This window comes from Streptomyces sp. NBC_00829 (assembly GCF_045161795.1).
Classification (GTDB): Bacteria; Actinomycetota; Actinomycetes; order Streptomycetales; family Streptomycetaceae; genus Streptomyces.
Map to the genome: position 1 here is coordinate 3263790 of NZ_CP108867.1, position 115343 is coordinate 3379132.

The following is a 115343-nucleotide window of genomic DNA, read 5'->3' on the forward strand; positions in this document are numbered from 1 at the left end:
ACGGGCCTTGGTGACGGCCGGCTTCTGGCCGGTGATCGTGGTGAGGTCGCGAATGGCGCCGTCGATCAGCTTGGAGTCGCGGGCGGCGTCGCCCACACCCATGTTGACCACGATCTTCACGAGGCCGGGAACCTGCATGACGTTCTCGTACGAGAACTCCTCACGCAGCTTGCCCGCGATCTCCTCGCGGTACTTCGTCTTCAGACGCGGAGTGGTGGTGGTAGCCATCAGATGTCCTCACCCGTCCGCTTGGCAACGCGGATCTTGTTGCCCTCGTCGTCGAAGCGGTAACCGACACGCGTGACGACCTTGTTGCCGTCCTTCTCCACGACGAGCTGAACGTTGCTCACGTGAATCGGGGCCTCGGTCGTCACAATGCCACCGGTCTGCGAGCCGCGAGCGGTCTGACCGGCCTTGGTGTGCTTCTTGACCCGGTTGACACCCTCGACCAGGACGCGGTCCTCACGGGGGAAGGCCGCGATGACCTTGCCCTGCTTGCCCTTGTCCTTGCCGGTGATGACCTGAACCAGGTCGCCCTTCTTGATCTTCATGCTTACAGCACCTCCGGCGCGAGCGAGATGATCTTCATGAACTTCTTCTCGCGCAGCTCACGGCCCACCGGGCCGAAGATACGGGTGCCGCGAGGGTCGCCGTCGTTCTTCAGAATGACAGCGGCGTTCTCGTCGAAGCGGATGTACGAGCCGTCCTGGCGGCGGCGCTCCTTGACGGTGCGAACGATGACCGCCTTGACGACGTCACCCTTCTTCACGTTGCCACCGGGGATCGCGTCCTTGACGGTGGCAACGATGACGTCACCGATGCCCGCGTAGCGGCGACCGGAGCCACCGAGAACACGGATGCAAAGGATCTCCTTGGCACCAGTGTTGTCGGCGACACGCAGTCGCGACTCCTGCTGGATCACGTCTATCTCCTGTTTGTCTGCCGGTTCCCGGCGGGGGCTTCCCTACGGGAGGTGAAGCCCCCACCGAGCCTGGCGGAACCGACTTGAAGGGTTACCCCCTCAAGTAATTACTTGGCCTTCTCGAGGATCTCGACGACGCGCCAGCGCTTCGTCGCGGACAGCGGCCGGGTCTCCATGAGGAGGACACGGTCGCCGACGCCCGCAGCGTTCTGCTCGTCGTGCGCCTTGAGCTTGTTCGTACGGCGGATGACCTTGCCGTACAGCGCGTGCTTCACACGGTCCTCAACGGCGACGACGACGGTCTTGTCCATCTTGTCGCTGACGACCAGACCCTCACGGGTCTTGCGGAAACCGCGGGCGGTCTTCTCTTCAGTCACGTTGCTCTCGCTCATCAGGCACTCTCCACCGTCTCGATGCCCAGCTCGCGCTCACGCATCAGGGTGTAGATCCGCGCGATGTCCTTGCGGACGGCCTTCAGCCGGCCGTGGTTCTCGAGCTGACCGGTCGCCGCCTGGAAGCGGAGGTTGAACAGCTCTTCCTTGGCCTCGCGAAGCTTCGCGAGAAGCTCCTCGTTGCCCAGCTCGCGCAGCTCGGACGCCTTGGTTCCGGCCGACATCACGCCTCACCTGCCTCGCGCCGAACGATGCGGCACTTCATCGGAAGCTTGTGAGCAGCGCGGGTGAGCGCCTCACGAGCAATCTTCTCGTTCGGGTAGGACAGCTCGAACATCACCCGACCGGGCTTGACGTTCGCGACCCACCACTCAGGGGAACCCTTACCGGAACCCATGCGGGTCTCGGCGGGCTTCTTGGTCAGCGGGCGGTCCGGGTAGATGTTGATCCAGACCTTGCCGCCACGCTTGATGTGGCGGGTCATCGCGATACGAGCCGCCTCGATCTGGCGGTTGGTCACGTACGCCGGAGTGAGGGCCTGAATGCCGTACTCGCCGAACGCAACCTGCGTACCACCCTTGGACATACCGCTGCGCTTGGGGTGGTGCTGCTTGCGGTGCTTGACCCTACGGGGGATCAGCATGTCGGTCAGGCCTCCGTTCCGGTGCTCTCAGCCGGAGCAGCGGCGGCGGGAGCGTCGGCCTTGGGGGCCTCCGCTGCCGGCGCGGACTGCTGCGGCTTGCGGCCGCGACCGCCACCACGCTCGGCACCACGGCCACCGCGGCCGGCCGGGCGGTCAGCGCCGCCACGGGCCGGACGGTTGCCGGCGCGGGCAGCGGCGTTCTCGGCGCGGACCTCGGCGATGTTCTTGACGTCGCCCTTGTAGATCCAGACCTTCACACCGATACGGCCGAAGGTCGTCTTGGCCTCGAAGAAGCCGTAGTCGACGTTCGCGCGGAGCGTGTGCAGGGGCACGCGGCCCTCGCGGTAGAACTCCGAGCGGGACATCTCGGCGCCGCCGAGACGGCCACCACACTGGATCTTGATGCCCTTGGCGCCGGCCTTCATCGAGCTCTGCATCGACTTGCGCATCGCACGACGGAAGGAGACGCGGGAGGAGAGCTGCTCGGCGACGGCCTGGGCCACCAGCTGAGCGTCCACCTCGGGGTTCTTGACCTCGAGGATGTTCAGCTGGACCTGCTTGCCGGTCAGCTTCTCCAGCTCGCCGCGGATGCGGTCCGCCTCGGCGCCGCGGCGGCCGATGACGATGCCCGGACGAGCGGTGTGGATGTCAACGCGGACGCGGTCGCGGGTGCGCTCGATCTCAACCTTCGAGATACCGGCCCGCTCCATGCCCTTCGTCATCATGCGACGAATGGCGACGTCTTCCTTGACGTAGTCCTTGTACAGCTTGTCGGCGTACCAACGGGACTTGAAGTCCGTGGTGATGCCGAGCCGGAACCCATGCGGGTTAACCTTCTGGCCCATTACCGGGTTCCTTCCTTGCTGCTGACGACCACGGTGATGTGGCTGGTCCGCTTACGGATCCGGTAGGCACGGCCCTGAGCACGCGGACGGAACCGCTTCAGGGTCGGGCCCTCGTCCACGTACGCCTCGCTGATAACCAGCGAAGAGGCGTCGGTGTGGTCGTAGTTGTGCGCGGCGTTGGCAATGGCGCTGTCCAGCACCTTGCCGACCGGCACGCTCGCGGCCTGCGGGGCGAAACGCAGGACCGCCTGAGCCTCCGTGGCATCCATGCCACGGATGAGGTCCACCACGCGGCGGGCCTTCATGGGCGTGACGCGGATGTACCGCGCCTGGGCCCTGGCTTCCATGGTTGTCCCTTCGGTGTAAGTCATAGTCAGTCACCCCGCGTTAGCGGCGCTTCGACTTCCGGTCGTCCTTGACGTGGCCGCGGAAGGTGCGAGTCGGCGAGAACTCGCCGAGCTTGTGGCCGACCATCGACTCGGTGACGAACACCGGGACGTGGGTCTTGCCGTTGTGCACCGCGATCGTGTGGCCGAGCATGGCCGGGATGATCATCGAGCGACGGGACCAGGTCTTGATGACGTTCTTGGTGCCTGCTTCGTTCTGTACGTCCACCTTCTTGATCAGGTGGTCGTCGACGAAGGGCCCCTTCTTGAGACTGCGCGGCATCTAAACCCGCTCCTAGCGCTTCTTGTTCGTCTTGCGGCGGCGGACGATGTACTTGCTCGATGCCTTCTTCGGCGAGCGAGTACGACCCTCCTTCTGACCCCACGGGCTGACCGGGTGGCGACCACCGGAGGTCTTGCCCTCACCACCACCGTGCGGGTGGTCGACCGGGTTCATGGCGACACCGCGGACGGTCGGGCGAACGCCCTTCCAGCGCAGACGGCCGGCCTTGCCCCAGTTGATGTTCGACTGCTCGGCGTTGCCGACCTCGCCGATGGTGGCGCGGCAGCGGACGTCGACCAGGCGGATCTCACCCGACGGCATACGAAGGTGGGCCATGGAGCCCTCCTTCGCCAGCAGCTGCACGGAGGTACCCGCGGAGCGGGCGAACTTCGCGCCGCCGCCGGGCCGCAGCTCGATGGCGTGGATGGTCGTACCGACCGGGATGTTGCGCAGCGCCAGGTTGTTGCCGGGCTTGATGTCGGCGGCGGGGCCGTTCTCGACACGGTCGCCCTGCGACAGGCCACGCGGCGCGATGATGTAGCGCTTCTCGCCGTCTGCGTAGTGCAGGAGCGCGATGCGCGCGGTGCGGTTCGGGTCGTACTCGATGTGAGCGACCTTGGCCGGAACGCCGTCCTTGTCGTGACGACGGAAGTCGATCACGCGGTAGGCGCGCTTGTGGCCACCGCCCTGGTGACGGACGGTCACACGACCGGTGTTGTTACGGCCGCCCTTGCTGTGCAGGGGGCGGACCAGCGACTTCTCCGGCGTGGACCGCGTGATCTCGACAAAGTCGGCGACGCTGGAGCCACGACGGCCCGGGGTCGTCGGCTTGTACTTGCGGATACCCATGTTCTCTCAGTCCTCGGAAGAATTCCGGATCCTGGACGACTCGACCTCCGTCAGGAGGTCGGGCCGCCGAAGATGTCGATACGGTCGCCCTCGGCAAGGGTCACGATGGCGCGCTTGGTGTTGGCGCGCTTGCCGAAACCGGTACGGGTGCGCTTGCGCTTGCCCTGACGGTTGATCGTGTTGACCCCGGTGACCTTGACCGAGAAGACCGCCTCGACGGCCTGCTTGATCTGGGTCTTGTTGGAGCCCGGCGCGACGATGAACGTGTACTTGTTCTCGTCGAGCAGGGCGTAGCTCTTCTCGGACACCACCGGCTTGACGAGAACGTCGCGCGGGTCCGTGTAGGTCTTGCTGGTTACGGTCGCCTCGGACATCAGGCGTCGCTCCCTTCGGTCTCATCGGCCTTGGGGCCAGACACGAAGGACTCGAAGGCGGCCTTGGTGAAGACCACGTCGTCGGAGACGAGCACGTCGTACGTGTTCAGCTGGCCCGGCTCCAGGATGTGCACCTGGGGCAGGTTGCGGGCGGAGAGCCACGCGGCCTCGTCGCTGCGGTCGACGATCAGGAGCAGGTTCTTGCGCTCACTGATCTTGCCGAACAGCGTCTTCGCGGCCTTGGTGGAGATCGCGCCCTCGACCACGCCGGAGACGACGTGGATGCGGGAGTGACGGGCCCGGTCGGAGAGGGCACCGCGCAGGGCGGCGGCCTTCATCTTCTTCGGGGTCCGCTGCGAGTAGTCACGCGGCACGGGGCCGTGGACGACGCCACCGCCGGCGAACTGCGGCGCACGGGTCGAACCCTGGCGCGCGCGGCCGGTGCCCTTCTGGCGGTACGGCTTCTTGCCACCACCACGGACCTCGCCACGCGTCTTGACCTTGTGCGTGCCCTGACGGGCGGCAGCCAGCTGCGCGACGACGACCTGGTGGATCAGCGGGATGCTGACCTTGGCGTCGAAGATCTCGGCCGGGAGCTCGACGGTCCCGGACTTGTCGCCCGCGGGCGACAGAATGTCAATGGTGCTCATAGTCCTCAGGCCCCCTTGGCCGCAGTGCGGACCAGGACCAGGCCGCCGTTCGGACCAGGAACCGCGCCCTTGATCAGGAGCAGGCCCTTCTCCGCGTCAACGGCGTGAACGGTCAGGTTCTGGGTGGTGACCCGCTCGTTGCCCATACGGCCCGCCATGCGGAGGCCCTTGAACACACGGCCCGGGGTGGCGCAGCCACCGATGGAGCCGGGAGAGCGGTGCTTGCGCTGGGTGCCGTGACCGGCGCCGAGGCCCTTGAAGTTGTGACGCTTCATGACACCGGCGAAGCCCTTGCCCTTGCTCTTGCCCGTGACGTCAACCTTGACGCCGGACTCGAACACCTCGGCAGTGATCTCCTGGCCGAGCGTGTACTCGCTGGCGTCAGGAGTGCGGAGCTCCACCAGGTGGCGGCGGGGGGTCACGTCGGCCTTGGCGAAGTGGCCCTTGAGGGGCTTGTTCACCTTGCGAGGGTCGATCTCGCCGAAGGCGATCTGGACCGACTCGTAGCCGTCGGAGTCATTCGTACGGACCTGGGTAACGACGCAGGGCCCGGCCTTGACAACGGTCACCGGGACGACACGGTTGTTCTCGTCCCAGACCTGGGTCATGCCGAGCTTCTCGCCCAGGACGCCCTTGATCTGCTTTGCCATCTTCTCCGCGCCTCTCAGAGCTTGATCTCGATGTCAACGCCGGCCGGAAGGTCCAGGCGCATCAGCGAGTCAACGGTCTTGGGCGTCGGGTCGAGGATGTCGATCAAGCGCTTGTGCGTGCGCATCTCGAAGTGCTCGCGCGAGTCCTTGTACTTGTGCGGCGACTTGATGACGCAGTACACGTTCTTCTCAGTGGGCAGCGGCACCGGGCCCGCGACCGACGCACCAGTGCGGGTCACCGTCTCGACGATCTTCTTCGCCGAGGAATCGATGACCTCGTGGTCGTAGGCCTTGAGCCGGATGCGGATCTTCTGTCCCGCCATGGCTACTAGTAGTCCTGTCTCTCGAAACGCTCCGGAACTCGGCGGGTACTGCGTTCTTCTCCGACCCCCGCGGTCGGGCGTGTCGCACTCCCTCTACGAAGATCTCCCGAAGGATTTCCCAACCAAGGGGGTGCGGGCCGCAGCCGCGCATCGGGGGAGAACACCCACCGAGTGCCTGGCCGGTACCCCGCTGACACTTCCCGGAAGATTCCCGTACGTCCGCTCCAGCGCTGCCTTACGGCAGATGGGGCGACGAGTACTGTGGGACTCGCTTCCGGTCCTCCCGGCGGGAGGCGCGCAGCATCGGCACTCAACCGAGCAACCTGGCTAGTGTGCCATAGGCGGCAGAGCCCTGGCCAATCGGGCGGAAGAGAGTACCCCCAGGGGGTCGTGCGTCAAACCCGGGGCGCAGGATTCCGGGGCGCGGGCCCCTGGCCAACGCGTCACCGGCCGCCACCGCCCCTGGGTGGTCACCGACGTCGTCCGCTCGACCGCGGTCAGTGACGATCCCGCGCGTGCCGCCGAGGCCGCCACTATTCACCTGGTCACGCCGTCCCCGAGCCTGGCGCCCTGTTCTGAGTCCAGACGCCAAAGCACCCCGTTCCCCGGTGTCAACCAGGCGCGGGTGTGAGGAGGTGAGGGATCAACTTCCCGACGCGTACCTCACGAAGTCCGCCCACGCCTCCCGCGTAAGCGCGAGCTTGGGGCCGCCTATGTTCTTCGAGTCGCGGATGAGCACGGCCTCGGGGGCGGGGGCAATCTCGACACAGGAGTCCCCTTCGGGGCCGCTGCTGTAGCTGCTCTTGAACCACGCCAGTTCGGAGGCGTCCCCGACAGAGGCCTTGCGGATCATGTTTCTCCCAGCACTTGCTCGACGAAGGCCAGTGACTCCCGTGGTGGGAGCGCCTGAGCCCGGATGGTGCCATACCTCAGTTCAAGGATCCGGATCTGCTTGGGATCCGAGGTCGGTCGACCGTTGAACGCACTATCCGAGCGCCCCGTCGCCGTTCCGTCCTCGAACTTCAGCACCTCGATCCTCCCGTTGAGGCCGGGATGGGCATCGCTGCTCGTCGGCATCACTTGCAGCGTGACGTTGCGCAACCGCCCTACTTCCAGCAGGCGTTCAAGCTGCTGCCGCCACACCATTGTGCCTCCGACAGGGCGCCGGAGCGTCGCCTCCTCCTGCACGAAGCTGAGCGCTGGTACGGGCGAGCGCTCGAAGACTGACTGTCGGCCCACCCTGGCGGCCACCAGGCGCTCCACATCCTCCGGCGAGTACGCAGGCTGCCACGACTCGAACAGCGCTCGTGCATGATCGGGAGTCTGCAACAGGCCGTTGATGCTGATGCTCTCGTACACACCGATCTCGACCGCCTGCGCCTCCAACTTGGCCAGTTCCCGAACCTTCTTCGGATACCGGACCTTCGCCACATCCTCCTTCATCGCCGAGAGCAACCCACCCGCCCCCAACACCTCGTCCGCCCTGTCCAGATACTCGGCCCGGGGAATCCTCCTTCCACCCTCGATCTTGTAGACCAGGTCCTCCCCGTACCCCACCGCCGCCCCGAACTCGGCGGCCCGCATCCCCACCGCCTCCCGCCGCAGCCTGAGCTGCCGCCCTACGGTCGCGACGACCGCCACTCCCCAGTCGTCGTCCGGGTCGACCTCCCAACCCGGCTCGTCCGCCTCGCTCATGAGCTGTCGTACCTCGCCGTCCACCGACATACCGCACCCCTCCGTCGTACCGCCATGCCGCAACGCCCGTACCCATAGGCCCGGTTCCGACAGCCCGGACAGCAGCGGACAAGCTCCGGACAGTCACCGTACGCATCGGCGTCGTCACTGTTCACGGTAAGCACGCGCCGCCATGCTCAATGACGTGAACAAGGAAAAGTCCACCCGCCTCGACACCCCCACCCGTCACTTTGGCGTCCTGCTGTCGCCCACACGACGCGGCCCCCGCCTCGCCCGGCTCCTGGGCACTGAGTGGCTGCGTACCTGGGACCTGCCGTACGGCGTCACCGAGACCGCGGAGCGCCTGGTCGTCGGACTCGCCACGAACGCCGCCACCCACGGCCGCTTCCCCGGGCGGGACTTCCGTCTCGCGCTCCTGGCCCGCAGCGAGACCCTCCGCATCGAGGTGACGGACACACGCGGTGACGACCTCCCGCGCCGCCGCCCCTCGTCCCCCGACACCGAGTCCGGACGCGGCCTGCTCCTCGTCGATGCCCTCGCGGACCGCTGGGGCGTCGCACTGGGCCCCGTCCCCCGCAAAACCGTTTGGGCGGAACTCGACGTGGCACCGCACCCACCGAAGACTGACGCCATGTGTTCCGGTGGGCCTGGCGCTCTTCCCAAAGAACCACGAGAGGGAAAGAAACCTCACCAAGCCCCGCCCCTCCCGCCCACGGCGGGTGCTCACTCGGGCGGGTGAACATCATCAACTCGGCTGGCTTCGGGACAGGTTGGCTGCTCTACGCTCAGCGCGACACAACACAACCGCAGACATGCGACGGCCCCCGCCGGGACTGCAATCCCAGTGCGAGGGCCTGACCACAGAGGAAGAAGCACCTTCCCGATGGATACGCAGAACCCTAGCGTGCGCCCGCACGCCCAGACCCGTCCCACGGGCAAAAACCACCCGCCCCGGAACGCCCGCGCGAACACCCACCCGGGCGGTGTCACCCACGACAACTCACGCCACACCACCCGCTTCACGGTGATCGGCAACCACCTCGCCCAGCACCCGGAGCTGTCTGCTCTGGCCATCGGACTCGCCGTTCACATCCAGTCGCTCCCCAGCGGCGCCCGCGCGGGCATCAAGACCCTCGCCTCCCGCTTCCCCGAAGGCCCGACCCGTATCGCCGCCGCCTTACGCGAGCTGGAGACCCATGGCTCGCCCTGCTTCCGCCGCTACCGGGCTCCCGAATCGCCTCCGTCCGTCAGGCACCCTCTCCGCAACTGCGACAGCTGCGACCGCGCCTTCCGCGGCCCGGAACCAGGTAGCTGCCGGGCGTGCGCGTCAGTGGGCGGTTTCCGCGGATTCCCCAGCGCCGCCGAGACCGTATCGGCAGGATGACCCGTACTGCCCCGCCATGACCGCTATGAGGTCGTTTCCCCCGCACTCGACAGGACTCACGTGCTGCCCTCTTTCGCCGCAAACGGATATCTTCCGCTGGGCCGGTACTCCATTTCTTTCGATGAGGCGGAGGAGATGCTGGTCAGCGCCCCAGAGTTCGAGGACTCCTCAACTCGCACAGACCTGTGGGACGGCCTCCACGACTATCTCGACCCCTTCCTCACGCTTGAGGACACCTACGCGGGCGCCCTCGGGGGCTTCCCCGTTATCCACAGGCTGTGGCTGGGCGGCAGCTTCGTCAGCACCAAACTCGACCCCCGGAACATCGACGCCACTGTCCTGGTCGACACGCGTGCAGAACGTGTCGTACGGGGAAAGCCGGGCTCGAAATGGCTGACCACCGCCTTTCAGAGCCGGGCCAGGATGAGGGAGAAGTTCGGCGTCTCGCCGCTTCGCATCGGGTACCGACCCGTTGCGCATATCTTCGAGCCGGACCGCTTCACGCCCGACGAACAGACATACTTCACACAACGGGGTGTGTGGGACGACTGGTGGCAGCGCTGCCGACTGCACGATCAGGACGACCGCTCTCCGACCGAAGAGAGTGCCGCCCCGGCACGCGGTTATCTGGAGGTGCGACTGTGACCGGCGACAGCTGGCGCGAGCGCAGGCGCGCGCTCGCGGGAGACGACTCCGCCGAGACGGAGCGTGCCGCGCGGCTGCTCGACGCGTTGGGCGCCGAGGACCGGGACGACGAGGAGATCGAGGCCGAACACCGCGCGAGCCGTCTGGCCGCGGCACGCGAGTACGCTCCGGACGCACGGCTCGAAGAGGAACTCCAACTCCGGTTGACCGGACCAGCCGCTGCCGGCGGCGCTCTCCGCTTCAAGTGGGGTGACGCGCTGCTCGAACCCGTGGAGCACATGGTTTCCGTGGCCGCAGGCACTCCGGTGCAGCTGGAACTCACCGGCATCTCCGCCGGCAGTACCGTCGTGCACGCGCGACCGGTCACCGTTCCGGTCGACTCGGCCGCACCCGGCGGCCTGGACGTTTCCCCCACATCGGCCGTTGCCACGGGGCTCGGCACTCTCACCACACTGCTCGACGCTCTGGAATCAGAACGCGACGTCCGCGAATGGGTGAAGCTCTTCGACGCGGTCGAAGCGGTGTCCCGGGCACTGAGCCGATACGAACTGAATCTCGGGGTGACCTGGTACGACGCCCACGGCGGTTTGCGTCGTGCCCGGCTGACCGAGCGGGGCAGGCACTATATGAAACGGCTCCGGGAGACAAAGGACCGCGACCAGGAGATCACCATCTCCGGAAGGGTCACCGAGCTGCGGGAAAGCGGCTTGGTGAAAGTGAAGACGGGCACCGCGAAGAACGCGCCTGCCTACGATGTCCGCTTCGAGGAGCCCGGGGAACTGCTCCGCATGCGCCCCGGATTGGGGGACAACGTCCATTTCCGCGTCCGATTCAGGCAACAGCTGGACTCCATGGGCATCGCCCGGTCCACCGAGTACACCTACCTGGGACCGGCGGCGGAACAGACGTCACTCCCACTCGAACCGTAGACGCGAGCCGTGCACGGTGCGACACCATGCGTACGCGCGGTGTCTGGGCCGGGGCCGAGGCGTCACGGTCCTATGGGATTGGGGATTCCGGTCCCACCCGTGCTGTGATGGGCCGCTGGCTGCGAGGTCTGCCCGGCATCGGCTGGACCGCTGGACGGCGGCGAGGTCCCGACGCTGCGCTGGTCCTCCTGAGGAGGGAACACCAGATGAACGCGCTGGCAACCCCCGCCGCCCATTTTCCGTCTAGCTGACTGCGGAGAGCGGGCTCCGAACACCTTTCCGCCAGCTGAGGGAATCACAGTACGCAGACGGGGGCGCGGCCCGACCGCTGCGGGGGGAAGCGGACGGTGCACACGTGAGCAACGGAGCTGTCCGCGCGCTGCCCACGGCCGCGCGCGCAGGGGGCGAGCACATACCCGCGTGCGGGGAATCCGGTGACACTGCGGCCACCACCGGCGGACGGCTGCCGCACAGACGCAGCATCGTCGCCGCGCTGGCCGCCCTCGCAGCGTCAGGCGCACTGGTCTTCTGCTCCGTGCCGGCCCCGCGCGGCCCGAACCCCACCGCCGACCCGGCACCCGGCATGCCCATCACCGGCTCCCGTCGGGCGCGGCTGATGCAGATACTGGCCCACCCGGACGACGATCTGTTCTTCATGAACCCCGACACCCAGCGGATGCTGGACGCCGGGGTCCCGGTGGTCTGCGTCTACGTCACCGCGGGCGAGCACGACGGCAGGAACCACATACCCGGGGGCGGCGACGTGACCGGCGACAGGGCCGCGTACGCCTCCGCCCGCCACCAGGGCCTGCGCCAGGCCTACGCGGCCCTGCTCGGGCTCGACGTCTTCGCCGAGTGGTCCAGGGGCGTCGTCGCGCTGCACGGCGGCCGAGCGGCCGAGATCAACACCCTCTCCGACGGCTTCCGCAGCGTCGAGCTGATCTTTCTGAACCTCCCCATGCACTCCAGGCGGAGCTACAGCGCCCTCCCCGGCCTGTGGCGGGACCGCTCGCTGCACCTGCGCACCATCGTCGCCGCCGGCTCCCCGATGCGCGAGAGCGTCCCGTACGACTACGACGCGCTCGTCGACGTCCTCGCCGGCCTCATGGAGCGGTACCGGCCGACCGTGATCCAGACCCTGGACCCGGACCCGGACATCCAGCAGAGCGACGAGCAGACCCGCAAGAAGGACAGCGAGCAGCGCGGCTACTCGGACCATGCCGACCACACGGCCGTGGCGTGCTTCAGCTGGGCCGCCATGGTCCGCCGGGTGGCCACGGCGACCGAGGGGGGCGGCCACGTGCCCGCCTTCGTCGCCACCGCCTACCGCGGCTACTACAACCGCCACTGGCCGAAGAACCTGCCGTACGGCGTGCTCCGCGAGAAGGCAGCGCACCTCGTGCCGTACGGCGGCTCTCCCGACTGGGACTGCGGCAACCCGTCAGGCTGCGGCGACTACAACGTCGGCGGCGTCCGCCCGCTCACGAACAAGAAGGGCTGGGTCCGCTCCACCCACTACCGCTACCCGGGCGCCGGGCCCGTCGTGAGTGCCGAGGCGTCCGGCCGGCTGGTCGCGTACGGCGTGCTGGGACTGCGCACGGTCCGCTGGCGCGAGACCCGGCCCGGCAGCGGCCAGTGGGGCGCCCCGGACGACCTCGGCGGAGGCCCGCTCGCCCCGGCGCTCGGCGCGGCCACCCTGAAGGACGGCCGTCACCTGCTGTTCGCCCTGCGCTTCGCCGGTCTGGGGGGCCGCGGCGAGGACAACCGCCGCGAGATAGTCCTCCTGGAGCAGGGCACCCCCGGCGGCGCCTTCCTCGCCTGGAAGGGGCTCGGCAGTCCCGAGCGCGACGACGACCGCGGCCGCCGCATCGGCGTCCCGGTCTCGGTCGCGTCCCCCGACGGCCGGGTCCACCTCTTCGTCCGCAACGCCGACAAGGGCATCAGCACCCGTGTGCGGGACACCGACGGCCGCTGGGACCGCTGGCGCGACCTCGGCGGCGCGGAGGTCCAGGACGGCCTCACAACGGTCCTGGACGGCGCGGGCCGCGTGCATGTCTTCGGCGCCGGGCGGACGGGCGTGCACCACTGGACGCAGGAGACGATGGGCCTGCCGCTGACGTTCGGTCCGGACGGCGGCCTTCCCGTACCCGGCGACCCGGTCGCCCCGGTCCCGACCGGCGACGGCGGCATCGAACTCTTCTACCGGGGTCCGGCCGACGCGTCCGTCATCGCGGTCCGCCCGGGCAAAGCGCCCGCGCGGCCCCGCAAGGCGGGCTTCGAAGGCTACGGCCCGCTCACCGCGGCACCGGGCCCCGGCGGCCCGCTGCTGCTGGGCAGGGACACCCATGGCCGGCTCCAACTCCGCACCGGCAGAAGGCTCCTGACACGCACTCGGGGTGCGCCACCCCTCGGCTCGGCCACCGTGCGCACGGGCCGTTCGGGCACCACCGTCGTGGGCCTGGGCGCGGACGCGCATCCGTGGACCTGGTCACCGGGGTCGGGCACGGCAGGGTGACGCGTACGGACGCGCGTGGACGCGTGCGGACGCCGCACGGACAGGCAAAGGGCCCCGCACCGAAGTGCGGGGCCCTCGCTGATGCTCCAGGAGCAACCAGGTCAGATCAGCAATTACTTGTTGATCTTGATGACCTGGCCGGCGCCGACGGTCCGGCCACCCTCACGGATGGCGAACTTGAGGCCCTCCTCCATGGCGACGGGCTGGATCAGCTCGACGGTCATGGTGGTGTTGTCGCCCGGCATGACCATCTCGGTGCCCTCGGGGAGGGTCACGACGCCGGTCACGTCCGTGGTACGGAAGTAGAACTGCGGGCGGTAGTTGTTGAAGAAGGGGGTGTGACGGCCACCCTCGTCCTTCGACAGGATGTAGGCCTGGGCCTCGAAGCTGGTGTGCGGCGTAACCGAACCCGGCTTGATGATGACCTGGCCGCGCTCGACGTCCTCGCGCTTGATGCCACGGAGGAGCAGACCGACGTTCTCACCGGCCTGGCCCTCGTCGAGCAGCTTGCGGAACATCTCGATGCCCGTGACCGTGGTGGTGGTCTTCTCGGTCTTGATGCCGACGATGTCGACGGTCTCGTTGACCTTGAGGACACCACGCTCGATACGACCGGTGACGACGGTGCCACGACCGGTGATCGTGAAGACGTCCTCGATCGGCATCAGGAACGGCTTGTCGACGTCACGCTCGGGCTGCGGGATCGCCTCGTCGACGGCGGCCATCAGGTTCAGGACCGACTGGCCCCACTCCTTGTCGCCCTCGAGAGCCTTGAGCGCCGAGACCTTGACGACGGGAAGGTCGTCGCCCGGGAACTCGTACTCGGAGAGGAGCTCACGGACCTCGAGCTCGACGAGCTCCAGGATCTCCTCGTCGTCCACCATGTCGGCCTTGTTCAGGGCGACAACGATGTAGGGAACGCCGACCTGGCGGGCCAGGAGCACGTGCTCCTTGGTCTGCGGCATCGGGCCGTCGGTGGCGGCAACCACGAGGATCGCGCCGTCCATCTGCGCGGCACCCGTGATCATGTTCTTGATGTAGTCCGCGTGACCGGGGCAGTCGACGTGCGCGTAGTGACGCGACTCGGTCTGGTACTCGACGTGCGCGATGGAGATGGTGATACCGCGCTGGCGCTCCTCAGGAGCCTTGTCGATCTGGTCGAAGGCCGAGGCCTCGTTCAGGTCCGGGTACGCGTCGTGCAGCACCTTGGTAATGGCGGCCGTGAGGGTCGTCTTACCGTGGTCAATGTGACCGATGGTGCCGATGTTGACGTGCGGCTTAGTCCGCTCGAACTTCGCCTTCGCCACTGGGTCCTCCTGTGGAGTGGTTCTGTACGCCTTGCTTCATCGGCGCCAGGTGATCTTTGCTGGGATGCCGGGGCCCGGGGGCATTCCCGCACAATTACATATGTAACGGCTGGAATGCCCCGGCAGGCTCCGGTGACAAGCCTAAAGCGTGAACTCGGGAGAGTTACTCGCCCTTGGCCTTCGCGATGATCTCCTCGGCGACGTTCCGCGGAACCTCGGCGTAGGAGTCGAACTGCATCGAGTAGCTTGCGCGACCCGAGGTCTTGCTGCGGAGGTCTCCGACGTAGCCGAACATCTCCGAGAGGGGCACGAGGCCCTTCACGACGCGTGCGCCGCTGCGCTCCTCCATGGCCTGGATCTGGCCACGGCGGGAGTTGAGGTCACCGATGACATCGCCCATGTAGTCCTCGGGCGTGGTGACCTCGACGGCCATCATCGGCTCGAGCAGCACGGGGGACGCCTTGCGGGCACCCTCCTTGAACGCCTGCGAACCGGCGATCTTGAACGCCAGCTCGGAGGAGTCGACCTCGTGGTAGCCGCCGTCGAGAAGGGTGACGCGGACGCCCACCATCTCGTAGCCGGCCAGGATGCCGAACTGCATGGCCTCCTGCGCACCCGCGTCAACCGACGGGATGTACTCACGGGGGATGCGGCCACCCGTGACCTTGTTCACGAACTCGTAGGTCGCGTCGCCGCCCTCGATGGGCTCCAGCGCGATCTGCACCTTCGCGAACTGACCGGTACCACCGGTCTGCTTCTTGTGCGTGTAGTCGATACGCTCGACGGCCTTGCGGATCGTCTCGCGGTAGGCGACCTGCGGCTTGCCGACGTTCGCCTCGACGCGGAACTCGCGCCGCATGCGGTCGACGAGCACCTCAAGGTGAAGCTCGCCCATACCACCGATGATGGTCTGGCCGGTCTCCTCGTCGGAGTGAACCTGGAAGGAGGGGTCCTCCTCCGCGAGACGCTGGATGGCAACACCCAGCTTCTCCTGGTCACCCTTGGACTTGGGCTCGATCGCGACCTGGATGACCGGCGCCGGGAAGTCCATGGACTCCAGGATCACCGGGTTCTTGTCGTCGCACAGCGTCTCACCGGTGGTGGTCTGCTTCAGGCCCATGACGGCGACGATGTCGCCGGCGCCCACCGACTCGATCTCCTCACGCTTGTTCGCGTGCATGCGGTAGATCTTGCCGATGCGCTCCTTCTTGCCCTTGGTGGGGTTCAGCACAGCGGTGCCGGACTCCAGGCGACCCGAGTAGACCCGGATGAAGGTGAGCTTGCCCAGGTGCGGGTCGCTCGCGATCTTGAAGGCCAGGGCGGACAGCGGCTCGTCGTCGGACGGCCTGCGCTTGACGACCGTCTCCGGGTCCTTCACGTCGTGGCCTTCGATGGCCTCGACGTCCAGGGGAGAAGGCAGGTAGCGCACGACCGCGTCGAGCAGCGGCTGAACACCCTTGTTCTTGAAGGCGGTACCGCAGAACACCGGGGTGACGGTCGTGCCGCCGCCCTTGCCGGAGGCGATGGTGATACGACGGATCGCGGCGTACAGCTGCTCCTCGGTGGGCTCGACGCCCTCCAGGTACAGCTCCATGACCTCTTCGTCGTTCTCGGCGACGGTCTCGACCAGCTTGCCGCGCCACTCCTCGGCGGCCTCGGTGTGCGTGGCCGGGATGTCGACGACGTCGTACATCTCGCCCTTGGTGGCCTCGGCGGACCAGACAAGAGCCTTCATACGAACGAGGTCGACGACGCCCTTGAAGTCGGCCTCGGCACCGATCGGCAGCTGCATCACGATCGGGGTCGCGCCGAGGCGGTCCACGATCATGTCGACACAGCGGTGGAACTCGGCGCCGGTGCGGTCGAGCTTGTTGACGAAGCAGATACGGGGCACGCCGTAACGGTCGGCCTGACGCCACACCGTCTCGGACTGCGGCTCAACACCGGCCACACCGTCGAACACGGTGACGGCACCGTCGAGGACGCGGAGCGAACGCTCCACCTCGACCGTGAAGTCCACGTGACCCGGGGTGTCGATGATGTTGATGGTGTGATCGACGTCCTCGAGCGGCCAGTGACAGGTCGTCGCGGCGGACGTGATCGTGATGCCGCGCTCCTGCTCCTGCTCCATCCAGTCCATCGTGGCAGCGCCGTCGTGGACCTCACCGATCTTGTAGCTCACACCGGTGTAAAACAGGATGCGCTCGGTGGTCGTCGTCTTGCCCGCGTCGATGTGGGCCATGATCCCGATATTGCGGACCTTGGCCAGGTCAAGCGAAGTGGTGGCCATAAGGCTCAATCTTCTCTCGGTCTCGATGTGGGTAGCGACTACCAGCGGTAGTGCGCGAAGGCCTTGTTGGACTCGGCCATCTTGTGCGTGTCCTCACGCTTCTTGACCGAAGCGCCAAGACCGTTGGAAGCGTCCATCAGCTCGTTCATGAGGCGCTCGGTCATGGTCTTCTCACGACGGGCGCGGGAGTAACCCACGACCCAGCGCAGCGCGAGGGTGGAGGCACGACCGGGCTTGACCTCGATCGGCACCTGGTAGGTGGCGCCACCGACACGGCGGGACTTGACCTCGAGCGTCGGCTTGACGTTCTCGAGGGCGCGCTTCAGCGTGATGACCGGGTCGTTGCCGGTCTTCTCGCGGAGGCCTTCCATGGCGCCGTAGACGATGCGCTCAGCGGTGGAACGCTTGCCGTTGAGCAGAATCTTGTTGATGAGCGAGGTCACCAGAGGAGAACCGTAAACCGGGTCGATGATGACCGGGCGCTTCGGGGCGGGGCCCTTACGAGGCATTCTTACTTCTCCTTCTTGGCGCCGTAGCGGCTGCGGGCCTGCTTGCGGTTCTTGACGCCCTGGGTGTCCAGGGAACCGCGGATGATCTTGTAACGAACACCCGGCAGGTCCTTCACACGGCCACCACGCACGAGCACGATGGAGTGCTCCTGCAGGTTGTGTCCCTCACCCGGGATGTAAGCCGTGACCTCGATGCCAGAGGTCAGACGCACACGCGCGACCTTACGCAGGGCCGAGTTCGGCTTCTTCGGGGTGGTCGTGAACACACGCGTGCAGACGCCACGACGCTGAGGGGAACCCTCGAGCGCGGGCGTCTTGTTCTTCTCGACCTTGTCCTGCCGGCCCTTCCGGACCAGCTGCTGGATCGTAGGCACTACTTCTCCGGTTTCTGTGTGCCGTATGTGAAACTAACCTGGAACGTCTCCGACCCACGCGGTCGGGTGTGTCGAATGCTGCAGGCTCCCCCGCGAGGGGAAGGGGGCGCAGATTACGGTGGCTACTGACGGACTCGTCATGCGGCTGAGGACACGCACACGAGCCCAGGCACACCCCAGGCACAAGGTCTGAGCGTACCTACCTCACGGACTTCGGTCAAAACAAATGCCGACGACCACGACACGCCGGGCCGATGCCCAGGGATATCGCCCATGAGTGAGGGGATCCGGCCATTCGGGCCCGCCGCGCCCACACCTTCAGTACGTTGACCGGTCTGCCTTTACTACCGGGGGGCGAGGGGCTATGGCGGCGGTGCACTTACCCGACGACGGGGGTCTGGACGACAGGGTGCCCTTCTTGGCACGCCTGGAGACCAGGGACCGGCAGGCGCTGCTTGCGCTGGGCCGCGAGCTGAGCTTCGCACCCCGTGTCGCACTCCTCCACCAGCACGAACCCTCCGCCCACGTCCTGTTTCTCGCACACGGCTGGACGAAGGTGACCGCCTCGGCGTCCAACGGCTACGAGGCGCTGCTGGCCCTGCGCGGCCCCGGCGACATCATCGGCGAGTCCTCGGCCCTGACGGGACGGCCGCGCTCGGCGACCGTGACCGCACTGGAGGCGGTACGGGCCACAGCGGTGGAGCACGAGCGGTTCAAGGACTTCCTCAACCGCTCCCCCGACGCCTCCTTCGCCCTCCTCGGGCTCACCTCCGACCGGACCCGCGCGGCCGACCGCCGCCGACTTCAGTTCGCCTCGATGAGTGTGAGGGAACGCTTCGCCGCCCTTCTGCTGGATCTGGCCCGGACCCATGGCCGCCGTACGGGCGCGGGAATCGAGCTCGCCGTACCCCTGAGCAAACAGGAGCTGGCCGGGTCGGTGGGGGCGTCCCGGGAGATGGTGCAGCGCCTGCTCAAGGAGCTGCGGGCACGGGATGCGGTGACCACCGGGCGGCGGGCGCTGCTGATCACCCGCCCTGACGTGCTCCGCCGGATCGCCCGCGCCGAACGGCCGGACGCCTGACACCGGACCCACAGGCTCACGGCATCCGGGACAGCAGCCCGGTCCGCCAGGGATTCCATCACTCTCCGAGTTCACACAGATCCCAGGAGCGACTCTGTGCACACGGTCACACTCCGACTGCGTCATCGTTCCTCACCGCTGTCGTCCCCGGAGCCCCACTCTGCTGTTGCCGCTTCCCGCGCCACACCACGAAAGGCCACCATGACCGACCCCGTGAGCCGGACGATCCTCCTCATCGACATCGAGAAGTACAGCGACCGGGACGATGTCGAGCAGGCATACCTGCGCCGCATGCTCTACGGCATCACCGACAGCGCCCTGGAGACGGCCGGCGTCGACAGGACCCGCCGGCTGCGTGCCGACCGGGGCGACTCCGTCATGGAACTCATCGACGCCAACGCCTCGGTGACCGCGCTGCTGCGCGCACTGATCACCGAGGTCCCGGCGCAACTGCGCGCGGTGAACCGGATGGCGTCGAGCTCCGCGCAGATGCGGCTGCGGGCCGTCGTGGCGACCGGGTACGTCGCCGTGGACGAGCTCGACGGATGGGTCGGCTCCGACCTGAACCACGCCTGCCGGCTCCTCGACGCCGAACTGCTGCGAGCGGCACTGCGTGAGCGGAGCGACGCCTTCGCACTCTGTGTGTCGCAGGGCGTTCACGAGGGGATCGTGCGGCACAGCCATCCGGGAATCCCGGCGGAGGAGTTCCACGCGATCACGGTGGCAAGCAAGAACGGGCCGCTCAGGGCATGGCTGCACGGATCGGTGCCGGAAGGTTTCGAGGACCGGGGGAACGCGGGGAAGGGGAAGGGGGACAGTCCGGCGCCGGAGCCGGAGGGGGGCTCCGGCGCCGGACCGGCAGACGGCGGGCCGCCCGCCGCACGGACCGTGTTCGACTTCGGCGGCGACGTCCGGGTCAGCGGCGGAATCGTCGGCGGCGACCATCACGGCATCAGCGGAGGCCGCTTCACGTCGGACGTGCGCCTCGGCGGCGCGGGCACGGGTGAGGGCCGATGAGTGCGGACGAACCGGCCGACGGCCAGGGCCGGACCGAAGGGACAGAGGGTCCCGCGGCCGACGACGGGAGCCCGCCGTCCGAATCCGGCGCGGCGGAACAGTCCGGCGAGGAGGAGGCCGACCAGCCGCAGCCCGCCTGGGCGGCCCGGCGCGACCTGGTCAACCACAGCCCGAAGACCATGCGGATCGGCGACGCCCGGATCGGCGGAGGGCTCGTCGGCGGCGACCATCACGGCATCAGCGGCGGCCAGTTCACCGGCAATGTCCATCTGGGCAGCAAGACGGAGATCTTCTACCAGCTGGGCGGCCCCTCCTCGGCCCACGCGTCGGGCGAGGTACCCCGGGCCACCCTGGAACGGCTGACCGCCCTGTTCGTGACCGACGAGCACCGATTCGCCGCCCTGACCGAGCGGTTACGGGCCGAGCGCGTCCTGGTGCTCTCCGGGCCGCAGTTCACCGGCCGGCGCACCGCCGCCCTGATGCTGCTGCACCGCCTGGGAGCCACCCCCGTGCGCGCGCTCGACCGCGCGCCCCGGCCTGGCGAGCTCGCGCAGCAGCTCGGCAGCGGCGGACATGTGCTCTGCGACCTGATCACCGGGCGCGAACGGCCGCTGCGCTGGGCCGACCTGCTCGCGGCCCGGGACAGGCTGGCCGAGAAGGACGCGTATCTGGTGATCACCGTGGGGCCCGCGGCCCACCTGGAGGACATCTCCGTCGCCCACTGGCAGCCGCCCGCCCCCGCCGAAGTCCTCAGGGCGCACCTGCGGGCCCGGTCCGACGACGAGACCGTGCGGAAGCTGTTGTCCATGACGCCCGTGACGGAGTTCCTCGGCCGCAGTCACCAGGTGCGCGAGGCAGCCGCCTACGCCCCGGTGCTGATGGACTACGCGGCCGGGCAGGCGGACCAGGGGCAGATCGAGGGCTTCTCACAGGCGGCCCTGGAGAACCAGGTCCATGAGTGGTTCGAGGAGGACGAGACCTCGCTCCACCTGCGCGACAAGGCGTTCCTCCTCGCCCTGGCGGCCTTCGACGGTGGGCCCTACGCCCTGACCGCGGAACTGAGCGATCTGCTCTACGCCCTGCTCCAGAAGACGGACAACCCCGCCCAGCCACCCCGGGTCCCGGTCTTCGGCACCCACATCGGCAAGCGGCTCCAGCTCGCCAGAGCCACCCGGTACCCGCAGGAGGAGCACACCGAGTGGGGGCCGGTCACCCAGCTCAAGGCCGCATACAAGGACGACCGTGCCGCACTCGTCCTGCTGCGCGAGGTGTGGACCGGACATCCCTCGGCCAGACCCGCCCTGGTCGGCTGGCTGCGCAGGCTCGCGGAGGACGGACGGCCGCTGGTGCGCACCCGTGCCGCCGCGACCGTCGCCGTCTTCGCCCACACCGATCTGCCGTCCGCCATGGCCCTGGTCATCGAGCCGTGGGCCACGTCGAACCGCTTCCGGCACCGCCTCGTCGCCGTCAACGCGCTCACCCTCGCCCACCTCATCGGCACCCCCAACGTGCCGCGGATTCTCGACTCCTGGTGCGCGAGCGAGAACCAGCGGCTGTGCTGGGTGGCGATCCGCACCCACGGGCTGATCGGGCACGAACGGCCGGTGGAAACCCTCGCCGCGCTGCGCGCCGCCGCCCGTCACCAGCAGACCCGGGAGAAACCGGACGAGCGGATGGCGCCCGAACTCGCCGAGGCCGTCGAGCTGCTGCTCCTGTCCCCCGCCGACGACCAGGTCCTCGCCGAACTGATCAGAACCCTCAACGACGACAGGCCCGTGTTCGACCTCGCGCTGAGCGGCTTCGTCCAGGCCTGCCGCAGGACCGAGGGAGACGAACGCCACGGCCTGCCCCTGGTCCTGGCCCACTACGCACGGGCCGCCACCGAACAGACGCCGTCGGCCGCCCACATCGCGGCCCTGTGGCGGGCAGCGCTGGGCGACCGTGCCCACACCGGGGACGCGCTGGACATGCTGCGCGGCTGGGTGCTGGCGGCGGATCGCGACGCCACGGCCGAGTGGGCGCTCGCCGCGCTGCTGCCCGCGCTGGTCGGCACGGCCGCCGAACACCGGCGTCTGGACCATCTGTTGCGGACCATGCCCGGCGAGGACGGCGAACCGCCGCCACCCGCGGCGAGCCGCCTGCTGACCGTTCTGCCGACCCACTGACTCACAGAGCCCGCAAGGAGATCCCCAGCATGGCCGACTTCCGCCGCCCGCCCGAATGGGAGCAATCAGCCGACCGGCACACCGAGTTGACCGATCCGGTGCTCACCGTGCGCCAGCTCTCGCGGTTCGAGTTCGCCCGCAGGCCGCTGACCCGCATCGACCACGCCCTGGTCTTCGCGACCGTCAAGGGGACGTACGACGCCTATCTTCCGCCGCTGCGGCCCTCGCGCGCGGAGGCCGCGGCCAAGCGGTACTCCGCCGTGTACGAGGTGGACATGGGCGTGCATCCCTTCCGTACGGAGATCAGCCTGCCGAGCGACAACGACGCCTTCGAGTTCGGGGTGATCGCCGAACTGTCCTGGCAGGTCGTGGATCCCGCGCGGTTCGTGGCCGGCGGGCACCGGGACGTACCGCGACTGCTCATGTCCGAGCTGGAGCAGGCGGCCCGGCCGGTCGCCCGCCGCTACGCCATCAGCCGCAGCGCCGCCGCCGAGGAAGAACTGCTCCAGGCGGTGGCCGCGCAGGGCGCGCTCGGCTCGACCGCCGGGCTCAAGGTCTCCTGGACCGTACGGCTGCGCAGGGACCGGGAGAACATCGACCACCAGCTGCGCCTCCAGGCCATCGACCATGCCGCCGCGGAACAGATCCACACGGCACGGCGCGGGATGGAGTACGACGTCGAACTGGACCGGCGCAGCAGGGCGCAGGACGTCCTCCAGCTGGGCCGCGCCATGGAATACGGGCGGCAGCAGCAGGAGCTCGAACTCCGGCAGCAGCAGTGGCAGCACGAGCAGGCCATGCTGGAGAGCCGCCGGCAGGTGGAGCTGCAGCAGATCGAGGCCGAGAAGATCGACTTCTACCAGTACCACCTGCAACAGGGCGGGGTGCATCAATGGGCCCTGCACCTGGCCCAGCACCCCGAGGACTCCGCTCTGGTCATGAACAGCATGCGGGAGGACCAACTGCGGCTGATTCAGGCCCAGATGGATCTCGTGGGCCAGCTGCTGGGCGGCGAGGGAGCGGAGAACTACGAACTGGAAGGGCCCAAGCAGCTGGCCCTGCGCGCGGTGAGCGACATCCTCAACCAGCGGCTCCCGGGCGTCTCCCCAGGAGGTGCGCCGCCGCCCCTGCTTCCGCCCCGAGCCACAGGTCACGGACCCGGCGCCGGCGCCGACGCCGGGTCCGGGTCCGGGTCCGGGTCCGAGCCCGAGTCCGAGTCCGAGCCCGGGTCCGAGCCCGATTCCGGGACCGGGCGGACCGGCGAGCCGCAGGAGGCACGGCCACCGGAGCCGGGCACGGGACCCGCCGTCCCACCGCCTCCCCCGCAGCCACCCCGCCCTCCGGTGAACGGCACCTTCGCGGGCTGGCAGCCACCGCCGGGCTATGGCAGCGCACCCGTCGACCCGCCGCAACCGCGGGAGACCGCTCCGGCGCCGGATGCCTCATGAGCGCGGATGCCTCATGACCACGCCGGGCACCGAAGCCGCCGTGCGGCTCCTGGACGATCTGCGGTCCGAGATCGCCCGCGCCGACCACAAAGCGTCCGTGCTGGTCGCTGCGCTCGGTATGACCGCCGGAGTGATCAGCGCGCTGCTCGCGGGGCGGGGCTGGAGCCCAGGCGCCCTGTCACCACCCGGCGAGATCACCTGGTGGTCGGGCACGTCCGCACTCGGCCTGGCCCTGTCGGCGCTGCTGATGGCCGTGCTCCCGCGCTACGCCAGGAGCCGGTGGGCACCGGGAGCGCCCCTGTCGTACTTCGGTGACATCCAGCGGGCCGTGCGTCAGGGCCGGCTCGCGCAGGCGCTCGCCGAGAGCGAGCTCGCCCCGGCCGCCTCGCTCATGGCGGCACTGACCGAGAACAGCCGGATCGCGGCACGCAAGCACCAGTGGATACGCACCGGGCTGCTCGCCTACTGCGCGGGCGCCGTACTGCTGCCCGCCTCCCTGCTCATCGGCTGACGTCCCTGTTCGCCGCTGACGTTCCCTTCGCAAAGGAAGACCATGTCTCACCCGACCGAACCGCGGTATCCGGGCTTCTCGGGCCCGCCTCCGCAGTACCCGCAGCAGGGACCGACGGCCCCGCCCCCGCTCTACCCGGGAGCCTCGGTGCTATCGCACTCCTCACCCGGGGCCGCGACGCACCCGCCGTCGGACCCGCAGGCCCCGGTCCACCCGCACGACCCCGCGCACCCCCAGCCGGGCACGCCCCCGCCCGGTATATCCGCCCAGCAGCAGCCCCGGGCCACGCCGGGGCCCCGGACCGCACCCGACGACCTCGACTACCGGAACGGCCCCGGCAACCGGGTCCACTTCAAGGCCTACCAGCGCGGCACCGACGCCACGGCGCTCGGTCAGCTGCTCCTGTACATCCCCGGCTTTCTGATGAGCCTGCTGGTCGTCGGCATGGTCGCCGGAATCCTGGACGCGGCGACCGGCCTGCCGTACTGGCTCCCCACGGCCGCGTGGGCGATCTCGGGCGGACTCGTCTTCCACCGCCCGACCGAGGACTTCTTCGCCCGGCACCTGCTCCGGCTGCAACGCCCGCTGCCGCAGGAGGCCGCCCGTCTGGAGCCGGTGTGGCGGGAAGTGACCGCACGCGCGGGCGTCGACGGCCGCCGGTACCAGCTGTGGATCGAGGACAGCGAGGATCTCAACGCCTACGCGGCGGCGGGCCATATCGTCGGCGTCACCCGGTTCGCCCTGGAGCACCTGCCGAGCGCCCAGCTCGCCGCCGTGCTCGCCCATGAGCTCGGCCACCACACCGGCGGCCACGCCTGGTCGTCGCTGCTCGGCTACTGGTACTCCCTGCCGGGCCGGGTGGCCTGGCGGGTCATCCGGGCCGTCGTGGTCATCTCCCTGACGCTCGCCGGCTACTTCTCCCGCCTGGCCACCGGGTTCCTCGTGCTCATGATCGCGGGCATCACGTTCGCGACGATCACCGTGCTGTACGGGCTGCCGCTCGTGCTGCTGGTCGTCCCGTATCTGATGGCCGCCGTCGGCCGCCGGGCGGAACTGCGTGCCGACCGGCACGCGGCGGCCCTCGGCTTCGGGCCGATGCTCGCCGAGGTGCTGCACACCATGCACCTCGCGGAGACCCGGGGCCGGGAGCACGCGGCCGCGGGGAAGCCGCTCGCCGATGAAGGAACCCTGGCCCGCCTGCTCTCCACCCACCCCGACTATCCGACACGGCTCCATCGGCTGCAGCCGTACCTCCGGCCCCAGGGCTGAGGGGCGGTACGCCGAAGGGCGGCCACCCCGTACGAAACGGGGTGACCGCCCTTCATGCGATCAAGCGACTCGCTTACTGGTTGTACGGACCGTAGTCGTAGTCCTCCAGCGGAACGGCCTGGCCGGAGCCGGTGCCGAACGGCGAGTAGTCGATGTCGTCGTAGCCGACGGCCGAGTACATCGCGGCCTTGGCCTCCTCGGTGGGCTCCACCCGGATGTTGCGGTAGCGGGACAGACCCGTACCGGCCGGGATGAGCTTACCGATGATGACGTTCTCCTTGAGGCCGATCAGGGAGTCCGACTTGGCGTTGATCGCCGCGTCGGTGAGAACCCTGGTCGTCTCCTGGAAGGACGCCGCCGACAGCCACGACTCGGTGGCGAGCGAGGCCTTGGTGATACCCATCAGCTGCGGACGGCCGGAGGCGGGGTGACCGCCCTCGGTGACCACACGACGGTTCTCGGTCTCGAACTTCGAGCGCTCCACGAGCTCGCCCGGCAGCAGCTCCGCGTCGCCGGACTCGATGATCGTCACACGGCGCAGCATCTGCCGGATGATGATCTCGATGTGCTTGTCGTGGATCGACACACCCTGCGAGTTGTAGACCTTCTGGACCTCGCCGACCAGGTGGACCTGGACCGCGCGCTGACCGAGGATCCGCAGCACGTCGTGCGGGTTGGTGGCACCCACGGTGAGCTTCTGGCCCACCTCGACGTGGTCGCCCTCGCCCACCAGCAGACGGGCGCGCTTCGAGATCGGGAACGCCGTCTCGTCGCTGCCGTCGTCCGGGGTGACGACGATCTTCTTGGTCTTCTCGGTCTCCTCGATACGGATGCGGCCGGCCGCCTCCGAGATCGGGGCGACACCCTTGGGCGTACGAGCCTCGAAGAGCTCGACGACACGGGGCAGACCCTGGGTGATGTCGTCACCGGCCACACCACCGGTGTGGAAGGTACGCATCGTCAGCTGGGTACCGGGCTCACCGATGGACTGGGCGGCGATGATGCCGACCGCCTCACCGATGTCGACCAGCTTGCCGGTGGCCAGCGAGCGGCCGTAGCAGAAGGCACAGGTGCCGACCGCGGACTCACAGGTCAGGACCGAGCGGGTCTTGACCTCCTCGACACCGGCGCCCACGAGGGCATCGATGAGCACGTCACCCAGGTCGACATTGGCCGGCGCGATGACCTTGCCGTCGACGACGACGTCCTCGGCGAGCATCCGCGCGTACACGGAGGTCTCGACGTCCTCGGTCTTGCGCAGGGAACCGTCGGCGCCACGCTCCGCGATCTTGAGCTTCAGACCGCGGTCGGTGCCACAGTCCTCCTCGCGGATGATGACGTCCTGCGAGACGTCCACCAGACGACGGGTCAGGTAACCCGAGTCGGCGGTACGCAGAGCGGTGTCCGCCAGACCCTTACGGGCACCGTGCGTGGAGATGAAGTACTCCAGCACGGACAGACCCTCACGGAACGACGCCTTGATGGGCCGCGGGATGGTCTCGTTCTTGGCGTTGGACACCAGACCACGCATACCGGCGATCTGACGCATCTGCATCATGTTTCCACGAGCACCCGAGTTGACCATCATGAAGATGGGGTTGGTCTTCGGGAAGTTCGCGTTCATCGCCTCGGCAACCTCGTTGGTCGCCTTGGTCCAGATGGTGATGAGCTCCTGCGTGCGCTCCTGCTTGGTGATCAGACCGCGCTCGTACTGCTTCTGGACCTTCTCGTCCATCGCCTCGTACGACTTGACGATCTCCTTCTTCGCCTCGGGAACGACGACGTCGGAGATGGCGACCGTGACACCGGAACGGGTGGCCCAGTAGAAGCCCGCCGCCTTCAGGTTGTCGAGCGTCGCCGCCACGATGACCTTGGGGTAGCGCTCGGCGAGGTCGTTGACGATCTCGGAGAGCTGCTTCTTGCCGACGGAGTAGTCGACGAAGGGGTAGTCCTCGGGCAGCAGCTCGTTGAAGAGCGCACGGCCCAGGGTCGTCCGCAGGCGGAAGGTGTCACCCTGCTGCCACTCCGGCTCACCCTCCTCCGCGACCGGCGGGGTCCAGCCACGCGGCGGGATCGTGCCGACCGGGAAGCGGATGTCGATCTTCGCCTGGAGCGAGAGCTCCCGGGCGTCGAAGGCCATGATCGCCTCGGCGGAGGAGTTGAACGCACGGCCCTCGCCGCGCACCTCGCGCTCCTCCTCGTCCGTGGTGAGGAAGAAGAGGCCCAGCACCATGTCCTGGGTCGGCATGGTGACCGGACGGCCGTCGGCCGGCTTGAGGATGTTGTTCGAGGACAGCATCAGGATGCGGGCCTCGGCCTGCGCCTCCGCGGACAGCGGAAGGTGCACGGCCATCTGGTCACCGTCGAAGTCCGCGTTGAACGCGGTGCAGACGAGCGGGTGGATCTGGATGGCCTTGCCCTCGACCAGCTGGGGCTCGAAGGCCTGGATGCCGAGGCGGTGCAGCGTGGGCGCACGGTTGAGCAGAACCGGGTGCTCGGCGATGACCTCTTCCAGCACGTCGTACACGACCGTGCGGCCGCGCTCGACCATGCGCTTCGCCGACTTGATGTTCTGCGCGTGGTTCAGGTCGACCAGGCGCTTCATCACGAACGGCTTGAAGAGCTCCAGCGCCATGGCCTTCGGCAGACCGCACTGGTGCAGCTTGAGCTGCGGGCCGACGACGATGACGGAACGCGCGGAGTAGTCCACACGCTTGCCGAGCAGGTTCTGACGGAAACGGCCCTGCTTGCCCTTGAGCATGTCGCTCAGGGACTTCAGCGGGCGGTTACCGGGACCGGTCACCGGGCGACCGCGGCGGCCGTTGTCGAACAGCGCGTCGACGGCCTCCTGCAGCATCCGCTTCTCGTTGTTCACGATGATCTCGGGGGCACCGAGGTCAAGGAGACGCTTGAGGCGGTTGTTGCGGTTGATCACACGGCGGTACAGGTCGTTCAGGTCGGAGGTCGCGAAGCGGCCACCGTCCAGCTGCACCATCGGACGCAGGTCCGGCGGGATCACCGGCACGCAGTCGAGCACCATGCCCTTGGGGCTGTTGCTGGTCTGCAGGAACGCGGAGACGACCTTGAGGCGCTTGAGCGCACGGGTCTTCTTCTGGCCCTTGCCGGTACGGATGATCTCGCGAAGCCGCTCGGCCTCCTCCTCGAGGTCGAAGGACTCCAGGCGCTTCTGCAGCGCCGCGGCACCCATCGAGCCGTCGAAGTACGTGCCGAAGCGGTCACGCAGCTCGCGGTAGAGCAGCTCGTCGCCCTCCAGGTCCTGGACCTTGAGGTTCTTGAAGCGGTTCCACACCTCGTCGAGACGGTCGATCTCGCGCTGCGCACGGTCACGCAGCTGCTTCATCTCACGCTCGGCGCCCTCGCGCACCTTGCGGCGCACGTCGGCCTTGGCACCCTCGGCCTCAAGCTCGGCCAGGTCGGTCTCAAGCTTCTTGGCGCGGGCCTCGAGGTCGGCGTCGCGGCGGTTCTCGACCTGCTGGCGCTCGACGGAGACATGCGCCTCCAGCGAGGGCAGGTCGCGCGTACGGCGCTCCTCGTCCACGAACGTGATCATGTACGCGGCGAAGTAGATGACCTTCTCAAGGTCCTTCGGCGCGAGGTCGAGCAGGTATCCCAGGCGCGAAGGCACGCCCTTGAAGTACCAGATGTGCGTGACAGGCGCGGCCAGCTCAATGTGGCCCATCCGCTCACGGCGCACCTTGGCGCGGGTGACCTCTACGCCACAGCGCTCACAGATGATGCCCTTGAAGCGGACACGCTTGTACTTGCCGCAGTAGCACTCCCAGTCCCGGGTCGGACCGAAGATCTTCTCGCAGAAGAGTCCGTCCTTCTCGGGCTTGAGCGTGCGGTAGTTGATGGTCTCCGGCTTCTTGACCTCGCCGTGGGACCACTGTCGGATGTCGTCCGCGGTCGCAAGGCCGATCCGCAGCTCGTCGAAGAAGTTGACGTCGAGCACTATGCGTCAATCCCTCTCAGGGTTTGAGTCTCAATCATGGTCTGTACGGGTCCGGGGCAGGGCCGGGGCCTCACGAGGAGGTCCCGACCAGACCCGTCAGACCTCTTCGACGCTGCTCGGCTCGCGCCGGGACAGGTCGATACCGAGCTCCTCCGCAGCGCGGAAGACGTCCTCATCCGTGTCGCGCATCTCGATGGACATACCGTCCGAGGAGAGCACCTCCACGTTGAGGCAGAGCGACTGCATTTCCTTGATGAGCACCTTGAAGGACTCAGGAATGCCGGGCTCAGGGATGTTCTCGCCCTTGACGATGGCCTCGTAGACCTTCACGCGGCCGGTGACGTCGTCGGACTTGATGGTCAGCAGCTCCTGGAGGGCGTACGCGGCGCCATAAGCCTCCAGCGCCCACACCTCCATCTCTCCGAACCGCTGGCCACCGAACTGGGCCTTACCACCCAGCGGCTGCTGGGTGATCATCGAGTACGGGCCGGTCGACCGGGCGTGCAGCTTGTCGTCGACCAGGTGGTGGAGCTTGAGGATGTACATGTACCCGACCGAGACCGGGTCCGGGAACGGCTCGCCGGAGCGGCCGTCGAACAGGTGGGCCTTGCCGGACGGGAGCACCATCCGGTTGCCGTCGCGGTTCGGGATCGTGGACTCGAAGAGACCGGAGATCTCGTCCTCGCGCGCACCGTCGAAGACCGGGGTGGCGACGTTGGTGCCGGCGGCGACCTCGTCGGCGCCGATGGCCTTCAGCCGCTCCATCCACTCCTCGCTGCCCTCGACCTTCCAGCCCTGGCTGGCGAGCCAGCCGAGGTGGATCTCGAGAACCTGTCCCGGGTTCATTCGGGACGGGACACCGAGCGGGTTGAGGATGATGTCGACCGGGGTGCCGTCCTCCAGGAACGGCATGTCCTCGATCGGCAGGATCTTCGAGATGACGCCCTTGTTGCCGTGACGGCCGGCGAGCTTGTCACCATCGGTGATCTTGCGCTTCTGCGCGACGTAGACGCGAACCAGCTGGTTCACGCCCGGCGGCAGCTCGTCGCCCTCCTCGCGGTCGAAGACGCGCACGCCGATGACCTTGCCGATCTCACCGTGGGGCACCTTCAGCGAGGTGTCACGGACCTCACGCGCCTTCTCACCGAAGATCGCGCGGAGCAGACGCTCCTCCGGGGTCAGCTCGGTCTCACCCTTGGGCGTGACCTTGCCGACGAGGATGTCGCCGGCGACGACCTCGGCACCGATACGGATGATGCCGCGCTCGTCGAGGTCGGCGAGGACCTCCTCGGAGACGTTCGGGATGTCCCGGGTGATCTCCTCCGGGCCGAGCTTGGTGTCACGGGCGTCGACCTCGTGCTCCTCGATGTGGATCGAGGAGAGGACGTCGTCCTGCACGAGGCGCTGCGACAGGATGATCGCGTCCTCGTAGTTGTGACCCTCCCACGGCATGAAGGCGACCAGCAGGTTCTTGCCGAGCGCCATCTCGCCCATCTCGGTGGCGGGACCGTCGGCCAGAACCTGGCCCTCGATCACGCGGGCGCCCTCGTCCACGACAACCTTCTGGTTGACCGAGGTGCCCTGGTTCGAGCGGGAGAACTTGGCGATGCGGTACGTGGTGTACGTGCCGTCGTCGTTGGCGACGGTGATGTAGTCCGCGGATACCTCCTGGACAACACCTTCCTTCTCCGCCTTGATGACGTCACCGGCGTCGACCGCGCAGCGGTACTCCATGCCGGTGCCGACGAGCGGCGCCTCGGCCGTGATCAGCGGAACGGCCTGACGCATCATGTTCGCGCCCATGAGGGCACGGTTGGCGTCGTCGTGCTCGAGGAACGGGATCATGGCGGTCGCGACCGACACCATCTGGCGCGGCGAGACGTCCATGTAGTCCACGTCGGAGCCCGGGACGTAGTCGACCTCTCCGCCACGGCGGCGGACCAGCACGCGGTTCTCGGCGAACCGCATGTCGTCGGTGAGCGCGGCGTTGGCCTGCGCGATGACGAAGCGGTCCTCCTCGTCGGCGGTCAGGTAGTCGACGTCGTCGGTCACCTGGTCGTCGACGACCCGGCGGTACGGCGTCTCGACGAAGCCGAACGCGTTCACCCGGCCGTACGAGGCGAGCGAGCCGATCAGACCGATGTTCGGGCCTTCAGGGGTCTCGATCGGGCACATGCGGCCGTAGTGGGACGGGTGCACGTCACGGACCTCGAAGCCGGCCCGCTCACGGGAGAGACCGCCCGGGCCGAGCGCCGACAGACGGCGCTTGTGGGTGAGTCCCGACAGCGGGTTGTTCTGGTCCATGAACTGCGACAGCTGGCTGGTGCCGAAGAACTCCTTGATGGAGGCGACGACCGGCCGGATGTTGATCAGGGTCTGCGGCGTGATCGCCTCGACGTCCTGAGTCGTCATGCGCTCGCGCACGACGCGCTCCATACGAGCCAGACCCGTGCGGACCTGGTTCTGGATGAGCTCGCCGACGTTGCGCAGACGACGGTTGCCGAAGTGGTCGATGTCGTCAGTCTCGACGACGATCTGGGTACCGCTCTCGCCCACGGTCTCGGTCTCACCGGCGTGCAGCTTGACCAGGTACTTGATGGTCGCGATGACATCGTCGGTGGTGAGCACGCCGGCGTCCAGCGGCTCGTCGGCGCCGAGCTTCTTGTTCACCTTGTAGCGGCCGACCTTGGCGAGGTCGTAGCGCTTCGGGTTGAAGTAGAGGTTCTCGAGCAGCGTCTGAGCGGCCTCACGGGTCGGCGGCTCGCCCGGACGGAGCTTGCGGTAGATGTCGAGCAGCGCGTCGTCCTGGCCCTGGGTGTGGTCCTTCTCCAGGGTGGCGCGCATGGACTCGTACTCGCCGAACTCCTCCAGGATCTGCTCGGTGGTCCAACCGAGCGCCTTGAGCAGGACGGTCACGGACTGCTTGCGCTTACGGTCGATGCGGACACCGACCATGTCGCGCTTGTCGATCTCCATCTCCAGCCAGGCACCCCGGGACGGGATGATCTTGGCCGTGAAGATGTCCTTGTCGGACGTCTTGTCGATGTTGGAGTCGAAGTAGACACCCGGCGAGCGGACCAGCTGCGACACGACGACACGCTCGGTGCCGTTGATGACGAAGGTGCCCTTGTTGGTCATGAGCGGGAAGTCGCCCATAAAGACCGTCTGGGACTTGATCTCGCCGGTCTCGTTGTTGGTGAACTCGGCGGTGACGAAGAGCGGGGCAGCGTACGTGAAGTCGCGCTCCTTGCACTCGTCGATCGAGTTCTTCGGAGGCTCGAAACGGTGGTCGCGGAAGGTCAGCGACATCGACCCGGAGAAGTCCTCGATCGGAGAGATCTCCTCGAAGATCTCCTCCAGACCGGACTTGGTGGGGACGTCCTGTCCGCTGTCCAGAGCCGCCTCGACACGAGCCTTCCAAGCGGCATTGCCGAGCAGCCAGTCAAAGCTCTCGGTCTGCAGCGCAAGGAGGTTCGGAACCTCGAGGGGCTCCTTGATTTTTGCAAAGGAGATGCGCAGCGGGGCGGTGCTGGCGCCGTTGTTCGTATTCGCGGTCGAGGCGTTGCGCGAGGCGGCCAAGAGGGGGTCCTTCCGAGGGCTCGGACTCACTACGCGCGTACCGGTCCCACACTGGGCACGGAGATGGAAATCCCAGGTCAGGGATGATTCGATCAACGGTGCTCATGCGTGGGGATGCCCCTGGTGACGGGCAGGGGGCAGTTAACAGGCAGCGCAAAGGGTCAGTGTAGCCACTTGGCACACTGATGTCCAGTGCGGGTTTTCGAGACCCTCGTTGTTCTCAACTCCGCGACACCCTCGCGCCTTGTGGCGCACATCGATACTGCCCGTTCGGTCGTCGATCCATGCCTCGGATACGGATCGTTGTGACGACGCGTCCTGAGAATTGCGCGCTGCGTGCGGTTCGTCAAGGCCCCCCAGCCCAAACTGGCTGCTGGGATCGTCACTGACCGGTGCCAGGGGCGCACGGCGATGATCACGATACTCGGCGGAAGCGGAAGAGCAAGGCAGGCTGCGCCGGAACGCCGAAGGGCGACCACCCATACGGGTGATCGCCCTTCGCTGCGTCCCTGTGACCCCTATGCGGAGCCACGGTGAGACTCAGAGGGTCACTTGACCTCGACGGACGCGCCGGCACCCTTGAGGGACTCGGCGGCCTTCTCGGCGGCCTCCTTGGCGACCTTCTCGAGGACCGGCTTCGGAGCGCCGTCGACGAGGTCCTTGGCCTCCTTCAGACCCAGCGAGGTCAGCTCACGCACGACCTTGATGACCTGGATCTTCTTCTCGCCGGCGCCGGTGAGGATGACGTCGAACTCGTCCTGCTCGGCCTCGGCCTCGGCCGGGGCGCCGGGGACGGCAACGCCGGCAGCGGCGACCGGGGCGGCGGCGGTGACGTCGAACTTCTCCTCGAAGGCCTTCACGAACTCGGAGAGCTCGATGAGGGTCATCTCCTCGAACTGCGCAAGCAGGTCGTCCTGGCTGAGCTTCGCCATGATGGGCGATCCTTCCACTAAATCGGCAGGTGCCGGATGTATGTAGTCGGCGGGCGTTCGGCCCGCTGCGACCAGCGCCTCAGACGGCGCTGATCAATGCGCGAGCCGAATTACTCGGCACCGCCCTGCTCGGCCTTCTTGGCACGAAGCGCCTCCGCGGTGCGGACGAACTTCGAGGGAAGCGCCTGGAAGAGCGCGGCAGCCTGGGACTGCTTGCCCTTCATGGCGCCCGCCAGCTTGGCGAGCAGAACCTCGCGGGACTCGAGGTCCGCAAGCTTCTTGATCTCATCGGCGGACAGCGCCTTACCGTCAAGGACACCGCCCTTGATGATGAGGTTGGGGTTGTCCTTGGCGAAGTCACGAAGACCCTTCGCCGACTCCACCGGGTCACCGGTGACGAAGGCAACCGCTGTCGGACCGTTGAACAGGTCGTCGAGCGTGTTGATCCCGGCCTCGTTGGCCGCAATCTTGGTCAGCGTGTTCTTCACCACGGCGTACTGGGCGTTCTCACCGAGCGAACGGCGCAGCTGCTTGAGCTGTGCCACGGTGAGACCCCGGTACTCGGTCAGCACGGCGGCGTTCGAGCTGCGGAACTGGTCCGCGAGCTCGGCTACCGCGGCAGCCTTGTCGGGCCTTGCCATAGAGCGTCGGCCTCCTTCCGGGTGATGAGGACCGCTCAGAAGGGGCTGGGCAAACAAAACGCCCCGGCGCAGGCGCACGGGGCGAAGCTCGACCGGATGAATCCGGGAGCTTTCCACAGTCACCTGCGCGGGTCGTCCGCAGCTAGCGGATCCTTCGGCCGCTGCACCCTTTTGCGAGGGCACAGCAACGACCAGCGGTCTTTGGCTTCCGGGGAAGAGTACGGGACCGGATCCCGGTCAGGCAAATCGGGCCGTTCGGCTCAGGCCGAGCCGCTCCCGGCGCCCTTGAGCATCTCCGCCAGGTCCGCGGTCTCGGCGGCCGGAGGCGCCTTCACGACCACCGGCTTGTTGTAGTCGACGAACGTGACGGTCAGATCCAGCGGGCCTTTGTCGGTGGCGGCCCGGCTACGGAACTGCTTGGTCTGTTCGGTCCCGTCGACCCACATGTCCATGGTGACGGCCTTGATGCCCATCTGCTCGTACCGCTCGATGGCCTTCTCGCGGCGCTGCCTGGCCCCAGGGTCCCCGTTCTTCAGGTTCTGGCGCATCGCACTGAGCGGCACGGTGCCCGCGTAGTGCGTCGTACGCACGCCGTCGACCGTCTCCTCGCCGAGCTTCTTCAGGTCCTTGGCCTCACTCATGGACGCCGAGTCCTCGGTCGGGTTCCGGTCCGCCTGCTCCCCGATCCCTGCCATCGGGTTCTGGCCGTTCTTGCCCATGGCCGACAGGTCGAACTTGATCCAGGTCTTGCCGTCCAGCTCGGCGGCGGCCTTCTTGCCGGCGTTTATGTACATGGCTCCGCCGACAAGCCGCATCTCGACCTCGGCCTTCTCACCGGCGCCGTTCTGCTTCATCTTCATCTGCATGGTGACCGGCTTGACGGTCATGGAGGCCTGCCCCTCGACCGCTCCGGCCCCGGGCACCTGCCCCTTCATGCGGTACGAGAACGAGCTCAGCTTCGCGCTCCTGTCGACCGCGCGCTTCACGGCGGCGACCGGAGATACCGTCACCGGCTTCTGGGCGACCTGGCCGTCCCCCTGCGCCTCCTGCGACTTGGTGCCCCCCGAACAGGCCGCGGTGCCGCACAGCAGCGCTCCGGCGAGCACGGCCCCGGCGGTCTTCCGGTGTATCAGAATCATGTTCCCCCCACGGGTATGCGTGATGATCCACAAACCCTGGTAACACTACCGTTCGAATCCGACAGTGTCGGCCAATAAAAAGGCCGGCCCCCGCGCCTCGGGTGAACGAGGTCCGGGGGCCGGCTTCAGTGCGCGAGACCCGCGACTGCCGTCATGTTCAGACGGCGGCCGGGTCCTCCTCGACGAGGAGGTTGCGGGTGCGGTTGGAGTCCAGCGGGATGCCGGGGCCCATCGTCGTCGCCAGGGTCGCCTTCTTGATGTAGCGGCCCTTCGCGGCGGACGGCTTCAGACGGAGGATCTCCTCCAGCGCCGCCGCGTAGTTCTCGACCAGCTTCGTCTCGTCGAACGAGACCTTGCCGATGATGAAGTGCAGGTTCGAGTGCTTGTCGACGCGGAACTCGATCTTGCCGCCCTTGATGTCGTTCACAGCCTTGGTGACATCGGGGGTGACGGTGCCGGTCTTCGGGTTGGGCATCAGACCACGCGGACCGAGCACACGGCCGAGGCGGCCGACCTTGCCCATGAGGTCCGGGGTGGCGACGACGGCGTCGAAGTCCAGACGGCCCTTCGCAACCTCGTCGATCAGTTCGTCGGAGCCGACGATGTCGGCGCCCGCGGCGAGCGCGGCCTCGGCACGGTCACCGGTCGCGAAGACCAGGACCCGGGCGGTCTTACCGGTGCCGTGCGGGAGGTTCACGGTGCCACGGACCATCTGGTCCGCCTTGCGAGGGTCGACACCCAGGCGGAAGGCGACCTCGACGGTGCCGTCGAACTTGGTGGCGGCGGTGTCCTTGGCGAGACGGACGGCCTCGAGCGGGGCGTAGTTGCGCTCCCGGTCGATCTTGGCGTCCGCAGCGCGGAGAGTCTTGCTGCGCTTCACTTCTGCTCCTGTGGTTTCAGGTATGGAGTCGTGGTGCGGACCAGCGCTTGGCCCTACCACTGAGGTCGTACGGGGAGCTGAGCTGTCAGCCCTCGACCGTGATGCCCATGGAGCGGGCGGTGCCGGCGATGATCTTCGACGCGGCGTCCAGGTCGTTGGCGTTCAGGTCGGGCATCTTGACCGTGGCGATCTCGCGGACCTGGGCGCCGGTGAGCTTGGCAACCTTGGTCTTGTGCGGCTCGCCGGAGCCCTTGTCCACACCCGCGGCCTTGAGGATCAGCTTGGCGGCCGGCGGAGTCTTGGTGATGAAGGTGAAGGAGCGGTCCTCGTAGACCGTGATCTCCACCGGCACGACCATGCCACGCTGCGACTCGGTCGCGGCGTTGTAGGCCTTGCAGAACTCCATGATGTTGACGCCGTGCTGACCCAGCGCGGGGCCGACCGGCGGTGCCGGGTTGGCCGCGCCGGCCTGGATCTGGAGCTTGATAAGCCCCGTGACCTTCTTCTTCTTGGGAGGCATTGCTCTCTCCGGGTCCTAGTGAGAGTTTTCAGCACTCCACCCAGTCATCCGGATGGAGGCATACCGCACAACGATAACGGGTATAGCTGTGCGGCCAAAAACCGAGCAGGTCAGAGCGGCTACGAGAGCCGTTCTGACCTGTTCGGAGGCGTATGTTCCAGAAGCTGGCGGAAGAAGCTAGTTCTTCTGGATCTGGTCGAAGCTCAGCTCGACCGGGGTCTCGCGGCCGAAGATCTCGACGAGGCCCTTGACCTTCTTCGAGTCGGCGTTGATCTCGTTGATCGTCGCCTGCAGCGTCGCGAACGGGCCGTCGGTGACGGTGACCGAGTCGCCGACCTCGAAGTCCAGCACCTGGACCTCGACCTTGCGGGCGGGAGCCGGCTTGCCCTCGGCCTCGGCGGCCTCGCGAGCGGCCTTCTCCTCGGCCTCCGGGGCGAGCATCTTGACGATCTCGTCCAGGGTCAGCGGGTACGGGTCGTAGGCGTTGCCCACGAAGCCGGTCACGCCGGGGGTGTTGCGCACGACGCCCCAGGACTCGTTCGTCAGGTCCATGCGGACCAGGACATACCCGGGAAGCTTGTTCTGGCGGACGTTCTTGCGCTCGCCGTTCTTGATCTGGACGATCTCTTCCTCGGGCACTTCGGCCTGGTAGATGAAGTCCTCGACGTTCAGCGAGACGGCGCGCTGCTCGAGATTCGCCTTCACGCGCTTCTCGTAGCCGGCGTACGTGTGGATGACGTACCACTCACCGGGCAGACCGCGCAGTTCGTCACGGAGCGCCGCGACCGGGTCGACCGGAGCGGCGGGCTCTTCCTCGACGGCGTCGGCGGCCTCTTCGGCCTCGCCCTCTTCCGCCTCGTCCTCGACGGCGGCTGCGGCAGCCTCGTCCTCGTCGACCTCGGCAACAGCGGTGGCGTCGTCCTCGAGGTGCATCGCGGACTGCTCGGCCGGCTCAGCTGCCGCCGCTTCGGCAGCCTCGGCCTCGTCCGGCTCCACAGCGTCCGCCGCCTCAACGATGTCGAGCTCGTCCTCAACGGACTCCGCCGACTCGATGGCGTCGTTCAGGTTCGGGTCAGACACGGTGGCTGCTTCTTCCTGGATACAGATGGGGTGGAACATGCGAAAGAGGCGCCGCTGCCGGCGCCCTCCGCGGGATCAGCCGAAGACGTACTTGACGGCTTCCTGGAACCCATAGTCAATCACGGTCACCAGACCAATCATGACGACTACGAAGACAATCACCACTGTGGTGTACGTCGTCAGCTGATTGCGAGTGGGCCAGACGACCTTGCGAAGCTCGGCGATGACCTGTCGGTAGAAGAGCGCGAGACGGCCCAGGGGGCCCTTCTTGCCGCGCTTGCCGCCCTTGCGGGACTTCTTCGACTGGGGCGCCTCGTCCTCGGCATCAGGCATGTCGATGGAGCCCACGGCGTCCGTCACGATCTTTCACCTGATTCCGGGTCGTGGCCGCGCCGCGCCCGGTGGAGCCGCACGGCGGTTCAATGAATGTACGTACATGCGCACACATCCTGGCGGAGGAGTGTGTAGCAGGGCCGGAGGGACTTGAACCCCCAACCGCTGGTTTTGGAGACCAGTGCTCTACCAATTGAGCTACGACCCTTTGTGGTTTCCCCAACCTACCCCATCCGCAGATGTGGTTGGTGAGGGCCAACGACGAGTGAGTGTACGTGGTCGGGGGCCCCGCGTCGAACAGATAGCTCCCGGGCGGTTCCTGTCCGCTACTCGAAGCGCGTGTGCCCCGCCCGATTGCCGTCTGGGACCATGGACGTATGAGCGCTGCAACCCCTCCCACCGAGCGCCGGGTCTCCGCCCGCATCGGCGCGATCTCAGAGTCCGCTACCCTCGCCGTCGACGCCAAGGCCAAGGCCCTCAAGGCCGCCGGGCGTCCGGTGATCGGCTTCGGCGCGGGTGAGCCGGACTTCCCGACCCCCGACTACATCGTCGAAGCCGCGATCAAGGCCTGCCGCAACCCGAAGTACCACCGCTACACCCCGGCCGGCGGGCTCCCCGAGCTCAAGGCCGCCATCGCCGCGAAGACGCTGCGCGACTCCGGGTACGAGGTCGAGGCCTCGCAGATCCTGGTCACCAACGGCGGCAAGCAGGCGATCTACGAGGCGTTCGCGGCGATCCTGGACCCGGGCGACGAGGTCATCGTCCCCGCGCCGTACTGGACGACCTACCCCGAGTCGATCCGTCTCGCGGGCGGTGTCCCGGTCGATGTCGTCGCCGACGAGACCACCGGCTACCGGGTCTCCGTCGAGCAGCTGGAGGCGGCGCGCACGGAGCGCACGAAGGTGGTGCTCTTCGTCTCCCCGTCCAACCCGACCGGCGCTGTCTACAGCCGGGCCGACGCGGAGGCGATCGGGCGCTGGGCCGCCGAGCACGGCCTGTGGGTGCTGACGGACGAGATCTACGAGCACCTGGTCTACGGCGACGCGACGTTCACCTCCCTGCCCGCGCTCGTGCCCGAGCTGCGCGACAAGTGCATCGTGGTCAACGGTGTGGCCAAGACCTATGCGATGACCGGCTGGCGTGTGGGGTGGATCGTCGGCCCGAAGGACGTGGTGAAGGCCGCGACCAACCTCCAGTCGCACGCCACGTCGAACGTGTCCAACGTGGCGCAGGTGGCCGCGCTGGCCGCGGTCTCCGGTTCGCTGGACGCGGTGGCCGAAATGCGTAGCGCCTTCGACCGCCGCCGGCAGACGATCGTGCGCATGCTCAACGAGATCGACGGCGTCCTGTGCCCGGAGCCGGAGGGCGCGTTCTACGCGTACCCCTCGGTGAAGGCGCTGCTGGGCAAGGAGATCCGCGGCAAGCGCCCGGCGACCTCGGTGGAGCTGGCCGCGCTGATCCTGGAAGAGGTCGAGGTGGCGGTCGTGCCGGGCGAGGCGTTCGGCACCCCGGGCTACCTGCGGCTTTCGTACGCACTGGGCGACGAGGACCTGGTCGAGGGCGTCTCGCGGATCCAGAAGCTGCTGGCCGAGGCTCGCGACTGAGCACCGGCTCACACGAGATCACTGGGCCCCCGGCTTCGGCCGGAGGCCCAGTTTCTTCGTTCGGGCAAGTACCCGATCGGGGAAAGGGGCTGCCGCGCGGCGGAGGGGTGGGGCAGGATCCTGCAATGGAGCACGTACGAGATCTCAGCCTGCTGCCGAAGGCCCATCTGCATCTGCACTTCACCGGTTCGATGCGCCCCACCACCCTGCTGGAGCTCGCCGACAAGTACGGCGTCCATCTGCCCGACGCGCTGACCAGCGCGGAACCCCCGAAGCTGCGGGCCACCGACGAGCGCGGCTGGTTCCGCTTCCAGCGGCTGTACGACATGGCGCGTTCCTGCCTGCGCGAGCCGGAGGACATTCAGCGCCTGGTGCGTGAGGCCGCCCAGGAGGACATCCGGGACGGCTCCGGCTGGCTGGAGATCCAGGTGGACCCCACCTCGTACGCTCCACGGCTCGGCGGTCTGATCCCGGCGCTGGAGATCATCCTGGACGCGGTGGAGTCGGCGTCCAGGGACACGGGCCTCGGGATGCGGGTGCTGGTCGCGGCGAACCGGATGAAGCACCCGCTGGACGCGCGCACACTCGCCCGGCTGGCCGTGCGGTACGCGGACCGGGGGGTGGTCGGCTTCGGTCTCTCCAACGACGAACGCCGGGGCATGGCACGGGACTTCGACCGCGCGTTCGCGATCGCCCGGGAGGGCGGGCTGCTGGCCGCGCCCCACGGCGGCGAGCTGACGGGTCCGGCGTCGGTGCGGGACTGCCTGGACGACCTGCGCGCCTCCCGGATCGGGCACGGCGTACGGGCGGCGGAGGACCCCCGGCTGCTGAAGAAGCTGGCCGAGCGCGGGGTGACCTGTGAGGTGTGCCCTGCCTCCAATGTGGCGCTGGGTGTGTACGAGAAGCCCGCGGACGTGCCGCTGCGGACGCTGTACGACGCGGGGGTGCCGATGGCCCTGGGCGCGGACGACCCGCTGCTCTTCGGCTCGCGGCTGGCCGCCCAGTACGAGCTTGCGCGCAGGCACCACGACTTCACGGACACGGAACTGGCGGAACTGGCACGACAGTCGGTGCGCGGCTCGGCTGCCCCGGACGATGTCAGGGAGAAGCTGCTGGACGGGGTCGACGCATGGCTGGCCGCCCCGGCCGCCTGAAGGCAGGGCTGTGCGACCCGGCGCTGGTACGGGCCCGTACGGGGCATGACCTCAGGACCTTCAGGCTCATGCGGCGCTCCGCGGTTCTTGTAGAGGGCCGCCTCGGAGCAGCCCGCGGCCTTCGCGATCTCCCTAGAGGCTGACGCCGACCGTCACCGGCTCGTTGACCAGCGTGACGCCGAAGATCTCGCGCACCCCGGCCACCACTTCGCGGGCGAGTGCCAGCAGGTCCTCGGTGGTGGCCTCACCGCGGTTGGTGAGAGCGAGGGTGTGCTTGGTGGAGATCCGGGCCGGGCCCGTGCCGTACCCCTTGGTGAACCCCGCCCTGTCGATCAGCCAGGCCGCCGACGTCTTGGTGAGGCCGTCCCCCGCGGGGAACGCGGGCGGCAGCACGTCGGGGCCGATGCGCTCGCGGACCCGGGCCAGGAAGGTCTCGTACGCCTCCTGTCCCAGGATCGGGTTGGTGAAGAACGAGCCCGCCGACCAGGTGTCGTGGTCCTCGGGATCGAGCACCATGCCCTTGCCCGCGCGCAGCTTCAGTACGGTCTCGCGGGCGGCGGCGGCCGGGACGCGGTCCCCCGCCTCCACACCGAGCGCGCGCGCCGTCTCGGCGTACTTGAGGGGGGCGGAGAGACCGCTGGCGTCCTCCAGCTCGAAGCGGACCCGCAGGACGACATAGCGCTCCGGATCCTGCTTGAAGCGGCTGTGGCGGTAGGAGAAGGCGCACTCGGCGTTGGGAACGGTGACCTTCTCGCCGGTGCGGCGGTCGTAGGCGAGGACCTCGGTGATGGTGCTGGAGACTTCCTGGCCGTACGCGCCGACGTTCTGGATGGGGGTCGCACCGGCCGAGCCGGGGATGCCCGCCAGGCACTCGATACCCGCGAGGCCCGCCTCGACGGTACGGGCGACGGCGTCCGTCCAGACCTCGCCGGCCGCCAGCTCCAGTGTGGTTCCGGACAGTTCGAAGCCGCGGGTGGCGATGCGCAGCGCGGTGCCTTCGAAGCCCTTGTCGCCGATGACCAGGTTGCTGCCACCGCCGATGACCAGCAGCGGGGTGCCCGCGGCGTCGGCCTCGCGGACGACGGCGATCACCTCGTCGTCGGTGGTCGCCGTGAGGAGGCGGGCGGCGGGACCGCCCAGCCGGAAGGTGGTCAGAGGGGCGAGGGGGGCGTCGTGGAGTTCCTGCACGGGGACAAGGGTACGGTCCGTGGCCCCGCCGCTCGGGCGGGGCCACGGACCGTGGAGGTGCAGCCGCGCAGACCGTGTGCGCAAGCCGTTGCCGGACAGCCGCTGCCGAACGGGGGTCATGCAGCGACGGGCGCGGGCTTCTCGGCGGTCTCGGCGGTCTCGGCGGTCTCGGCGGTCTCGGCGCCCTGCGGGGCCTCGGCCTGCGTCACGCGGCGGCGGCCCGGGATCAGCAGGGCGCAGAGGGCGGCCAGAGCGACCGCTCCGGCCCCGATCCACAGTGCGGGGACGGTGCCGTCGGTGAAGGCGTCCGCGGACTCGTAGCCGCCCTGGGCTGCGAAGACCGCCCCGAGCACCGCGACACCGAGGGCGCCGCCCACCTCACGCAGGGCGTTGTTCGCCCCGGAGGCGATGCCCTGCTCGGCGGGCTTGACGCTGGACATCACCACGCTGGCGGCGGGGGCGAAGTACAGAGCCATGCCGATGCCGCCGAGGATCAGACCGGGCAGCTGTGCCGCGTACGACACTCCGGGCTCCAGGACCATGGCGAACAGCGCGAGGCCCACGGCCTGGAGTGCGAGACCCGTGGCGACGACCGGCCGGCCGCCGATCCTGTCGGAGAGGTAGCCGGCGATGGGCGCGACGATCAGCGGCATACCGGTCCAGGGGAGCATCCGCAGGCCCGCCTGGGTGGGCGTGTAGCCGGCGACGCCCTGGAGGAACTGGCTGAGCAGGAAGATCGAGCCGAACATGCCCAGGAACATCAGCAGGCTCGCGGCGTTGATGCCGAAGAAGGCGCGCTGCCGGAACAGCCGCATCGGCAGCATGGGGTTCTTGCTGGTCAGACCGTGGCGTACGAACGCGGCAAGAAGCAGCGTGCCGACGATCAGTCCGGCCAGGATCGGGGTGCTGGTCCACCCGTCGGCCTGGCCGTTGACCAGGGCGTAGACGATTCCGAAGAGGCCACCGCTGACGAGCAGGGTGCCGGGGACGTCGATCCGGGCGTTGGGGGCGTACGACTCGGCCAGACGCATCCGGGCCAGCGGCAGCAGCGCCAGGCCGATCGGAACGTTCAGCCAGAAGATCCACTGCCAGGAGATGTGTTCGGTGAGGCTGCCGCCGATGAGCGGCCCGCTGGCGACGGCGAGGCCGGTGACGGCGCTGAAGATGCCGAGCGCGGCGCCCCGGCGTGCGGCGGGGACGGCCGCGGTGAGCAGGGTCAGGGTGAGCGGCATCATGACGGCCGCGCCGACGCCCTGGACGGCACGGGCGGCGATGAGAGCGTCGATCCCGGGCGCGAGGGCGGCCGCGGCGGAGGCGCCGGTGAAGATGGCCAGGCCCGCGATGAAGAGTTTTCGCCGCCCGAAGCGGTCGCCGAGTGCGGCACCGAACATCAGCAGGACGGCGAAGGTGAGGGTGTATGCGCTCACCGTCCATTCCAGGTCCTCCAGTGCGCCTCCGAGGTCCTCCCGGATGGAGGGGAGGGCAGTGGTGACGACGAGGTTGTCGAGGGCCGCCATGAAACCGGCGACGCTGGTGATGACGAGGGCCCAGGCGGCGCTGCCACCACGGCGGGCTGTGTTCTGTTCCATGATTTTCCCCAGTTGTTAGTTATGGATGACTAACTTTGATGGACAAAAAAGTGCGCCTGCCCGTGAGCGCACACCGACCTACTCGGCCACCGGAATCTTGGACATCTCGAAGGCCGACCAGACCCGATGGCTTTTCGGGAACCCCAGCGAGGCCAGGACGTTGATCAGCATTCCGTAGGAGAGGAAATACGTGGTCTCCCGCACATCGGCGCCGAGCGCCAGATGGGCGAAGTCCCAGAGCTTCTCCCACTCGGCCCGGATCGACTCGCCGAACGCATGGTCCCCGGCCGCCTCGGCCGAGGCCACGGCGACGTACACCTGCATCTGCATGAGCAGCCTGTCGGGGTCCTCGGCGAGCAGTTTCTTGTACGCCGCCCCCATGGCCAGGTGCACCTCCTCTGGCGCCACGCCCTCGGCCGCCTCCGCCATCGCCTGCCGGGTCTGGTCCAGGCAGCGCGTCGCCGCCGCGAGAAAGAGCTCCTGCTTGTTCTTGAACAGGCGGAAGAGATACGGCTGCGAAACGCCGACCCGCTTGGCGATCGCCTCCGTGGAGGTGCCGTCGTAACCACCGCGCGCAAACTCGGTGACAGCGGCGCGGATGACGCTCTCGCGTCGCTCTGCTGCGCTCATCCTGACCATGCGACTAAGTTAGTGGCCAATCACTAACGAAGTCAAGAGATGCACGCGCGGCACTGCGCCTCTGCGAGGCACCCCTGCCGCGTAAGGGGCGCCTCCAGGGAGGGGCGCCCCTTACACAACTCACAACTCACAACGCACACCGGAACGCGCACCGATCGGCGCACGCAAACGTCTCAGGCGAGCTGCACCACGGCGCGCGACATGCTCAGCACCTTCTGGCCTTCGCTCATCACCGTCAGATCGACCTGCACCCGGTTGTCGTCCAGCTTCGCCGCGACCTTGCCGCCGACCTCGATCAGTGCGCCCTTGTCGTCGTTCGGCACGACGACGGGCCTGGTGAAGCGCACGCCGTACTCGATGATCGCCCCCGGGTCGCCGGCCCAGTCCGTCACCACCCGGACCGCCTCGGCCATGGTGAACATGCCGTGCGCGATCACATCGGGAAGGCCGACCTCGGTGGCGAACTTCTCGTTCCAGTGGATCGGGTTGAAGTCTCCCGAAGCGCCCGCGTACCGCACCAGCGTGGCCCGGCTCACCGGAAAGCTCTGTGCCGGCAGCTCGGTGCCGACCTCGACGTCCGCGTAAGAGATCTTCGCCGTCATCACGCCTCCTCGGCGGCGCGCGCCACCAGCTTGGTCCAGGCGGTCACGACGTGCTCGCCGGCCTCGTCGTGCACCTCACCGCGGACTTCCACCACGTCGTTGCCCGCAAGGGCCTTGATGCTCTCGATGGTCGAGGCGACGGTCAGCCGGTCCCCCGCCCGCACCGGCCGGGTGTACGCGAACCTCTGGTCCCGGTGCACCACCCGGTCGTAGTCCAGTCCCAACTGCGGGTCCTGAATGACCTGTTCCGCGGCCCGGAAAGTGATCGCAAAGGCGAAAGTCGGCGGAGCGATCACATCGGAGTGACCGAGCGCCTTGGCCGCATCCGGATCGGTGTACGCGGGATTGGCGTCGCCCACAGCCTCGGCGAACTCGCGGATCTTTTCCCGGCCTACCTCGTAGGGCGAGGTGGGCGGATAGCTCCGCCCGACGAAGGACTGGTCGAGCGCCATGGACGGGCTCCCTCCTGATGGATTGACCACAACAAACGACACGAGGCCGCCCCCAATGGGGGCGGCCTCGTATACGAGCCTGATTCAGCGCGTTTCGCGGTGCGCCGTGTGCGAGTTACAGCGCGGGCAGTGCTTCTTCATCTCAAGACGGTCCGGGTTGTTACGCCGGTTCTTCTTGGTGATGTAGTTCCGCTCCTTGCACTCCACGCAGGCCAGCGTGATCTTCGGGCGGACGTCGGTGGCAGCCACGTGAGTGCTCCTTGGACGGACGGATGAACGGATGAACGCATAAAAGAGTAGCCGATCGGAGGACCGACCCCACAATCGGCTACTGTATGTAGCGGTGACCGGACTTGAACCGGTGACACAGCGATTATGAGCCGCTTGCTCTACCGACTGAGCTACACCGCTGCGATGCCGGATCCCCTCACCCGGAGGTGAGGATCTCCGACATCAGAGCCCCAATACGGAATCGAACCGTAGACCTTCTCCTTACCATGGAGACGCTCTACCGACTGAGCTATTGGGGCGAGCGATGAAGACATTACACGGTCGGTCGCCGATCGCCCAAATCCGTTTCCCGGCCCCCCGGACGGCCTCCGTCCCGCCCGTCCCGTACGCCACTCGTGGCCGTGCCGGTACGACTATTGCGCTCCTCCTCGAAGCGCGCACGGCACGCCCCTAGGCTCGACGCACGCCGCGTGATCTTGGCCTTGGTGATGCCGATTCCGTCACGCCGCCCGAGCCCCACCGCCCCACGCAGGAGCGCGATGCCCGACAGCCAGCCTCAGCCGCCCGGCGGCGCCACCGCGGACACCACGGCGCTGCTGCTCTGCGGCGCCCGGCTCACCGACGGCCGCACCGTGGACGTACGGCTCAGCGGCGGAAACATCGAGGCCGTCGGCACCGCGGGCAGCCTCTCCCCGCGCTCCGCCCGTGTCGACCTCAGCGGCTATCTGCTTCTGCCCGCCCCCGCCGAGCCGCATGCCCATGGGGACACGGCGCTCACCGCGGACTCCCCCGGGCCCGTCTCGTACGAGACCGAGGACGTCCAGCGGCGGGTCACCGAGGCCGCGCTGCTGCAACTGGGGCACGGCGCGACGGCGCTGCGCTCGCACGTACGGATCGGGGACGTGCACGGGCTCGGCCCCCTGGAAGCGGTGCTCCAGGCGCGGCGCTCGCTGCGGGGGCTCGCCGATCTGACGGCCGTGGCGGTGCCCCGGCTGCTCACCGGCGTGGCGGGCGCGGACGGGCTGGCGATGCTGCGCGACGCGGTGAAGATGGGTGCTTCGGTGGTGGGCGGCTGCCCGGACGCCGATCCCGATCCGGCCGGGTACGCCGAGACGGTGCTCGAAGTCGCCGCCGAACACGGCTGCCCCGTCGATCTGCACACCCACGGCGACGACCCGGCGCGGCTGGCCCGGCTGGCGGCGATGGCGGGCGGGCTGCGTCCGGGCGTGGTGATCGGCCCGTGCGCGGGGCTCGCACGACTGCCGCGCGAGGTGGCTTCGAGGGCGGCCGACCGGTTGGCGGCGGCCGGGGTGACCGTGGTCTGCGTGCCTCAGGGCGGCTGCGGTGCGATCGAGCACCGGGGGAACGCGCCTGTGCGCCTCCTGCGCGCGGCCGGAGTGCGGGTCGCGGCGGGCAGCGGGGCGCTGCGGGACGTCTCGAACCCGGTGGGCCGCGGCGATCCGTTGGAGGCCGCGTATCTGCTGGCCTCGCAGGGCGGGATGCGGGCACGCGACGCGTACGGGACGGTGGCGGGGGCGGCCCGCGCGGCGATGGGGCTGTCCGAGGTCCGGGTGGAGGCCGGTTTCCCGGCCGAGCTGCTGGCGGTGCGAGGTGAGCGGATCTCAGGGGTGCTGTCCCTCGCGTACAGCCGGATCGTGATCCACCGCGGCCGGGTGGTGGCGCGGACGAGCGCGGTGCGGGAGTACTGCGACTCGGCGGCCGTGGTGGCGCTCGAACTGCCGCGTCAGGGGCGGCCGGACCTCGGCCCCTGACAGTGTTGGCGCACGATGCCGCCGTGCGGTGTCGGCCGTGCGGTGTCGCCCTGCGCGGTGTCGGCCGTGCGGTGTCGCCCTGCGCGGTGTCGGCCGTGCGGTGTCGGCCGTGGGCGGTCGCCCTGCGCGGTGTCGACCGTGCAGTGGACCTCCGCACCGGCCCCGCCCTCCCGCCGACTGGGCCGACTCCTCCGTCTGCGGTGCCGCTGACCTGCGAAACCGGCGGTCCCAGAGCGAGCACCGCGCTTCGGACGTACCGTCGTACTCATGCGCATTGTCATCGCCGGAGGACACGGCCAGATCGCACTCCGTCTCGAGCGACTGCTCTCGGCGGGCGGGCACGAGGTCGCGGGAATCATCCGCAGACCCGAGCAGGGCGACGACCTGCGTGAAGCCGGAGCCGAACCGGTCCTGCTGGACCTGGAGTCGGCCGAGGTGGAACAGGTCGCAGCGGTGCTTCAGGGCGCGGGAGCGGCCGTCTTCGCGGCGGGCGCGGGGCCGGGCAGCGGCGTGGCCCGGAAGGAGACGGTGGACAAGGGCGCGGCGGTGCTGTTCGCGGACGCGGCGGAACGGGCAGGCGTGCGGCGGCACATCGTGGTCTCCTCGAGGGGCGCCGACGCCAACCACCAAGGTGACGACGTGTTCGACGTCTATCTGCGGGCCAAGGGCGAGGCGGACGACCACGTGCGGTCCAGGAAGGGCCTCGACTGGACGATCCTGCGACCGGGCGCGCTGACGAACGACGCCGGCACCGGCCTCGTACTGCTGAAGGCCTCGACCGGGCCCGGAACGGTGGCACGCGACGATGTGGCCGCGGTCGTGGCGGAGTTGGTGGAGACACCGGCCACGGCGGGGCTGACGCTGGAGCTGGTCAGCGGTCCGGTTCCGGTGACGGTTGCGGTGAAGGACGTCGCCGGCAACTGACCCGCTCCGTTTCCGTTTCCGTCCCGGTCCTGTTTCCGGGTCTCGGCTGCTCGCTCGGCTGCTCGGCTGCTCGGCTGCTCGGCCCGCGATGAGTTCCGGACCTGTAGGTGGTCCTTTCTGTCATGAGGGAACACATGCCTGAGATTCAGCCCACCATCGTCGACCGCGGGGAGCAGCTCTACGCCTTCATCCGCGGATCGGTCCGGATGGACGACTTCGCCGTGATCGCGGACCGGCTGCCGGAGCTTTACGGCTGGCTGACCACCCGCGGCGCGGAGCTCGCGGGAGCCCCCTTCTTCCGTTTCAACAGCATCGACATGGAAGGGGAGTCGGAGGTCGAGGCGGGTGTGCCCGTCGTGACCATGCCGGAGCCCGAGGGCGACATCGGCCTCGCCGTGCTGCCCCCGGGCCGCTATGTGACGGTCGTCCATACCGGTCACCCCGACCAGCTGTTCGGGGTGGTCACGGCGGTGCGGGACTGGGCCGCCCGCGAGGGCCTGGAGTGGGACATGACGGTGGTCGACGGCGCCGAGCGCTGGACGTGCCGGCTGGAGTCGTATCTGACCGACCCCCGGGTGGAACCGGACATGTCGAAATGGGAGATCGAACTCGCCTTCCGACTGGCGGACTGAGGCACGCGACGACGTTCGCCGAGTGGTCCGCACAAGGTGGTTGCGGCCCCGCTGCGCCGAGACCTCAGGGCGGCGGCGCCGTGACGAGGTCCGGGCGTAGGGCGCCCGCCCAGCGGCGCACGCCGACTCCCGCGGGCGCGTGGTGGGGCTGATGTACGAGGTCTTCTCCGCCCTGCCGTCGGCCGCTACGACGATGGCCCCCGGCCTGCGTTTCCGCAGATCAGGGGCCATCTTCATCGCGTGGCGGCGCCAGGATTCGAACCTGGGTAGGCAGAGCCGACGGATTTACAGTCCGTTCCCATTGGCCACTCGGGCACACCGCCATGGGATGTCGCGCGAGAGACCGCTTTGGGGCGGTACTCCGTGGCAACGACGTAAACGATACCTGATGCCCAGGGGTGCTTCGCCACCGGATTGATCAGCCCTCGGGGCGGGTGCGGGTGGCTAGGCTTGCGGGAGCGGTCGGGAGGTTCCGGCCGCGCCGCTACCCACCCGAAGACCCACCCCATACAAGGAGCCACAGGACATGGCCGACTCCAGTTTCGACATTGTCTCGAAGGTCGAGCGGCAGGAGGTCGACAACGCCCTCAACCAGGCCGCGAAGGAGATCTCCCAGCGCTACGACTTCAAGAACGTCGGGGCTTCGATCGCCTGGTCCGGCGAGAAGATCCTTATGCAGGCCAACTCCGAGGAGCGGGTCGCCGCCATCCTCGATGTCTTCCAGACAAAGCTGGTCAAGCGCGGGATCTCGCTGAAGGCGCTGGACGCGGGAGAGCCGCAGCTGTCCGGCAAGGAGTACAAGATCTTCGCCTCGATCGAGGAGGGGATCTCCCAGGAGAACGCCAAGAAGGTCGCGAAGATCATCCGTGACGAGGGCCCGAAGGGTGTCAAGGCGCAGGTCCAGGGCGATGAGCTGCGGGTCAGCTCGAAGAGCCGTGACGACTTGCAGGCAGTGCAGGCGCTGCTCAAGGGGCAGGACTTCGAGTTCGCCCTGCAGTTCGTGAACTACCGGTGATCAACTGCTCTGACCTGCACGGAAGTTCTCAGGCTGACTGAGCAGGGCACAACGGGGGCACATCGCCGAGGACGGCCTCGACGGCGGCCCTCGTTGTCTCTTGCTCATCGGGCCACGGTCGGCCGGCGGCGGTCAGGCGACCAGCTCGGCCAGCAGTCCGGGGATACGGTTTTCGATCTCGTCCCGGATCGGGCGGACGGCCTCGACTCCCTGCCCGGCCGGGGGCGCGACGTCCGATTCCCGCCAGCTTCGGCGGGGCGGCAGCCGCAGACTCGTAGGTGTGCGGCACGCACACGCGTGCCGCAGGCGCACCGCTGGCGCACCGGACCGGTGTACGGCATCCGGAACCGCGCAGCACACGCTGGCCCGCCGCGAGGAAAGGAACAAGCCATGACGGTCTACACGACCATCGACAGCCCGCTGGGCGAATTGCTGCTGGCCGGCGAGGAGTCCGCCACGGCGAAGGGCGGCACCGCGCTCACCTCGCTCTCGCTGCCCGGCCAGAAGGGCGCGGCCGTCGTCCAGGCCGACTGGCTGCACGACCCCTCGGCCTTCGAGGAGATCGGCAGACAGCTGAGCTCGTACTTCGACGGCCGTCTGACGCACTTCGAGATCGAATACGTCGGCGGAGGGACGGACTTCCAGCGTCGGGTGTGGCGGGCGCTGGAGGAGATTCCGTACGGGGCGACGGCGACGTACGGCGAGATCGCCGAGCGGGTCGGCACCTCGGCGGTCGGGGTACGCGCGGTGGGCACCGCGATCGGGCGCAATCCGCTGCTCGTGGTGCGTCCATGCCACCGGGTGATCGGAGCGGACGGCGCCCTGCGCGGGTACGCGGGAGGGCTGGATCGCAAGGAGCGGCTCCTCGGGCTCGAGGCCGCGTCGGCGTCGTGAGCGGCGAGGGGCTGTTCCCGAGGGAGCGGTCGGAGATCACCCCGGGAGCAGTGCATGTGCCCGGCTGGCTCCCGGCGGAGCAGCAGCGGAAGCTGGCCGATGCCTGCCGCTCCTGGGCACGCGGTCCCGTCCCGATCCGTCACACCGTGTTGCCGGGCGGGGGTGTGATGTCCGTGCAGACCGTGTGCGTCGGCTGGCACTGGCAGCCCTATCGGTACAGCCGCACAGCGGACGATGTGAACGGCGCACGGGTGGCCGAATTCCCGCACTGGCTCGTGGAGTTGGGACGCGCGGCGATCACCGGGGCATACGGGGACAAGGGCGTCGGCGGAGACGGCGGAACACGAGGAACGGGAGAGACCGGAGCCGCAGTCGACGTGGCCGGAGCCGCAGGCGACACGGCCGGAACAGCAGGCGGTGTGCCCGGAGCCGCAGGCGACACGGCCGGAGCAGCAGGCGACGAGACAGACCGGCTCTACACGCCCGACACCGCACTGATCAACTTCTACGACGGCGCCGCCCGGATGGGCATGCACCAGGACAGGGAGGAGCGGTCCGGTGCCCCGGTGGTCTCGCTGAGCATCGGCGACACCTGTGTCTTCCGGTTCGGCAACACCAAGACGCGGGGGCGGCCGTACACGGATGTGGAGCTGGCCTCCGGCGACCTGTTCGTCTTCGGCGGCCCCGCGCGCTTCGCCTACCACGGAGTGCAGAAGGTGTACCCGGGCACGGCCGATCCGGCGTCGGGCATGAGCAGCGGCCGACTGAACATCACCCTGCGCGAGACCGGTCTGCCGGGCTGAGCCCGGCAGACCGCGAAGCCGGGTGCTGCCGCTCCAGGTCGGTACACCTAGGGCCCCTCGTTTGCACCTTGCCGGGCTCGATCCAAAAACCTAGCGCGAGCGCGAGTGGCCGAACAGGATCCGGTAGACGATCAACAGTACGAGCGAACCGCCGATGGCCGCTGCCCACGTGGCCCCGTCGTAGAACTCATTGCTGATCGGCCGGTCCAGATAGCGCGCCGATATCCAGCCGCCGATGAAGGCTCCGGCCACGCCTATGAGCGTGGTGCCGAGGAGGCCGCCCGGGTCACGGCCCGGGAGAAGAATCTTGGCTATGGCTCCGGCGAGCAGCCCGAGGATGATCCAGCTGATGATGCCCATGCCGTGAACCTGCCTTTCGTACGGTGTTGTCCTGGAGGACGCCGGGGGGACGTGACGCGGTTGCGGCGATCAGTAGGGTGCCTCGCATGACACAGGAACTACGGCGGTCCCTGGGGGTCTTCGATGCGGTCGTGATCGGGCTGGGGTCGATGGTCGGGGCGGGCATCTTCGTGGCTCTGGCTCCGGCAGCCCGAGCCGCCGGATCCGGGCTGCTCGTGGGTCTGGCGCTGGCCGCCGTCGTCGCCTACTGCAACGCCATGTCATCTGCCCGGCTCGCCGCCCGATATCCCGCGTCCGGCGGGACGTATGTCTACGGGCGCGAGCGGCTCGGTGAGTTCTGGGGATATCTGGCCGGCTGGGCGTTCATCGTGGGGAAGACCGCTTCCTGCGCGGCGATGGCCCTGACGGTCGGGGCGTACGTCTGGCCGGGGCAGGCGCACGCCGTGGCGGTCGCCGCGGTGGTGGCGCTGACTGCCGTGAACTACCGGGGCGTTCAGAAGTCGGCGTGGCTGACGCGGGCGATCGTCTCGGTGGTCCTGGCGGTGCTGGCTGCGGTCGTGGTGGCCTCCCTCGGGTCGGGCTCAGCTGATCTCGGGCTGCTGGACGTGGGCCCGGACGCCTCGGTGGGCGGCATGCTCCAGGCGGCGGGGCTGCTCTTCTTCGCGTTCGCGGGCTATGCGCGGATCGCCACACTCGGCGAGGAGGTGCGGGATCCGGCCCGCACGATCCCGCGCGCCGTGCCACTGGCGCTGGGAATCACGCTGGTCGTCTATGCGTGCGTCGCGGTCTCGGTCCTTTCTGTGCTGGGTGCGGAGGAGTTGGGCCGGGCATCGGCTCCGCTCACCGACGCCGTACGGGTTGCGGGCGCCGAATTTCTCGTCCCTGTGGTGCGGGTGGGGGCTGCTGTGGCGGCACTGGGGTCATTGCTCGCGCTGATTCTCGGCGTCTCCCGGACGACGCTGGCGATGGCCCGGGACGGCCATCTGCCGAGCGCACTAGCAGCCGTGCACCCCCGCTTCCAGGTACCGCACCACGCCGAGCTGGCGGTGGGCACGGTCGTCGCCGTGGTGGCGGCGACGGTGGATGTACGTGGGGCGATCGGCTTCTCGTCGTTCGGAGTGCTGGTGTACTACGCAATCGCCAACGTCTCGGCGTGGACGCTCAGTTCCGGACCCGACCGGGATACACCCGTTCGAGTGACGGCAGTTCGTGCAATGACGGTGCGGGTGACGGCCGGCTTCGGGTTGCTGGGGTGCCTGGCCCTGGCCTTCGCCCTGCCGGCGCTGTCGATGGTGGCGGGCGCGGCGGTGATGGCCGTGGGCGTGGTGGTGTACGCCGTGCGGACCCGCTAGAGGCCTCTCGGCGGGATCAGCCGGATCAGCGACCGGAGCTGGCGCGCCGTGACGCCTACCGCGACGCGAAGGGGTCGTCGGTGCGCACGATCTCCTTGCCGAAGGGCATCAGGGAGACCGGGATCAGCTTGAAGTTGGCCACTCCGAGCGGAATGCCGATGAGCGTGATGCACAGGGCAATGCCGGTGACGATGTGGCCGAGCGCCAGCCACCAGCCGGCGAGGATGAGCCAGAGCACGTTGCCGACGAAGGACGGCGCACCGGAGTCATGCCGGTCGACCACGGTGTAACCGAAGGGCCAGAGTGCGTAGATGCCGATGCGGAACGCGGCCACGCCGAACGGGATGCCGATGATCGTGATGCACAGCACCAGCCCGGCGACCACGTAGCCGAGGAACATCCAGAAGCCGCACAGGATGAGCCAAATGACGTTCAGGACAGTTTTCACGGGCGACGACCTGCCATCTGCTCGAGTCGGGAGATTCGTTCTGCCATCGGCGGATGGGTCGAGAACATCCTGGACAGGCCCGGGCCAGGGCGGAACGGGTTCGCGATCATCATATGACTCGCGGTCTCGAGGCGCGGCTCGGGCGGCAGCGGCAACTGTTTGGTACCAGCATCGAGTTTCCGCAGAGCACTGGCGAGGGCGAGCGGGTCGCCGGTGAGCTGGGCCCCCGAGGCGTCCGCCTCGTACTCCCGCGAGCGGCTCACCGCGAGCTGGATCACCGAGGCGGCCAGCGGTCCGAGGATCATGACCAGCAGCATGCCGATGAGCCCGGGGCCGTCGTCGTCGTCGGAGCGGCCTATGGGGATCAGCCAGGCGAAGTTCACCAGGAACATCACCACGGAGGCGAGAGCGCCCGCGACCGAGGAGATGAGGATGTCGCGGTTGTACACATGGCTCAGCTCATGGCCGATGACCCCGCGCAGCTCCCGCTCGTCGAGGATCTGCAGGATCCCCTCCGTGCAGCACACCGCGGCGTTGCGGGGGTTGCGGCCGGTGGCGAAGGCGTTGGGGGCCTGCGTCGGCGAGATGTAGAGGTGGGGCATGGGCTGACGAGCCGCTGTGGACAGCTCGCGGACGATCCGGTAGAGAAAGGGCGCCTCGAACTCACTCACCGGGCGGGCGCGCATGGCGCGCAGGGCCAGCTTGTCGCTGTTCCAGTAGGCGTACGCGTTCGTGCCCAGCGCCACGACGAGCGCGACGATCAGGCCGGTACGGCCGAAGAAACTGCCGATGACAAGGATGAGGGCGGACAGTCCCCCGAGGAGTACGGCGGTCTTCAGCCCGTTGTGCCGGCGGTGCACGGAACGCCCTCCAAGTGGTACCGCAGGGGAACCCCTTTGTGTGGTGTTGCTCCACTCTCCAGTGGACCCTTCTGTACTGGTCAACGCCAGGCGAAGGACGCTAGTTCCCTTGTGCTCCCGACCTTGGAGCAGGCCGTTCGGATGACGCTCAGAACAGGTTGGTCGCCGCGAAGCGGAGCACCAACTGGGGATAGCCGGACAGGACGACACCGACGGCAGCGGTCAGCGCGATGGCGACGGTGACCGGAGCGGGGGTGCCCTTTCTGAGTGGCTCGGCCGCCTCCTCGGCCCCCTCAGGAGCTCCCTCAGGGGCCCTGAACATGATCGCTGTCCACTGCAGGTAGTAGTACAGCGCGATCACGACGTTGACGGCCATGATCACGGCCAGCCAGCCGAGACCCGCGTCGACGGCCGAGGAGAAGACGGTCACCTTGGCGAACAGGCCGATGATGCCGGGCGGCAGGCCGGCCAGGCAGAGCAGGAAGAAGCCCATGGCGAGAGCTGTGAGCGGGCGGGTGGCGTAGAGGCCCCTGTAGTCGGAGATCCGGTTGAGCGGCCGCGTCCGGGCGACGACCGCCGCCACCCCGAAGGCCCCGAGGTTCACGACGGCGTACATCAGGGCGTACGCCACGGTCGCGCCGATCTGGTCGTCGCTGGTGTACGCGGCGGCCGCGATCGGCACCAGCAGGTAGCCGGCCTGCCCCACGGAGGACCAGGCCAGCAGCCGGATCGCGCTCCACGCGCGCGTGGGGACCTGGCGCAGCGCCGCGACATTACCCGCGGTCATGGTGAGAGCGGCGAGCACGGCGACCGCCGGGCCCCAGACATCGGCATAGCCGGGGAAGGCGATGACCGTCACCAGGATGAGGCCTGAGAAGCCGACCGCCTTGCCGACGACGGAGAGATACGCGGCAATCGGCAGCGGGGCACCCACGTACGTGTCGGGCACCCAGAAGTGGAACGGGACGGCGGCCGTCTTGAAGGCGAAGCCGACGAGGGTCAGCACCACGCCGGCCTTGGCGAGGCTGTCCAGTTGGCCGGGGACGCTGTCGAGCTCGGTGGCGATCTGCGTGAGGTGCAGGGTGCCCGTCGTGGCGTAGACGAAGCTGACGCCGAGCAGCATCACGGCGGTGGCGGTCACCGATGAGAGGAAGAACTTCAGAGCGGCTTCACTGGAGCGACGATCGCCCCGCCTGAGGCCGACGAGGGCGAAGGCCGGCAAGGACGCGACCTCCAGGGCGACGACGAGCGTGGCCAGGTCCCGCGAGGCGGGCAGAAGCGCCGCGCCGGCCGCTGAGGAGAGCAGCAGGAACCAGAACTCCCCCGCCGGGAGCTTCGTGCGGGTGTCATGGAGCGAGAGCAGGGCGGTGAGCAGGGCTCCGCCGAGCACCAGGAACTGGATCACGAGCGCGAAGTGGTCGGCGATGTAGCTGCACGTTCCGGCGTCCGACCCGAGGCAGAACGTCGCGTGGTCGCCGTCGCGCAGCGGCACGAGGGTGACGAGAGCCGCGACGAGACCGGCGATCGCGACGGCGCCCAGCAGCGGCTTGCGCTTCTCGGATACGAAGAGGTCGGCGACCAGGACGATCAGGGCGACCACCGCGGTGATGGTGGGCGGCGCGATCGCGAGCCAGTCGACGGACTGGACGAGGCTGGTGACACTGTCGGCTGCCACGGTCACGACTTGCCTCCTGCGAGGAGCTTCTGCACGGCCGGGTCGGTGAGACCGAGGAGGACCGCGGGCCACAGTCCGGCGATGACGGTGAGAGCAACGAGCGGGGTCCAGGCGGCGAATTCGTAGCGCTGCACGTCGGCGAGCGGCTTCGTGTCCTGCTCCCCCGGCTCCTCGTTCCGCAGCGCGCCCATGCAGACGCGGCGCACGACGACGAGGAGGTACGCGGCGGTGAGCAGCGTGCCGAAGGCGGCGATCGACATGAACGTGAGGAAGGCCGGACGGCTCAGGTCGTCTGCCGGGTCGAACGCGCCGAACAGAGCGAGCATCTCGCCCCAGAAACCGGCGAGGCCGGGGAGTCCGAGGGAGGCGACGGCGGCGAAGGCGAGCAGCCCGCCCAGGCGCGGGGCCCGGCCGTAGAGGGCGGCTCCGGTGGCGCCGGCGAGAGTGTCCAGGTCGGCGGTGCCGTAGCGGTCCTTGAGAGCTCCGACCAGGAAGAAGAGCAGGCCGGTGATGAGGCCGTGGGCGATGTTGGCGAAGAGCGCGCCGTTGACGCCGGTGGGGGTCAACGTCGCGATGCCGAGGAGTACGAAGCCCATGTGGCCCACGGAGGAGTAGGCGATCAGGCGCTTGAGATCTCCACCCGCGCCCTGCTTGGCGAGGGCGAGACAGGCCAGCGACCCGTAGATGATGCCCGCGACGGCGAAGGCGGCGAGGTACGGCGCGAAGATGACCATGCCCTCGGGCGCGATGGGCAGCACGATGCGGACAAATCCGTACGTACCCATCTTCAGCAGAACGCCGGCCAGCAGCACGGAGCCGACGGTCGGCGCGGCGGTGTGGGCGTCCGGGAGCCAGCTGTGCAGCGGCCACATCGGCGTCTTCACAGCGAGCCCGATACCGATCGCCAAAACGGCGATGACCTGCACTGATGTCGTCAGTCCACGGCCGTTGTCAGTGGCGAGTGCCACCATGTCGAATGTGCCGGTGTTCAGCCCGATGAGCAGGAGGCCGAGCAGCATGACGACAGAGCCGAGCAGCGTGTAGAGGATGAACTTCCAGGCGGCGGGCTGCCGCGCCTCACCGCCCCAGCGGGCGATGAGGAAGTACATCGGGATGAGCACCATCTCGAAAGCCAGGAAGAAGAGCAGCAGGTCGAGGACGGCGAAGGTCGCGAGAGTCCCGGATTCCAGGACGAGCAGCAGCGCGACAAAGCCCTTCGGGGACGGGCCCGAAGGCATCTTGAAGTAGCTGTACAGCGCGCACAGGAAGGTGAGCAGCGCTGTCAGGACCAGGAGGGGGAGAGAAATGCCGTCGACGCCGAGGTGGATCCTCACATCGAGAGCGGGGATCCAGCTGATGTCCGTCGTGGCCTGCATCTTCGACGGGTGGTCGTGGTCGAAGCCGATGGTCAGCACGATCGCCGCGGCGAGGATCGCGCCGGTGGCGGTCACACCGTGGCGCAGGACGGCCTGGTCCGGGGTCCTGCCGCGCAGTCCGGGCGGGGCGGGCAGGAGCGCGGCGCCGGCCCCGAGGAGTGGGCCGACGACGATGAACGCGAGAAGGAACTGCATCACGGACTCGCTGATATCGATCACGGCTCACGATCCCGCGTTGACGTTGGACAGGACGACGGCGGCGATCGCCAGGACGACCGAGCCGGCCAGCAGCGCGCTCAGATAGGTCTGCACATTGCCCGTCTGGGCGCGCCTGACGGCAGCGCCGAGCCAGCGGGTCCCCGTGCCCGATCCCCGCACATACGTATCGACGACTTCGCGGTCCAGGAACGCGACCAGCTGCGCCGCGGCCCGCACCGGGCGTACGAACAGGGCGGAGTAGACGGCGTCCAGGTGGAATCCGGCGGCGGCGTGGCGGTGGAGGGGGCCGAGCAGGAGACGGCCGGGGTCCGCCGGGTCTGGGGCTGCGGCGATGTCTCCGTAGACGGGCGCGTGGGTGGCGATGGCTTCCGCCTCGGTGGCCGACGGCCCCTCGTGCGGATGGGCCGCGACGGCGCCGACGGGGATACGGGCGAGGCCGGACCTGAACCGCAGTGAACGCCATGCGCCGTAGGTGATCAGTCCGCCGACGAGCGCCGCCCCGGTCCCGAGGACGGCCGTGGTGACGGTCGGCGTGAGGCTCTGGCCGTCGAACCAGTCGTCCAGGTAGCCGACGGTCAGGCCGATGCCGAGGGAAGGGACGGCGAGCACCCAGAGCACGGCATTCATGGCGATCGGCTCCCGTCCGTGGTCGGGGGCCTCGGCACCGCGGCCACGGAAGGCGAGGAGCCACAGGCGGGTCGCGTACGCGGCGGTGAGGAGGGCGGTGATCAGACCGGAGACCAGCACCGTCCAGCCGGCCGCCCCGGGGGCGATGTCGGACTCGCCGAGGGCCGTGTGCTCGGCGGCGACGAGGACGGCTTCCTTGGAGAAGAAGCCTGCGAAGGGAGGGATGGCGGCGAGCGCGAGCAGGGCGACGGTCATCGTCCAGTACGCGTCGGGGATGCGCTTGGCGAGGCCGCTCATCCGGGACATGGCCGCGAGCGAGTTGGTGCCGGCGGCGTGGATGATCACACCGGCGGCGAGGAAGAGGAGCGCCTTGAAGGCACCGTGCGTCATGAGGTGGAAGACGGCGGCGTCACGGTTCCCGACGGCCAGCGCGCCCGACATGTAGCCGAGCTGGCCGATGGTCGAGTAGGCGAGGACCCGCTTGATGTCGTCCTGGGCGAGGGCGGCGAGGCCCGAGCCGACCATCGTGACGGCTGCCATCACGGCGAGGACGACGAGCGCCGCCGCGGAGGCGGCGAAGACAGGAAGGAGCCGGGCCACGAAGTAGATGCCGGCAGCGACCATGGTCGCTGCGTGGATCAGCGCGGAGACGGGGGTGGGGCCCGCCATCGCGTCGGGCAGCCAGGTGTGCAGCGGGAACTGCGCCGACTTGCCCGCCACGCCGGCGAGGAGCAGCAGCGCGACCAGCGTGGGGTGTTCGATGCCGCCGGCCGCGACGGAGCCGAGGATCCCGGTGATGTTGAAGGTGCCGGCGTCGGCGGCGAGCGCGAACAGACCGATCAGAAAGGGGACGTCGCCCAGCTTGGTGACGAGGAATGCCTTGAGAGAGGCGGCACGCGCCTCGGGCGTCTCCCAGTAGTGGCCGACAAGGAAGTACGAGCAGATGCCCATGATCTCCCAGCCGACCATGAGCACCATCAGGTCGCCGGAGTAGACGACGAGCAGCATCGCGGAGGTGAAGAGGGAGACGAGTGCCGCGTACGACGGATAGCGCGGGTCGTTGCGCAGATATCCCGTCGAGTAGATCTGAACGCAGGACGCCACGACCCCGACCAGCACGGCGACAAGGACCGCGAAGCCGTCGAGGTACAGGGCGAGGTCGATGGGGACCGACCCGGTGGGGGTCAGCTGGGTCGAGGCGACGATCGGCTTCTCGCCGCCCTGGCGGAAGGCGACCAGCACGGCGAGCGCGGCCGCGACGAGGGTCGGCAGGACGGCCAGGGGACGCACGAATCCGGGGGCGGTGCGGCCGAGCAGCAGTCCGGCTGCGGCACCGAGGAAAGGAAGGAGGGGGACGAGGACGGCGAGGGTCGTGGTCGTCACGCGGTGGCCTCGGCCTTCTGCGCCGGGGAGGTCGCGTCCGGGGCGTCGGAACTGTCGTCGGGACCCTCGGCGGTGTCGCGGAGTCGGTCGACGTCCGAGGACCCGCGGTTGCGATAGACCATCAGGACGACCGCCAGGCCGATGCCGATCTCCGCGGCGGCGATGGCGATGGTGAACAGGGTGAGCGCCTGGCCGGCGTGGAGGGTGTCACGCAGCCAGACGTCGAAGGCGACGAGGTTGAGGTTGACCGCGTTGAGCATGAGCTCGACGGACATCAGGACCAGGATCGCGTTGCGGCGCGCGAGTACTCCGTACAGCCCGACGCAGAAAAGGAGGACGGCGAGCACGGCGGGATAGGCGAGGTGCATCAGCTCTTCCTCTCGGGATCCTCGGCGGCCTTGTCGTTCTTGCCGGCCATGCCGCCCTTGTCGTCCTTGCGGGACAGGACGATCGCGCCGACGAGTGCGGCGAGCAGCAGTACGGAGAGCGCCTCGAACGGCAGCACCCAGTGCCGGAACAGGATTTCGCCGGACACCTTGGTGGAGCCCTGCGCGGGCCCGTCCAGGTCGATCCAGGTCGTACGGAACGCGTCGACGACCACCCAGACCAGGGACGCCGCGGCGGCGACGGCCACGGCGAGGGCGACCCAGCCGTTGCGGGAGTCGGCGTCCGGGGACCGGCCGATGGGGGCCTTGGTGAGCATCAGCCCGAACAGAAGGAGGACGACCACGGATCCGACGTAGATCAGGACCTGCACCCAGGCGATGAACTCGGCCGTCAGCAGCAGGTACTCGACGGCGAGGCCGCCGAGGGCCACGACCAGCCAGAGCGCGGCGTGCACCAGCTGCTTGGTCGTGACGGCTATGACGGCGGCGCCGAGGGTGGCGAGCCCGACGAGGACGAAGGCGATCTCGACGCCGCTCGGCGAGAGAAAGCCGTGCGGGTCGGCTGCGGCGAGCATCATGCCGGGCCTCCCTGCCCCGCGGGCGGTGCGGCGGCCTCGCCCGGACCGGCCGGGTCCGCCTGGGCGGTCGCGAGCTTTTCGGCCGCCTTGCGAGCGGCGGCGAGCTCCTTCGGCTCCTCGGCGCCGGGGTCAAGCGCGGGCGGCGCAGGCACCGTCCACATCCACTCGCGCAGCTTGTCGCGCTCGTGGGTGAGTTCACGGATGTCCGTCTCGGCGTATTCGAACTCCGGGGACCAGAACAGCGCGTCGAAAGGACAGACCTCGATACAGATACCGCAGTACATGCAGAGCGCGAAGTCGATGGCGAAGCGGTCGAGGACGTTGCGGCTGCGCTCCCGGCCGCCGGGGGCGGCGGCCGGGACCGTCTCCTTGTGGGAGTCGATGTAGATGCACCAGTCGGGGCACTCACGGGCGCAGAGCATGCAAACCGTGCAGTTCTCCTCGAACAGGCCGATCACACCGCGCGTCCGGGGCGGGAGTTCGGGCTGGACGTCCGGGTACTGCGCGGTGACGGTCTTCTTCGTCATCGTCCGCAGCGTGACGGCCAGGCCCTTGGCCAGGCCGGATCCTGGGATCGGAGGAGCCATGTCTAGATCACCACCTTCACGATGCCGGTGAGGGCGATCTGGGCGAGAGCAAGGGGGACGAGAGTGGTCCAGGCGAGCTTCTGCAGCTGGTCCTCGCGCATCCGCGGATAGGTCACCCGCACCCAGATGACGACAAAGGCGAGCACGGCCGTCTTGAGCAGGGTCCAGACCCAGCCGAGACCGTCGGCTCCGAGCGGACCGTGCCAGCCTCCCAGGAAGAGGACGGTGGTCAGAGCGCACAGGACGACGATGCCCGCGTACTCGGCGAGCAGGAACAGCGCGAATCGCAGGCCGGTGTACTCGGTGTACGCGCCGAAGATGATCTCGGAGTCGGCGACCGGCATGTCGAAGGGCGGACGCTGGAGTTCGGCGAGGCCGGCGACGAAGAAGACCAGGGCGCCCACGATCTGCCAGGGCAGCCACCACCACTCGAAGGCGTTCAGGATGCCGGGCAGCGAGACCGTGCCGGCGGCCATCGCGACGGAGGCGGCGGCCAGCAGCATCGGCAGTTCGTACGCCAGCAGCTGCGCGGCGGTGCGGAGACCGCCGAGGAGGGAGAACTTATTGGCCGACGCCCAGCCCGCCATGAGCGATCCGAGCACGCCGACGCCCATGACGGCGAGCACGAAGAAGATGCCCGCGTCGACGACCTGACCGACCGAGCCCTCACTCGGGCCGAGCGGAATCGCGACCAGCACAAGGAGGTACGGGAGCAGGGCGACGGCGGGAGCGAGCTGGAAGATGCGGCGGTCGGCGCCGTCCGGGACCACATCTTCCTTCTGTGCGAACTTCACGCCGTCCGCTACGAGTTGGGCCCAGCCGTGGAAGCCACCCGCGTACATGGGGCCGAGGCGGCCCTGCATATGGGCCATCACCTTGTGCTCGGTCTGCCCGATGACGAGTGGGAGGACGAGGAACACGGCGAGGATGACGACCAGCCGGAAGGCGACGTCGAGAGCGTCGTTCACGCGGGGTCGCCTCCGGCAGGCTCGGTCGGCTCGGTGTCGGGTCCGTCGGGGGACCCGGTCTTCGGCCGGGGGGTCGGTGATGTGTCGGACGGTGTGTGGGCCTCGGTGTCGCTGGTGCCCGTCTCGGCGTTGCTGTCGGACTCGCCAGTGCCGGACCCGCCGCTGCCCGACTCGGTACCGGACCCGCCGCTGCCCGACCCGGTGCCGGACTCCTTCGCGTGACCGTCCGTCGTTCCCGTCTCCGCCGGGGCGCTGTCCGTCGCACCGGCCTCCGTCCTGTCCGCCTCTGTCGCGCCGCTGTCGGCGGCATCGTCGAACGCCGGGCGGGCGTGGTGCCAGGGGGCGTCGGCACTACGGGTGCGCGGTGCGGGGGCCTGGGCCGGGGCTTCGCGGGGGGCATCGGCCTGCTGCGCGGGAGGCTCGGCCGCGGCGGCCGACTGCCCGTTCGCGGGGCCGGCGCCCTCGTCCGGTGCCGGAGCGTCCGGCGTCGCGGTGGGCTCGTCCCGTTGCGTCGCCGAGCCCTCGGAGGCGCTGCGAGCGCGGCGCGGCGGCCGAACAGCGCGGGCCCCGGTCGACTCGGTGGGCTCGGTGGGCTCGGCCGTGACCGGCTCCGCCGCCGGGGCCGTCGCGGGCGTCGTCGTCGCGCCCGTCGCCTGGGACGCCGAGCCTTCCGAGGCGCTGCGCGACCGGCGCGGAGGACGGTCGCCGGTCACCGGTGGTGTCGTCGGTGCCTCCGTCGCCGGAGCGGCTTCCTGGGATGCCGAGCCCTCGGACACGGTGCGGACGCGGCGGACCGGGCGTTCGCCGGCCGCACGCGGAGTACGGGCGGGTCGCGCCGGGGCCGGAGGGAGCTGGCCCTTGAGCGGACCCCATTCGTTCGGGTCGGGGACGCCGGGCGGAAGCATCTGGCGCCGCTTCGGGCCGCCGTGCTCCGACTCCCCCGGCTCCTTCGCGCCCGGCCACGCCTTGGCCACGCGCGCCGCGAGGACGAAGTCCTTGCGCAGCGGGTGGCCCTCGAAGCCGTCCGGGAGGAGCAGCGGCACCAGGTGCGGGTGATCGGTGAAGGTGACGCCGAACATCTCGTACGTCTCACGCTCGTGCCAGGCCGCGCCCGCGTAGATGTCGATCGCGGACGGAAGTGCGGGAGCCTCGTGCGGGACGGTCGTACGCAGCATCAGCCGGCGGACGTGCCCGCCCTCCAGAGCGGCGACGTGCGCACAGACCCGGAAGCCCGTGCCCGGTTCGTCGACAGCGCTCAGCCAGTCGAAATAGGTGCAGCCCAGCTTGTCGCGGGCGATCTCGAGACCGGCGATCCAGGAACCGACGGGGACGTCGACGGTGAGCAGGTCGTAGGCCAGCTCCGCCGTGGCCTCCTCGCCGAAGATCTCGGTGACTGCGTCGGGCAGACGGTCGTAGGCGTTCACCGGTCACCTCCCGGCACCGGCGGCGGGGTGACCAGACCGCTGCGCAGCTGGTCGACCGACGGGCCGCCGTGTCCGTACCGCTCGCCGAGCGACTCTCGCGCGATCTTCTCCTGGAGCTTCAGAATCCCCTGGAGCAGCGCCTCGGGCCTCGGCGGGCACCCGGGGACATACACATCGACGGGGATGATCTGGTCGACGCCCTTGGTCACGGAGTACGAATCCCAGTACGGGCCGCCGCAGTTGGAGCAGGCGCCGAAGGAGATGACGTACTTGGGCTCCGGCATCTGCTCGTACAGACGCTTCACCGCCGGCGCCATCTTGTCCGTGACCGTGCCGGATACGACCATCAGGTCGGCCTGGCGCGGCCCCGGTGCGAACGGGATCACGCCGAGCCGGATGAAGTCGTGCCGTGCCATCGAGGCCGCGATGAACTCGATCGCGCAGCAGGCGAGACCGAAGTTGAAGACCCAGAGGCTGTAGCGGCGGCCCCAGTTGAGGACCACCTTCATGGGCTCCGGAGCCAGTCGCGACAGCACACCCAGGCGTTTGGGCTCCGGCAGGAGCTCGGGCTGGGGCGGCTCGGGCTGGGACTCGGGCCGGGTCACGTCCATGCCAGGACGCCCTTCTTCCATGCATAGAGCAGTCCCACGGCCAGGAAGCCGAGGAAGATGAACATCTCCACGAGCGTCGTCGCGCCGTACCCCGGGGCCGCGAAGACCGTCGCCCACGGGAAGAGGAAGATCGAGTCGACGGCGAAGATCACGTACAGGAAGGCGTACACGTAGTAGCGGACCTGTGTGTGCGCCCAGCCCTCGCCGACCGGGTCGACGCCGCACTCGTACGTCAGCAGCTTCTCCGGCGTCGGCACCACCGGCCGCAGCAGGCGCCCCGCCCCGAAGGCCACGGCGACGAACAGCACGCCGACCAACGCGAGCAGTCCGACGACCGAATAACTCTCGAAATAGTCCGCCGCGAGCACGGCTCCGGTCGGTTCCGGCACGTCCGCCCCTCGCTCCCTGACCTCGTTGGCGATCTGTTCGACGATCTGTACGCACGGGAGTCTAGGCCCTGCTAAAGGCACCGTAAGCAGTCGCGTCACGCATCAGGTGGGGTTATCCCTACTTCATCCCACCCAGGTACCCCATGGCGTGGCACGACCGGGCCCGGCAGGCTGTGCCGTATGACCGCGAGCATCACCGCCACCGGCAACGACCGGCCGCCACCCGTGCGCTTCGCCTTCGACCGTCACACCTGGAAGGAGATTGCGCATCTCCTGGCCAATTTTCCGGCCTCGCTGCTCGGCTTTCTCTATGTGGCGTTCATGATCTTCACCGGCGCGGCGCTGTCAGTGACCGTGATCGGTCTGCCGCTGCTCGCCGCCGGACTCGCGGGCGCGCGTCTGCTCGGCAGGTCGGAGCGGGCACGGTCCAGGGCACTGCTCGGGCTCCACATCGACGAACCGAGCCCGTTGCACACGCCGCACCGCGGCGACGGACTCCTCCCCTGGCTGTGGGCCAGCCTGAAGGACCCCGTCGCGTGGCGTTCGGTGCTGTACTCCTTCATACGGCTGCCCTGGGGCGTGCTGACCTTCAGCGTGATACTGGTCGGCCTCTTCGTGCTCTGGCCCGTACTGCCCTTCATCGCCCGAGGTCTGGCCAACGCGGACCGGGCGATGGTTCGCGGTCTGCTCTCCCCCTCCGACGAACTGGAACGGCGGATCGCGGAGTTGGAGTCGGACCGCGGGGTGGTCGTCGACACCGCCGCGGCCGACCTGCGGCGCATCGAACGCGATCTTCATGACGGCGCCCAGGCCCGGCTCGTCGCCCTCGCGATGGGGCTCGGCCTGGCCAAGGAGAAGCTCCTGGAGGACCCGGACGCGGCGGCGGCGATGGTGGACGAGGCACACGGCGAGGTGAAGCTCGCCCTGCAGGAGCTGCGTGATCTGGCGCGCGGGATCCATCCCGCGGTGCTGACCGACCGTGGTCTCGACGCCGCGCTCTCCTCCGTCGCCTCCCGCTGCACCGCGCCGGTGAAGGTGACCGTCGACCTGGCTGAGCGTCCGGCCGCGGCGATCGAGGGCATCGCCTACTTCACAGTCTCCGAGCTGCTCCAGAACGTCAGCAAGCACGCGCAGGCGAAGAGCGTCACGGTGGACGTGTGGCGAGCCAAGGACCGCCTCCTGATCCAGGTCACGGACGACGGGCACGGCGGGGCGCGGCTGGAGGGCGGTACGGGGATGTCCGGGCTGGCGGAGCGGCTGGGGGCGGTGGACGGGCTGTTCGTGCTGGAGTCGCCGGTGGGGGGACCGACGGTGGTGACGGCGGAGTTGCCGTGGCGGGGGCGCGGGTCGGTGTGAACGGGGGTGTCCCCCCGCCCCGCCCCTTCCCGAAACTGGCGCTGCGCCCCAGACCTCCCTGCGGGCGGGGGTGGGGAATGTGAGGCCTGACGCCCCCGGTGCTCCCGGTGCTCCCGGTGCTCCCGGTGCTCCCGGTGCTCCCGGTGCTCCCGGTGCTCCGGCGGCTTCGCCGCGGAGAAGGGACACGGGCTCACGCCCTGCCCCTGTTGCCTGCGGCTGCCCCGCGAACGGGAGGTGGCCGACCGGCCGCCGGTCCCTCACGGGGTGGTACGTGCGGGCCCGGTTCCGGGCCCGTGGTTGCCCTGGCCAGGCGGCGTTGGCGGTTGCCGCCCGCCGGAGGAGCGACCTGACGGATCTGCACCGCGAAGCCCCCAGCCCGGGAGGGGCTGTGCAGGTCGTCCCCGCAGGTGATCGGCGGCCGACACCGAGTGACCAACACGAAACACCTCACCGCCCCGCCGACGCCGAGGAGTCGCCCCTGAGGGGCTGCCCCAGAACCCGCACCCCACAGACAGCCCGAGCAAACGCCGCCCCGCCGCGACGAACCCGCACCCTCCAGACACCCGCGCAAACGGCCCGCCGCGCCCCAGGACCCGCACCCCACAGACCGTCCGCCCAAACGGCCGCCCCGCCGCGACGAACCCGCACCCCACAGCACCGGGCGCCCCGCCACGTAGTCGGCCCCACCCCATGGTGGGGAAAACCCCCCTCCCAACACGGGAACCGCCCTCATGGTGTCCGCCCCTCCCCCGGACCACCCTTGGGCCATGACAGCCCGCATCGCAGAACGGACGACCCAGATGGCCACGGAATACGGACCCGAGCGCCGTGAACACCTCGTTCCCTCCGTGCTGCGCGCGCCGTTCGAAGGGCGGACCTGGCGGGAGTTCGGGTACCTCCTGCTCAGCCTGCCGATCAGCGTCGTCTTCTTCGCCTTCGCCATCGCCACCGTCTCCCTCGGCGCCGGGCTCCTCATCACCTTCCTCGGGATTCCGGTCCTGGCCGCCGGGCTCGCCGGCTGCCGAGGGCTCGGGACCCTTGAGCGGGCCCGGGCGCGGGGACTGTTGCGGCTGGAGGTCGGGGATCCGGCTCCCGTTCGGGCCCGTACGAACGGGCTGATGTCCTGGGTCGGCGCCGTACTCAAGAGCGGCGCATCCTGGCGGCATCTGCTCTACGCCCTGCTGCACTTCCCGTGGGCCGTCGTCGCCTTCGCCGTCTCCCTCACCTTCTGGGTCGACGGCTGGGCCCTGCTCACGTACCCCCTCTGGCGCTGGACCTTCCCCCGCTTCCTCGACCAGCCCGGCATCGCGGTCTTCGGGGACAGCGACGGCACCCAGCTCTACCTCGACACCCCCTTCGAGATCGGCGCCACCGCCGTCGTCGGCCTGGTGCTCGTCCTCATCACTCCCTGGCTGATCCGCGGGCTCGCCACCGTCGACCGGATGCTGGTCGTCGGACTTCTCGGACCCTCCAGCCTCGACACCCGTGTCGTCGAACTGGAGTCGGACCGTGGCGTGGTCGTCGACACCGCCGCCGCCGACCTGCGGCGTATCGAGCGCGACCTGCACGACGGTGCCCAGGCCCGGCTCGTCGCCCTCGCCATGGATCTCGGTCTGGCCAAGGAGAAGCTCCTGGAGGACCCGGACTCGGCCGCCCGCATGGTGGACGAGGCCCACGGCGAGGTGAAGGTGGCGCTCCAGGAACTGCGTGATCTTGCCCGGGGCATCCATCCCGCCGTGCTGACCGACCGTGGTCTCGACGCCGCGCTCTCCTCCGTCGCCTCCCGCTGCACGGTCCCCGTCTCGGTCGAGGTGGACCTGCCGTACAGGCCCGCCCCCGCCATCGAGGGCATCGCCTACTTCACCGTCTCCGAGCTGCTCCAGAACATCAGCAAGCACGCGCGGGCGAGCCGCGCCACGGTGGACGTCTGGCGTTCCCAGAACCGGTTGATGCTCCAGGTCACCGACGACGGCCGGGGCGGCGCCGGCCTCTCCGGCGGCAGCGGTCTCGCGGGGCTCGCCGAGCGGCTGGACGCGGTGGACGGGATCCTGGCCCTCGACTCGCCCGTCGGCGGCCCCACGACGGTGACCGCCGAGCTCCCCTGGCGTGGCTGACCCGGTCCACGCCGACGGCACAGCTCTCGGCTCCCCGGCCCTGCCTCGCCCGCCCCCGCCTCTCAGAACCGCCAGTTCCCCCAGCCTGCGGGCACTCCCCCGCCAATACTGGGATGCTGGACGCTGCAATGGGCGGGATGCGGATCGACATGGGGGCTTCAGTTTCGTGGAGGACAGGGTGCGAGTGGTCATCGCCGAGGATTCAGTGCTGCTTCGAGAGGGCCTGACCCGGCTGCTGACCGACCGCGGGCACGACGTCGTGGCGGGCGTGGGGGACGCGGAGGCACTGATCAAGACCATCGGCGACCTTGCGGCGCAGGACTCGCTGCCCGATGTGGTGGTCGCGGACGTGCGGATGCCGCCCACTCATACGGATGAGGGTGTGCGCGCGGCGGTACGGCTCCGCCGCGACCATCCCGGGATCGGCGTGCTGGTCCTTTCCCAGTACGTCGAGGAGCAGTACGCCACCGAGCTGCTCGCGGGCAGCAGCCGTGGCGTCGGCTACCTCCTCAAGGACCGGGTGGCCGAGGTCCGTGAGTTCGTCGACGCGGTGGTGCGGGTGGCCCGGGGCGGGACCGCGCTGGACCCCGAGGTCGTGGCGCAGCTGCTCGGCCGCAGCCGCAAACAGGACGTACTGGCCAACCTCACCCCGCGCGAGCGTGAGGTCATGGGCCTGATGGCCGAGGGGCGGACGAATTCGGCGATCGCCAAGCAGCTGGTGGTGAGCGACGGCGCGGTGGAGAAGCACGTCAGCAACATCTTCCTGAAGCTCGGGCTGTCCCCCAGTGACGGGGATCACCGGCGTGTACTGGCGGTGCTGACCTACCTGAACTCGTAATTAACTGACACTCTGTCAGATATCGAGCAGGTGTCGAGCGGACGACAGACCCGGAACCGAAGAATGATTCCGGAACCGGAGAACGATTCCAGAACCGAAGAACGCCCAGGGAGCGTCTCACCAGAAGGACCCCAGAAGGACCCGAGAAAGACCCAGGAAGGACCCTGGGGGCGAACGGAGCATGGCACGTCAGGGTGTCAGGGTGCGCCGGAAGGACGCCCGGCACAGGAACGGTCCAGGGAAGGCGACCCTAACGGACGTAGGGTGGCTAATGGGACGGCCGGTGGGCCGACCGGGCCCGAGCAGCCGCCTCGAGGGAGGTCCAGTTCAGTGACCAGCCAGGTCAGTAGCCCAGCCGAGCAGGCCGATGAGGCCAATGACGAGGCCAATGACGAGTCCAATGAGGCTCTCGTCGGGGGACAACGCAAGCCCTCCGGCGAGAAGGAGATCCGCCGTCTGGACCGGGTGATCATCCGCTTCGCGGGTGACTCCGGTGACGGTATGCAGCTCACCGGTGACCGCTTCACCTCCGAGACCGCATCGTTCGGGAACGACCTCTCCACCCTGCCGAACTTTCCCGCCGAGATCAGGGCGCCCGCCGGGACGCTCCCGGGCGTCTCCAGCTTCCAGCTGCACTTCGCCGACCACGACATCCTCACGCCCGGCGACGCGCCGAACGTCCTGGTCGCCATGAACCCGGCCGCTCTCAAGGCGAACATCGCCGATGTGCCGCGCGGCGGGGAGATCATCGTCAACACCGACGAATTCGCCAAGCGCGCGATGGCCAAGGTCGGCTACGACACCTCGCCGCTGGAGGACGGCTCGCTCTCCGCGTACCACGTCCACCCGGTGCCGCTGACGACGCTCACCATCGAGGCGCTGAAGGACTTCGGGCTCTCCCGCAAGGAGGCCGAGCGCTCGAAGAACATGTTCGCGCTGGGGCTCCTGAGCTGGATGTACCACCGGCCGACCGAGGGCACCGAGACCTTCCTGCGGACCAAGTTCGCCAAGAAGCCGCAGATCGCCGAGGCGAACGTCGCCGCCTTCAGGGCCGGCTGGAACTTCGGCGAGACGACCGAGGACTTCGCCGTCTCCTACGAGGTGGCGCCCGCGAGCACGGCGTTCCCCACCGGCACGTACCGCAACATCTCCGGGAACCTGGCCCTGTCGTACGGGCTGATCGCCGCGAGCAAGCAGGCCGACCTGCCCCTCTATCTGGGCTCGTATCCCATCACCCCGGCCTCCGACATCCTGCACGAACTCTCCAAGCACAAGAACTTCGGGGTACGGACCTTCCAGGCCGAGGACGAGATCGCGGGCATCGGCGCGGCGCTGGGCGCCGCGTTCGGAGGGGCGCTCGCCGTCACCACCACCTCCGGTCCGGGTGTGGCGCTCAAGTCCGAGACCATCGGCCTCGCGGTCTCGCTGGAGCTGCCGCTGCTGGTCGTGGACATCCAGCGCGGCGGACCCTCCACCGGGCTTCCCACCAAGACCGAGCAGGCCGATCTGCTCCAGGCGATGTACGGGCGCAACGGCGAGGCCCCGGTGCCCTTGGTGGCTCCGCGCACGCCCGCCGACTGTTTCGACGCGGCCCTGGAGGCGGTGCGGATCGCGCTCGCCTACCGCACGCCCGTCATTCTGCTGAGCGACGGCTATCTGGCCAACGGCTCCGAGCCGTGGCGTATCCCCGAGATCGACGAACTTCCGGACCTGCGCGTGCAGTTCGCCACCGGACCCAACCACGAGCTGCCGGACGGCACCGAGGTCTTCTGGCCGTACAAGCGGGACCCGCAGACGCTGGCCCGCCCGTGGGCCGTGCCCGGCACGCCCGGTCTCGAACACCGCATCGGCGGCATCGAGAAGCAGGACGGCAGCGGCAACATCTCCTACGACCCCGCCAACCACGACTTCATGGTCCGCACCCGCCAGGCCAAGATCGACGGCATCGAGGTCCCGGAGCTGGAGGTCGACGATCCGCACGGCGCCACGACCCTGGTCCTGGGCTGGGGATCGACGTACGGGCCGATCACCGCGGCCGTACGCCGGCTGCGCACGGCCGGTATCCCCATCGCGCAGGCGCACCTGCGCCACCTCAACCCGTTCCCGAGGAATCTCGGGGAGGTTCTGGAGCGTTACCAGAAGGTAGTGGTACCGGAGATGAACCTCGGCCAGCTCGCCACCCTGATCCGGGCGAAGTACCTGGTCGACGCGCAGAGCTACAACCAGGTCAACGGCATGCCGTTCAAGGCCGAGCAGCTGGCCGCGGCTCTCAAGGAGGCCATCAATGACTGAGACGGCGTCTTCTCTGCTCTCCCTGGTGCCCAAGGCCGAGGCCAAGCAGTCCATGAAGGACTTCAAGTCGGACCAGGAGGTGCGCTGGTGCCCCGGCTGCGGTGACTACGCGGTCCTCGCCGCCGTGCAGGGCTTCATGCCCGAGCTCGGCCTGGCGAAGGAGAACATCGTCTTCGTCTCCGGGATCGGCTGCTCCTCGCGTTTCCCGTACTACATGAACACGTACGGGATGCACTCCATCCACGGCCGTGCGCCCGCCATCGCCACCGGCCTCGCCTCCTCCAGGCGGGACCTGAGCGTCTGGGTGGTCACCGGCGACGGCGACGCCCTCTCCATCGGCGGAAACCATCTGATCCACGCGCTGCGCCGCAATGTGAACCTGAAGATCCTGCTGTTCAACAACCGGATCTACGGGCTCACCAAGGGCCAGTACAGCCCGACCTCCGAGGTCGGCAAGATCACCAAGTCGACACCGATGGGCTCGCTGGACGCGCCGTTCAACCCGGTCTCGCTGGCGATCGGCGCCGAGGCGTCCTTCGTCGCGCGGACCGTCGACTCCGACCGCAGGCACCTCACCGAGGTGCTGCGCCAGGCAGCCGACCACCAGGGCACCGCGCTGGTGGAGATCTACCAGAACTGCAACATCTTCAACGACGGCGCGTTCGACGTGCTCAAGGACAAGCAGCAGGCGCAGGAGGCGGTGATCCGCCTGGAGCACGGGCAGCCGATCCGCTTCGGCACGGAGGGCGACAAGGGTGTCGTCCGGGACCCGGCGACCGGAGACCTCAAGGTGGTCGCCGTCACCGCGGAGAACGCCTCGCAGATCCTGGTCCACGACGCGCACAGCGCCAGCCCCACCACGGCCTTCGCGCTCTCCCGGCTCGCCGACCCCGACACCCTGCACCACACCCCCATCGGGGTACTTCGCAGTGTGGAACGGCCGGTCTACGACACGATGATGGCCGACCAGCTCGACACCGCCATCGAACAGAACGGCAAGGGCGACCTGGCCGCGCTGCTCGCGGGCAACGACACCTGGACCGTCGTCGGCTGAGTCCGCCCCGACCACCACGGCCGAGCCGTCCGAGGCCCGGATCTCCGCTCAGGAGGTCCGGGCCTCGTCGTACGCGGTACGCGCGGCGAGCACCTCGTCCGTCCGCTTCTCGGTCCAGCGTGCGAGGCCCCAGACCTGTTCGGCCGCCTCCTTGCCGAGTTCGGTCAGGGAGTAGTCGACGCGCGGCGGGATGACCGGCTTGGCATCGCGGTGCACGAAGCCGTCGCGCTCCAGGGTCTGGAGGGTCTGGGCGAGCATCTTCTCGCTGACGCCTCCGACCTCGCGGCGCAGCTCGCTGAAACGGTACGAGCGCTCCAGCAGGGTGGCGAGCACCAGCACGCCCCAGCGGCTGGTGACGTGCTCAAGGATCAGACGCGAGGGGCACATCGCGCGATTGACGTCGGGGTCTCTCCTTACGGCCATGCCAGTACCTTACTTCAAAGTGGGTACTTTCCACCGGTTAGTGCACGCCCTAGGGTGAGTCCGGGAACGCCACACAAGAGACTCAAGCGACACGAAGGAAGAAATCCACCATGAGCATCGTCGTCACCGGAGCCACCGGAGCCCTGGGCCGCCTCGTCATCGACGTGCTGCTCACCACGGTCCCCGCGGATCAGCTCGTCGCCGTCGTACGGAACAAGGAGAAGGCCGCCGACCTCGCGGCGCGCGGGGTCGAGCTGCGGATCGCCGACTACAGCGAGCCCGCGACGCTGGCCGGGGTCTTCCGCGGCGGCGACCGCGTCCTGCTGATCTCCGGCAGCGAAGTCGGGCACCGGATCCCCCAGCACAAGGCCGTGATCGAGGCGGCGAAGGCTGCGGGCGTCGCGCAGCTCGCGTACACCGGCGTACTGGGCGGCCCCGAGGCCGATTTCCAGCTGGCCGCCGAGCACAAGGTGACCGAGCAGGCGATCCTGGACTCCGGGCTGCCGCACACCTTCCTGCGCAACGGCTGGTACACCGAGAACTACACCGCGCACCTGGCCCCCGTCCTGGAGCACGGCGCCGTCGTCGCCAGCGCGGGAGAGGGCCGGGTCGCCTCGGCCGCCCGCGCCGACTACGCCACCGCCGCGGCCGCCGTGCTGACCGGCGACGGCCACCTGGGCAAGGCGTACGAGCTGAGCGGCGACATCGCCTGGTCCTTCGCGGAGTACGCGGCCGAGCTGTCCCGGCAGACCGGCCGGACGATCGCGTACAGCGACGTCCCGGCCGGGACGCACCTGGAGATACTCACGGGCGCCGGCCTGCCCCGACCGCTCGCCGAGATCTTCGTCGATGTCGACGCGGCCGTCGGGCGCGGGCTGCTGGCCGGCACCACGGGTGACCTGGCACGGCTGACCGGCCGCCCCACGACCCCGCTCGCCGACTCGGTCGCGGCGGCGCTCGCCACCGCCTGAGCCCACCGACCGAGCCCACCGCCTGAGCCCACCGACCGAGCCCACCGGCTGAATCCACCGACCGAAGCCCCGACTGAGCCCATCGCGCCCGTCAGCACACCGACACAGCGTGACGCCCGCCCCAGGTTGTGTGACGGAGCAAGATTCGTCATGACCGTATGGCAATACGGACATGACATCCCGCCCCTGTGCCGCGTACCTTGATCCTTGTGACGCGCGCAGGGCGGGAGGGTCAGTGAAGTCGGACGGTGAACAGCGGGCAGGACTGCTGTACGGGATCGGTGCCTACGGATTGTGGGGCCTGGTCCCGCTCTTCTGGCCGCTGCTCAAGCCCTCGGGAGCGGCGGAGATCCTCGCCCACCGGATGGTCTGGTCGCTCGCCGTCGTCGGCCTCGCACTGCTTGCCCTGCGGCGCTGGAGCTGGGTGCGCGAGCTGCTGCGCCGGCCACGCAAGCTGGGCCTCATCACGGTCGCCGCGGCGGTGATCACCGTCAACTGGGGCATCTACATCTGGGCCGTGAACTCCGGCCACGTCGTCGAGGCGTCCCTCGGCTACTTCATCAACCCGCTGGTCACCATCGCCATGGGCGTGCTGCTGCTCAAGGAGCGGCTGCGCCCCGTGCAGTGGGCGGCGGTCGGCACCGGCTTCGCCGCCGTGCTGGTGCTCGCGGTCGGCTACGGCCGGCCGCCCTGGATCTCACTGACGCTGGCCTTCTCCTTCGCCACGTACGGCCTGGTCAAGAAGAAGGTCAACATCGGCGGTCTCGAGTCGCTGGCCGCCGAGACCGCGATCCAGTTCCTCCCGGCGCTCGGCTTTCTGCTCTGGCTGGGCGCGGACGGCTCGGCCTCCTTCGGCGCGCACGGCTCGGGCCATGCCGCCCTGCTCGCCGCGACCGGTCTCGTGACCGCGATACCGCTGGTCTGTTTCGGGGCGGCGGCGATCCGGGTGCCGCTCTCCACGCTGGGGCTGCTGCAGTATCTGGCGCCGGTCTTCCAGTTCCTGCTGGGGATCTGGTACTTCCACGAGGAGATGCCGCCCGAGCGGTGGGCCGGTTTCGCGCTGGTGTGGCTGGCGCTGACGATGCTGACCTGGGACGCACTGCGGACGGCTCGGCGTACCAGGGCACAGGCGATGCGGCTGGCCACCGCGGCGGCGGTGGCCAGGGCCGTGGCGCAGGCACCCGAGGCTCCGCTCCAGACGGTCCAGCCGGTCCAGCCGGTCCAGCCCGAGAGCCGGTGACGTCGCTCCAGCCCCAGCCGGTTCGGCCTCGGACGGACCCGCCGCAGACCAGTACCGCTCCGTAGAGGGACGGCCGCGCAGGGACGCCTCGCGAGAGCGCACCCCGCGCCGCCGGTCCGGGCAGCGCTCCAGCGACATGGCCGGGACGCCTGGCGCGATCACACCGTCGTCCGGCATCCGGACGACGCCTTCGGCAGGGAGCGTGAGTCCCGGCCCGACGGCGGCGGGCGCCCCCAAACCCGCCCCGGGAAAAGTGCCGTCGAACAGGTGACAGGGGAACGATTCCGCTGGCCGGTCCACGACGGCGGTCGCATGAGGCCGTGCCCCGGCGGACAGCAGTTGGGCGTCCGTACCACTGCGACACGAAGGGTCGCCCGCATGCGACTTCGCACCGTCTCCGCCGCCGCCCTCTGCGCCCTCACCATGCTCCTGGCCGCACCGGGCTCCGCCGCCGCCGCCGACGGCGAATTCGTCTACGCCTATGAGGACATCGGCGGCAACCCGCACCTGGGCTACCTCTTCGACCCGCCGAGCGGCGAGTGCATCACCCTCCCCGAGGTGGCGTCCGAGTATGTGACGCCCGCGCACTCCCCGACGAACCTCACCGATGCGACCGCCACGGTCTTCACCGGCGTCGACTGCGAGGGTGACCACTACGTGCTCAGGCCCTTCGGAGGACATGCGGGCACCCGCCTCAAGCTGCGCTCGGTCGTCTTCTTCTGACCGTCTCCTGACCGGGCAGAACCACAACCTGTTCGGAATGTGAACACCAGTGACCGGTTTCCGCCCTTGACGGGTGGTCAAACTCTCGCTGAACTCTCAGCACGCACTGCGCACCACCAGCTCCAGCGCCCCGGGACCCGCCATCCCGGGGCGTCTCGCACGTTCCGTCATGTCCCCGTACGGAATTCGGAGCCCCCACACATGAACCTCTCCATACCCAGACGCACCGCCGCGGCCGCCGCGCTCGCCCTCGCCGGGCTGCTCGGATCCGCCGCGCCCGCGGCGACCGCGGCTCCGGCGCCCACGCTCGCAGCACCCGACATACCTCTGGCCAACGTCAAGGCCCATCTGACCCAGCTGCAGTCGATCGCCACGGCCAACGGCGGCAACCGCGCGCACGGACGGACCGGCTACAAGGCGTCCCTCGACTATGTGAAGTCGAAGCTGGACGCCGCCGGATTCACCACGTCCATCCAGCAGTTCACGTCGTCGGGCGCCACCGGCTACAACCTGATAGCCGACTGGCCGGGCGGTGACCCCAACCAGGTGCTGATGGCCGGCTCCCACCTCGACTCGGTCTCGGCCGGGCCCGGCATCAACGACAACGGCTCCGGGTCGGCGGCCGTCCTGGAGACCGCGCTCGCCGTCTCCCGCGCCCAGTTCCAGCCCGAGAAGCACGTGCGCTTCGGCTGGTGGGGCGCCGAGGAGCTGGGCCTGGTCGGATCGAGGTACTACGTCAACAACCTGGCGTCCACGGAGCGTTCGAAGATCTCCGGGTACCTCAACTTCGACATGATCGGGTCGCCGAACCCCGGCTACTTCGTCTACGACGACGACCCGGCGATCGAGAAGACATTCAAGGACTACTTCGCGGGACTGAGCATCCCGACGGAGATCGAGACCGAGGGCGACGGCCGCTCCGACCACGCGCCGTTCAAGAACGCGGGCGTCCCGGTCGGCGGGCTGTTCACCGGCGCCGACTACACCAAGACCGCGGCCCAGGCGCAGAAGTGGGGCGGCACGGCCGGTCAGGCCTTCGACGCCTGCTACCACCGCTCCTGCGACACCTCGTCGAACATCAACGACACCGCGCTGGACCGCAACAGCGACGCGATCGCGCACGCGATCTGGACGCTGTCCGCGGGGACGACCACCCCGCCGGACGGTACGGTCTTCGAGAACACCGCCGACGTGGCGATCCCGGACAACGGCGCGGCCGTCACCTCCTCGGTCAACGTCACCGGCCGCACCGGCAACGCCCCGGCCACCCTCAAGGTAGGTGTGGACATCGTCCACACCTGGCGCGGCGACCTCGTCGTCGACCTGGTCGCCCCCGACGGATCGGTCTACAACCTGAAGCCCTTCAGCGGCTCCGACTCCGCCGACAACGTCCAGACGACCTACACCGTCAACGCCTCCTCCGAGGCCGCCAACGGCACCTGGAAGCTGCGGGCCCAGGACAAGGCGGCCCTCGACACCGGCTACATCAACGGCTTCAAGCTCACCTTCTGAGGGACCCCACAGCTGCCACCCCCCACCGACTGCATGCGTGTGCATATACTGCGCACGCATGCAGTCATCTTCGGGTACGCAGACGAGGGGTACCACCGTGGACCGCACGTTCCTGTTCCTGCTGGGCAGCAGCCGCACGGGCGGCAACACCGAGACGCTGGCCCGGCTGGCCGCCGAACAGCTCCCGGCCGGAGCCGGGCAGCGCTGGCTGCGGCTCTCCGACCTCCCGCTGCCCGAGTTCGAGGATCTGCGCCACGAGGGCGAGGGCGTCTACCCCGCCCCCACCGGACACGCGGCCACCCTGCTGGACGCCACCCTTCAGGCGACCGACCTCGTCATCGCCTCGCCCCTGTACTGGTATTCCCTCTCGGCCGGCACCAAGCGCTATCTCGACCACTGGTCGGGCTGGATGCGGGTGCCCGGCGTGGACTTCAAGGCGCGCATGGCGGGGCGCACGCTGTGGGGCGTGACCTCGTACGCGAGCAGCCCCGACAAGGCCGAGCCGCTGATCGGCACCCTGCGCAACACCGCGGAGTTCATGGGCATGCCCTTCGGCGGGGTCCTGCTCGGAGGCGGCACCCGGCCGGGTCAGGTGGAGAGCGACACGGACGCCACCACCCGGGCCAAGGCGTTCTTCACGCCGTGATGTCCTTCGTCGTGAAGCGCGCCCACGCCGCCGCGCCGAACACCGCGACGTAGACCCCCTGGAGACCGAGGTTCCGCAGCACCTCGTCCCAGTAGACCGGCTCCCGCATCAGGTCCGCGAAGGACAGCCAGTAGTGCGGGAAGAGATACGGATGGATGCCGTGCAGCTGCGGAATCGTGTCCAGGATCTGCACGGTGATCAGCAGTCCCACGGTCGTCGCCATGGCCGCGATGCCGCTGCCCGTCAGCGACGACACGAACACCCCGAGCGCCGCGATCCCGGTCAGCGAAGCGGCGACGACAACGGCGACCAGACCGGCCCGCAGCAGCCCGTCCCCGAAGGAGATCCGGGTGCCGGAGATCGTCGTGACATCACCGAGCGGGAAGAGCAGCGCCCCGACGGCCAGCGCCGAGGCCGCCACGACCAGGGTCGCCACCAGGCAGAAGGCGCAGGCCGTGGCGTACTTGGCGAGCAGCAGCCGGGTGCGTCCGGCCGGCGCGACCAGCAGATAGCGCAGCGTCCCGGCGTTCGCCTCGCCGGCGACCGCGTCACCGGCGACGACCCCGATCGCCATGGGCAGGAAGACGGGCAGGGTCGCGGCAAGCGCGGCGAAGACCAGGAAGAGCCCGTTGTTGGTGATCTGGGTGATGAACGCGGGCCCCTGCCCGCTGCCGTCGCCGACCGGTCCGCCGTCGCTCGTCTCGATCTTCACGGCGATGCCGATCAGTACGGGAACGGCGGCCAGCACCGCCAGCAGGGCGAGCGTGCGCCAGCGCCGGAAGGTGGTGGCCAGTTCGGAGCGGAAGAGGCCGAACGCCCACAGGGGGCTCGGTGTCCTCGCCCCGGGGAGTGTGTCGGTGCCCGACAGCGTGTCAGCCTGCGACATCGAAGCCCTCTCCGGTCAGCGCGACGAAGGCGTCCTCGAGCGAGGCGCGCTCGATGCCGAAGCCGCGTACCCGTACACCGCCGTTCACCAGCGCGGCGTTGATCTCCGCCAACTCCGTCTCCATGGAGGGCAGTTCTCCGGTCACCCGGTCGTCGGCCACCGTGAGATCGGTGATGCCCAGCTCCTTGAGGAGACGGGCGGCGTCGGCCGCATCGGGGGTGGTGACACCCAGGCGTCCGCGTGTGCCCGCCGCGAGATCGGCGACCGGCCCCTGGGTGAGCAGCCGTCCCTGGGCCATCACCGCCGCGTGCGTGCAGACCTGCTCGATCTCGTCGAGGAGGTGGGAGGAGAGAAAGACGGTCGTCCCGTCCGCCGCCAGTTCCCTGACCAGCGCCCGGATCTCCCGCATGCCCTGCGGGTCGAGCCCGTTGGTCGGCTCGTCCAGCACCAGCAGCCTCCGCGGCTGGAGCAGCGCGGCAGCCAGGCCCAGCCGCTGCTTCATGCCCAGGGAGTACGCCTTGGCCTTCTTGGCAGCGGCCGGAGCCAGCCCGACCCGGTCGAGGGCGGCGGCCACCCGGGCGCGCCGGGTGCGGGGATCGGCGCACGGGTCGGCGGAGTCGTACCGCAGCAGATTGTCCCGGCCGCTGAGGAATCCGTACAGCGCGGGTCCTTCGATCAGCGCGCCCACCTGCGGGAGCACGCTCCGCGCCGCGCGGGGCATGGGCCGGCCGAGGACGGTGGCGCTGCCGGCGGTCGGTTCGATGAGCCCCATCAGCATGCGGATGGTGGTGGTCTTGCCGGAGCCGTTGGGGCCGAGGAAGCCGAAGACGCTGCCGTCGGGCACCGTGAGATCGAGCCCGTCGACGGCCAACTGCCCGCCCCGGTAGCGCTTGGTCAGCCCGCGCGTCTCGATGACGGCTGTCATGTCCGGTCCCCCGTTCACTCGGTCAGCGGTCCGCCCCACCGTACGGAGCGTACGGCGGGGCGGACGGTAAACGCGCCTGCTGCCTCTTCGCCCGGCATGTGTCGCCTCGGGCCACCCGGCCTCGTGCGGTGTGCCGCCTCCCGCTACTTGGCCTCGTTCGCGGCCTTCACGAGCGCGTCCTTGGTCACGGCTCCGACGTAGACGGTGCCGTCGTCGGTCATCAGGGCGTTGACCAGGCGGGTCTTGTAGACCGTGCCCGAGCCGAACTTCCCCGTGACCTTGTCGCCGAGCGCGTCCAGGAACTTCTGTGCCTCGGGCGGCACGTCGCCGTCCTTCGGCGCGCTCATCCCCTGGCCGCCCGGCATCTCGATCTTCGCGATCGAGGACCAGCCCTTGCCGATGACATGCAGACCCTGGAAGTCCTCGGGTCCTGCCCCGAGGTCCTCGTGCCTCCCGGCGCCCTTGCCCTTCTCGGCCTTCTTGCCCTCCTCGGCCTTCTTGCCCTTCTCGGCCTTCTTGCCCTCCTCGGCCTTCTCGGCCTCATCGGCCTCGGTCACCTTCGCGCCCTTGGGCGGGGTGAAGTCGAAGGTGGACGCGGCCGGCTCGGAGAAGTCGACCTTGGTGAAGCCCGCGTCGATCGCGGCCTTGCCGCCGCCGGTCGGGGTGAGCGTGAACTTGAGCGGCACGCCGTTCTTCGCGTCCACCGCGATCTTGATCGACCCGATCGTCGAACCGCTCTGCTTGGGCTTGATGACGAGCTGGTACGCATCACGTCCGGCGACCTGGGCCGTGCCGCCGACGGTCACCGAGGTGGTGTCGTCCGCGGCCTTCAGCGCCGCGTCGGCCAACTGCTTGGGCGTGGTGGGCAGATCCTTCGGCAGGGCCCGGTGCTCCTTGCCCCGGTGCTCCTTGCCGGAACCCTTCCCGCCGGAGTTGTCGCCCTTGGCGTGGAAGGCCTCGTTGGAAGCGCTGTCGTACGCCCAGACCTCGTCGCCGTTGTGGATCAGGCTGTACTCGGCGGTGTCCTCGAGGATCGACACCTTCGCCTTGTCGGGGCCGTCGGCCGCGACGCGCAGGGTGTGCGAACCGGTCGCCAGCTCCATCAGCTTGCCTTCGGGGGACGCGGACGAGCCGCCGCCCTTGCCGCCCCCGCCGGGGGCGAACGAGCCGCCCCCCGGAAGGCCGAGGCCGCCCAGCGACGGAAGGCCGAGATCCGTGTTGATCTTCACCGTCCCGGAGAGCTGCTGTGTCTCCGACGCGGCCATCTTCTCGATGAGTTCCTGCGCGCTGATCTTCGGAAGATCGGGGTCACCGGAGGCAGCGAGCGCCGGGACGAGCCCGATGGTCGCCGCCGCCACTCCGGCCACCGCGACCGGGAGGAGGTAACGCGTTGCCTTGCGGCGCGCTGGGGGGTCCTCGGCCTCGTCGGTGGTCTGTGTGCTGTCGTTCGGTGCCATGGTGTGCCCTACCTCCGTGGTTGGTCAGGCCTGATGCTCTTCATCTGACCAAATCGGGCCTGCAGAAGCGTCAGACCGCGGGAGCAACTTGGCGTACTGCTATGGGATGACAGTAGGACGCGGCGCCTCCCCCAACCAGTAGGGGAAGCGCCGCGTTGCAGGTCGGGGCTGCGGCTACTGCTGGATGAAGACGTAGTCCGCCCCGTAGGGGACGCCGACCACGGCTCCCTGCTCGCAGCTGCCGGCGGGAGCGACACCGCCCACGGTGTTCAGGCGGAAGATCTCCTGTGTGCGGGCGAACAGCCCCCGCTTCGCGCCGGACTGGGTGGCCTTCAGGTTCAGCTCGGCGATGTTCTTGGTGCCGTTGGGGGTCTTGCTGATCAGCGTGCCGGTGACGGCGCTGTGGTCCTGGGCGACCCACTGCGGAGTACCGGAGTTGGGGGCGACGAAGGAGTGCGCGATGTTCCCGCCGAGGGTGGCGCGCACATCACGCTGCTGGAAGGAGAGCGTGCCGTCGTCGGCCTTCTTGCACTCGTAGATCTGCTTGCCCTTGACCACCGAGGCCTGGAAGGTGTCGAGGGCGTGGGCGAAGGCGAAGGAGCCGGTCACCTTGTGGAACTGGCCGCGGACGGCGCCGGCCGGGAACTTCGCGGTGTGCAGATTGGCGTAGAAGCCGGCCGGGTCGGCCTTCAGGGCGTCGAGCACGGCCTTGTCCTTGACCTTCACCGTGCCGGCGACCGCGCCGGTCCAGCCCTTGCTCCTGGTCCTGCCCTTGCTCAGCAGCTCGGTGAAGTCGATCTTGATGCCGCCGTTGGTTCCCCTGACGCCCCGGTGGATGTGGAGGGCGGTCGGCCTGTCGGTGCCGCGGAACTTCACGGCGACCGAGACCTTGTCCCCCTTGACCTTCACAAACTCAAGGGCGGCGCCGTCGTGGTCACCGACGGCACCTCCGCCCTGCACCGGCACCTCGTTCGCGCCGTTCAGGCTCGCCACGAAGAGGGACGCGCCGAGGTCCGAGCCGGCGCCGCTCTGCGCCGAGACGGACGGGCCGCCGTTCTTGTGCCCCGCGTGGTCGGCGGCGGAGCCCGTGCTGTCGGCGGCGGCCGGCAGCACGGCGAGGGCGACGCCGGCCGCGGTGGCTATGGCGGTGGTACCGACAAGAAGGGTCTTGTTGCGCCTCATTCTGAAATCTCCCCGTACTGATGCCAACGCCCGGTGCGTCGACTTCCGGGCATGAGTACGGATTGGATCCGAGATTGGACTCAATCCAAGAATGAGACCTGAGTCACATCCTTGGGGTTGATCCCGGAGCCGGTCGCGGCCGTGGTATTGGGCCGATCGGCCGCGATCAGGGGCGCTCAGCCCGCGCGGTGGACCACCGCGTCGCAGAGCTCCTCCAGCGCGGCCTTCGCATAGCACTCGGGCAGCGGGGCGAGCATCGCCCGCGCCTCCTCCGCGTACCGCACGGTGTCGTGCCTGGCCTGCTCCAGCGCGGGATGGTCCCGCAGCAGCCGCAGCGCCTCGGCGTGCCGGGCGTCGTCCGTGAGATCGCCGTCGAGCAGCGCGACGAGCTCCAGGTCCTCGGGGCGGCCGTGGGCCTCCGCCTGGGCACGCAGCCGCAGCACCGGCAGGGTCGGGATGCCCTCCCGCAGATCCGTGCCGGGCGTCTTGCCGGACTCGTGCGAGTCGCTGGCGATGTCGAGCACGTCGTCGGCGAGCTGGAAGGCCACGCCGAGCCGCTCACCGTACTGGGTGAGGACATCCACGATGTGCTCGTCGGCGCCGGACATCATCGCGCCGAAGCGGCAGGAGACGGCGACCAGCGAGCCGGTCTTGCCGCCCATGACGTCGAGGTAGTGATCGACCGGTTCGCGGCCGTCGCGCGGGCCCGCGGTCTCCAGGATCTGGCCGGTGACCAGCCGTTCGAACGCCTCCGCCTGGATACGGACGGCCTCGGGGCCGAGGTCGGCCAGTATGTGCGAGGCGCGGGCGAACAGGAAGTCGCCGGTCAGCACGGCCACGGAGTTGCCCCAGCGGGCGTTGGCGCTGTCCACGCCGCGCCGCACATCGGCCTCGTCCATGACATCGTCGTGGTAGAGCGTCGCGAGATGGGTGAGCTCGACGACCACGGCCGAGGGCACCACACCGGGCGCATACGGGTCACCGAACTGGGCCGCGAGCATCACCAGCAACGGCCGGAAGCGCTTGCCCCCGGCTCGTACGAGATGCTGTGCGGCCTCCGTGATGAAGGGCACCTCACTCTTGGTGGCATCGAGGAGTCCCGCCTCGACGGCCGCCAATCCGGTCTGGACATCGGCCTCAAGAGCCTGGTCCCGCACGCTCAGCCCGAACGGCCCGACGACGGTCACGAGGGGATCTCCTGTCTGCTGACGATCACACGGATTGTCGATGTGTCGCTGGATTCACTCAAGTCAGCGTATCCGGTCGCGTTTCGATCACCGTGGGCGGCTTCCCGCCTCCCCCGGTATGTTCGTGATCAGTTGAAACGACCGCGAGTGGACCATTTGCCAGGAAGTTCCCGCCATGCGTATCCGCACTTCCTTCCCGTACGAGACCGCCCATGAGGACGTCCGTATCCCCCTCAAGGACGGCACCCGGCTGTACGCGCGCATCTGGCGGCCGCTCACCGACGAGCCCGTCCCCGCTCTGCTGGAGTATGTGCCGCACCGCCTCAGCGACGCGACCGCGCTCCGCGACTGGCAGCGCCACCCCTGGTACGCGGGCCACGGCTATGCCTCCGTACGGGTCGATGTGCGCGGACACGGAAACAGCGAGGGCCTGCCCGGCGACGAGTACGACAGGACCGAGACCGCCGACGGCGTCGAAGTGATCAACTGGCTGGCCCGGCAGCCCTGGTGCACGGGCCGGGTCGGCATGTTCGGCATCTCCTGGGGCGGCTCCAACTCCCTGCGGATCGCCTCGGTGGCCCCCGAGCCCCTGAAGGCGGTCGTCACGGTCTGCTCCACCGACGACCGCTACGACAACGACACCCACTACCTGGGCGGATCCCTGCTCGCCGCGGGCATGCACCCCTGGGCCGCCACCCTGCTCGCCTTCACCGCCCGGCCGCCCGACCCGCTCTACGTGGGCGAGGAGTGGCGCGGGCTGTGGCTGAAGCGGCTGGAGTCCCTCGTCCCCTTCGTCCACACCTGGCTCGCCCACCAGGTCCGCGACGCCTACTGGAGGGACGGCAGCGTCCGGGAGGACTACGCGGCCGTCGAGGCGGCGGTCCTGGCCGTGGGCGGCGGGCTCGACCCCTACCGGGACACGGTGCTGCGCCTGGTCGAGCATCTGCCTCCCGACCGCGTACGGGGCCTGCTCGGCCCGTGGCCGCACGGATACCCGGACCGGGCCCGGCCACCGGGACCCGCCATCGGCTTCCTCCAGGAGACCCTGCGCTGGTGGGACCACTGGCTGAAGGACAAGGACACGGGCGTCATGGCCGAGCCCCTGCTCCGCTCCTGGATCAGCGCGTCGCACCCGCCCGCGACGGCCTACCCCGAGCTGCCCGGCCGCTGGGCCGGCGACCCCGAGTGGCCCTCGCCCCACATCGCGCCCGTGCCGTACGCCCTCCAGGGCGAGCCGCTGATCGTCGACTCGCCCCAGCACACCGGAATGGACGCCGGCCGCTACGTCCCCACCGGCAACGACGCCGATCTGCCGCCGGACCAGCGCGACGAGGACGCCCGCTCGGCCTGCTTCGAATTCCCGGTCACCGGCCGCCCGATCGACATCCTCGGGCGGCCCCGGGTCACCCTGCGGCTGCGCGCGGACGTGCCGTACGGCCAGGTGATCGCCCGCCTCTGCGACGTCGCCCCGGACGGCTCGTCCACCCTGGTCACCCGCGGCGCCCTCAGCCTCTCCGCCCGCCACGGCCGCGAGCGCGCCAACGCCTGGCCGCCCGGCACGACGGAGGAGGTCGGCTTCGAGCTGACCGGCATCGGCCACACCTTCCCGCCGGGGCACCGCATCCGGCTGGCCGTCTCCTCCGCGTACTGGCCCTGGATCTGGCCGCACGCGGGCTCGGCGGGCTTCACTCTGGAGCCGGCCGGCTCCCGGCTGGACCTTCCCGTGCGCGAGGCGGACGAGAGCACCGACGCCGCGATCGCCTTCGAGGAACCCGAACACTCCGAGCCGCTCGGCGTGAGCACCCCCGTGACACTCGACGAACCGCGGCCCAGTCTGCTGGTGACCCGGGATGTCGCCAAGGGCGAATGGCGCCTCGACGCGGCGCCCCGCCAGGGCGGCAGGCACGTCCACCCGGACGGCCTGGAGTACACCGAGCACGCCCTGGAGTCGTACACGATCCGCGAGCAGGACCCGCTGTCCGCCCACGCCCTGACCACCTGGACGATCCGGCTGCACCGGCCGGAGATGGCCTGGGACGTGACGATCGAGACCCGCTCCGAAATCAGCTGCGACGCGGCCGACTTCCTCACCTCGGACGAGGTGGTGTGCAAGGACGGCGACGAGATCGTCTTCCATCGCACGTGGGAGAAGCGGATCCCGCGGACGGCAGGGTGAACCCGCGGAAAGCGAGGCGGGAGGGCCGGACGGGCGACCTGCCGCGACCGGGCGGCTCCCACGTAACGTGTGACCCACACACGTGGAAAGCGAGGCAAGCACCGATGCCCGAGCAGAGCCCGCTCGATCTGGCCGAGGGCGATCCCTTCGGCCCGCACAACCTTCCGTACGGCGTCTTCAGCACGGCCGACGAGCCGGGCCGCCGACGGCTCGGTGTCCGCATCGGCCGGCATGTGCTCGACGCCGGGGCGGCGGCCCACGCCCTCGGCTCCCCCTACGCCGCGCTGCTGGCGCAGCCGAGCCTCAATCCGCTGCTGGCCGCGGGACGCACCGCCTGGCGCGACGTCCGCCGCGCGCTCACCGCCTGGCTCACCGTGCCCGCGCACCGGACGGAGATGGAGCCGCTGCTGCACCCGCTCGACGCGGTCACGCTGCACCTTCCGTACGAGGTCGCCGACTACGTCGACTTCTACGCGAGCGAGCACCACGCCACCAACGTCGGCAGGATGTTCCGGCCCGACGGAGACGCGCTGACCCCCAACTGGAAGCACCTGCCGATCGGTTACCACGGCCGCTCCGGCACCGTCGTCGTCTCCGGCACGGACGTGGTGCGCCCCTCGGGCCAGCGCAAGGCGCCCACCGACGCGGCTCCCGTCTTCGGCCCGTCCGTCAAGCTCGACATCGAGGCGGAGGTCGGCTTCCTCGTCGGCACGCCCTCCGAGCCGGGCACGCCCGTGCCGCTGGCGGAGTTCCGCGAGCACGTCTTCGGCCTCTCGCTCCTGAACGACTGGTCGGCGCGGGACATCCAGGCCTGGGAGTACGTGCCGCTCGGCCCGTTCCTCGGCAAGTCGTTCGCCACGTCCGTCTCCGCCTGGGTGACCCCGCTGGAGGCCCTGGACGCCGCACGGACCGCCCCGCCCGCGCGCGACTTCGACCTGCTGCCCTACCTCGACGACTCCGGCGACGACGAGCCGGGCGGCTTCGACGTGCGCATCACGGTGGAGATCAACGGCCATGTGGTCTCCGAGCCGCCGTTCGCCACCATGTACTGGACGGCGGCCCAGCAGCTGGCCCATATGACGGTCAACGGCGCGTCCCTGCGCACGGGCGACCTCTTCGGCTCCGGCACGGTCAGCGGCCCCGAGGTCCATATGCGCGGCTCGCTGCTGGAACTCACCTGGAACGGCCGGGACGTCCTGGAACTGCCCGAGGGCAAGCGGACGTTCCTGGAGGACGGCGACGTGGTGACGATGACCGCTTGGGCACCCGGTGCGGACGGCGTACGGGTCGGTCTGGGGGAGGTCACCGGGCGAGTGGTACCGGCGGTGTGACGTACGGGGTCCGGGGCGGCCCGCCCCGGACCGACAGGGCGCACCCCGGGCCTTCCGATCGCGCCACGGCCGATCGCGTCCCGGCTGCGCCGGCGGGCCTGCGGCGTCTTCGGCTGCGGCGACTGGAGCGCGTGGACCGCGGCAACGGACAGCTCGCGACAACGCGACGGGGGCGTGGGCCAGGCGCCTGCGCCCGGGGCAGTCAGATGGCCTCCGGCCCGGAGCCGGAACCAAGGCATGCACAGCCGTGCCCTGAAGCCCAGGTGCGCCCCCGCAGGCGAGGCGGCAGGTAGCGGCAGGTACTCGTGCAAAGTCCTTCCCGCGGACGATGCCCTCCACGATCGTTACGGGTTGTCTGCAGGGCGGCCGTACCCCGACGGCCACGCTGACAGACGGGCTATTTCGCCATGAAAAAGCACGCAAGCAAGCGCCGGATCCACAGCAGGTTGTTCTGGAGTGTCACCGCGGCCGCGGCCGTATCCGCCGGCTCCGTACCGTATGTGTTCAGCAGCTCCGCCTCCGCGCTCACCAGGGTGTGCATGAGCGGCACCCTCGTCTACCACCACAAGGACGCCGAGAACGGTCTGAAACCCGCAACGTCGCCCGCCCGCAGCCTCGATGTGGAGCTGTGGGGGAAGACCACCGCACGGGGCGCCGATTCGAAGCTGGCCACGGGCCGCACCACGGCCAAGGGCTCGTTCCGGGTCTGCCACAACACCGCTGGGGCCGACATACCCCAACTGTGGGTCAGGTTCCTGGCGCAGAGCACCCCTCCATCTGCCCGTACGCCGGTGTGGAAGGTCATCCGCGACTCCGACAAGCCGCGGAATGTCACCTTCTTCGACACAGCACGGAAGCGGAACGTCAAGCGCAACCAGAACTTCGGCATCGTCAGCCCCCCGTCCGCCAAGGCAGGGGCCTGGAAGGTCGCAGACACGGTCAACCCGCTGTACAGCAAGCGGCACAGCCCCACTCCCTGCTGGACGCGCCACGAAACCGCAGGTTCCTGCACACCCCTGACCTACGTCTGGCCGGCCCCTGCCACGGCAGGGAGTTTCTACGATCCCGACCGCAACGTCGTCGTCCTCACCGCGGCGGATGCCGAATCCAGGCATCTCACCCTGCACGAGACCGGACACTTCTTCCACTATGAGCTGTACGAAAAGAACGATCCCCCCGCCGACAACTGCGACCCCCACTTCATCGATAAGCGCAGCTCGCCCTCCTGCGCCTGGACGGAGGCTTTCGCCAATGGCGTTGCCGCCTACGCCCTGGGCGACCGCCGGTTCGTCTTCCCCGATGGTTTCTCCGTGGACCTGTCCGCGGACCGGGCCTTTGCCACCGGTGACGAGGTGGAGGGCCGCGTCGGCGCGTCCCTGCTGGACCTGTGGGAGCCCGGTGGACCGGACGGGGGCAACTGGAACAAGACCATCGACCTCATGGCACGCAAGCGCCCGGTGAACTTCCGCGAGTACTTCCTGCGGGACCGCCCCAGCGCCGGCCTGAGCATCAGCGGGAAGGCCCGAGCCATCATCCGCAAACACACGATCAACTACTGACCGGCACCAGGGGAAAGGTCGCGCGGACTCGGAACTGACGGTCCGGCGTGATGGCGGATTCCACCGTGCCGTGCAGGTGCTGCGCGCGTTCCCGCATACCGAGCAGCCCGAGCCCACTGCCGCTCTCTGTACGGCCGCGATGCCGCTCTGCCGCGGCGGGCAAAGGATTCTGCACGGTCAGCAGCAGGACGTCGGCCTCCCGCTCCACCGTGACCTGCACAGCGGCCTGCGGCGCATGTCTCGTGGCGTTCGCCAGTGCTTCCTGCACGATGCGGTAGACCGCGTACCTGAGCGGCCCTGGGCACATGTCCAGGCTGTCGCCGGTCGTCCAGGACACGGCCATGCCGGCAGCGCGGGCGCTGTGCAGCAACGTTGTCAGGTCGGGGTCGAAGGGCTCCTCTCCAGCGCGGCTGAGGGTCAGTTCCTCCCCCGTGCCGTTGGGGCGCAGCACCTGGAGCAGGTCGCGCAGCTCCACCATTGTTTTGCGGCCGAGTTCTGCTATCAGATGCGCGCCCTCCCCGGCTTCGGATGTACGGCCGGTCGTCACTTCGAGCGCCCCTGCTCGCAGGACCATGAGTCCCACGTAGTGCGTCACGACGTCGTGCATCTCACGGGCGATGCGTGTTCGTTCGGTCAACGCGGCGTTCTGGGCCACCAGTTCCTGCTCGCGCCGCAGCTGGACGTTGAGGGACCGGAGATTGCCGATTCGTTGCCGGTGTTCCTGAACCGTGACGGCAACCAGGGCAGGAGCGATGACGAAAGGCACCATTTGCCGCAGGCCGACCTCTTCAAATGCAGTGACCAGGGACAGGAGCACGCGCTGGTCCGTTCCGCCACCCTCCCTGAACTCCATGACGGCTGCCAGCAGGACGGCAGCAGCACCGATGCCTGCCCACACGTACCGTCGCAGAGAAATCAGGGTGTAGAAGGCGATGGGGAGCGTCACGACGGAGTTGACGACAAAGCGTGCGGCGACTGCGGTGGCGACGACAATCAGCGGCCAACGTCTGCGCGTCAACACCGTCAGCGCCGCTGCGAGATCTATGGCCACCCAGGAGATGTATTCCCAGCCAGGCCAGAGCGGGGTCCCGGCGGGGACGGGGGCGGTCAAGGGACCGCTGGCGTAGTAGTACACCAGCCAATAGACGACGGCTGCCGACGACAACGCGATGTCCACCGCCGTCACTCCGTGGGGAGCGCCGGATTTCCTGTGCCCGTTTCCTGACTTTGCGTCACCCACGGGTATTCCGATGGTCATGGGCCTCCCTTGCTTTCAGGCCCGACACAACGGCGTGCAGGAACGTTCCTTCCATCGCGGCCGCAGTGGCAATGCCCCGAGCGAGCAGAAGCCTACCGGCAGGACGAAGCCCGAACGGATCATGCCGCCAGGACTGTGAGACCGGTCACCATGCCATCGCTCCCCGCCGGAACCGGCCCGCCGCCCAGTAGCAAGGGCGGCCAGGGGCGGGCGGGATGCTCAGCGCCGGGACGCGTACGCCACGAAGTCCGCCCACCGGTCAACGGCGAAGGCGAGTCGGGGGCCTTCGGGGTTCTTGGAGTCGCGGACGTGGACGGTGGCGGGGGTGGCGGCGACCTCGACGCACTCGTTGCTGTCACTGTCGTCGCTGAAGCTGCTCTTGGACCAGCGCAGCCCGGTGTCGTGCCCCGCCGAGTTGTCCGTCATGTGTCTCCCCGCACTTTCTCGATGAAGGCCAGGGACTCCCTTGGCGTGAGAGCCTGCGCCCGGATGGTTCCGTACCGCAGCTCAAGGATCCGGATCTCCTTCGGATCGGAGACCAAGCCACTGGACGACTGGTCGTCGGAGCGTCCGATCACCGAGCCGTCCCTGAACTTCAGCACCTGGATCCGACCGCCCATGCCAGCGTGGTCCTCAAGTTCCGTCGGCATTACCTGGATCTCGACGTTCCGCAACTGACCTACCTCCAGGAGGCGTTCGAGCTGCTTGCGTAGGACCATTCTGCCTCCGATCGGACGTCGCAGCGTGATCTCTTCCTGGACGAATGTGAGAGCCGGGCGAGGTGACCGCTCGAAGATCGACTGCCGTGCCATACGCGCGGCCACCAAGCGTTCTACGTGGTCCTCTGAGTGCGCGGGGCGTCGCATCTCAAACAAGGCCTGGGCATACTCCTCCGTCTGCAACAGCCCGTGCAGATTGTGGTTGCCGTAGGCCCCCAGCTCGACCGCCCGCTCCTCCAGTTTCGCCAGGTCCCGGACCTTCTTCGGATACCGCGCCTCCGCGACGTCCTTCTTCATCGCCGCGATCTTGCCACCCGCGCCCAGCACCTCGTCCGCCCTGTCGAGGAACTCCGGCCTCGGGATGCGCTTGCCGCTCTCCACCTTGTAGATGAGGTTCTCGCCGTACCCGATGGCCGCGCCGAATTCCGCCGGTCGCAGTCCCGCCGACTCCCGCCAGAGCCTGATCTGATGGCCGAGCACCGCGACGACCGCGCCGGACTCGTCCTCCGGATCGACGTCCCAGCCCGGCTCGTCCGCCCCGTCCGCGTACTCCGTACCGTCGCTGCCCACGCTCATGCGCGCCCACCTCCCAGGTGCCGGTCCCCAACGGCGCCCGCGCCCGGAACGTCACGGTGGACAGCCTGTACAGCTCTGGACAGCCCGGGACAGTCACCATACGCATCGGCTCCATCACTGGTCAGCGTATGCACCCGCGGCCACGCTGAGTCACGTGAACTCAGAAATCCCCCACGCCGTGGCCGAGGTCCGCCAGTTCAGCGTGCAGCTCTCCGCCACCCGCAGAGGCGCCCGCCTCGCCCGCCTGCTCGCGACCGAGCAACTCCGCTCCTGGGGGCTGCGGTTCGAGACCGCGGCTCAGGTGGTCGCAGAGCTGGCCGCGAACGCCGCGCTGCACGGACGCGTACCGGGACGGGACTTCCGCCTCGCCCTCACCGCCACCGAGAGCACTCTCCGTATCGAGGTGACCGACACCCGCGGTGACCGTCTCCCCGTCGCCCGGGAGCCCGAAGGCGAGTCCGGACGCGGCCTCATCCTCGTCGACGCCTTCGCCGACCGCTGGGGCGTCGCCCCGGGCCCCGTGCCCTGCAAAACCGTCTGGGCCGAGTTTGATCTCGGGCCCTGGCCGGGCCCCCACGGATCGTGAAGGGCAGTTCCCAACGCCGGTCAGACAGGGCGGCCAGGTTCGGTATATCGATTTTGACGAGCTGTCAGTAGCGTTATCCGCCCCGTGATCTTCCGGCCTGCTCGGCGGTGTTCTACTCCTTCACGCTGTGGCGCCAGGACAGGCTCGACCAGCGGATCCAGGAACTCCTGCGCTGCCCGCCGGCACGGCGCTGCCGACATGGCGGCCGAGCGGCGCGGGAACCGCCTGGAGAAAGCTCTGGTGGACGACAACGCCGCCTCGCCCAGTCAGGCGCGTCCACACCACAGGGATCACCACCGGCTGCGGCTTACCACCATGCCGCGGATATGTCTCGCAGGGTGTTCGTGCCGCAGTGCACCTCGCCCATGCCGAGGTGGTAGGTGTGCCAGTCGTCCAGGTAGGAGACCTTCATGCCCGCTCCGGTGTAGGCGGCGGTCACCGCGGTGGTGAAGATGTCCTTGCCGCCGATGACCGGGCCCCACTGACGGGGTGCCAGATAGCGGTCCTTGCCGAGGAGGATGCCGTTGACCGCGCCCGGGACGTAGGCGCTGGTCCTCACGGCCTCCCGGGCGGCGTCCGCGCCGTTGCGGTTCCGCTCGATCTGCTTCTGCTGACCGAATTCACGCACCGCGTCGGGCGCCCGGCCCGCTCCCATCCGGGTCAGCCGGGGCATCCGGTCGCCGCGCTCGTCCTCCGACCCGCGCGTGTACAGCGCGGGAACCCGCACGATCTCGGCATCGGTGACACCCGTCTCCCGCTTGAGCAGCTCCAGGTTCGCCCTGATCCGCTGTGCGGCCATGGTGTTGTCGGCCACCAGCCACTTCGAGGCCAGCGCCTGGGCGATCGTCTCCTTGGGCGCGGGCAGGCCCTTGCGTCCCGGCACCGAGAACATCCGCGTCCCGCCGTGCCCGGCCGTCTGCGCCTCGCGCAGCAGCCGCAGCCCCGCCCCGGGGTCGGCCAGCCCGATCTTCCAGCCGCGCGGGGTGTCCGCGGGCAGGAACTGCACGAACTCGTCCACATGCCCCACATCCAGCCACGAGGTGTCCAGGAGCAACGGGTCCTGGAAGCCCTGGGACTTCAGCAGGGTGCGCATGGCCCGAGCGGGCTTCGAGCCGTTGTCCTTGCGCTCGCCCATGATGATCCGCCCGGCCGGGAACGACCGGCCGCCGTGGCTGTACGGAGGAATGGTCTCCAGGTTCCCCGTGGAGTTGAGGGTCTCCTCCTCCGAGTCGCGGACCCCCGAGACCTGGACCACGCCGACTCCGTTGCCGCGCAGCTTCTCAAACAGCTCCCGGCCCGCCTCACGGTACGGCTGCGCCGACCGCAGCAGCACACGCATCGCCTGCCGTCGGCCGCCCGGAGCGGGCATGCTCACATAGCCCGGCTCGACGAAGTCCTGGGCCCAGATGTCCTGGTACTTGGTGAAGGTCAGCAGCGGCTTGTCGATTCCGGCCGACCTGACCTCCGCCGCAAGGCCGTTGACGAACGCCTGCTGCTGGCGCGCGTAGTCGTCCTTCCCCGGCAGTCTGGTCACCATCAACTGCTGTGCCTGCTGGAGGTGGTGCTGGGTCAGCAGCGGTGCCACACGCAGGGTGATCTCGTCCGACGTGCTCCTCTTCCCGGTGGTCACGGTCAGGCGTATCACCGCCCGGCCACCCCAGGCCGCGTCGTCGCGTATGACGTCGGTGGCCTCGACTCCCAGCTCCACGCCCGAGCGCAGCTCGGCGGCGGTGAGCCGGGTCCTGTCCGTGGCCCAGGTCCAGCCCGTGGACCGTTTGACGAAGACGCGGGTGTTCCTGGCCCCGGCCGTGACCTTGAGGGTGCCCGTCGAGGCCGCCGGCAGGTCCGCCATCGGTACGGAACGCACCCGCGCCAGGTCAGCCGCGTCGCTCGTGCCGTTCACCACGGTGTCGGAGGCGTCGTTGCACGCGGCGAGCCGGGCGTCCGGCAGCGGCTTGCCACCCGCTCCCGTGGCCGCGCACCGCTTGGTGTCGTCATCGATGTTGGGCAGGAACACCGCGCCCCTCGTGGGGGACCAGCCGTCCTCGCCGGCGTTGTCGGTCGCGCCGGTGACGTCCACCCGCCCGTCACGGTTCACGTCCGCCCGCAGATCCGCCCGCGCCGCGGGCGCGCCGAACGCCGGTGACACAGGCGCCAGAACTGCCCCGACAACAGTGACCGTCACGGCGAGCGCCGCACGTCGTGCATGGCTCGTACGCAAAGTTCTTCCCCTTTCCGGGATCGGCTGTCAGACCGGAAGGCCACCGGTCGTGGTGGTTCGTGAAACTCAGGGACAACCGCCCCCCGCAGCCCGAGTGCGCTGCGAAGGGTGGTGTTTCGCGTTTGTCTCGGGTCAAGCGCCCAAGATCAGTAACGCAGCATGTGACCTCGTTGGGCGAGCGTCGTTTGCTGCGCCGTCCCGCTGTCGTGGGCCGTGGCTTGTGCGGTGGCGACTGCCATGCCGCCGCCGACGAAGGCGAGGGCGCCGCACGCCAGCAGCAGCCGCACGCGGGCGGAACGCCGGACGCGGCCCGCCTGCGGGGTGGGCGTGGAGGTGGAGGTGGACTGCTTGCTATGAGAATTCATGGCGTTTCCCGCTTCTCGAGGCTGTGCCGGATCTCCCGGCGGATCTGTAGCCGAGCGTTCCCATCCGGGAATCCGTTGGCCACTCCGGTGTACGTGCCGCCCAGCCAAGGTACTCAACTCCGTTAGGGAGAAGGCGACTTGCGGACGGGTAGATTTCGGCGTGCGGCGAGGGCTAAGCGCAGGTCAAGCGCACACCCGGGAGAAGAACCGAAGCCCCTTCGCGGCGTACCGAAGTCTTTTGATGTAGGGGTCCCGGAACCCGGCACGGCGACGGCATCAGCGGCTCGGCGCCGGCGAAGTCGCGGCGGCATCGGCGAAGTCGCGGGCGGCTTCGGCGTCACCCGGCCTGAACGGGCACGCACGGTCTGGCCTGCCTTTTGTGTGGCAGGGATGAGCTCGGCGGCTGGCTGTGGTGCGCTGTGGGAAACACGGCAGCAGACCAAGCCGTTGTTGCCGCGAGGGAATTGATGACACGTGGGGAGACCGATTCCCCCTGATTCCCCACCATTGAGGAATGTCCGGTCCACCTGGAGACGCGGGCCCATATGGCAACGGGAGCCACCGCAAACGCCTTTACACACGACGCGCCCTTCGCAGCCAACTTGCTGCGAAGGGCGCTATGGCACTATGACGAGGAATTATCCGACCGTGTCAACATTGGAGCCGCCACGGAAGGGCAGTTGACCTGCTGCATCACCAGAGGCGCCAAGGGACAGGCAGCATCCTGCTGCCTGGGCAGCCGGGCCCCTCACTGGTCTGCTCGGGCGCAACACCAAAGGCGCTCCCCGTAGCTTGCCCCGGCCGAAGCGCCTACGCCTGCCACCAGGGGAAGTAGTTGTTCGTCTTGAAAGGATTTTCCGCGCTCTTGGCGAGGGGCGGCCTGTGGTCCGGGTCAAATCCAGGAATACCGAGCGCCGTCACGCCGGCCGCGCGCAGGTCGTCCGAGCCCTTGCCGGCATCCTTCTGCGTGTGCTGTTCCGGCGAGCTGGCAGCCGTCCCGGTGTCGCCCGCCGGAGCCTGGCCCGACGCGAACGCGGCACCACTGCCCAGGAACGCGACGGCGGCAGCGCCGGCCAGCGTGAGCCCTAGACGCGATGAGCGCTCGGCGGGACGCCGGTGCGAGGCAGGGGCGGAAGACGGCCTATCAATATCAGAATTCACAGTGTAATCCCTTTCGTTGAGGGTGCGCGGGTTCTCCGCATGGGTTCTGCGGAACAGCCTCAACATCACCAGAGCAGGGATTCATGAACAACCGTGCATTTTCTCGACCGCCCCGATGCTTCGGCGGCAACTACGAACTACTTCGGTAGCCATCCGAAACGGTTCGGCTCAGGCGGCCAGATGCCGCTGGTACCGCTTCGTCAGCAGCGCTGGAGCTCACCAGCTCGGCGCGAGCATCTACGCCAACGGTTCCTGGAGCGGAGTGACGGCCCCGACAACGGCAACCGCCTCGGCGAAGCTCCGCGCCCGAACCCAGAAGGTCCTCATCGGCCGCATGAAGCTGACCGCAGACTCGGCGGACGACGTACCGGTCGGCTGGCTCCTGGAATACCTCGGAACCTGCGGTTACCCGCTGATGCTCCGAGTGCGGGGCGAAGCGTCCTGCTCCAGCTGCGGGCCCGCCGGTTCGCCTGCCGAACGCCGGGTGCGGGCGCCGTACGTTCGTCGAGCAGATACCCGGCCTGACCCGAAGGCACGGCCAGCCGACCGAACGGCTCCGCGCGCCCCTGGCCGCGATCGGTCTCGCCCTTGCGGGCCGGGCCGGATCCCGGCTGGCCGACATCGTCGGTGCGCCGGTCAGCCGCGGCACTGTCCTGCGGCTGGCCGGCGCGCTTCCCGAGCCGGAGGTACCCGCTCCGCGGGTGACCACCCACCGCTTCGGCTGTGGGACGAAGCCCTTGCCCTGGTCGTCCGGGTTGCGGCGGACGACCTCGAAAGCCGCTCAGAAACCGCTCAGAAGCCGGACTACCGCACGAACACTCCCGCCTGGCTCGCCAGATCCAGGAAGTACTGCGGAGCCACGCCCAGCACCAGCGTCACCGCCACGCCCACCGCGATCGTCGTCATCGTCAGCGGCGACGGCACGGCGACCGTCGGGCCGTCCGCCTTCGGCTCGCTGAAGAACATCAGGACGATCACCCGGATGTAGAAGAACGCGGCGATCGCCGACGAGATCACACCGACCACGACCAGGACGCCCGCGCCGCCCTCCGCCGCCGCCGTGAAGACCGCGAACTTTCCGGAGAACCCGGAGGTGAGCGGAATGCCGGCGAAGGCGAGCAGGAACACCGCGAAGACGGCGGCCACCAGCGGTGAACGGCGGCCGAGGCCCGCCCACTTGGACAGGTGTGTCGCCTCGCCGCCCGCGTCCCGGACCAGCGTGACCACCGCGAACGCGCCGATCGTCACGAAGGAGTACGCCAGCAGATAGAACAGGACGGAGGAGACACCGGCGGGGGTCGTCGCGATCACACCGGCGAGGATGAAGCCCGCGTGCGCGATGGACGAGTACGCGAGCAGCCGCTTGATGTCGGTCTGTGTGATCGCCACGATCGCACCGCCCAGCATGGTGACGATCGCGACCGCCCACATGACCGGCCGCCAGTCCCAGCTCAGCCCCGGCAGCACCACATACAGCAGACGAAGCAGCGCACCGAACGCGGCGACCTTCGTCGCCGCCGCCATGAAGCCGGTGACCGGTGTCGGTGCTCCCTGGTAGACGTCCGGCGTCCACATGTGGAACGGCACCGCTCCGACCTTGAACAGCAGGCCCATCAGGATCATCGCGCCACCGATCAGCAGCAGCGCGTCGTTGCCCATGGTGTCGGCGAGCGCCGGGTCGATCGTGCGGACGCTGCCGTCGACGACGTCCGCGATCCTGGCGTACGAGACGGAGCCCGCGTAGCCGTACAGAAGGGCGATGCCGAACAGCAGGAACGCGGAGGAGAACGCCCCGAGCAGGAAGTACTTGACGGCCGCTTCCTGCGACAACAGCCGCTTGCGGCGGGCGACGGCGCAGAGCAGATAGAGCGGGAGCGAGAAGACCTCCAGCGCGACGAAGAGCGTCAGCAGATCGTTGGCCGCGGGGAAGACCAGCATGCCGCTGATCGCGAACAGCACCAGCGGGAAGACCTCGGTGGTGGTGAACCCGGCCTTGACCGCTGCCTTCTCGCTGTCGCTGCCGGGCACGGAGGCTGCCTGCGCGGCGAACGAGTCGATGCGGTTGCCGTGCGCCGCCGGGTCGAGCCGGCGCTCGGCGAAGGTGAAGACGGCGACCAGCGACGCCAGCAGGATCGTGCCCTGCAGGAACAGTGCCGGGCCGTCGACCGCGATCGCGCCCATCGCAGCGATGTGCGCCTTGGTCGTGCCGTATCCGCCGGCCGCGAGGCCGACAACCGCCGCGAAGGCGGCCACGAGCGCGACGACGGTCAGGAACACCTGGGTGTGGTACCGCGCCCTGCGCGGTACCAACGCCTCGACCAGCACACCCACGACGGCGGCGCCGACCACGATCAGCACGGGTGCCAGCTGGGCGTACTCGATGGTCGGGGCGGGGATCTTGTCGATCGGCTCGGCGGCCGTCGCCCACAGGCTGTGGACAGTTGTAGCGCTCACTTGGCCGCCTCCACTTCGGGCTGGGGGTCCTTCTGCTGTACGTCGGACATCGTCTGCTCCACCGCCGGGTTGACGATGTCGGTCAGCGGCTTCGGGAAGACGCCGAGGAAGAGGAGCAGCGCGATCAGGGGCGCGACCACCACCAGCTCACGAGCCCTGAGATCGGGCATCTTCGCCACCTCGGGCCTCACCGGGCCCGTCATCGTCCGCTGGTACAGGACGAGGGTGTAGAGCGCGGCGAGCACGATGCCGAAGGTCGCGACGATCCCGGCCACCGGATAGCGCGCGAACGTGCCGACCAGGACCAGGAACTCACTGACGAAGGGCGCGAGACCCGGCAGCGAGAGCGTGGCCAGGCCGCCGATCAGGAAGGTGCCGGCGAGCACCGGCGCGACCTTCTGCACCCCGCCGTAGTCCGCGATGAGCCGCGAGCCGCGCCGGGAGATGAGGAACCCGGCCACCAGCATCAGCGCGGCGGTCGAGATCCCGTGGTTGACCATGTAGAGCGTCGCGCCCGACTGCCCCTGGCTCGTCATCGCGAAGATGCCCAGGATGATGAAGCCGAAGTGGGAGATCGAGGCGTACGCGACCAGCCGCTTGATGTCGCGCTGGCCGACCGCGAGCAGCGCGCCGTAGACGATGCTGATCAGCGCGAGCACCAGGATCACGGGCGTGGCCCACTTGGACGCCTCCGGGAAGAGCTGGAGGCAGAAGCGCAGCATCGCGAACGTGCCGACCTTGTCGACGACCGCGGTGATCAGCACGGCGACCGGGGCGGTCGCCTCACCCATGGCGTTGGGCAGCCAGGTGTGCAGCGGCCACAGCGGCGCCTTCACCGCGAAGGCGAAGAAGAAGCCGAGGAACAGCAGCCGTTCGGTGTTGGTCGCCATGTCGAGCGAGCCGCTCGTGCGGGCCTCGGCGATCTCGGTGAGCGAGAAGCTGCCCGCGACCACATAGAGCCCGATGACGGCGGCCAGCATGATCAGACCGCCGACCAGGTTGTAGAGCAGGAACTTCACGGCCGCGTACGACCGTTGGGTCGCCGCCGCCTCGTCGCCCTGCGCGTGGGCGCGGTCGCCGAAGCCGCCGATGAGGAAGTACATCGGGATCAGCATGGCTTCGAACAGGATGTAGAAGAGGAAGACGTCGGTGGCCTCGAAGGAGAGGATCACCATCGCCTCGACGGCGAGGATGAGGGCGAAGAAGCCCTGTGTCGGACGCCAGCGCGAGCCCGCCGAGGGTTCGGTCTCCAGGGGGTCCGCGTCGTGCCAGCCCGCCATGATGACGAAGGGGATCAGCAGCGCGGTCAGGGCGAGCAGCGCCACCCCGATGCCGTCCACGCCCAGTTCGTACCGGACGCCGAAGTCCTTGATCCAGGCGTGGGATTCGGTCAGTTGGTACCGGTCGCCGCCGGGCTCGAACCGTACGAGCACGATCGCGGCCAGTGCCAGTGTGCCGAGCGATACGAGCAGCGCCAGCCATTTGGCGGCGGTGCGCCTCGCGGCCGGGACGGCGGCGGTGGCGATGGCGCCGATGGCCGGGAGCGCCGCCGTGGCCGTCAGGAGTGGGAAGGACATCTCAGACCGCCCTCATCAGCAGGGTCGCGGCGATCAGGATCGCCGTACCGCCGAACATCGAGACCGCGTAGGTGCGGGCGTAGCCGTTCTGCAGTTTGCGCAGACGGCCGGAGAGCCCGCCGAACGACGCCGCCGTGCCGTTGACCACACCGTCGACCAGGGTGTGGTCGACGTAGACCAGGGAGCGGGTGAGGTGCTCGCCGCCGCGGACCAGGACGACGTGGTTGAAGTCGTCCTGATAGAGATCGCGACGGGCGGCCCGGGTGAGCAGCGAGCCGCGCGGCGCGAGCACCGGAACCGGCCTGCGGCCGTACATCCCCCAGGCGATGGCGACGCCGACGGCCAGGCAGACCATGGTCGCCCCGGTGATCGTGGCCACGCTGAGGGGTGAGTTCCCGTGCGCGTGCCCGGTGACGGGCTCCAGCCAGTTCAGGAAGCGGTCGCCGATGCTGAAGAATCCTCCGGCGAAGACCGACCCGAACGCCAGGATGATCATGGGGATGGTCATCGACCGGGGGGACTCGTGCGGATGCGGCTCATGGCCTTCCGCATCGGGCTGCCAGCGCTTCTCGCCGAAGAACGTCAGCAGCATCACGCGGGTCATGTAGAACGCGGTGATCGCCGCGCCCACCAAGGTCACGACGCCGAGGATCCAGCCCTCGGTGCCGCCCTTGGCGAAGGCCGCCTCGATGATCTTGTCCTTGGAGAAGAACCCGGACAGCCCGGGGAAACCGATGATCGCCAGATAGCCGAGCCCGAAGGTGACGAAGGTGATCGGCATGTACGTCCGCAGGCCGCCGTACTTGCGCATGTCGACCTCGTCGTTCATGCCGTGCATGACCGAACCGGCGCCGAGGAACAGCCCGGCCTTGAAGAAGCCGTGGGTCACCAGGTGCATGATCGCCCAGACGTATCCGATCGGACCGAGGCCGGCCGCCAGGATCATGTAGCCGATCTGCGACATCGTCGAACCGGCCAGGGCCTTCTTGATGTCGTCCTTCGCGCAACCGACGATGGCACCGAAGATCAGCGTGACCGCGCCGACGACCACGACCACCAGTTGCGCGTCCGGGGCGGCGTTGAAGATCGTTCCGGATCGGGTGATGAGGTAGACGCCCGCGGTCACCATGGTCGCCGCGTGGATCAGGGCCGAGACCGGGGTCGGGCCCTCCATCGCGTCCCCGAGCCAGGACTGCAGCGGCACCTGGGCGGACTTGCCGCAGGCCGCCAGCAGGAGCATCAGGCCGATCACCGTCAGCCTGCCCTCACTCGTCTCACCCGTCACCTCAAGCACCGGGTCGAAGGCGAAGGTCCCGAAGGTGGTGAACATCAGCATGATCGCGATCGACAGACCCATGTCACCGACGCGGTTGACGAGGAAGGCCTTCTTCGCCGCCGTCGCCGCGCTGGGCTTGTGCTGCCAGAACCCGATCAGGAGGTACGAGGCGAGGCCGACGCCCTCCCAGCCGACGTACAGGAGCAGGTAGTTGTCGGCGAGGACCAGCAGCAGCATCGCCGCGAGGAAGAGATTCAGATAGCCGAAGAAGCGGCGGCGGCGCTCGTCGTGCTCCATGTAGCCGATGGAGTAGATGTGGATCAGTGAGCCCACACCCGTGATCAGCAGGACGAACGTCATCGACAGCTGGTCGAGCTGGAAGCCGACGTCCGCCTGGAAGCTCTCGACGGGAATCCAGGTGAACAGCGTGCTGGTCAGGGTGCGTTCCTCCGCACCCTTGCCCAGCATGTTCACGAAGAGCACCACACCGATCACGAAGGACGCAGCCGCGAACGCCGTACCGAGCAGATGGCCGACGCGGTCGAGCCGCCGCCCGCCGCACAGCAGGACCGCGGCTCCGAGCAGAGGCGCCGCGACGAGCAGCGCAATCAAGTTCTCCACGATTCAGCGACCCCTTACAGCTTCATCAGGCTGGCGTCGTCGACCGAGGCCGAGTGGCGGGAACGGAAGAGCGACACGATGATCGCGAGCCCCACCACGACCTCCGCGGCGGCGACGACCATCGTGAAGAACGCGATGATCTGACCGTCGAGATTGCCGTGCATCCGGGAGAAGGCGACGAACGCGAGGTTGCAGGCGTTGAGCATCAGCTCGACGCACATGAAGACGACGATCGCATTCCGCCGGATCAGCACCCCGGACGCCCCGATGGTGAACAACAGGGCGGCCAGGTAGAGGTAGTTGACCGGATTCACCGTGTGACCTCCTCTTCGTCCCGGTCCCGTCCGAGCCGTACCTCCGAGCGCTGCTCCAGCGCCTTGAGGTCGTTCATCGCCTCGGTCGACACATCGCGGATCTGGCCGCGGTCCCGCAGCGTCTTGCTGACGCTGAGCTGGGACGGCGTGCCGTCGGGCAGCAGACCCGCGATGTCCACGGCGTTGTGCCGGGCGTAGACGCCGGGGGCGGGGAGCGGCGGCAGGTGCTTGCCCTCCCGGACCCTCTGCTCGGACAGCTCGCGCTGGGTCCTGGCCCGCTCGGTGCGCTCCCGGTGCGTGAGCACCATCGCGCCGACGGCCGCCGTGATCAGCAGCGCGCCGGTGATCTCGAAGGCGAAGACGTACTTGGTGAAGATCAGCCGGGCGAGACCCTCGACGTTGCCGCCGCTCACGCTGTTCGCCGTGCCCAGGCCGTTGAAGTTCTTCAGGGAGGCGTTGGCGATACCGGCGATCAGCAGCACGCCGAAGCCGAGCCCGCAGAGCGCGGCGAGCCAGCGCTGGCCCTTCAGCGTCTCCTTGAGCGAGTCGGCCGCGGTGACGCCGACCAGCATGACGACGAAGAGGAAGAGCATCATGATCGCGCCGGTGTAGACGATGATCTGGACGACGCCGAGGAAGTACGCGCCGTTGGCCAGATAGAAGACCGCCAGAATGATCATGGTCCCGGCGAGGCAGAGCGCGCTGTGCACGGCCCGCCTCATCAGGATCGTGCCCAGCGCGCCGATGACGGCGACGGGCCCGAGCACCCAGAACTGGACGGCCTCAGGGGTCGACGTGACCGTGGCCGCGAGCGTGCTCATGCGCCCACCTCCTCGTCCTTCTCCTCCTTGGAGACGGCCTCCTGCCGGACCGTGCCGGGGGCCGCCTCGGTGACCAGGCCCCGGTAGTAGTCCTGCTCGTCCATCCCGGGGAAGATCGAGTGCGGGGAGTCGACCATGCCCTCGTCCAGACCGGCGAGGAGCTGCTCCTTGGTGTAGATGAGGTTCTCGCGGGAGCTGTCGGCCAGTTCGAACTCATTGGTCATCGTCAGCGCACGCGTCGGGCATGCCTCGATGCACAGCCCGCACAGAATGCAGCGGGCGTAGTTGATCTGGTAGACCCGGCCGTACCTCTCGCCCGGGGAGTAGCGCTCCTCGTCGGTGTTGTCCGCGCCCTCGACATAGATCGCGTCCGCCGGGCAGGCCCACGCGCACAGCTCGCACCCGATGCACTTCTCGAGCCCGTCCGGATGACGGTTGAGCTGGTGCCGGCCGTGGAAGCGCGGGGCCGTGACCTTCTGCTGCTCGGGGTACTGCTCGGTCAGCCGCTTCTTGAACATGGCCTTGAAGGTCACGCCGAAGCCGGCAACCGGATTCTGGAACTTGTTCTCGGATTCCTCAGACACCGTCAGCCTCCTTTCCGTCACCAGGACCGTCACTCTTAGTATCGAGGCCACCACTGACAATCAACTCGCGCTCCCGGCGCGGACGCCTGCGCGGAACCGGCGGCAACTCCTGCCCGGGCAGCGGCGGTACGGGGAATCCGCCGGCCATCGGGTCGAAGACCTCGGGAGCCGCCTTCGCGGCCTCGGCCTCCGCCGCCTTCTCCTTCTTGCCGCGGAACATGTCGGCGACGAAGGAGAGCAGCAGCACCGCGATCACCGCGCCGGCGACGTACAGCAGGATCTGCTGGAACTCGTAGTTCTCGTTCCGCAGGGCCCGCACGGTCGCCACCAGCATCAGCCAGACGACCGACACCGGAATGAGAACCTTCCAGCCGAGCTTCATCAGCTGGTCGTAGCGGACCCGGGGCAGCGTGCCGCGCAGCCAGATGAAGAAGAACAGCAGCAGCTGGACCTTGATGACGAACCAGAGCATCGGCCACCAGCCGTGGTTCGCGCCCTCCCAGAAGGCGGAGATGGGGTAGGGCGCCCGCCAGCCGCCGAGGAAGAGGGTGACCGAGACCGCGGAGACGGTGACCATGTTGACGTACTCGGCCAGCATGAACATCGCGAACTTGATCGAGCTGTACTCGGTGTTGAAGCCGCCGACCAGGTCGCCCTCGGACTCGGGCATGTCGAAGGGGGCGCGGTTGGTCTCGCCCACCATCGTGACGATGTAGATGATGAAGGAGACCGGCAGCAGGATGATGTACCAGCGGTCCGCCTGGGCCTCCACGATCGCCGAGGTCGACATCGACCCCGAGTAGAGGAAGACGGAGGCGAAGGCCGCGCCCATCGCGATCTCGTACGAGATCATCTGCGCGCAGGAGCGGAGCCCGCCGAGCAGCGGGTAGGTCGAGCCGGAGGACCAGCCCGCGAGGACGATGCCGTAGATGCCGACCGAGGCGACCGCGAGGATGTAGAGCATCGCGATCGGCAGGTCGGTCAGCTGCATCGAGGTGCGGTGCCCGAAGATCGAGACCTCGTCGCCCGCGGGCCCGAAGGGGATCACGGCGATCGCCATGAAGGCCGGGATCGCGGCGATGATCGGCGCGAGGACGTAGACGACCTTGTCCGCCCGCTTGACGATGACGTCTTCCTTCAGCATCAGCTTGATGCCGTCGGCGAGCGACTGGAGCATGCCCCAGGGGCCGTGCCGGTTGGGGCCGATGCGCAGCTGCATCCAGGCGACGACCTTGCGCTCCCACACGATGGAGAAGAGCACGGTGATCATCAGGAAGGCGAAGCAGAACACGGCCTTGATGAGGACGAGCCACCAGGGGTCGCGCCCGAACATCGACAGGTCCTCGGCGGCGAGGAGGGTCGGGTTCACGACTGCACCTCCGGTGCGTCAGCGGCTTCGGTCGCCGCGGGGCCGATGCGGACCGGCTGCCCGGGAACGGCGCCGGTGTCCGATGTGACACCGCCGCCCACGGAGTTCAGCGGCAGCCACACCACCCGGTCGGGCATCTCGCTCACCAGGAGCGGCAGCCGCACCTCGCCTGCCGGGCCGGAGACCGCCAGGACGTCGCCGTCCTTGACCCCCGCCTCGGCCGCGGTGGCCGCAGAGAGCCGGGCGACCGCGGCGTGCCGGGTGCCGGCCAGCGCCTCGTCGCCCTGCTGAAGCAGGCCCTGGTCGAGCAGCAGCCGGTGTCCGGCGAGTACGGCCTCGCCCTCACCGGGACGGGACAGCTGCCGGGCGGACTCCGCGGGCTCGGCGGCCCGGGGCCCGTCCCAGGCGCCGAGCCGGTCCAGCTCCGCGCGGACGGCCTTGAGGTCCGGCAGCCCGAAGCCGACGTCGAGCGCGTCGGCGAGCATGTGCAGCACGCGCGCGTCGGTCGGCGCGAGGCGCCGGGTCATCTGCTCGGGCTTGAGCGCGGCCTCGAACAGCCTCGCCCTGCCTTCCCAGTTGAGGAAGGTGCCCGACTTCTCCGCGACGGCGGCGACCGGGAAGACCACGTCGGCCCGCTCGGTGACCGCGCTCGGCCGCAGCTCCAGGGAGACCAGGAAGCCGATCTCGTCGAGAGCCGCACGCGCGCGTGCCGGGTCTGGCAGGTCCGCGATCTCGACGCCCGCCACCAGCAGCGCGCGCAGTTCGCCGGTGGCCGCGGCCTCGACGATCTGGCCGGTGTCGCGGCCGTAGCGGTGCGGGAGTTCGCGTACGCGCCAGGCCGCCGCGGTCTCCTCGCGGGCCCGCGGGTCGGTGGCAGGTCGACCGCCGGGCAGCAGCGACGGAAGGGCGCCGGCTTCGATCGCGCCGCGCTCACCGGCCCTGCGCGGGATCCACACCAGCCGCGCGCCCGTCGCGGTCGCGGTCCGCAGAGCGGCGGTGAGTGCTCCGGGCACACCCGCGAGCCGCTCGCCGACCACGATCACCGCGCCCTCGGTACGCAGCGCCTCGGCCGCCTCGGCGCCGTCCCCTTCCAGGCCGGCTCCGCCGCCGAGCGCGTCCAGCCACTCGGTCTCGGTGCCGGGGGCTGCGGGCAGCAGCGTGCCGCCCGCCTTCTGAAGGCCCCGGGTGGCGTGCGTGGCCAGGGCGAAGGTGCGCTGGCCGTGCTTGCGGTGGGCCTTGCGCAGCCGCAGGAAGACGCCGGGGGCCTCCTCCTCGGACTCGAAACCGACGAGCAGGACCGCTGGGGCCTTCTCCAGCGATGTGTTGGTGACGCCCGTGCCGTCGAGGTCACGGCCCCGGCCCGCCACCTGGGCGGCGAGGAAGTCGGCCTCTTCGCAGGAGTGCACGCGTGCGCGGAAGTCGACGTCGTTGGTGTCGAGTGCGACGCGGGCGAACTTGGCGTACGCGTAGCTGTCCTCGACGGTCAGCCGGCCGCCGACCAGCACCCCGGTCCGGCCGCGGGCGGCGCTCAGCCCGCGGGCCGCCGCGTCGAGCGCCTCGGGCCAGCTCGCCGGTTCAAGTACGCCCTCGTCGTTGCGCACGAGCGGAGTGGTCAGCCGGTCCGGCTTCTGTGCGTAACGGAAGCCGAAGCGCCCCTTGTCGCAGATCCACTCCTCGTTGACCTCGGGGTCGTCGGCCGCGAGCCGCCGCATGACCTTGCCGCGCCGGTGGTCGGTGCGGGTGGCGCAGCCGCCCGAGCAGTGCTCGCACACCGAGGGCGACGACACCAGGTCGAAGGGCCGGGAGCGGAATCGGTACGCCGCCGAGGTCAGCGCGCCGACCGGGCAGATCTGGATGGTGTTGCCGGAGAAGTACGACTCGAAGGGGTCACCCTCGCCGGTGCCGACCTGCTGGAGCGCGCCCCGCTCGATCAGCTCGATCATCGGGTCGCCGGCGACCTGGTTGGAGAAGCGGGTGCAGCGGGCGCAGAGCACGCACCGCTCACGGTCGAGCAGCACCTGGGTGGAGATCGGCACCGGCTTCTCGTAGGTGCGCTTCCTGCCCTCGAAGCGGGTGTCCGGGTCGCCGACCTGCATGGCCTGGTTCTGCAGGGGGCACTCGCCGCCCTTGTCGCAGACCGGGCAGTCCAGCGGGTGGTTGATCAGCAGCAGCTCCATCACACCGCGCTGGGCCTTCTCGGCGACCGGCGAGGTGAGCTGCGACTTGACGACCATGCCGTCGGTGCAGGTGATCGTGCAGGAGGCCATCGGCTTGCGCTGGCCCTCGACCTCGACGATGCACTGGCGGCAGGCCCCGACCGGGTCGAGGAGGGGGTGGTCGCAGAACCGCGGGATCTCGATGCCGAGCAGCTCGGCGGCCCGGATGACCAGGGTGCCCTTGGGCACGCTGATCTCGATGCCGTCGATCGTCAGCGACACCAGATCTTCCGGCGGTACGGCCGCCTCGCCGCCCCCGGAGGGAGCACTAGTGGTCACCGTCATGCGTTCACCTCCAGGTGCTTGTCGGCCCAGGCGGTCGACCGGGAGGGGTCGAAGGGGCAGCCGTTGCCGGTGATGTGCTGCTCGTACTCCTCGCGGAAGTACTTGAGCGAGGAGAAGATCGGCGACGCTGCGCCGTCGCCGAGGGCGCAGAAGGACTTGCCGTTGATGTTGTCGGCGATGTCGCCGAGCTTGTCGAGGTCGGACATGACGCCCTTGCCGGCCTCGATGTCGCGCAGCAACTGGACGAGCCAGTAGGTGCCTTCGCGGCAGGGTGTGCACTTGCCGCAGGACTCGTGGGCGTAGAACTCGGTCCACCGGGTGACCGCCCGCACCACACAGGTCGTCTCGTCGAAGCACTGGAGCGCCTTGGTGCCGAGCATGGAACCGGCGGCGCCCACCCCCTCGTAGTCCAGCGGGACGTCGAGGTGCTCGTCGGTGAACATCGGGGTCGAGGAGCCGCCCGGCGTCCAGAACTTGAGGCGGTGCCCGGCGCGCATACCGCCACTCATGTCGAGCAGCTGGCGCAGCGTGATGCCGAGGGGGGCCTCGTACTGGCCGGGGTTGGTGACATGGCCGCTGAGCGAGTAGAGCGTGAAGCCGGGGGACTTCTCGCTGCCCATCGATTTGAACCAGTCCTTGCCCCGAAGGAGGATCGCGGGAACGGACGCGATGGACTCGACGTTGTTCACCACAGTGGGGCACGCGTACAGACCGGCGACCGCGGGGAAGGGGGGACGCAGCCGGGGCTGACCGCGACGGCCCTCCAGGGAGTCCAGCAGCGCGGTCTCCTCACCGCAGATGTACGCGCCGGCGCCGGCGTGCACGGTGAGTTCGAGGTCGAGTCCGCTGCCGAGAATGTTCTTGCCGAGAAGGCCCGCCCCGTACGCCTCGCGCACGGCCTCGTGCAGCCGCCGCAGGACGGGGACGACCTCACCGCGCAGATAGATGAAGGCGTGTGACGACCTGATCGCGTAACAGGCGATCACGATCCCCTCGATGAGGGAATGCGGGTTGGCGAAGAGGAGCGGGATGTCCTTGCAGGTCCCGGGCTCCGACTCGTCGGCGTTGACAACAAGATAGTGAGGCTTGCCGTCTCCCTGGGGAATGAACTGCCACTTCATCCCGGTGGGGAAGCCGGCCCCGCCACGGCCGCGCAGACCGGAGTCCTTGACGTACGCGATGAGGTCGTCCGGCGACATGGCCAGCGCCTTGCGCAGACCCTCGTATCCGTCGTGCCGCCGGTAGGTGTCCAGCGTCCAGGACTCGTCTTCGTCCCAGAAGGCCGACAGGACGGGCGCGAGCAGCTTCTCGGGGCTGCTCTCCCCCCCGGCCTCCGGGCCGGAGGTGCCTCCGTATTCGGTGGACAAGGTCATCACTCCCCCTCCTCGGCTGCGGGACCGGCCGGGTGCTCCGGGTCGGAGGCCGATGTCTCCTGCGGTGCGTCGTGCGAGCTGAGGTGCTCGGACGGGGACGGCTCGTGCGGCTGGTCGCCGTGCGCGGCCTGGCCCCGCTGGGAGACGATCCGGGCCGCCGACGTCTCGCCCTTGGCGAGCCGCAGGCCGATCAGGGACGCGGGGCCCGCGCCGCCGCTCGCCTGTACCGCGCCCTCGCGCTCGTCCGGGAAGCCGGCGAGGATCCGCGCGGTCTCCTTGTACGTGCACAGAGGGGCGCCGCGGGTCGGCTCGACCGGGCGTCCGGCGCGCAGGTCGTCGACGAGCTGCCGCGCGGACTCGGGCGTCTGGTTGTCGAAGAACTCCCAGTTGACCATCACGACGGGAGCGAAGTCGCAGGCCGCGTTGCACTCGATGTGCTCAAGGGTGACCTTGCCGTCTTCGGTCGTCTCGTTGTTGCCGACGGCGAGGTGCTCCTTCAGCTCCTCGAAGATGGCGTCGCCGCCCATCACGGCGCACAGGGTGTTGGTGCAGACGCCGACCTGGTAGTCGCCGGACGGCTTGCGCCGGTACATCGAGTAGAAGGTCGACACCGCGGTGACCTCGGCGGTGGTCAGCTCCAGCACCTCGGCGCAGAACCGGACCCCGGTGCGGGTCACGTACCCCTCCTCCGACTGCACCAGGTGCAGCAGCGGCAGCAGGGCGGACCTGCTGTCGGGGTAGCGGGCGATGATCTCCTTCGCGTCCGCTGCCAGCCGGGCGCGCACATCGGCCGGGTAGTCGGGGGCGGGGAGCTGGGGCATCCCCAACTGGACGTCGGTCATCGGTCGACGCCTCCCATCACGGGGTCGATGGACGCGACGGCGACGATGACGTCGGCGACCTGGCCGCCCTCGCACATCGCCGCCATGGCCTGCAGATTGGTGAAGGACGGGTCGCGGAAGTGGACCCGGTAGGGGCGGGTGCCGCCGTCGCTGACGACATGGACGCCGAGCTCGCCCTTGGGCGACTCGACGGCCGAGTACACCTGCCCGGCCGGGACCCGGAAGCCCTCGGTCACGAGCTTGAAGTGGTGGATCAGGGCCTCCATGGAGGTGCCCATGATCTTCTTGATGTGGTCGAGGGAGTTGCCGAGCCCGTCGGGTCCGAGCGCGAGCTGTGCGGGCCAGGCGATCTTCTTGTCGGCGACCATCACCGGTCCCGGCTCCAGCCGGTCCAGACACTGTTCGACGATCCGCAGCGACTGCCGCATCTCCTCCAGGCGGATGAGGAAGCGGCCGTACGCGTCGCAGGTGTCGGCGGTCGGGACCTCGAAGTCGTAGGTCTCGTATCCGCAGTAGGGGTCGGCCTTGCGCAGATCGTGGGCGAGTCCCGCGGAGCGCAGAATCGGTCCTGTGGCGCCGAGTGCCATGCAGCCGCTCAGATCGAGGTAGCCGATGTCCTGCATCCGAGCCTTGAAGATCGGGTTGCCGGTGGCGAGCTTGTCGTACTCCGGCAGGTTCTTCTTCATCGTCTTCACGAACTCGCGCACGGCGTCGATCGCGCCGGGCGGCAGGTCCTGGGCGAGTCCTCCGGGCCGGATGAACGCGTGGTTCATGCGCAGTCCGGTGATCAGCTCGTAGAGGTCCAGGATCAACTCGCGGTCCCGGAACCCGTAGATCATGATCGTGGTGGCGCCCAGCTCCATACCGCCGGTGGCGATGCAGACCAGGTGGGACGAGAGCCGGTTCAGCTCCATCAGCAGGACACGGATGACCGTCGCCCGGTCGGGGATGTCGTCCGTGATGCCGAGCAGCTTCTCGACGCCCAGGCAGTACGCCGTCTCGTTGTAGAACGAGGTGAGGTAGTCCATGCGCGTCACGAAGGTGGTGCCCTGTGTCCAGGTCCGGTATTCGAGGTTCTTCTCGATGCCGGTGTGGAGATAGCCGATGCCGCAGCGGGCCTCGGTGACGGTCTCGCCGTCGATCTCCAGGATCAGGCGGAGCACCCCGTGTGTGGACGGGTGCTGCGGACCCATGTTGACGACGATGCGCTCGTCGTCGGCCTTGGCCGCGGACTGGACGACCTCGTCCCAGTCGCCGCCGGTGACTGTGTAGACAGTCCCCTCGGTGGTCTCGCGTGCTGATGCGTGGGAAGTGCTCACGAGTACGACCTCCGCTGGTCCGGAGCCGGGATCTGGGCGCCCTTGTACTCGACGGCGATGCCGCCGAGCGGATAGTCCTTGCGCTGCGGGAAGCCCTGCCAGTCGTCCGGCATCATGATCCGGGTGAGGGCTGGGTGGCCGTCGAAGACGAGTCCGAAGAAGTCGTACGTCTCGCGCTCGTGCCAGTCGTTGGTCGGATAGACCGCGACCAGGGACGGGACGTGCGGGTCGGTGTCCGGGGCGGACACCTCCAGGCGGATCAGCCGGCCGTGGGTGAGCGAGCGCAGGTGGTAGACGGCGTGCAGCTCGCGGCCCTTGTCGCCGAGGAAGTGGACTCCGCAGACGCCCGTGCAGAGCTCGAAGCGCAGGGCCGGGTCGTCGCGCAGGGTGCGGGCCACGGTCAGCAGGTGCTCGCGCGCGATGTGGAAGGTGAGCTCGCCGCGGTCGACGACCGTCTTCTCGATGGCGTTCTCGGGGACGAGCCCCTGCTCCTCCAGCGCGCCTTCGAGCTCGTCGGCGACCTCGTCGAAGTACCCGCCGTAGGGGCGGTGCGAGGCGCCGGGCAGGGTGATCGTCCTGACGAGCCCGCCGTAGCCGCTGGTGTCGCCGCCGTTGCTCGCGCCGAACATTCCCTTGCGTACGCCGATGGTCTCGCCCGAATCGTCGCGCGGCGCGGGGACGTTGTTACCTTGGGTGTTGTCGCCGTCACTCACCGGAGCAGCCCCTTCATCTCGATGGTGGGGAGCGCCTTGAGGGCCGCCTCCTCCGCCTCGCGGGCCGCTTCCTCCGCGTTCACACCGAGCTTGGAGCTCTGGATCTTCTGGTGGAGCTTGAGAATCGCGTCCATCAGCATCTCCGGACGCGGCGGGCAGCCTGGCAAATAGATGTCAACGGGGACAATGTGATCAACGCCCTGCACAATCGCGTAATTGTTGAACATTCCGCCCGATGACGCACAAACACCCATGGAGATGACCCACTTGGGGTTGGGCATCTGGTCGTAGACCTGCCGAAGGACGGGCGCCATCTTCTGGCTGACCCGGCCGGCGACGATCATCAGGTCGGCCTGGCGCGGCGACCCGCGGAAGACCTCCATGCCGAAGCGGGCCAGGTCGTACCGTCCGGCACCGGTCGTCATCATTTCGATGGCGCAGCAGGCCAGACCGAAGGTGGCCGGGAAGACGGATGACTTGCGCACCCAGCCCGAGGCCTGTTCGACGGTGGTCAGCAGGAAACCGCTCGGCAGCTTCTCTTCGATTCCCATTGGTCTGCTCCTCAGCCCCTCAGTCCCATTCCAGGCCGCCGCGCCGCCATACATACGCGTAGGCGACGAACACGGTGAGCACGAAGAGCAACATCTCCACGAGCCCGAAAAGCCCCAGGGCGTCGAAGGTGACCGCCCAGGGATAGAGGAAGACGATCTCGATGTCGAAGACGATGAAAAGCATCGCCGTCAGGTAGTACTTGATGGGAAAGCGGCCGCCTCCGGCCGGCGTGGGAGTGGGCTCGATGCCGCACTCGTACGCTTCCAGTTTGGCGCGGTTGTACCGCTTTGGGCCGATAAGCGTGGCCATGACCACGGAGAAGATCGCAAACCCTGCCCCGAGGGCGCCGAGCACAAGGATGGGCTCGTAAGCATTCATCCTCCCCGCTCCTTCCAGTCGTCCTTGACCGTTGGACCGCAGCGGGCTCTCCGCCTCGCCGCCTCGCGAAGATCGTGCACATGTGAGGCAGTTCACAAGCCCGACAGCTCCGCATCCTATGCCTGCTGGTCTGTGATCTGCGACACGGGGTGCGCCAACGTCTTTGTGATCTCCACCACCCGGCGAACGATCATGAAGTCGGATGAGCGGTGATCTTCATACGCGAAGCGCCCGAGCGATCACCAGATGTGACATCCGGCCTCGTTGCCGCTGGTCGGAGAGGTGGCGCTCTATCAAGGCGTGGCCCGTACAGGCAAATTGGCGATGGACCGCATCGGGTGATAGTGGACGCCCCATCACCCAACAGGGGGCCAGGGCGGATTGAGGTGGACGCGTGCGCGCGTTCACGAGCTCACGGACGCCCCCGGGGGTGACCATTCTGTGACCTGCGCCACTCCCCGTGAGCCGCCATAAAAGCGGGCTTGGCCAAGGGTGTGAAGCGGTGGTAGGTGCCAGGCAATTCGGACCTTTCCCGGAAAGTCTGTGATCACAGCCCTGATCATGGGTGCCCGTTTTGCCCGTTACGGCGTCAATAAGGGTGCAACGTAAGCGGATTCAGACGTTCCCAGCGCAACTGTGGCGCAACACACGTTTCTTGAAGGGAACCGGGTGCCCCTGGTAGCGGTTGTACCCATGTCCCACACCGCTCACATACCCAGCCACCGGAAGCCCCGTCGCAGCAGCTCCACGCTCGCGCTGCGGGCCGGAGTTGCCGGTGGCGTCCTGAGCACCATCGCAGTGGCCTCAGGAGCCGGGCCGGCGACCGCCGAGCCGGTGACCGAGACCATCGAGATGCCCACGCTCACGTCCGGCCTCTCCGCCGCCGTGGCGCACTCCGCCGAGGCCACACAGCAGGTCGCCCTCGACCTGGAGCTCCAGGCCCAGGAGGACGCCGCTGCCGCCAAGGCCGAGCAGACCGCCAAGAAGGCCAAGGCCGAGGCCGACCGCAAGGCCGAGGCCAAGGAGAAGGCCGAGGCGAAGAAGCGTGCCGAGGCCGAGAGCACCGAGCGCGCCTCCCGCTCGGCCGCGCGGACGACGCTCTCCGCCCCCACCAGCTCGAACGCCACGGGCTCCGCGGCGACCGTCGTCGCCTTCCTCAAGGCCCAGCTCGGCGACGCCTACGTCATGGGCGCGACCGGCCCGAACTCGTGGGACTGCTCCAGCCTCGTCCAGGCCGCCTTCCGGACCGTCGGCGTCGACCTCCCCCGCGTCTCGCAGGACCAGTCGGTGGCGGGTACCCAGGTGGGCACCAGCAACCTCAAGGTCGGCGACATCCTCTACTGGGGAAGCGCCGGCTCGGCCTACCATGTCGGCGTCTACATCGGCGACGGCAAGTACCTCGACGCCGCCAACCCCGGCAAGGGCGTCGTCATCCAGGATCTGTCGGGCTACCCGGCGACCGGGGCGGTCCGCGTCCTCTGACGCGCCCGCACCAGACAGGAAGGGCCGCGGCTCCCCCGCTCGGGGGTGGAGCCGCGGCCCTTCGTCGTCGAGCGTCCCGCGACGGCCTCAGGCCTTCGGCGCGACCTTCGAGAGACCGTTGATGATCCGGTCCATCGCGTCGCCGCCCGTCGGGTCGGTGAGGTTCGCCAGCATCTTCAGCGTGAACTTCATCAGCAGCGGGTGGGTCAGACCCCGCTGCGTCGCGATCTTCATGACCTTCGGGTTGCCGATGAGCTTCACGAACGCGCGGCCGAGCGTGTAGTAGCCGCCGTAGGTGTCCTTGAGGATCTTCGGGTAGCGGTGCAGCGCCAGCTCGCGCTGGGCCGGGGTCTGCCGGGCGTGCGCCTGCACGATCACATCGGCGGCGATCTGCCCCGACTCCATGGCGTACGCGATGCCCTCGCCGTTGAAGGGGTTCACCAGGCCGCCCGCGTCACCGACGAGCAGCAGGCCCTTGGTGTAGTGCGGCTGGCGGTTGAAGGCCATCGGGAGCGCGGCACCGCGGATCGGCATCGTCATGTTCTCGTCGGTGTAGCCCCAGTCCTCCGGCATCGAGGCGCACCAGGCCTTGAGCACCTCGCGCCAGTCCAGCTCCTTGAAGGAGGCGGAGGTGTTGAGCACGCCGAGGCCGACATTGGAGGTGCCGTCGCCCATGCCGAAGATCCAGCCGTACCCGGGCAGCAGCCGGTCCTCGGCGCCGCGGCGGTCCCACAGCTCCAGCCAGGACTCCAGGTAGTCGTCGTCGTGGCGGGGCGAGGTGAAGTACGTCCGCACGGCCACGCCCATCGGACGGTCCTCGCGCCGGTGCAGGCCCATGGCGAGCGAGATGCGGGAGGAGTTGCCGTCCGCGGCGACGACGAGCGGGGCGTGGAAGGTGACCGGGGTCTTCTCCTCGCCGAGCTTGGCGTTGACGCCGGTGATGCGGCCGGTGCGGTCGTCGATGACCGGGGCGCCCACATTGCACCGCTCGTACAGCCGCGCGCCCGCCTTCTGCGCCTGCCGTGCCAGCTGCTCGTCGAAGTCGTCACGCTTGCGGACGAGTCCGTAGTCCGGGTAGGAGGCGAGATCCGGCCAGTCGAGCTGGAGCCTGACACCGCCGCCGATGATCCGCAG

General features: G+C 68.9%; 109 protein-coding genes, 4 tRNA genes and 3 pseudogenes (2 of these 116 cut by a window edge). 35 read left to right on the forward strand and 81 right to left on the reverse strand.

The window, feature by feature from the left end; genetic code table 11:
- From rplE to OG293_RS13945, 16 genes are all read right to left on the reverse strand, one after another.
- Nucleotides 1-228 carry the start of a 50S ribosomal protein L5 gene (gene rplE, locus OG293_RS13870; protein ID WP_018847497.1) on the reverse strand. Its footprint begins 330 nt before the window's first position, so the window shows 228 of its 558 coding nt (coding positions 1-228); the start codon lies at nt 226-228; its stop codon lies beyond the left edge, outside the window.
- Complete coding sequence (gene rplX, locus OG293_RS13875; RefSeq protein WP_019888758.1) at nt 228-551, reverse strand: 50S ribosomal protein L24; 324 nt, start codon at nt 549-551, stop codon at nt 228-230. The genes rplE and rplX overlap by 1 nt, the downstream gene beginning before the upstream one ends.
- 2 nt (nt 552-553) lie before the next feature.
- On the reverse strand, nt 554-922 hold the full coding sequence (gene rplN / locus OG293_RS13880) for a 50S ribosomal protein L14 (RefSeq protein ID WP_003956455.1): 369 nt from the start codon (nt 920-922) through the stop codon (nt 554-556).
- A gap of 107 nt (nt 923-1029) precedes the next feature.
- On the reverse strand, nt 1030-1314 hold the full coding sequence (rpsQ, locus tag OG293_RS13885) for a 30S ribosomal protein S17 (RefSeq protein WP_067283945.1): 285 nt from the start codon (nt 1312-1314) through the stop codon (nt 1030-1032).
- A complete protein-coding gene (gene rpmC, locus OG293_RS13890; RefSeq protein WP_003974259.1) occupies nt 1314-1538 on the reverse strand; it encodes a 50S ribosomal protein L29 in 225 nt (74 codons plus the stop codon). Before rpmC ends, rpsQ begins: the two co-directional genes overlap by 1 nt.
- Nucleotides 1538-1957, reverse strand: coding sequence for a 50S ribosomal protein L16 (gene rplP / locus OG293_RS13895; protein ID WP_017949658.1), 420 nt, complete (start codon nt 1955-1957; stop codon nt 1538-1540). Before rplP ends, rpmC begins: the two co-directional genes overlap by 1 nt.
- Before the next feature lie 5 nt (nt 1958-1962).
- Nucleotides 1963-2802, reverse strand: coding sequence for a 30S ribosomal protein S3 (gene rpsC, locus OG293_RS13900; RefSeq protein WP_405999112.1), 840 nt, complete (start codon nt 2800-2802; stop codon nt 1963-1965).
- Nucleotides 2802-3149, reverse strand: coding sequence for a 50S ribosomal protein L22 (gene rplV, locus OG293_RS13905; RefSeq protein WP_004571827.1), 348 nt, complete (start codon nt 3147-3149; stop codon nt 2802-2804). Before rplV ends, rpsC begins: the two co-directional genes overlap by 1 nt.
- A gap of 40 nt (nt 3150-3189) precedes the next feature.
- A complete protein-coding gene (gene rpsS / locus OG293_RS13910; RefSeq protein WP_142214205.1) occupies nt 3190-3471 on the reverse strand; it encodes a 30S ribosomal protein S19 in 282 nt (93 codons plus the stop codon).
- A 12-nt stretch (nt 3472-3483) separates the two neighbouring features.
- Entirely contained in the window at nt 3484-4320 is an 837-nt protein-coding gene (gene rplB, locus OG293_RS13915; protein ID WP_405999113.1) for a 50S ribosomal protein L2, read from the reverse strand.
- Nucleotides 4321-4370: 50 nt separating this feature from the next.
- Entirely contained in the window at nt 4371-4694 is a 324-nt protein-coding gene (rplW, locus tag OG293_RS13920) for a 50S ribosomal protein L23 (protein WP_405999114.1), read from the reverse strand.
- Nucleotides 4694-5344: a 50S ribosomal protein L4 gene (gene rplD / locus OG293_RS13925; RefSeq protein WP_405999115.1), complete on the reverse strand. Its 651-nt coding sequence runs from the start codon at nt 5342-5344 to the stop codon at nt 4694-4696. Before rplD ends, rplW begins: the two co-directional genes overlap by 1 nt.
- Before the next feature lie 5 nt (nt 5345-5349).
- Entirely contained in the window at nt 5350-5994 is a 645-nt protein-coding gene (gene rplC, locus OG293_RS13930) for a 50S ribosomal protein L3 (protein ID WP_360878816.1), read from the reverse strand.
- 14 nt (nt 5995-6008) lie between these two features.
- Nucleotides 6009-6317: a 30S ribosomal protein S10 gene (gene rpsJ / locus OG293_RS13935; protein WP_003948644.1), complete on the reverse strand. Its 309-nt coding sequence runs from the start codon at nt 6315-6317 to the stop codon at nt 6009-6011.
- 643 nt (nt 6318-6960) lie between these two features.
- Nucleotides 6961-7170, reverse strand: a complete 210-nt coding sequence (locus OG293_RS13940) for a DUF397 domain-containing protein (protein ID WP_405999116.1) — start codon at nt 7168-7170, stop codon at nt 6961-6963.
- A complete protein-coding gene (locus tag OG293_RS13945; RefSeq protein WP_405999117.1) occupies nt 7167-8042 on the reverse strand; it encodes a helix-turn-helix domain-containing protein in 876 nt (291 codons plus the stop codon). Before OG293_RS13945 ends, OG293_RS13940 begins: the two co-directional genes overlap by 4 nt.
- Before the next feature lie 154 nt (nt 8043-8196).
- On the opposite strand from OG293_RS13945, the gene OG293_RS13950 reads away from it, so the two are divergent.
- The 5 genes and pseudogenes from OG293_RS13950 (at nt 8197) to OG293_RS13970 (ending at nt 13485) form a co-directional block, all read left to right on the forward strand.
- Entirely contained in the window at nt 8197-8751 is a 555-nt protein-coding gene (locus tag OG293_RS13950) for an ATP-binding protein (protein WP_405999118.1), read from the forward strand.
- A 144-nt stretch (nt 8752-8895) separates the two neighbouring features.
- Nucleotides 8896-9214 (forward strand): annotated as a pseudogene (locus OG293_RS13955) (helix-turn-helix domain-containing protein); the annotation flags it as partial.
- Nucleotides 9215-9456: 242 nt separating this feature from the next.
- Nucleotides 9457-10041, forward strand: coding sequence for a DUF6932 family protein (locus tag OG293_RS13960; protein ID WP_405999119.1), 585 nt, complete (start codon nt 9457-9459; stop codon nt 10039-10041).
- A complete protein-coding gene (locus tag OG293_RS13965; protein ID WP_405999120.1) occupies nt 10038-10970 on the forward strand; it encodes a hypothetical protein in 933 nt (310 codons plus the stop codon). The genes OG293_RS13960 and OG293_RS13965 overlap by 4 nt, the downstream gene beginning before the upstream one ends.
- Before the next feature lie 463 nt (nt 10971-11433).
- Nucleotides 11434-13485, forward strand: a complete 2052-nt coding sequence (locus OG293_RS13970; protein WP_406003589.1) for a PIG-L family deacetylase — start codon at nt 11434-11436, stop codon at nt 13483-13485.
- Nucleotides 13486-13598: 113 nt separating this feature from the next.
- Here OG293_RS13970 and tuf read toward each other — a convergent pair whose 3' ends face one another.
- The 4 genes from tuf to rpsL all read right to left on the reverse strand — a co-directional run bounded on the left by tuf (nt 13599) and on the right by rpsL (nt 17965).
- Nucleotides 13599-14792: an elongation factor Tu gene (gene tuf / locus OG293_RS13975; protein ID WP_405999121.1), complete on the reverse strand. Its 1194-nt coding sequence runs from the start codon at nt 14790-14792 to the stop codon at nt 13599-13601.
- Between the two features lie 163 nt (nt 14793-14955).
- The gene (gene fusA / locus OG293_RS13980) at nt 14956-17082 is read right to left on the reverse strand and encodes an elongation factor G (RefSeq protein ID WP_405999122.1); all 2127 of its coding nucleotides are present in this window, start codon (nt 17080-17082) and stop codon (nt 14956-14958) included.
- A 38-nt stretch (nt 17083-17120) separates the two neighbouring features.
- Nucleotides 17121-17591 (reverse strand): 30S ribosomal protein S7, encoded by a 471-nt coding sequence (rpsG, locus tag OG293_RS13985; RefSeq protein WP_142214212.1) that lies wholly within the window; start codon nt 17589-17591, stop codon nt 17121-17123.
- Nucleotides 17592-17593: 2 nt separating this feature from the next.
- Nucleotides 17594-17965 (reverse strand): 30S ribosomal protein S12, encoded by a 372-nt coding sequence (rpsL, locus tag OG293_RS13990; RefSeq protein WP_003948652.1) that lies wholly within the window; start codon nt 17963-17965, stop codon nt 17594-17596.
- A gap of 364 nt (nt 17966-18329) precedes the next feature.
- Between rpsL and OG293_RS13995 the strand changes: the two genes are divergently transcribed.
- From OG293_RS13995 to OG293_RS14020, 6 genes are all read left to right on the forward strand, one after another.
- Nucleotides 18330-19046 (forward strand): Crp/Fnr family transcriptional regulator, encoded by a 717-nt coding sequence (locus tag OG293_RS13995; RefSeq protein WP_405999123.1) that lies wholly within the window; start codon nt 18330-18332, stop codon nt 19044-19046.
- A 201-nt stretch (nt 19047-19247) separates the two neighbouring features.
- On the forward strand, nt 19248-20063 hold the full coding sequence (locus OG293_RS14000) for a hypothetical protein (RefSeq protein WP_405999124.1): 816 nt from the start codon (nt 19248-19250) through the stop codon (nt 20061-20063).
- The gene (locus OG293_RS14005; protein ID WP_405999125.1) at nt 20060-22228 is read left to right on the forward strand and encodes a hypothetical protein; all 2169 of its coding nucleotides are present in this window, start codon (nt 20060-20062) and stop codon (nt 22226-22228) included. The genes OG293_RS14000 and OG293_RS14005 overlap by 4 nt, the downstream gene beginning before the upstream one ends.
- A 29-nt stretch (nt 22229-22257) precedes the next feature.
- Nucleotides 22258-23676, forward strand: a complete 1419-nt coding sequence (locus OG293_RS14010; RefSeq protein ID WP_405999126.1) for a hypothetical protein — start codon at nt 22258-22260, stop codon at nt 23674-23676.
- Nucleotides 23677-23689: 13 nt separating this feature from the next.
- Complete coding sequence (locus tag OG293_RS14015; RefSeq protein WP_405999127.1) at nt 23690-24187, forward strand: Pycsar system effector family protein; 498 nt, start codon at nt 23690-23692, stop codon at nt 24185-24187.
- A gap of 42 nt (nt 24188-24229) precedes the next feature.
- Entirely contained in the window at nt 24230-25456 is a 1227-nt protein-coding gene (locus tag OG293_RS14020) for a M48 family metalloprotease (protein WP_405999128.1), read from the forward strand.
- Between the two features lie 73 nt (nt 25457-25529).
- Here OG293_RS14020 and OG293_RS14025 read toward each other — a convergent pair whose 3' ends face one another.
- From OG293_RS14025 to OG293_RS14070, 10 genes are all read right to left on the reverse strand, one after another.
- Nucleotides 25530-29429 carry a DNA-directed RNA polymerase subunit beta' gene (locus OG293_RS14025; RefSeq protein ID WP_405999129.1) on the reverse strand — a complete coding sequence of 1300 codons (3900 nt, stop codon included), beginning with the start codon at nt 29427-29429 and terminating at the stop codon, nt 25530-25532.
- A 96-nt stretch (nt 29430-29525) separates the two neighbouring features.
- Nucleotides 29526-33008, reverse strand: a complete 3483-nt coding sequence (rpoB, locus tag OG293_RS14030) for a DNA-directed RNA polymerase subunit beta (RefSeq protein WP_405999130.1) — start codon at nt 33006-33008, stop codon at nt 29526-29528.
- Nucleotides 33009-33556: 548 nt separating this feature from the next.
- On the reverse strand, nt 33557-33940 hold the full coding sequence (gene rplL, locus OG293_RS14035; protein WP_405999131.1) for a 50S ribosomal protein L7/L12: 384 nt from the start codon (nt 33938-33940) through the stop codon (nt 33557-33559).
- Nucleotides 33941-34050: 110 nt separating this feature from the next.
- Entirely contained in the window at nt 34051-34581 is a 531-nt protein-coding gene (gene rplJ / locus OG293_RS14040) for a 50S ribosomal protein L10 (protein ID WP_326651935.1), read from the reverse strand.
- A 260-nt stretch (nt 34582-34841) separates the two neighbouring features.
- Nucleotides 34842-35720, reverse strand: coding sequence for a DUF1396 domain-containing protein (locus tag OG293_RS14045; protein WP_405999132.1), 879 nt, complete (start codon nt 35718-35720; stop codon nt 34842-34844).
- A 157-nt stretch (nt 35721-35877) separates the two neighbouring features.
- Nucleotides 35878-36600 (reverse strand): 50S ribosomal protein L1, encoded by a 723-nt coding sequence (rplA, locus tag OG293_RS14050; protein WP_405999133.1) that lies wholly within the window; start codon nt 36598-36600, stop codon nt 35878-35880.
- 85 nt (nt 36601-36685) lie between these two features.
- Nucleotides 36686-37120, reverse strand: a complete 435-nt coding sequence (rplK, locus tag OG293_RS14055; protein ID WP_307661693.1) for a 50S ribosomal protein L11 — start codon at nt 37118-37120, stop codon at nt 36686-36688.
- 177 nt (nt 37121-37297) lie between these two features.
- Nucleotides 37298-38200, reverse strand: a complete 903-nt coding sequence (gene nusG / locus OG293_RS14060) for a transcription termination/antitermination protein NusG (protein ID WP_405999134.1) — start codon at nt 38198-38200, stop codon at nt 37298-37300.
- A 75-nt stretch (nt 38201-38275) separates the two neighbouring features.
- Nucleotides 38276-38560, reverse strand: a complete 285-nt coding sequence (secE, locus tag OG293_RS14065; protein WP_405999135.1) for a preprotein translocase subunit SecE — start codon at nt 38558-38560, stop codon at nt 38276-38278.
- A 108-nt stretch (nt 38561-38668) separates the two neighbouring features.
- Nucleotides 38669-38741, reverse strand: a tRNA-Trp gene (locus tag OG293_RS14070).
- A 169-nt stretch (nt 38742-38910) separates the two neighbouring features.
- Here OG293_RS14070 and OG293_RS14075 point away from each other — a divergent pair.
- Nucleotides 38911-40137 (forward strand): pyridoxal phosphate-dependent aminotransferase, encoded by a 1227-nt coding sequence (locus tag OG293_RS14075; RefSeq protein ID WP_405999136.1) that lies wholly within the window; start codon nt 38911-38913, stop codon nt 40135-40137.
- 125 nt (nt 40138-40262) lie between these two features.
- Nucleotides 40263-41291 (forward strand): adenosine deaminase, encoded by a 1029-nt coding sequence (locus tag OG293_RS14080; RefSeq protein ID WP_405999137.1) that lies wholly within the window; start codon nt 40263-40265, stop codon nt 41289-41291.
- Nucleotides 41292-41423: 132 nt separating this feature from the next.
- Here the strand turns inward: OG293_RS14080 and OG293_RS14085 are convergent, their stop codons facing one another.
- The 8 genes from OG293_RS14085 to OG293_RS14120 all read right to left on the reverse strand — a co-directional run bounded on the left by OG293_RS14085 (nt 41424) and on the right by OG293_RS14120 (nt 46291).
- Nucleotides 41424-42479, reverse strand: coding sequence for a UDP-N-acetylmuramate dehydrogenase (locus OG293_RS14085; protein ID WP_405999138.1), 1056 nt, complete (start codon nt 42477-42479; stop codon nt 41424-41426).
- A gap of 116 nt (nt 42480-42595) precedes the next feature.
- A complete protein-coding gene (locus OG293_RS14090) occupies nt 42596-44068 on the reverse strand; it encodes a DHA2 family efflux MFS transporter permease subunit (RefSeq protein WP_405999139.1) in 1473 nt (490 codons plus the stop codon).
- A gap of 78 nt (nt 44069-44146) precedes the next feature.
- The gene (locus tag OG293_RS14095) at nt 44147-44698 is read right to left on the reverse strand and encodes a TetR/AcrR family transcriptional regulator (protein WP_405999140.1); all 552 of its coding nucleotides are present in this window, start codon (nt 44696-44698) and stop codon (nt 44147-44149) included.
- A gap of 182 nt (nt 44699-44880) precedes the next feature.
- On the reverse strand, nt 44881-45309 hold the full coding sequence (locus OG293_RS14100) for a MaoC family dehydratase (RefSeq protein ID WP_405999141.1): 429 nt from the start codon (nt 45307-45309) through the stop codon (nt 44881-44883).
- Complete coding sequence (locus tag OG293_RS14105; RefSeq protein ID WP_405999142.1) at nt 45309-45761, reverse strand: MaoC family dehydratase N-terminal domain-containing protein; 453 nt, start codon at nt 45759-45761, stop codon at nt 45309-45311. Before OG293_RS14105 ends, OG293_RS14100 begins: the two co-directional genes overlap by 1 nt.
- An 84-nt stretch (nt 45762-45845) precedes the next feature.
- Complete coding sequence (gene rpmG, locus OG293_RS14110; RefSeq protein WP_003956487.1) at nt 45846-46010, reverse strand: 50S ribosomal protein L33; 165 nt, start codon at nt 46008-46010, stop codon at nt 45846-45848.
- 89 nt (nt 46011-46099) lie between these two features.
- Nucleotides 46100-46172, reverse strand: a tRNA-Met gene (locus OG293_RS14115).
- A 46-nt stretch (nt 46173-46218) separates the two neighbouring features.
- Nucleotides 46219-46291, reverse strand: a tRNA-Thr gene (locus OG293_RS14120).
- A 240-nt stretch (nt 46292-46531) separates the two neighbouring features.
- Between OG293_RS14120 and OG293_RS14125 the strand changes: the two genes are divergently transcribed.
- The 3 genes from OG293_RS14125 to OG293_RS14135 all read left to right on the forward strand — a co-directional run bounded on the left by OG293_RS14125 (nt 46532) and on the right by OG293_RS14135 (nt 49320).
- Complete coding sequence (locus OG293_RS14125) at nt 46532-47764, forward strand: amidohydrolase family protein (RefSeq protein ID WP_405999143.1); 1233 nt, start codon at nt 46532-46534, stop codon at nt 47762-47764.
- A 267-nt stretch (nt 47765-48031) separates the two neighbouring features.
- A complete protein-coding gene (locus OG293_RS14130; RefSeq protein WP_405999144.1) occupies nt 48032-48688 on the forward strand; it encodes an SDR family oxidoreductase in 657 nt (218 codons plus the stop codon).
- 134 nt (nt 48689-48822) lie between these two features.
- A complete protein-coding gene (locus OG293_RS14135; protein WP_405999145.1) occupies nt 48823-49320 on the forward strand; it encodes a GyrI-like domain-containing protein in 498 nt (165 codons plus the stop codon).
- Between the two features lie 241 nt (nt 49321-49561).
- Here the strand turns inward: OG293_RS14135 and OG293_RS14140 are convergent.
- Nucleotides 49562-49643: transfer RNA gene (locus OG293_RS14140), tRNA-Tyr, on the reverse strand.
- A 203-nt stretch (nt 49644-49846) separates the two neighbouring features.
- Between OG293_RS14140 and OG293_RS14145 the strand changes: the two genes are divergently transcribed.
- Nucleotides 49847-50335 (forward strand): YajQ family cyclic di-GMP-binding protein, encoded by a 489-nt coding sequence (locus tag OG293_RS14145; protein WP_142214233.1) that lies wholly within the window; start codon nt 49847-49849, stop codon nt 50333-50335.
- Nucleotides 50336-50467: 132 nt separating this feature from the next.
- Here the strand turns inward: OG293_RS14145 and OG293_RS14150 are convergent.
- Nucleotides 50468-50560, reverse strand: a pseudogene (locus tag OG293_RS14150) (phosphotyrosine protein phosphatase); the annotation flags it as partial.
- Between the two features lie 165 nt (nt 50561-50725).
- Here OG293_RS14150 and OG293_RS14155 point away from each other — a divergent pair.
- Both OG293_RS14155 and OG293_RS14160 read left to right on the forward strand, forming a co-directional pair.
- Nucleotides 50726-51229: a methylated-DNA--[protein]-cysteine S-methyltransferase gene (locus OG293_RS14155; protein ID WP_405999146.1), complete on the forward strand. Its 504-nt coding sequence runs from the start codon at nt 50726-50728 to the stop codon at nt 51227-51229.
- Nucleotides 51226-52032, forward strand: coding sequence for an alpha-ketoglutarate-dependent dioxygenase AlkB family protein (locus OG293_RS14160; protein ID WP_405999147.1), 807 nt, complete (start codon nt 51226-51228; stop codon nt 52030-52032). The genes OG293_RS14155 and OG293_RS14160 overlap by 4 nt, the downstream gene beginning before the upstream one ends.
- A gap of 90 nt (nt 52033-52122) precedes the next feature.
- Here OG293_RS14160 and OG293_RS14165 read toward each other — a convergent pair whose 3' ends face one another.
- Entirely contained in the window at nt 52123-52392 is a 270-nt protein-coding gene (locus OG293_RS14165; protein WP_405999148.1) for a GlsB/YeaQ/YmgE family stress response membrane protein, read from the reverse strand.
- Nucleotides 52393-52478: 86 nt separating this feature from the next.
- On the opposite strand from OG293_RS14165, the gene OG293_RS14170 reads away from it, so the two are divergent.
- Entirely contained in the window at nt 52479-53744 is a 1266-nt protein-coding gene (locus OG293_RS14170; protein WP_405999149.1) for an APC family permease, read from the forward strand.
- A gap of 55 nt (nt 53745-53799) precedes the next feature.
- On the opposite strand, the gene OG293_RS14175 is transcribed toward OG293_RS14170, so the two are convergent.
- The 12 genes from OG293_RS14175 to OG293_RS14230 all read right to left on the reverse strand — a co-directional run bounded on the left by OG293_RS14175 (nt 53800) and on the right by OG293_RS14230 (nt 65275).
- The gene (locus OG293_RS14175; RefSeq protein ID WP_405999150.1) at nt 53800-54192 is read right to left on the reverse strand and encodes a YccF domain-containing protein; all 393 of its coding nucleotides are present in this window, start codon (nt 54190-54192) and stop codon (nt 53800-53802) included.
- Nucleotides 54189-55052 carry a zinc metalloprotease HtpX gene (htpX, locus tag OG293_RS14180; protein WP_405999151.1) on the reverse strand — a complete coding sequence of 288 codons (864 nt, stop codon included), beginning with the start codon at nt 55050-55052 and terminating at the stop codon, nt 54189-54191. The genes OG293_RS14175 and htpX overlap by 4 nt, the downstream gene beginning before the upstream one ends.
- Before the next feature lie 148 nt (nt 55053-55200).
- The gene (locus OG293_RS14185; RefSeq protein WP_405999152.1) at nt 55201-56733 is read right to left on the reverse strand and encodes an NADH-quinone oxidoreductase subunit N; all 1533 of its coding nucleotides are present in this window, start codon (nt 56731-56733) and stop codon (nt 55201-55203) included.
- The gene (locus OG293_RS14190) at nt 56730-58298 is read right to left on the reverse strand and encodes an NADH-quinone oxidoreductase subunit M (RefSeq protein ID WP_406003590.1); all 1569 of its coding nucleotides are present in this window, start codon (nt 58296-58298) and stop codon (nt 56730-56732) included. Before OG293_RS14190 ends, OG293_RS14185 begins: the two co-directional genes overlap by 4 nt.
- Nucleotides 58299-58325: 27 nt before the next feature.
- Complete coding sequence (locus tag OG293_RS14195; protein ID WP_405999153.1) at nt 58326-60332, reverse strand: NADH-quinone oxidoreductase subunit L; 2007 nt, start codon at nt 60330-60332, stop codon at nt 58326-58328.
- Nucleotides 60329-60700: an NADH-quinone oxidoreductase subunit NuoK gene (nuoK, locus tag OG293_RS14200; RefSeq protein WP_405999154.1), complete on the reverse strand. Its 372-nt coding sequence runs from the start codon at nt 60698-60700 to the stop codon at nt 60329-60331. The genes OG293_RS14195 and nuoK (OG293_RS14200) overlap by 4 nt, the downstream gene beginning before the upstream one ends.
- The gene (locus OG293_RS14205; protein WP_405999155.1) at nt 60700-61296 is read right to left on the reverse strand and encodes an NADH-quinone oxidoreductase subunit J; all 597 of its coding nucleotides are present in this window, start codon (nt 61294-61296) and stop codon (nt 60700-60702) included. The genes nuoK (OG293_RS14200) and OG293_RS14205 overlap by 1 nt, the downstream gene beginning before the upstream one ends.
- Nucleotides 61293-61883 carry a NuoI/complex I 23 kDa subunit family protein gene (locus tag OG293_RS14210; protein ID WP_405999156.1) on the reverse strand — a complete coding sequence of 197 codons (591 nt, stop codon included), beginning with the start codon at nt 61881-61883 and terminating at the stop codon, nt 61293-61295. The genes OG293_RS14205 and OG293_RS14210 overlap by 4 nt, the downstream gene beginning before the upstream one ends.
- Before the next feature lie 2 nt (nt 61884-61885).
- Nucleotides 61886-62851: an NADH-quinone oxidoreductase subunit H gene (locus OG293_RS14215; RefSeq protein WP_405999157.1), complete on the reverse strand. Its 966-nt coding sequence runs from the start codon at nt 62849-62851 to the stop codon at nt 61886-61888.
- Complete coding sequence (locus tag OG293_RS14220) at nt 62848-64275, reverse strand: NADH-quinone oxidoreductase subunit C (RefSeq protein WP_405999158.1); 1428 nt, start codon at nt 64273-64275, stop codon at nt 62848-62850. Before OG293_RS14220 ends, OG293_RS14215 begins: the two co-directional genes overlap by 4 nt.
- Entirely contained in the window at nt 64272-64886 is a 615-nt protein-coding gene (locus OG293_RS14225; protein ID WP_405999159.1) for an NADH-quinone oxidoreductase subunit B, read from the reverse strand. The genes OG293_RS14220 and OG293_RS14225 overlap by 4 nt, the downstream gene beginning before the upstream one ends.
- Complete coding sequence (locus OG293_RS14230; protein ID WP_405999160.1) at nt 64877-65275, reverse strand: NADH-quinone oxidoreductase subunit A; 399 nt, start codon at nt 65273-65275, stop codon at nt 64877-64879. The genes OG293_RS14225 and OG293_RS14230 overlap by 10 nt, the downstream gene beginning before the upstream one ends.
- A gap of 180 nt (nt 65276-65455) precedes the next feature.
- Between OG293_RS14230 and OG293_RS14235 the strand changes: the two genes are divergently transcribed.
- The 5 genes from OG293_RS14235 to OG293_RS14255 all read left to right on the forward strand — a co-directional run bounded on the left by OG293_RS14235 (nt 65456) and on the right by OG293_RS14255 (nt 72929).
- A complete protein-coding gene (locus tag OG293_RS14235) occupies nt 65456-66631 on the forward strand; it encodes a sensor histidine kinase (protein WP_405999161.1) in 1176 nt (391 codons plus the stop codon).
- 800 nt (nt 66632-67431) lie between these two features.
- Nucleotides 67432-68745 (forward strand): sensor histidine kinase, encoded by a 1314-nt coding sequence (locus OG293_RS14240; protein ID WP_406003591.1) that lies wholly within the window; start codon nt 67432-67434, stop codon nt 68743-68745.
- A gap of 178 nt (nt 68746-68923) precedes the next feature.
- The gene (locus tag OG293_RS14245; RefSeq protein WP_405999162.1) at nt 68924-69583 is read left to right on the forward strand and encodes a LuxR C-terminal-related transcriptional regulator; all 660 of its coding nucleotides are present in this window, start codon (nt 68924-68926) and stop codon (nt 69581-69583) included.
- A gap of 330 nt (nt 69584-69913) precedes the next feature.
- Nucleotides 69914-71875, forward strand: a complete 1962-nt coding sequence (locus OG293_RS14250) for a 2-oxoacid:acceptor oxidoreductase subunit alpha (protein ID WP_405999163.1) — start codon at nt 69914-69916, stop codon at nt 71873-71875.
- Entirely contained in the window at nt 71868-72929 is a 1062-nt protein-coding gene (locus OG293_RS14255; protein ID WP_405999164.1) for a 2-oxoacid:ferredoxin oxidoreductase subunit beta, read from the forward strand. Before OG293_RS14250 ends, OG293_RS14255 begins: the two co-directional genes overlap by 8 nt.
- A gap of 48 nt (nt 72930-72977) precedes the next feature.
- Here OG293_RS14255 and OG293_RS14260 read toward each other — a convergent pair whose 3' ends face one another.
- Complete coding sequence (locus OG293_RS14260; RefSeq protein ID WP_405999165.1) at nt 72978-73352, reverse strand: winged helix-turn-helix transcriptional regulator; 375 nt, start codon at nt 73350-73352, stop codon at nt 72978-72980.
- Between the two features lie 110 nt (nt 73353-73462).
- Here OG293_RS14260 and OG293_RS14265 point away from each other — a divergent pair, with 110 nt between their 5' ends.
- The 5 genes from OG293_RS14265 (at nt 73463) to OG293_RS14285 (ending at nt 78444) form a co-directional block, all read left to right on the forward strand.
- Nucleotides 73463-74323, forward strand: a complete 861-nt coding sequence (locus OG293_RS14265) for an SDR family oxidoreductase (protein WP_405999166.1) — start codon at nt 73463-73465, stop codon at nt 74321-74323.
- A 235-nt stretch (nt 74324-74558) separates the two neighbouring features.
- Nucleotides 74559-75563: an EamA family transporter RarD gene (gene rarD, locus OG293_RS14270; protein ID WP_405999167.1), complete on the forward strand. Its 1005-nt coding sequence runs from the start codon at nt 74559-74561 to the stop codon at nt 75561-75563.
- A gap of 378 nt (nt 75564-75941) precedes the next feature.
- Nucleotides 75942-76286 carry a hypothetical protein gene (locus tag OG293_RS14275; RefSeq protein ID WP_405999168.1) on the forward strand — a complete coding sequence of 115 codons (345 nt, stop codon included), beginning with the start codon at nt 75942-75944 and terminating at the stop codon, nt 76284-76286.
- Between the two features lie 201 nt (nt 76287-76487).
- Complete coding sequence (locus tag OG293_RS14280) at nt 76488-77798, forward strand: M28 family metallopeptidase (protein ID WP_405999169.1); 1311 nt, start codon at nt 76488-76490, stop codon at nt 77796-77798.
- Between the two features lie 97 nt (nt 77799-77895).
- A complete protein-coding gene (locus OG293_RS14285) occupies nt 77896-78444 on the forward strand; it encodes a flavodoxin family protein (protein WP_405999170.1) in 549 nt (182 codons plus the stop codon).
- Here OG293_RS14285 and OG293_RS14290 read toward each other — a convergent pair.
- From OG293_RS14290 to OG293_RS14310, 5 genes are all read right to left on the reverse strand, one after another.
- Nucleotides 78434-79330 carry an ABC transporter permease gene (locus OG293_RS14290; RefSeq protein ID WP_405999171.1) on the reverse strand — a complete coding sequence of 299 codons (897 nt, stop codon included), beginning with the start codon at nt 79328-79330 and terminating at the stop codon, nt 78434-78436. The genes OG293_RS14285 and OG293_RS14290 overlap by 11 nt on opposite strands.
- Nucleotides 79317-80255, reverse strand: coding sequence for an ABC transporter ATP-binding protein (locus tag OG293_RS14295; RefSeq protein ID WP_405999172.1), 939 nt, complete (start codon nt 80253-80255; stop codon nt 79317-79319). The genes OG293_RS14290 and OG293_RS14295 overlap by 14 nt, the downstream gene beginning before the upstream one ends.
- A gap of 143 nt (nt 80256-80398) precedes the next feature.
- Entirely contained in the window at nt 80399-81712 is a 1314-nt protein-coding gene (locus OG293_RS14300; protein WP_405999173.1) for a LolA family protein, read from the reverse strand.
- A 174-nt stretch (nt 81713-81886) separates the two neighbouring features.
- Nucleotides 81887-82894, reverse strand: coding sequence for a CHRD domain-containing protein (locus tag OG293_RS14305; protein ID WP_405999174.1), 1008 nt, complete (start codon nt 82892-82894; stop codon nt 81887-81889).
- 176 nt (nt 82895-83070) lie between these two features.
- On the reverse strand, nt 83071-84081 hold the full coding sequence (locus tag OG293_RS14310) for a polyprenyl synthetase family protein (protein WP_405999175.1): 1011 nt from the start codon (nt 84079-84081) through the stop codon (nt 83071-83073).
- Between the two features lie 175 nt (nt 84082-84256).
- On the opposite strand from OG293_RS14310, the gene OG293_RS14315 reads away from it, so the two are divergent.
- From OG293_RS14315 to OG293_RS14325, 3 genes are all read left to right on the forward strand, one after another.
- Nucleotides 84257-86257, forward strand: a complete 2001-nt coding sequence (locus tag OG293_RS14315; RefSeq protein ID WP_405999176.1) for a CocE/NonD family hydrolase — start codon at nt 84257-84259, stop codon at nt 86255-86257.
- A gap of 104 nt (nt 86258-86361) precedes the next feature.
- Entirely contained in the window at nt 86362-87588 is a 1227-nt protein-coding gene (fahA, locus tag OG293_RS14320) for a fumarylacetoacetase (protein WP_405999177.1), read from the forward strand.
- Nucleotides 87589-87995: 407 nt separating this feature from the next.
- Nucleotides 87996-89147 (forward strand): metalloprotease, encoded by a 1152-nt coding sequence (locus OG293_RS14325; protein WP_405999178.1) that lies wholly within the window; start codon nt 87996-87998, stop codon nt 89145-89147.
- Here the strand turns inward: OG293_RS14325 and OG293_RS14330 are convergent.
- The 3 genes from OG293_RS14330 to OG293_RS14340 form a co-directional block, all read right to left on the reverse strand.
- Nucleotides 89137-90324 (reverse strand): sensor histidine kinase, encoded by a 1188-nt coding sequence (locus OG293_RS14330; RefSeq protein ID WP_405999179.1) that lies wholly within the window; start codon nt 90322-90324, stop codon nt 89137-89139. The genes OG293_RS14325 and OG293_RS14330 overlap by 11 nt on opposite strands.
- Nucleotides 90325-90624: 300 nt before the next feature.
- Nucleotides 90625-90831, reverse strand: a complete 207-nt coding sequence (locus OG293_RS14335) for a DUF397 domain-containing protein (protein ID WP_405999180.1) — start codon at nt 90829-90831, stop codon at nt 90625-90627.
- Nucleotides 90828-91700, reverse strand: a complete 873-nt coding sequence (locus OG293_RS14340; RefSeq protein ID WP_405999181.1) for a helix-turn-helix domain-containing protein — start codon at nt 91698-91700, stop codon at nt 90828-90830. The genes OG293_RS14335 and OG293_RS14340 overlap by 4 nt, the downstream gene beginning before the upstream one ends.
- Before the next feature lie 154 nt (nt 91701-91854).
- Here OG293_RS14340 and OG293_RS14345 point away from each other — a divergent pair, with 154 nt between their 5' ends.
- Nucleotides 91855-92286, forward strand: a complete 432-nt coding sequence (locus OG293_RS14345; protein WP_405999182.1) for an ATP-binding protein — start codon at nt 91855-91857, stop codon at nt 92284-92286.
- Between the two features lie 307 nt (nt 92287-92593).
- Here OG293_RS14345 and OG293_RS14350 read toward each other — a convergent pair whose 3' ends face one another.
- The 18 genes and pseudogenes from OG293_RS14350 to OG293_RS14435 form a co-directional block, all read right to left on the reverse strand.
- On the reverse strand, nt 92594-94507 hold the full coding sequence (locus OG293_RS14350) for a protein-arginine deiminase domain-containing protein (RefSeq protein ID WP_405999183.1): 1914 nt from the start codon (nt 94505-94507) through the stop codon (nt 92594-92596).
- Between the two features lie 146 nt (nt 94508-94653).
- Complete coding sequence (locus OG293_RS14355; protein WP_405999184.1) at nt 94654-94872, reverse strand: hypothetical protein; 219 nt, start codon at nt 94870-94872, stop codon at nt 94654-94656.
- 810 nt (nt 94873-95682) lie between these two features.
- Nucleotides 95683-96099, reverse strand: coding sequence for a hypothetical protein (locus OG293_RS14360; RefSeq protein WP_405999185.1), 417 nt, complete (start codon nt 96097-96099; stop codon nt 95683-95685).
- A 619-nt stretch (nt 96100-96718) separates the two neighbouring features.
- Nucleotides 96719-96805, reverse strand: a pseudogene (locus OG293_RS14365) (IS5/IS1182 family transposase); the annotation flags it as partial.
- Nucleotides 96806-96837: 32 nt separating this feature from the next.
- Nucleotides 96838-98487, reverse strand: a complete 1650-nt coding sequence (nuoN, locus tag OG293_RS14370; protein WP_405999186.1) for an NADH-quinone oxidoreductase subunit NuoN — start codon at nt 98485-98487, stop codon at nt 96838-96840.
- A complete protein-coding gene (locus OG293_RS14375; protein ID WP_405999187.1) occupies nt 98484-100064 on the reverse strand; it encodes an NADH-quinone oxidoreductase subunit M in 1581 nt (526 codons plus the stop codon). Before OG293_RS14375 ends, nuoN begins: the two co-directional genes overlap by 4 nt.
- 1 nt (nt 100065) lies before the next feature.
- Nucleotides 100066-101961, reverse strand: a complete 1896-nt coding sequence (gene nuoL, locus OG293_RS14380; protein ID WP_405999188.1) for an NADH-quinone oxidoreductase subunit L — start codon at nt 101959-101961, stop codon at nt 100066-100068.
- 14 nt (nt 101962-101975) lie between these two features.
- On the reverse strand, nt 101976-102275 hold the full coding sequence (nuoK, locus tag OG293_RS14385) for an NADH-quinone oxidoreductase subunit NuoK (RefSeq protein WP_307539564.1): 300 nt from the start codon (nt 102273-102275) through the stop codon (nt 101976-101978).
- A complete protein-coding gene (locus tag OG293_RS14390) occupies nt 102272-103096 on the reverse strand; it encodes an NADH-quinone oxidoreductase subunit J (protein WP_405999189.1) in 825 nt (274 codons plus the stop codon). The genes nuoK (OG293_RS14385) and OG293_RS14390 overlap by 4 nt, the downstream gene beginning before the upstream one ends.
- Nucleotides 103093-103680, reverse strand: a complete 588-nt coding sequence (nuoI, locus tag OG293_RS14395; RefSeq protein ID WP_405999190.1) for an NADH-quinone oxidoreductase subunit NuoI — start codon at nt 103678-103680, stop codon at nt 103093-103095. The genes OG293_RS14390 and nuoI overlap by 4 nt, the downstream gene beginning before the upstream one ends.
- The gene (gene nuoH, locus OG293_RS14400) at nt 103673-105013 is read right to left on the reverse strand and encodes an NADH-quinone oxidoreductase subunit NuoH (RefSeq protein WP_406003592.1); all 1341 of its coding nucleotides are present in this window, start codon (nt 105011-105013) and stop codon (nt 103673-103675) included. The genes nuoI and nuoH overlap by 8 nt, the downstream gene beginning before the upstream one ends.
- 32 nt (nt 105014-105045) lie before the next feature.
- Nucleotides 105046-107550: an NADH-quinone oxidoreductase subunit G gene (locus OG293_RS14405; protein WP_405999191.1), complete on the reverse strand. Its 2505-nt coding sequence runs from the start codon at nt 107548-107550 to the stop codon at nt 105046-105048.
- Nucleotides 107547-108923, reverse strand: a complete 1377-nt coding sequence (nuoF, locus tag OG293_RS14410) for an NADH-quinone oxidoreductase subunit NuoF (protein ID WP_405999192.1) — start codon at nt 108921-108923, stop codon at nt 107547-107549. The genes OG293_RS14405 and nuoF overlap by 4 nt, the downstream gene beginning before the upstream one ends.
- A complete protein-coding gene (gene nuoE / locus OG293_RS14415; RefSeq protein ID WP_406003593.1) occupies nt 108923-109744 on the reverse strand; it encodes an NADH-quinone oxidoreductase subunit NuoE in 822 nt (273 codons plus the stop codon). Before nuoE ends, nuoF begins: the two co-directional genes overlap by 1 nt.
- A 17-nt stretch (nt 109745-109761) precedes the next feature.
- The gene (locus tag OG293_RS14420; protein ID WP_405999193.1) at nt 109762-111084 is read right to left on the reverse strand and encodes an NADH-quinone oxidoreductase subunit D; all 1323 of its coding nucleotides are present in this window, start codon (nt 111082-111084) and stop codon (nt 109762-109764) included.
- Nucleotides 111081-111797, reverse strand: a complete 717-nt coding sequence (locus OG293_RS14425) for an NADH-quinone oxidoreductase subunit C (RefSeq protein ID WP_405999194.1) — start codon at nt 111795-111797, stop codon at nt 111081-111083. The genes OG293_RS14420 and OG293_RS14425 overlap by 4 nt, the downstream gene beginning before the upstream one ends.
- Nucleotides 111794-112348, reverse strand: coding sequence for an NADH-quinone oxidoreductase subunit B family protein (locus tag OG293_RS14430; RefSeq protein WP_355832844.1), 555 nt, complete (start codon nt 112346-112348; stop codon nt 111794-111796). The genes OG293_RS14425 and OG293_RS14430 overlap by 4 nt, the downstream gene beginning before the upstream one ends.
- A gap of 19 nt (nt 112349-112367) precedes the next feature.
- Nucleotides 112368-112727 (reverse strand): NADH-quinone oxidoreductase subunit A, encoded by a 360-nt coding sequence (locus tag OG293_RS14435; protein WP_108151337.1) that lies wholly within the window; start codon nt 112725-112727, stop codon nt 112368-112370.
- A gap of 693 nt (nt 112728-113420) precedes the next feature.
- On the opposite strand from OG293_RS14435, the gene OG293_RS14440 reads away from it, so the two are divergent.
- Nucleotides 113421-114209: a C40 family peptidase gene (locus OG293_RS14440; protein WP_405999195.1), complete on the forward strand. Its 789-nt coding sequence runs from the start codon at nt 113421-113423 to the stop codon at nt 114207-114209.
- Nucleotides 114210-114296: 87 nt separating this feature from the next.
- Here the strand turns inward: OG293_RS14440 and OG293_RS14445 are convergent, their stop codons facing one another.
- Nucleotides 114297-115343, reverse strand: the 3' portion of a protein-coding gene (locus OG293_RS14445) for a geranylgeranyl reductase family protein (protein WP_405999196.1). It continues 240 nt past the right edge of the window; 1047 of the gene's 1287 nt are visible here — the last part of the coding sequence; the start codon falls outside the window, past its right edge; it ends in the stop codon at nt 114297-114299.

Coding starts and splice junctions, on each gene's coding strand:
- nuoK (WP_405999154.1), bottom strand. CDS start 60,700: ATGCACCTCGCCTATCCCGCCGTGCTCGCCGTCCTCCTTTTCTGCGTC.
- OG293_RS14315 (WP_405999176.1), top strand. CDS start 84,257: ATGCGTATCCGCACTTCCTTCCCGTACGAGACCGCCCATGAGGACGTC.
- OG293_RS14295 (WP_405999172.1), bottom strand. CDS start 80,255: ATGACAGCCGTCATCGAGACGCGCGGGCTGACCAAGCGCTACCGGGGC.
- OG293_RS14240 (WP_406003591.1), top strand. CDS start 67,432: ATGGCCACGGAATACGGACCCGAGCGCCGTGAACACCTCGTTCCCTCC.
- fahA (WP_405999177.1), top strand. CDS start 86,362: ATGCCCGAGCAGAGCCCGCTCGATCTGGCCGAGGGCGATCCCTTCGGC.
- OG293_RS14435 (WP_108151337.1), bottom strand. CDS start 112,727: ATGAATGCTTACGAGCCCATCCTTGTGCTCGGCGCCCTCGGGGCAGGG.
- OG293_RS14000 (WP_405999124.1), top strand. CDS start 19,248: ATGACCGACCCCGTGAGCCGGACGATCCTCCTCATCGACATCGAGAAG.
- OG293_RS14255 (WP_405999164.1), top strand. CDS start 71,868: ATGACTGAGACGGCGTCTTCTCTGCTCTCCCTGGTGCCCAAGGCCGAG.
- OG293_RS14135 (WP_405999145.1), top strand. CDS start 48,823: ATGCCTGAGATTCAGCCCACCATCGTCGACCGCGGGGAGCAGCTCTAC.
- nuoF (WP_405999192.1), bottom strand. CDS start 108,923: ATGACCTTGTCCACCGAATACGGAGGCACCTCCGGCCCGGAGGCCGGG.
- OG293_RS14325 (WP_405999178.1), top strand. CDS start 87,996: ATGAAAAAGCACGCAAGCAAGCGCCGGATCCACAGCAGGTTGTTCTGG.
- OG293_RS14375 (WP_405999187.1), bottom strand. CDS start 100,064: ATGTCCTTCCCACTCCTGACGGCCACGGCGGCGCTCCCGGCCATCGGC.
- OG293_RS14105 (WP_405999142.1), bottom strand. CDS start 45,761: ATGGCGCTCGACCAGTCCTTCGTCGGGCGGAGCTATCCGCCCACCTCG.
- OG293_RS14355 (WP_405999184.1), bottom strand. CDS start 94,872: ATGAATTCTCATAGCAAGCAGTCCACCTCCACCTCCACGCCCACCCCG.
- OG293_RS14440 (WP_405999195.1), top strand. CDS start 113,421: ATGTCCCACACCGCTCACATACCCAGCCACCGGAAGCCCCGTCGCAGC.
- OG293_RS14010 (WP_405999126.1), top strand. CDS start 22,258: ATGGCCGACTTCCGCCGCCCGCCCGAATGGGAGCAATCAGCCGACCGG.
- OG293_RS14090 (WP_405999139.1), bottom strand. CDS start 44,068: ATGGAACAGAACACAGCCCGCCGTGGTGGCAGCGCCGCCTGGGCCCTC.
- OG293_RS14165 (WP_405999148.1), bottom strand. CDS start 52,392: ATGGGCATCATCAGCTGGATCATCCTCGGGCTGCTCGCCGGAGCCATA.
- OG293_RS14205 (WP_405999155.1), bottom strand. CDS start 61,296: ATGATGCTCGCCGCAGCCGACCCGCACGGCTTTCTCTCGCCGAGCGGC.
- rpsC (WP_405999112.1), bottom strand. CDS start 2,802: ATGGGCCAGAAGGTTAACCCGCATGGGTTCCGGCTCGGCATCACCACG.
- nuoH (WP_406003592.1), bottom strand. CDS start 105,013: ATGTTCGGGCGCGACCCCTGGTGGCTCGTCCTCATCAAGGCCGTGTTC.
- OG293_RS14190 (WP_406003590.1), bottom strand. CDS start 58,298: ATGCAGTTCCTTCTCGCGTTCATCGTCGTCGGCCCACTCCTCGGGGCC.
- OG293_RS14275 (WP_405999168.1), top strand. CDS start 75,942: ATGCGACTTCGCACCGTCTCCGCCGCCGCCCTCTGCGCCCTCACCATG.
- rplJ (WP_326651935.1), bottom strand. CDS start 34,581: ATGGCAAGGCCCGACAAGGCTGCCGCGGTAGCCGAGCTCGCGGACCAG.
- OG293_RS14125 (WP_405999143.1), top strand. CDS start 46,532: ATGCCCGACAGCCAGCCTCAGCCGCCCGGCGGCGCCACCGCGGACACC.
- rpsQ (WP_067283945.1), bottom strand. CDS start 1,314: ATGAGCGAGAGCAACGTGACTGAAGAGAAGACCGCCCGCGGTTTCCGC.
- OG293_RS13945 (WP_405999117.1), bottom strand. CDS start 8,042: ATGTCGGTGGACGGCGAGGTACGACAGCTCATGAGCGAGGCGGACGAG.
- OG293_RS14225 (WP_405999159.1), bottom strand. CDS start 64,886: ATGGACGTGACCCGGCCCGAGTCCCAGCCCGAGCCGCCCCAGCCCGAG.
- rplV (WP_004571827.1), bottom strand. CDS start 3,149: ATGGAAGCCAGGGCCCAGGCGCGGTACATCCGCGTCACGCCCATGAAG.
- OG293_RS14130 (WP_405999144.1), top strand. CDS start 48,032: ATGCGCATTGTCATCGCCGGAGGACACGGCCAGATCGCACTCCGTCTC.
- OG293_RS14080 (WP_405999137.1), top strand. CDS start 40,263: ATGGAGCACGTACGAGATCTCAGCCTGCTGCCGAAGGCCCATCTGCAT.
- OG293_RS13940 (WP_405999116.1), bottom strand. CDS start 7,170: ATGATCCGCAAGGCCTCTGTCGGGGACGCCTCCGAACTGGCGTGGTTC.
- rplW (WP_405999114.1), bottom strand. CDS start 4,694: ATGTCCGAGGCGACCGTAACCAGCAAGACCTACACGGACCCGCGCGAC.
- rplP (WP_017949658.1), bottom strand. CDS start 1,957: ATGCTGATCCCCCGTAGGGTCAAGCACCGCAAGCAGCACCACCCCAAG.
- OG293_RS14335 (WP_405999180.1), bottom strand. CDS start 90,831: ATGACGGACAACTCGGCGGGGCACGACACCGGGCTGCGCTGGTCCAAG.
- OG293_RS14100 (WP_405999141.1), bottom strand. CDS start 45,309: ATGACGGCGAAGATCTCTTACGCGGACGTCGAGGTCGGCACCGAGCTG.
- OG293_RS14020 (WP_405999128.1), top strand. CDS start 24,230: ATGTCTCACCCGACCGAACCGCGGTATCCGGGCTTCTCGGGCCCGCCT.
- OG293_RS14045 (WP_405999132.1), bottom strand. CDS start 35,720: ATGATTCTGATACACCGGAAGACCGCCGGGGCCGTGCTCGCCGGAGCG.
- OG293_RS14280 (WP_405999169.1), top strand. CDS start 76,488: ATGAACCTCTCCATACCCAGACGCACCGCCGCGGCCGCCGCGCTCGCC.
- OG293_RS14405 (WP_405999191.1), bottom strand. CDS start 107,550: ATGACGGTGACCACTAGTGCTCCCTCCGGGGGCGGCGAGGCGGCCGTA.
- rplK (WP_307661693.1), bottom strand. CDS start 37,120: ATGCCTCCCAAGAAGAAGAAGGTCACGGGGCTTATCAAGCTCCAGATC.
- rpsJ (WP_003948644.1), bottom strand. CDS start 6,317: ATGGCGGGACAGAAGATCCGCATCCGGCTCAAGGCCTACGACCACGAG.
- OG293_RS13995 (WP_405999123.1), top strand. CDS start 18,330: ATGGCGGCGGTGCACTTACCCGACGACGGGGGTCTGGACGACAGGGTG.
- rplB (WP_405999113.1), bottom strand. CDS start 4,320: ATGGGTATCCGCAAGTACAAGCCGACGACCCCGGGCCGTCGTGGCTCC.
- rplL (WP_405999131.1), bottom strand. CDS start 33,940: ATGGCGAAGCTCAGCCAGGACGACCTGCTTGCGCAGTTCGAGGAGATG.
- OG293_RS14300 (WP_405999173.1), bottom strand. CDS start 81,712: ATGGCACCGAACGACAGCACACAGACCACCGACGAGGCCGAGGACCCC.
- OG293_RS14015 (WP_405999127.1), top strand. CDS start 23,690: ATGACCACGCCGGGCACCGAAGCCGCCGTGCGGCTCCTGGACGATCTG.
- OG293_RS14095 (WP_405999140.1), bottom strand. CDS start 44,698: ATGAGCGCAGCAGAGCGACGCGAGAGCGTCATCCGCGCCGCTGTCACC.
- OG293_RS14360 (WP_405999185.1), bottom strand. CDS start 96,099: ATGTTGAGGCTGTTCCGCAGAACCCATGCGGAGAACCCGCGCACCCTC.
- OG293_RS14170 (WP_405999149.1), top strand. CDS start 52,479: ATGACACAGGAACTACGGCGGTCCCTGGGGGTCTTCGATGCGGTCGTG.
- OG293_RS14305 (WP_405999174.1), bottom strand. CDS start 82,894: ATGAGGCGCAACAAGACCCTTCTTGTCGGTACCACCGCCATAGCCACC.
- OG293_RS14235 (WP_405999161.1), top strand. CDS start 65,456: ATGACCGCGAGCATCACCGCCACCGGCAACGACCGGCCGCCACCCGTG.
- rpsG (WP_142214212.1), bottom strand. CDS start 17,591: ATGCCTCGTAAGGGCCCCGCCCCGAAGCGCCCGGTCATCATCGACCCG.
- OG293_RS14390 (WP_405999189.1), bottom strand. CDS start 103,096: ATGAGCACGCTCGCGGCCACGGTCACGTCGACCCCTGAGGCCGTCCAG.
- OG293_RS14265 (WP_405999166.1), top strand. CDS start 73,463: ATGAGCATCGTCGTCACCGGAGCCACCGGAGCCCTGGGCCGCCTCGTC.
- nuoE (WP_406003593.1), bottom strand. CDS start 109,744: ATGCCCCAGCTCCCCGCCCCCGACTACCCGGCCGATGTGCGCGCCCGG.
- OG293_RS14145 (WP_142214233.1), top strand. CDS start 49,847: ATGGCCGACTCCAGTTTCGACATTGTCTCGAAGGTCGAGCGGCAGGAG.
- OG293_RS14210 (WP_405999156.1), bottom strand. CDS start 61,883: ATGGCTCCTCCGATCCCAGGATCCGGCCTGGCCAAGGGCCTGGCCGTC.
- rpsS (WP_142214205.1), bottom strand. CDS start 3,471: ATGCCGCGCAGTCTCAAGAAGGGGCCCTTCGTCGACGACCACCTGATC.
- rplD (WP_405999115.1), bottom strand. CDS start 5,344: ATGAGCACCATTGACATTCTGTCGCCCGCGGGCGACAAGTCCGGGACC.
- OG293_RS14075 (WP_405999136.1), top strand. CDS start 38,911: ATGAGCGCTGCAACCCCTCCCACCGAGCGCCGGGTCTCCGCCCGCATC.
- OG293_RS14290 (WP_405999171.1), bottom strand. CDS start 79,330: ATGTCGCAGGCTGACACGCTGTCGGGCACCGACACACTCCCCGGGGCG.
- fusA (WP_405999122.1), bottom strand. CDS start 17,082: ATGGCCACCACTTCGCTTGACCTGGCCAAGGTCCGCAATATCGGGATC.
- rpmC (WP_003974259.1), bottom strand. CDS start 1,538: ATGTCGGCCGGAACCAAGGCGTCCGAGCTGCGCGAGCTGGGCAACGAG.
- OG293_RS14155 (WP_405999146.1), top strand. CDS start 50,726: ATGACGGTCTACACGACCATCGACAGCCCGCTGGGCGAATTGCTGCTG.
- OG293_RS14260 (WP_405999165.1), bottom strand. CDS start 73,352: ATGGCCGTAAGGAGAGACCCCGACGTCAATCGCGCGATGTGCCCCTCG.
- OG293_RS14005 (WP_405999125.1), top strand. CDS start 20,060: ATGAGTGCGGACGAACCGGCCGACGGCCAGGGCCGGACCGAAGGGACA.
- OG293_RS14430 (WP_355832844.1), bottom strand. CDS start 112,348: ATGGGAATCGAAGAGAAGCTGCCGAGCGGTTTCCTGCTGACCACCGTC.
- rplC (WP_360878816.1), bottom strand. CDS start 5,994: ATGGCAAAGCAGATCAAGGGCGTCCTGGGCGAGAAGCTCGGCATGACC.
- OG293_RS14340 (WP_405999181.1), bottom strand. CDS start 91,700: ATGAGCGTGGGCAGCGACGGTACGGAGTACGCGGACGGGGCGGACGAG.
- rplX (WP_019888758.1), bottom strand. CDS start 551: ATGAAGATCAAGAAGGGCGACCTGGTTCAGGTCATCACCGGCAAGGAC.